Origin of the sequence: Aeromonas sp. R7-1, assembly GCF_040908115.1 — a bacterium.
In the GTDB taxonomy this organism is placed as follows: domain Bacteria; phylum Pseudomonadota; class Gammaproteobacteria; order Enterobacterales; family Aeromonadaceae; genus Aeromonas; species Aeromonas caviae.
On record NZ_JBFODD010000050.1, the window covers coordinates 1 to 113,116 of the forward strand.

The following is a 113,116-nucleotide window of genomic DNA, read 5'->3' on the forward strand; positions in this document are numbered from 1 at the left end:
CAGTTCCCTAGACACCTCACAGCCTTAAAATGAGGCAACTATTGGAGGTGTTATGACCCGTCAGCGTTATCCAGAAACATTCAAAATCGAAGCCGTTAAACAAATCACCGAGCGCGGGCGGCCGGTGGCTGACGTTGCACGTGCCATCGGGGTATCCAGCCACAGCCTGTATGCATGGCTCAAGCAGTACGGTAAGCCTGCTGACCAGCAAATAGAAGAGTCTGCCTTGCAAGCCGAGATCCGCCGCCTGAAAACTGAACTGCGCCAGGTCACCGAGGAGCGCAATATTCTAAAGGAGGCCGCCGCGTACTTTGCCAGCGAGTCAAGGAAAGGTACGCGTTCATAACCTCCCGACTCGACCGGTACAGTGTCGTTACCCTGTGCCAAACCCTGGGGGTTCACCGAAGTGGCTTCTACGCGTGGTTGAAACAGCCCACATCGCCACGACAGCAGGAGGACGAACGACTGACCGGATTGGTCAAGCAATCCTGGCTGGAAAGTGGTGCTGTCTACGGTTATCGCAAGATCCATCGCGACCTTCGTGACGCAGGGGAAGCCTGCGGCAAGCACCGTGTGGCCAAATTAATGAAGCGGGAGGGACTGCGTTCGCAAACGGGCTATCAACGCCGCAAGGGGCATTATGGAGGCAAGAGCACGCAAGCTGCCCCAAACACGCTGGCACGTCAGTTTAAGGTGCCAGCCCCCAACATCACCTGGGTGACTGACATTACCTACATTCGCACTCAAGAAGGGTGGCTGTACCTGGCGGTGGTGCTCGACCTGTTCTCTCGCCAGATCGTCGGCTGGGCGATGAAGTCACGCATGACGGCAGACTTGGCGGTTGATGCGTTATTGATGGCCGTCTGGCGGCGTAAACCCAAGCAGCCGGTACTGGTGCATTCGGATCAGGGCAGCCAGTTTACCGGTGGTGAATGGCAGGACTTTCTGAAGGCCCACAACCTGCGTTGCAGCATGAGCCGACGGGGTAACTGTCACGACAACGCGGTCGCCGAGAGCTTCTTTCAGTTGCTCAAACGGGAGCGGATCAAGCGCAGGATTTACGCGACAAGAGACGAAGCCCGCAGCGATGTGTTTGATTATATCGAGATGTTTTACAACCCAATCAGGCGTCATGGTTCCAATGATGGGCTGTCGCCGGTAGAGTTTGAAAGGCAGTTTATTTTTCAGCAACAAAGTGTCTAGAAAACCAGGGGCGATTCATTCGTTCAATTCGAAACCATCCCGTTTGGTTATTCAGGCTTTGCAAATTTTTACTGCTATAAAAACGAATTGAAAAAAATATTGACATCCTTGTTACCAATATTAAATTGCCGGGAGTATAGGGAATTTAAAACTATATTGTCATTAAATAGAGCTCCTCACAGTTCTCTGGATGTAGGCGTACCAAGAACACTGGATGAGCTAAAATAATCATTCTGAGAGACTTTCATGTTTATTGCTCTTGGCTCAACCTTAGCATCGGTCCTGTTACATTGGTTCGCCGCCATGGTGTTTTTGACGCTGGTAATCGGAAAGCAAGGGAATAAATAATGGAAAAGAAAAACGAAGTTATTGAGGGCAATGAGCAGGAGACTCTTTTCCAGCAGCTACCGCAGGAAGAGCAACAACGTATTCTCGATGCCAATCAAAAAAAAGTGCGTGAGGCCCCAATTCTTCAGGAGTGGAATATTCGGGTTTCTACACCATTTGCTTGGTTTATTATTTTTCTAGTCACTGCAGTTATGACGTTATTTGCTGTAGGTTGTGTATTACTTACAGGTGATGTTGATTGGGGGTTTGCTTATCTAGCATTCGGTGTTGCTATAGCAATGATCCCTTATTTTCGTTATTTAGTGATGGCAGATAAAAACTATCATTACCGTCTTACAACAGAAGGTGTTATTGTCACTTATCAGGATGTTATTCCAGAAGTAGCTTATACGATAGTCCGTGGTTCGGCTTGGCTTGGCGTGGTGGTCTGTGTATTTGCAGTGGCTGTATTGGGACCATTTTCTCTGGTGGGGGCTGGTGGGATGGCACTCCTTGCGATATTTTTCACTGACTTTAAAAGTGAAGTGACAGAGCATGAAACCATGTTTAAAAAAGATTGGGACTATACGTTAATCATCTCCAATAAAAAGAAAGCATTAAGGTTTGAATCAACGCCATTTAAAATTTCATATAGCGATAATTTATATTGTAAATCTGAAGATTTTGAAAAAGTTGTCGGTCTGATCAAAGAGCAGATTAGATGTGTCGATATAAAATATATAAAAGGCCATCCAATGACCTGACTTTTATATTCTACCTGTCAGGCGAGGACCATCTCCATGCTGTCTGAGCCTCCAAAGCAGAGCCCCCTTGCCACTGGCAAGGGGGCTCTGTCGCTTTCATCGGAGTGCCCGATGCGGTTATGGCGATACCGAAGGGGGGAGGATCATGGGACCGGCCACCGCGTGAGCGGCCTCGTCACCTCGCAGTACCCGTACAATCTCGAGAGCGAACTCGATGGCGGTACCCGGGCCCTGGCTGGTGATCAGGCGATGGGCTTCATCGGTCACGACCCGCGCCGTGCTCAATTGTGTCTCGGGCAGACGGGCCTGAAAGCCCGGATGGCAGGTGGTGCTCGCATCCCCCAGCAAGCCGTGATGGTGCAGTACCACGGCGGGTGCGGCGCAGATGGCGGCGCGCCAGCGGCCGAGGCCTGCCTGCTCCCGTAGCAGGTCGATGGCGAGGGGGGTGTCGCGGATCACTTCGCTGCCGGGCAGACCGCCCGGCACGACCATGGCATCGAAGTCACGGGTGGTCAGCTCGTCGAGATGGCAATCCGCCACCAGTTGCACCCCGCGAGAGGCGCGGATCTGGCGCGCTCCGGTGGGGCAACAGGAGGCCAGCACCACATCGATGCCACCCCGAACCAGGGTATCGACGATAGCAACCGTCTCTATCTCTTCCGACCCGGGGGCCACCAGTACCAGTACGCTCATCCTGCACTCCTTGCTTGCCAGCTCTGCTCAGTGCTTCTCTTTGACGGCCTGATAGAGGCCCTGATTGACCGGCACCGCGATACCGTGAAGGGCGGCCTTGCCCAGCAGGAAGCCGGTGATGGCTTCGATCTCGGTCTCGCGGCCCTGTTCCATGTCCTGATACATGGAAGAGTAATTGTCGGCGGTGAGCTCCACCACCATCATGACACGGCGCAACAGCTCTTCGCTGCCGGTAGGCTGACCTTCGGCACGCATGACATCAGCCACTTCCACGCAGATTTGCTGCAGGGCATCGGCAAAACGCGGACCGGCCAATTCGCCGTTCTTGAGCTTGTAGAGCGCGGTGAGGGGATTGATGGCGCAGTTGACGGCGAGTTTCTGCCACTGACGTGTCAGGATCTGCTCATCCCAACCGGCCTGACCCAGGGCGCTGGCCAGCTCGTCGGCGAGGTGGGCATGGGCACGGGCCGCTTCGTTGATTGGGCCCAGCCAGGTCTCCCCCTTGCCGGTGTGGCGGAACACGAAGTGGCCGCTCTGCATGGCGCCATGGCTGGTGACGCCGGCGATCACCGGATTGTCGGGGAAGAGTGCGACTACCTGATCGGCGATCCCCATGCCGTTGTGCAGCAGCACGATGGGCACCCCTGCCGCCAGTTGCCCGACCAGGGGAGTGAGGGCCGATATCACCTGCCCCGCCTTGGTCATCACCAGCAGGCGTTTGATGCTGCCCGGCTTGTCGATGAAGGCGCGTTCGATGGCCAGGAGCTGGGTATGCCCCTCAAGGGAGGTAAAGTCGACGCCGGGGTGCAAGGTGGCACGATGGCGCTCGCGCAGCAGGAGGCGGGTTGCTTGGCCGCTTTGGGTCAACAGGGAGGCGAAGACGCCGCCCAGGGCGCCGCAGCCCAGCAAGGTCCACTCGGGAGAGACAGGGTGACGGCGTGTTTTCAGGTTGTTGTCGCGTAATCCGCTTGGCATGAAGAGGCTCGATCATGGGAAGGGCTGCCATCCTGTCAACCGCCAACCCGGGATAAGGGAAGATGTCGCTTGGTGAATACCTGGAACCGGTGCATGAGCTGGTTGCCGGGTCGTGCTCAAGGTTCATGCGCAGCCAGGGAGCCTCATGTATGCATGACCATGCGGGTGTCTGGGCTGCACTTCACCGAGTGTCGGACCTCTCGCGACTGCTCCTGAACGGGTTCTAACGGGTCTCACCATTCCTGTGCGCAGGGGATTCTAGCAGAGCAATCCCATCGAAATCAGCAAATTTGCCCGTTTTCTGGTAGATTTGCCCACCTGTCAGCACAACCTGAAGTACAGCATGAGGAGCCCGGCTATGCCGTCATTCGATATTGTCTCTGAAGTCAAAATGAACGAGGTGTTGAACGCCGTTGATAACGCCAACCGTGAACTGGCGACCCGTTTCGATTTTCGTGGTGTGGAAGCCAGCTTCGAATTGAACAAGGAAGAAGTGAAGCTGGAAGCCGACGCCGATTTTCAGCTCAAGCAGATGGTCGAGATCCTGCGCGGCGCCCTGCTCAAGCGCCAGATCGAGAACAGTTCCATGGACGTGGGTGACAGCGTCCACTCCGGCAAGCGTTTCCACCTGACCGTGAAGTTCAAGCAGGGGATCGACAAGGAAGTGGCCAAGAAGCTGGTGAAGCTCATCAAGGATTCCAAGATCAAGGTGCAGGCCGCCATCCAGGGCGACGAGGTGCGGGTCACTGGCAAGAAGCGCGACGATCTGCAAGAGACCATGGCCTTGGTGCGTGGCGCCGAACTGGGCCAGCCGATGCAGTTCCAGAACTTCCGCGACTGATGGCGAACGGGGAGGGCGCGGTTCTCCCCCTACTGCCAGCATGAGGGCATAAAAAAACCGGAGCAGCTGCTCCGGTTTTTTGTATCCGTGTGACGAGTTCGATTAGAACTTGTAGGTCACGGAGAAGTAGTGGCCGAAACCAGTGGTCTTCAGACCGTAGGAACCGTTCTGGATGCCGTAGATGTCGTTGAAGTACTTCAGACCGTAACCGACGGCGTAGCGGTCGGAGTGCCAGTACAGACCGTTGAACATGGCGGTACCGTCGGTGGAAGTGTCCTTGGCATCAAACAGGTGATCCAGGTAACCCTGATAGGCTACGAAGCTGCCGTTGGAGAAGGTGTAGAAAGGCTTGAACCAGTTCATGGAGAACTGATAGCCGTTCCAGCCCTGCTCGCCACCGCCTTCATTGACGTGACGGGCATACAGGTTCATGCCCATTTTGCCGAACCAGGGCACCATGACGTCTGCACCCAGACCGGTCATGGCTTCAAACAGACCATCCGGACCACCGACGTTGATCAGGTTGGCGATGTAGACTTCCTGCACCGGGCCGAAGGAGAGATCTTTGCCGGTCATGGCATCGATGGAGATGCGCGGTGCAAATTTGATGAACAGGTTGTCCTGGTTGTGCTTGTCGTCGTGACGGTTCTGGAAGATGTCGAATACGTCGACGTAACCGTACAGATCGAAGATACCGGAACGGCCACCAAACTCCATTTCGAAGTAGGTATCGTTGTAACCACCTTCGGACTCAGCGTAGGGCAGCTGATCGATGGTGTGCATCACGTTGAACTGGAACCACTTGTAGTCGTTCTTGTGGATGTCGCCGCTGTAGTCGGCAGCGAAGGCCGGAGTGGCAGAGGCAGCCAGCAGACCGGCAGCGATCAGAGTCTTGGTAAATTTGGCCATTTTATTGGTCTCTTGTGCGTTAGTTGAGGTTTTCCGTAGCCTGCCCACAAGGAGCGGGAGGGATTCTAGCCAAATAAATTCAACGGATAAACAAGCACCAGGGAACTTTGTCAGGATTTGTGAATCTAATCACCCCCTAAAATGCGCAAACGCTTGCTATTTGTGCGTTTGTGGTGACAAGGTGCTGCCTCGTTTGGCAACCATGATGATCAGGATCATCACCGGAATACCGAGCAGACTGGTGCCGATGAAGAAGTGGCTGTAGCCGATCTGCTCCACTACCCGACCGGAAAACCCCGCCAGCAACTTGGGCAGCAACAGCATGATGGAGCTGAACAGGGCGTACTGGGTGGCGGAGAAGGCGACGTTGGTGAGACTCGAGAGATAGGTCACAAACGCAGCCGTGGCGATGCCGGCGCTGAGGTTGTCCAGCGAGATGATCAGGGTCAGCAGCTCCAGGTTGTGGCCCACTTCGTTGAGGAGAGCGAACAGCAGGTTGGTGCTGGCGGTCAGCACGGCGCCGAGGAACAGGATGCGCAGGGTGCCAAAGCGCATCACCAGCACGCCCCCGAGCGCGGCCCCCACCAGCGTCATGATGACGCCATAGACCTTGGTGATGGTGGCCACTTCCGTCTTGCTGAACTGCAGATCCACATAGAAGCTGTTGGACATCACCCCCATCACCACGTCCGAGATGCGATAGCAGGCGATAAGCCCCAGGATCAGCAGGGCCGAGGAGCCGTAGCGGCGGAAGAAGTCGGCGAAGGGACACCAGATGGCCTCGTAGGTCCAGGCCCCCAGCCCGGCCAGCGTGGGTGACCAACCCCGTGCCAGCAGGGTGGCCTTGCGCGCCATCTGCTGCTCGTCCTGACTCTTGAGATCGATCTGCGGCTCGTGACTCATCAGGGTGGTGAGGATGCCAAGAGACATCAGCCCTCCCATCAGCAGATAGGTGAGCTGCCAGCCGCGATAGTCATAGCCGCTGTTGCTGCCGAGCCAGGCCGCCAGCGCAAGCGCCCCCGCTCCCGCCATGATCATGGCGAGTCGATACCCCGTCATATAGGACGCGGCCATGGCCGCCTGCAGCCGCTCGGGAGCGGATTCGATGCGATAGGCGTCGATGACGATGTCCTGGGTGGCAGAGGAGAAGGCCACCAGCAGGGCGAAGAGGGCCAGCTGGGCGAGCTGGGTCTTGGGATCGCAATAGGCCATCCCCACCAGGGAGAGGGCGATCAGCACCTGGGAGAACAGCATCCAGCTGCGTCGCCGCCCAAGCAGCCGTGACAGCAGGGGCAGGGGCAGCCGATCCACCAGGGGCGACCACAGCCACTTGAAACCGTAGGCCAGCGCTACCCAGCTCATGTAGCCAATGTCGGTCAGGCTGACATCCGCTTCGCGCAGCCAGAACGAGAGGGTGCCAAAGACCAGCAGCAAGGGCAGGCCGGAGGAGAATCCCATGGCAAACAGGATGAGTACCCGCGCTTCCAGATAGACGGCGAGGGCATCTCGCCAGCGGGTGGCGCGGCCCGGTGTGTGGCTGGGCGGGCGGAGATTGTTCAACTGCCTGACTCCTCGGGGAAAAGGGGGTCATTTTGTCAGGTTCGGCAGGCGTAGCCAAGGCAAGCCGAGGGGGGAGCGGCAGGTTTCAGGGGCGTGAGCCGATGCAGTGGTGCGGGCAGGGGCCCCCGTCGGCGAGAAAATTGGCGCAGGCCATGAGTTGCAGACGCAGCGCGTCATCACAGAGGAGGTGCTGCTCATCCCACAGGTGCAGGCTGTGAAGCAGATGCCAGAACACCCCTTCCTGTGCGTTGGCGGGGGTTTTGTCCATGGGGATCACGCAGAGCGCCTGCCAATGGGAGAGGAGCTGCCAACTCAAGTCTTCCAACTGCTGATAGGGAATCTTGCGTGCCAGAAAATGGCGAACCGCCTGGGCCAGCGGGCCGGCGTGTTGGGTTATGTAATCATGACAGGTCACCGGCTCCTCCTTCTGGTTCTGCTCCCCGATGCGTGGCACACATCGGGGAGCAGAGTATAGAAAAAGAGATTGGTGACCCGTTCAGGGACGCGGTGGAATGTGATCCGGGCCGCGTTATTTGTCCGCGAGCAGCACCACTTTCTTCAGGATGATGGGGCTGGTGGGGACGTCGTTGGCACGCAGGATGGAGCTGTAGCCGGTCTGGACCTGGGCCAGTTTGTCCAGCACCTCCATCCCCTTCACGACCTGGCCGAACACGGTGTAACCGGCGCCGGCATTGGCGTTGAGGTTGTCGTTGTCCACCAGATTGAAATAGAACTGGCGAGTGGCGCTGTCGACAGCCTGGGTGCGGGCCATGGCGATGGTGCCGCGCTTGTTGGGCAGGCCGCCTCTGGACTCGTTGACCACGGGATCGAAGGTCGGCAGGGGCTGGAACTGCTGGTTGTAGCCCCCACCCTGCACCACGAAGTTCTGGATCACCCGGTGGAACAGGCTGCCGTCATAGCTGCCGTCTGCCACGTAGCGCAGGAAGTTCTTCACGGTCTGGGGCGCCTGTTTGGGGGCCAGCTCCACGACGATGGTGCCATGGTTGGTCTCCATCTGGACTTTTTGACCGGCAAAAGCCAGGGGGGCGATCAGGGTGACCAGTAACCAGAGTTTCTTCATTTATATGTCCTCGCTCAGCTCGGCTGGCCCTTGAGATAACCGCGCAGCGCCTCGTCGGCCATGATCTGCTGCAGCACGCTGCCCAGCTGCTGGTTCAGAGTGGATTCCAGATCGGCCATGCTCGGCTCGCCCGGGCCCTCCTTGCTGGAGGACATGTTGAACTGCTTGGTCAGCTTGCTGCCCTGGAAGTCGGCAATCACCTGCAGGCTGACGCGGGACTTGGTGACATAGGTGAAGGTCTTCTCTTCCACGGTGACGGCGGCAGTGGAGATGGCCAGCGTCAGGTTGGTGGTGCCGCTGTTGCCCACTTCCAGGCCCTGGCTGCGCAGCCCTTCCGCCAGTTTTTCAGCCAGCAGGCTGTTGAGAGGCTGACTGCTGTTCACCAGCACAGGGGCCTTCTCTTTTTTCTTGATGGAGAAAACATAGGCGGCTTCACGCTTGTCCACCCCTTCCATGGTGATGCGGTTGCCGGAGTAGTACTGCTGGTTGGAGGGGATGACTTGCGGGTTGAGCAGGGCGCTCTCGGGCCAGTGAGTAGCACAACCGCCCAATACCAGAGCGGCCAGCAGCAAGAGTGACTTTTTCATCATGGGTTTCCTTTAGCTTTATCTTTAGCGTTTGATGGCTTTCAAAATAACGAATTTGCTGTTCGACGCAACGACTTGTGCGTTGCCAAACAGGCGCTTGAGTTTGTTGTGATAGTCCAGATGACGGTTGCCTACTATCCAGAGTTCGCCCCCCTGAGGCAACACCCGGTGGGCATCGCTGAACATCTGCCAGGCGATGTGATCGGTGATCGCCTGCAACTGATGGAAGGGGGGATTGCAGAGGATCCTGTCCGCTGCCCCGACGGGAACGTCATCGAGACAGTTGTTGACCATGAAGTGGGCACGGGGCAGGGCATCGGGCAGGTTGTGCTCGACGTTGAGCCGTGCGGACGCCACCGCCATCCGGGATTCGTCGATGAAGGTCACCTCCACCTCGCTGTCGCGCGCGAGCAGGGAGAGCCCGAGCACGCCGTTGCCACATCCCAGATCGATCACCCTGCGGGCACTGTGGATGGGCAGGTTGTCCAGCATGAAGCGGGCGCCGATATCCAGGCTCGTGCGCGAGAACACGTTGGCATGGTTGTGGATGAGCATGTCGGTGCCTTCCAGCGGCCAGACGGTCGGGAAGGGACTGGTCAGGGACGGGCGCTCGGCGGCCGGGGTGCAATGAATGAGGCGTGCCTTCTTCCAGGCGAGCGAGGTGCGGGTCTCCCCCAGATACTTTTCGAACAGCTTGAGGGTGGAGGTGTGGATGTCCTTGGCCTTGCCGGCAGCAATGATGCGGGTCGCAGGGGTGACGACCCCGCGCAGGGCAAGCAGTTGCTGCTCCAGCAGCGCCTGATACTTGGAGACCTTGATCACCACCAGGGCGGGGGCATCGGGCAGGGGGGCCAGGGCATCCTGCAGGGTGATGGCGTGGGGATCCAGCCCGTTTTCCGCCAGATTGGTCAGGGTGGCCCGCTCGCTGATGTGGGAGTCGGTCACGCAGACGGGGGCGTGGGCATGCAGATAGCCGGCCAGGGCGCCGAAGCCGTCGTTCATGATGATGACGGGGCCGTCAGGTGCCTGCTGCGATTCGGCAAGGTGGCTTATCAGATACTCGTCCGCCGCATCCCAGGCCTGCAGGGGGTCCTGGCTCTGCCGTGGGTAACGATACAGGGTCAGGCGGCAGTGGGCCGTGTCGAGCAGGGTTTGCATAGGCAAGAGTCCAACGTGTGATTGATGAATGGCGACCGTCTGCCCCGTGTTGCCCGGCAGCGGTGAAAGTGGCGCTATTCTAGCGGCGGCGGAGAAATTCACCAGTCCGGTGCGGCGAGAGCGAGCGGATCCTTCGTACCTGATGCATCGGGCGCACAACCCTGGCTACAATGGCCGGATATTCAACGAGGAGTCCTTACTGTGAGCATGCAACAACAGATAGAGGCCAAGCTGGCCGCCGCGCTCTCCCCGAGCCACCTGGAAGTGATCAATGAGAGCTACATGCACAGGGTGGCACCGGGCTCCGAAAGCCACTTCAAGGTAGTCGTGGTGAGCCAGGCGTTTGAGGGACAGCGTTTGCTGGGTCGCCATCGTCAGGTGAACGGGGTGCTGGCCGACGAGCTGGCGGGAGCCATTCATGCATTGGCGCTGCATACCTATACCGAATCCGAGTGGCAGGCCAGGGCGCAGGCGCCAAAGACGCCGGGTTGCGTCAGCAAATCCCCCTTTGCGTGAGCCGTTGGACCTTCTGATGGCGCCTTCCTCGGGCCATTAACAGCGCTTTCACGAATGGTGTGCCGCCAGGGATGAGGGGTGTAGCATTATTTTTTCTAATCCTTTTCCTTGCGCCTGAAAAATACCTCTATATGGTTAGTTTTGCGAAAAGTCCTTTAAAACCACGGTTTGCAAGGACGTGCGCGAAATATTCAGTGAAGGTTAATTTTGTGATAGGGCGGGGATTTTCCCCATTTGGCGTGGCGGCTAACTCGCCTAAGGTGGTAAACTCAGGCGCTTTTGAATGATCCTGTATGTTGCTGATTTGTTTATTTCTTCGACAGCTTTCCGCGATGTTGACGGGCTCATTCAACAACTCGTCGTGATGTATTTCTCGGCGCTAACCAACCTGTCTTCCCTTAACGGTAGTGCAAGTGAGTATGATTACAATTAAAAGAGGACTGGACATCCCCGTGCTGGGTGCTCCGGAGCAAGTAATCTACGATGGCCCGGCCATCACCCGTGTTGCTACACTCGGCGAAGAGTTCGTGGGGATGCGTCCTACTATGTTTGTCAAAGTAGGTGATCGCGTCATTAAAGGTCAGGAGCTCTTCGAAGATAAGAAGAATCCCGGCGTTAAATTCACGGCCCCTGCCACCGGTGTGGTTTCTGAGATCAACCGTGGTGCCAAGCGTGTTCTCCAGTCCGTCGTCATCGACATCGATGGGTCCGACGAGCAGGTGACCTTTGAGCATTTTGCCTCCGCCGAGCTGGCACAGCTCGAGCGTAGCAAGGTGCAGGAGATCCTGGTCGCATCAGGCCAATGGACCGCGCTGCGTACCCGCCCGTTCAGCAAGGTGCCGGCCGTGGGTTCCACCCCGCGCGCCATCTTCGTCACCGCCATGGACACCAACCCGCTGGCCGCCAGTGCGGAGCTGATCATCAAGGAACAGGCCCAGGCCTTCCTCGACGGTCTGGCCGTGCTGACCCGCCTGACCGATGGTACCGTCCACGTCTGCAAGGGCGAAGCCAGCCTGCCGCACTCCTCCTTGGCCCAGGTCAAGGAAGCCGTGTTCGTCGGTCCGCATCCCGCCGGTCTGCCGGGCACCCACATCCACTTCCTGGATCCGATCGGTGCCAACAAGGTGCAGTGGCACATCAATTATCAGGACGTGATCGCTTACGGCAAGCTGTTCACCACCGGCCAGATCTTCACCGACAAGGTGATCTCCCTGGCTGGCCCGAACGTCATCAAGCCGCGTCTGCTGCGTACCCGTCTGGGTGCCAGCCTCAGCCAGCTGACCAACAACGAGCTGCGTGCGGACGAAAACCGCATCATCTCCGGTTCCCTGCTGAGCGGTGCCAAGGCCGAAGGGGTCCATGACTACCTGGGTCGCTTCCACAACCAGGTGAGCGTGCTGGGCGAAGGCCGTGAGAAAGAGTTCATGGGCTGGGTCAAACCCAGTGCCAACAAGTTCTCCATCACCCGTACCACCCTCTCTCACCTGATGAAGGGCAAACTCATCAACTTCACTACCACCACCAACGGTAGTGATCGCTCCATGGTGCCTATCGGCAACTATGAGCGTGTGATGCCGCTCGACATCCTGCCGACCCTGCTGCTGCGGGATCTGATCTCCGGTGACACCGACAGCGCGCAGGCGCTCGGATGCCTGGAGCTGGATGAGGAAGATTTGGCGCTCTGTACCTTCGTCTGCCCCGGCAAGACAGAGTACGGCCCCGTCTTGCGTGAGTGCCTGACCAAGATCGAACTGGAAGGTTAAGCGATGAGTTTCAAGCAACTTCTTGAAAATATGGAACATCACTTCGAGCCGGGTGGCAAGTACGCAAAGTACTATGCCCTGTTCGAAGCGGCGTACACCCTGTTTTATACCCCGGGTTCCGTGACCCGCAATGCCGCCCACGTCCGTGATGCGATCGATCTGAAGCGCATGATGATCATGGTGTGGCTGGCCGTGTTCCCGGCCATGTTCTGGGGCATGTACAACGTCGGCAACCAGTCCATCGCCGCCATCGCCCACATGGGCAGCGCGGCCGGTGCCGATTCCTGGCAATACGCCCTGGCCACTCTGTTCGGTGCCTCGCTGGATCCGGCCGTCGCCGGCATCGGCAGCAAGATGCTGATCGGTGCTGCTCACTTCTTCCCGATTTACATCACCGTCTTCATCGTCGGTGGTTTCTGGGAAGTGTTGTTCGCCATGGTGCGCAAGCACGAGATCAACGAAGGCTTCTTCGTGACCTCCATCCTGTTCGCCCTGATCGTGCCGCCCGAGCTGCCCCTGTGGCAAGCTGCCCTGGGTATCACCTTCGGTGTGGTGCTGGCCAAGGAAGTGTTCGGTGGTACCGGCAAAAACTTCCTGAACCCGGCGCTGGCGGGTCGTGCCTTCCTGTTCTTCGCCTACCCGGGTCAAATCTCCGGTGATGCGGTCTGGGTTGCCGTTGACGGCTTCTCCGGCGCAACCGCACTGAGCCAGTGGGCCCAGGGCGGCCAGATGGCGCTGATCAACGGTGCCACCGGTGAAGCCATCAGCTGGATGGACGCCTTCCTTGGCAACCTGCCCGGTTCCATCGGTGAAGTTTCCACCCTGATGATCCTCATCGGCGCAGCCATGATCGTCTACATGCGCATCGCCTCCTGGCGCATCATCGCCGGCGTCATGGTCGGCATGGTCGCGACCTCCCTGCTGTTCAACGTCATCGGTTCCGATACCAACCCCATGTTCAGCATGCCGTGGCACTGGCACCTGGTGCTGGGTGGCTTCGCGTTCGGCATGGCCTTCATGGCGACCGACCCAGTTTCCGCTGCCTTTACCAACAAGGGCAAGTGGTGGTATGGCGCCCTGATCGGCGTGATGGTGGTGCTGATCCGGGTAGTGAACCCCGCATTCCCGGAAGGCATGATGCTGGCCATTCTGTTCGCCAACCTGTTTGCCCCTTTGTTTGACCATTTCGTGGCGCAGGCGAACATCAAGCGGAGGATCGCACGTGGCGTTTAATAAAGACTCTACTACCGGCACCCTCGCCGTAGTGACCGGTCTGTGTCTGGTCTGCTCCATCGTGGTCTCCGTGGCTGCCGTGGGTCTGCGTCCGGCCCAGCTGGAAAACAAGGCACTGGACAAGCAAAGCAACATCCTGTCCGTCGCCGGCGTCGACATCAGCGCCGTGGCCAAGCGTGATCTGGCCCAGCTCTATGGCGACAAGATTGAAGCGCGTCTGGTGGATCTGACCACTGGTGAGTTCGTTGACGGCGATGCCGACAACTTCGACACCAAAGTCGCCGCCAAGGATCCGGCCAAGAGCATCCGTCTGGCCCCGGCCGACGACAAGGCCGGCCTGCGTCAGATCTCCAAGCTGGTTCCCGTGTTCTTCGCGAAAGATGCCGAAGGCAAGGTCGACAACATCATCCTGCCGATCTACGGCCAGGGTCTGTGGTCCACCATGTATGCCTTCGTAGCGGTCGCGGCCGACGGTCAGACCATCAAGGGCATCACCTACTATGACCACGGTGAAACCCCGGGTCTGGGTGGCGAGATCGAGAACCCGGCCTGGCGCGAGCTGTTCGTCGGCAAGAAGCTGTTCGACCAGAACGGTCAGCCTGCGCTGCGGGTGATCAAGGGCCATGCTCCGGCTGGTTCCGAGCATGAAATCGACGGCCTGTCTGGCGCAACCCTGACCGGTAATGGTGTACAGCACACCTTCGACTTCTGGATGGGCCCCAAGGGCTTCGGTCCCTTCCTGGCCAAGGTACGTGCAGGAGAAATCAACAATGGCTGACAAGAGCGAAATGAAAAAGTTGCTGTTGACGCCTGTGCTCGGCAACAACCCCATCGCACTGCAGGTGCTGGGTGTCTGTTCCGCGCTGGCCGTTACCAGCCAGATGAAGACGGCGTTCGTGATGACGCTGGCCGTTACCGCGGTCACCGCCTTCTCCAACCTGTTCATCTCTCTGATCCGCAACCAGATCCCTAACAGCGTGCGGATCATCGCCCAGATGGCGGTGATTGCCTCGCTGGTTATCGTGGTTGACCAGGTGCTCAAGGCGTATGCCTACGACATCTCCAAGCAACTGTCGGTGTTCGTCGGTCTCATCATCACCAACTGTATCGTGATGGGTCGTGCCGAAGCCTACGCCATGAAGAGTGCCCCGCTGCCCTCCTTCCTGGACGGTATCGGCAACGGTCTGGGTTATGGCGCCGTGCTGCTGACCGTGGCCACCGTGCGCGAGATCCTGGGTTCCGGCACCTGGTTCGGCATCGAGCTGCTGCCGCTGGTGAACAATGGTGGCTGGTATGTGCCCAACGGCCTGCTGCTGCTGCCGCCGAGTGCGTTCTTCATCATTGGTCTGATCATCTGGGGCGTGCGCACCAAGGATCCCAAGCAGGTGGAGGCGAAGGATTAAGGTATGGAACACTATATCAGTCTGTTGATTCGCTCGATCTTCATCGAGAACCTGGCGCTCTCCTTCTTCCTGGGGATGTGTACCTTCCTGGCGGTGTCCAAGAAGGTCAAGACCGCCATGGGCCTGGGGATTGCCGTTATCGTGGTTCAGACCGTTGCCGTCCCGGCCAACAACCTGATCTACAACTACGTGCTTAAAGACGGTGCCCTGGTATCCGGTCTGGATCTGAGTTTCCTGAGCTTCATCACCTTCATCGGGGTGATCGCGGCCCTGGTACAGATCCTGGAGATGGCCCTGGACAAGTACTTCCCGGCCCTCTACAACGCCCTCGGTATCTTCCTGCCGCTTATCACCGTGAACTGCGCCATCTTCGGTGGCGTCTCCTTCATGGTGCAGCGTGACTACAACTTCGTGGAGTCCGTGGTCTATGGCGTGGGTTCGGGTGCAGGCTGGATGCTTGCCATCGTCGCGATGGCAGGGATCCGCGAGAAGATGAAGTACTCCGATGTTCCGGAAGGCCTGCGCGGCCTCGGCATCACCTTCATCACCGCGGGTCTGATGGCGCTGGGCTTCATGTCCTTCTCTGGTATTTCCCTGTAATCGGAAAGGAAATATAGATGGAAATTATTCTGGGTGTGGTCATGTTCACCGTGATCCTGCTGGCCTTGGTGGCAGTCATTCTGTTCGCCAAGTCCAAGCTGGTGACCGCCGGTGACGTGACAATCAGCATCAACGGCGACCCGGCCAAGGCTGTGACCAGCCCGGCGGGTGGCAAGCTGCTTGGCGTGCTCGCCGGCAGTGGTATCTTCGTCTCCTCCGCCTGTGGTGGCGGTGGCTCCTGTGGTCAGTGCAAGGTGCGTGTGAAATCCGGCGGCGGCGACATCCTGCCGACCGAGCTGGATCACATCAGCAAGGGCGAAGCCCGTCATGGCGAGCGTCTGGCCTGCCAGGTCACCGTGCGCTCCGACATGGACATCGAGCTGCCGGAAGAGATCTTCGGCGTGAAGAAGTGGGACTGTACCGTCATCTCCAATGACAACAAGGCCACCTTCATCAAGGAGCTCAAGCTGCAGATCCCCGATGGCGAGAGCGTGCCGTTCCGCGCCGGTGGTTATATCCAGATCGAAGCGCCTGCCCACCACGTGCAGTACAAGAACTTCGATATTCCCGAGGAGTATCGTGGCGACTGGGATCGCTTCAAGATCTTCGAGCTGGAGTCCAAGGTCAACGAGCCGATCATCCGTGCCTACTCCATGGCGAACTATCCGGAAGAGTTCGGCATCATCATGCTGAACGTGCGGATCGCAACCCCGCCGCCCAGCAACTGGACTGCCCCTCCCGGCCAGATGTCTTCCTACATCTTCAGCCTGAAGGCTGGTGACAAGGTGACCATCTCCGGTCCGTTCGGCGAGTTCTTCGCCAAGGACACCGACGCCGAAATGGTGTTCGTCGGTGGTGGTGCGGGTATGGCGCCGATGCGCTCCCACATCTTCGACCAGCTGCGCCGTCTGAAGACCAAGCGCAAGATGAGCTTCTGGTACGGTGCCCGTTCCAAGCGCGAGATGTTCTATGTCGAAGACTTCGACATGCTGCAGGCCGAGAACGACAACTTCCAGTGGCACGTCGCCCTGTCCGATCCGCAACCGGAAGACAACTGGGATGGCTACACCGGCTTCATCCACAACGTGTTGTTCGAGAACTACCTCAAGAACCACGAGGCGCCTGAGGATTGCGAGTTCTACATGTGCGGGCCTCCCGTGATGAACGCCGCCGTCATCAACATGCTGAAAAACCTCGGTGTTGAAGACGAAAACATCCTGCTGGATGACTTCGGTGGTTAATCCATGCACAGCGTTGTAAAGACCTGGCTAGCCTTCGGGCTAGCCTTTTTCTTGACTGGGTGCGGTCAGGAAACGGTCCAATCGAAGCCGGAGATCCACATCACCGGCAGCACCATGGGTACCTACTACTCCATCAAGGTGGCGGATAGCGCCGTTCAGGATGCCGCCAGGCTGCAAGCCGAGGTCGATGTCTTGCTGGAGCGGGTCAACGATCAGATGTCGACCTATCGCCCGGATTCCGAGCTGTCACGCTTCAACCAGCACAAGAGCAATACCCCTGTGGTGGTTTCCCGCGATACCGCGCGGGTGGTGACCGAGGCCATTCACATTGGCCGCGAGAGCCGTGGGGCGCTGGACGTCACCGTCGGTCCTCTGGTCAATCTGTGGGGCTTTGGGCCGGATGCCAGACCGACCAAGGTGCCGTCCGACGAGCTGATCGCCCAGACCCGGCAGAAGACGGGCCTTGGCAATCTGCATGTGATAACCTCTGCCGATGCCGATACCCTGCAAAAGGACATCCCGGACCTCTACGTGGATCTCTCCGCCATTGCCAAGGGGTTTGGCGTGGACAAGGTGGCCGAGTACCTGGAGTCCCAGGGGGCGCGCAACTATCTGGTGGAGATCGGCGGCGAGCTGCGCATCAACGGCGTCAACGGCAAGGGGCATCCCTGGCGTGTCGCCATCGAGAAGCCGACCGTCAATGCCGGTTCCGTACAGGAGGTGATCCTGCCCGGTGACAACGGGGTGGCCACCTCGGGCGAGTACCGCAACTATTACGAGCTGGACGGCAAGCGCTTCTCCCACACCATGGATCCGCTGACGGGCAAGCCCATCCAGCACCGCCTGGTGTCGGTGACCGTCATCCACCCCTCCTGCATGACTGCAGACGGGTTGGCGACCGTGTTCATGGTCATGGGGCCGGAGAAGAGCCTGGCCTATGCCAAGGAACGGGGGCTGGCCATCTTCACCATCACCAAGACGGATGACGGGTTCGAAGAGGCCTATTCGGATGCCTTCAAACCATATCTGGTCAAGAAGTAAGGGGTAACTTACATGCAGATCTTTCTGATCACCTTCGGGGTGTTTCTGATGGTCGTGGTGGCCATGGCCATCGGCTACATTTTCCAGCGCAAGTCCATCTCCGGCTCCTGTGGCGGCCTGGGTTCCATCGGGATCGAGAAGGAGTGCGACTGCCCCGAGCCTTGCGACAACCGCAAGAAGAAGATGGCCAAGGAAGAGGCCCGTCGCAAGATGCTGGTGGACAACCGCATCATCTAACGGCGGATATCGCTCTGAAGGCAGCCTTGCAACGAAACGAGCCGACCCCTGGGTCGGCTCGTTTTTATAAGTGGCATGGGGTCAGTAGTCATATTGGCTGCACGACTTTGCTTTGAACTCTTTCTTTCGCTTTGCCAGCTCCTCCCTGGTGCCCAGTTCATCCCCCTGCCTGATGGCGGTTTCCAGTATCTCGATGCGCTTGTATAGCCAGCTGCATTCGGCTGTCGGGTGATCCTTGGCCATGGTCGCTAGCGGCAACAGCAGCAGGCAGAGCCCCGCCCGGATGATGCTCATGCTTCTCCTCCTTGAGTCTCGTGTGGATGTGGCCTTGAGAGTCTATGCCGCCGCGCCCGCGCGCAGACTGGTAGAAATGACAGGGGTGGGGTAGCATGATTCAATCGACTGGTTATCTATACAGTGGTGTCGTCGGCAGGCCGTGCCCCTGGTGGCCACGCGACCGGCACCGACACAGCAACAGACACGGCCATGCGCAAGATCATTCACATCGACATGGACTGCTTCTTCGCCGCGGTGGAGATGCGGGACAACCCGGCCCTCAGGGAGGTGCCGCTCGCCATTGGTGGCGCCGCCGACCGACGCGGGGTCATCTCCACCTGCAACTACGTGGCGCGCCGCTTCGGGGTGCGCTCCGCCATGCCGAGCGCCCTGGCCAGAAAGCTTTGTCCGCCATTGGTGCTGATCCCCGGGCGGATGGCCGTCTACAAAGAAACTTCACGCCAGTTGCGCGCCATCTTCCTGCGCTACACCGAGCAGGTGGAGCCGCTCTCCCTCGATGAAGCCTATCTCGACGTGACCCAGAGTCCCCGCTGCGGTGGCAGCGCCACCCTGATGGCGGCGGAGATCCGCGCCGCCATCAGCGCCGAGCTTGGGCTGACTGCCTCGGCCGGTGTGGCGCCGAACAAGTTTCTGGCCAAGCTCGCCTCCGAGCAGCGCAAGCCTGATGGCCTGTTCGTCATCCGCCCCCAGGAGGTGGACGAGTTCGTGCGTCAGCTCCCTCTTGGCAAGTTGCCCGGCATCGGCCGCAAGACGGCAGAGCGGCTGGAGTCCCTCGGGCTGTATTCGTGCGAAGATGCCCGCCAGCTCGGCAACGAGGAGCTGATCGCCCGTTTCGGCAAGCTCGGGGAGATGCTGGCCGGCCGCATCTGGGGGCATGACGATCAGCCGGTGCAGGCCAGGCGGGTGCGCAAGAGCATCGGTGTGGAGACGACGCTCGCCAGTGACGTTCTGGACGAGGACGCCTGCTGGCAGGTGCTCAGCCGGCTCATTCCCGAGCTGGAGCAGCGTTTTGCCAAGGCCTGCCCTGCGGAGATGCTGATGGGGCAGGGGATCAAGCTGAAGTTTGCCGATTTTCACCAGACCACCGTCTACCGCAAGGGGAGTTATCAGGCGGCCCGTTTCCACGATCTGCTGCACGAGGGACTGCAACGGGCTCAAGGAAAGCCCATTCGCCTGCTCGGTCTGGTCGTTGGTTTGCCCGGAGTGGGTGAAATCAATCAATTAAGCCTGGATCTCTGCTGATTTAGTTAAGTTTTTGTATCCAAAACCGATACAGTGTTCACATCTGTAGACGTTAGGAAATAGTGGCATGAGTTCTCTTTCTGTTCAGGGACGGATCACCCTGATCGCCGGTTGCTGTCTGCTGGCCAGTGCCGTCGCGCTGGTGGCTTCTTCTCTTTTCAACGCGGCCCGCATGCAGGAGCAGGTGCTCACCTCCACCACCCTGGAGGGGCAGCACGCGGCAGAAAACTGGATGCAGGCCATGGGGGCGACCCAGGCAGCCCGGGTGACCAGCTACCTCGATGAGGCTTACTTCAGGGCGACCCTGCTTGCCGAGGGCATCTTGTTCCAGCGCAAGAACGCGGCCGACAACTTCGTTCACTCCGAGGCGCTGCGCAATGCCGTCAACCAGCAGTTGCAGGATGCGGCGGAGTCGTCAGCGAACCTGCTCGGTGTCTATGCGGTATTCGAACCCAACCAGCTCGACGGGGAGGATGACAACTATCAGGGGTCGACGGCGCTTGGCGCCAACGACAAGGGGCGTTTTTCCAGCTATTGGGCCAGGGTCGACGGCAAGGTCAACCTGGAGGTGATGGACGAGGCGATGCTGGCCAACGACAAGCCCTCCGGACACGGCGGCCTTGAGAACGACTGGTACAGTTGCAGCATCCGCAGCAAGGCGCTCTGTCTGCTCGAACCCTATGTGGACGAGGTGGGGACCCAGCAGGTGTTGATGACCTCGGTGACCGTGCCGCTGCTGGACCAGGGCTCCCTGCTTGGCATGGTGGGGGTCGACATCTCCCTGGGGACCCTGCAGAGCCTGGTGGAAGAGATGGGCCGGACCCTCTACAAGGGGCAGGGCAAGGTGCTCCTGCTCAGCAGTGAAGGGCGGGTGGCCGGCGTGGAAGGGTTCCCGGTCGCCCTTGGCAATCTGCTGGAGCAGCAAGGGCTGGCGCAGGATCTCAAGGGGTGGCTGACCAAGGGAGATGTGGTGACGCGCTGGAGCCCGGATGGCGCACTGTTGCAGACCTTCGTGCCGGTCAGCATGCGCGGTACGGATCGCAAGTGGGGCATCTATATCGAGCTGCCCCGTGCCGTGGTGCTCGCCTCGGCCCTGCAACTGCAAGGGGAGCTTGAGGATCAGGCCCAGCGCAGCGTGGCCACCCAGCTCACCATAGGTGGCGGGATTTCGGCGCTCGCCCTGCTCTGCATCTGGCTGATGGCCCAGCGCATCGTGGCGCCCATCCGCGCCGTGGTGGCACGCCTCAAGGACATCGCCAGCGGGGAGGGGGATCTCACCCAGCGCATCGATCTGCGCAGGGATGACGAGATAGGCGAGCTGGCCAAGTGGTTCAACAACTTCCTGGACAAGCTGCAATCCACCATCAGCCAGGTGATCGACACCGTGGCGGGCACTCGGGCCAGTGCGGCCCTGGCGGCGCAAGGGGCAGCCCGTACCAGCGCTGGCATGCAGTCCCAGTATCAGGAGGTGGATCTGGTCGCGACCGCGTTTGAAGAGTTGAGCGCTACCGCCCTGCAGGTCGCCGGCAATGCCAATGCGGCGGTGGCGGCGGCCGATGAAGCCGACACGGCGGCCCAGGAGGGCAAGTCCGTGGTGGCGCAGACCCAGGAGGCCATGTCCAGACTGATGACGGTGATAAGCGATGCCAAACCAGTGGTGGAGCACCTCTCCGCCAACAGCGACAACATCAACGACATCCTGGTGGTGATCCAGGGGATTGCCGAGCAGACCAACCTGTTGGCCTTGAACGCGGCCATCGAGGCGGCCCGAGCCGGTGAGCAGGGGCGCGGTTTTGCGGTGGTCGCCGACGAGGTGCGCAACCTGGCGGGCCGAACCCAGAACGCCATCGTCGAGATCCAGAACCTCATCGGCCAGTTGCAGTCGGGGACGGAGGCGGTGGTGAAAGCGATCCTGACCGGTCATCACCAGGCGGATCTGACCCTCACCAAGGTGGAGCAGTCGGTCAGCGTGCTGGAGCAGATCATCCAGGCGGTCGGCACCATCCACCAGATGAACGAGCAGATCGCGAGGGCCGCGCAGGAGCAGAGCGGAGTGGCGGACGAGATCAATCGCAACGTCAGCAACATTCGCGATGTGAGCCATACCATTCGGGCGGAAGCGGCGACCTCCGCCGACAACGGGCGCGAGCTGTCGCAACTGGCGGACAAGCAGCAGCAACTGGTGGGCCAGTTCCGGGTGTAGGGGAGGATAAGAAAAAAGGCGCCATCCAACCGGAGGCGCCAAACACATTCAGATGACAGACTGGGTTAAATCGACCTGATTTAGCCCTTCTTCCCGCAGAGGAAGAAACACAACACCACAATCACTGTCGACTCACTCACAAAAACCACATGAAAACCAACATGGAAGAGAAGGTGTGAGCCATATGACAACGAATTGCGTGGCGAATTATGTTTATTCACTGGTCGACCCGCAACCGACAATTTATAATGCGCCCCATTAGAAAAATTCATCGTCGGCCGATTCCATGTCTCGTCGTTTACCTCCGCTCAATGCACTGAAAGCGTTTGAAGCCGCGGCTCGTCACTTGAGCTTTACCCGCGCAGCAGAAGAGCTGTTCGTGACCCAGGCAGCCATTAGCCACCAGATCAAGGCGCTGGAGGAGTATCTCGGCATCAAACTGTTTCGCCGCAAGAATCGCTCCCTGCTACTGACCGAGGAGGGGCAGAGCTACTTCCTCGATATCAAGGACATCTTTGCCTCCATCTCCGAGGCGACCGACAAGCTGCTGGCCCGCAGCGCCAAGGGGGCGCTCACCGTCTCCCTGCAGCCGAGCTTCGCCATCCAGTGGCTGGTGCCCCGCCTAGTCAAGTTCAGCGAACGCCACCCGGACATTGATGTGCGGATCAAGGCGGTGGACATGGACGAGGGGTCGCTGACCGACGATGTGGACGTGGCCATCTACTACGGCCGCGGCAACTGGCCGGGTCTTCGTTCGGACAAGCTGCACACCGAGTACCTGATCCCGGTCTGCTCGCCCCTGTTGCTGACCGGCCCCAAGCCCCTGCGCACCCCGGACGATCTGACCCGCCACACCCTGCTGCACGACACCTCCCGGCGCGACTGGAAGGCCTGGTTCCGCCAGCTCGACATCGATGCCCCCAATGTCAATCAGGGGCCCATCTTCAGCCACTCCACCATGGTGATCCAGGCGGCGATCCACGGTCAGGGGGTGGCGCTCGGCCACAGCGTGCTGGCCCAGCCGGAGATCGAGGCGGGTCGTCTCATCTGCCCGTTCGAGCAGGTGCTGGTGAGCAAGAACGCTTTCTATCTGGTGTGTCAGGAGCAGCAGTCCGATCAGGGCAAGATAGTGGCCTTCCGTGACTGGATGCTGGAACTGGTGGAGCAGGAAGAGGCCCGCAGGCGTGCCCGCCTTGCCGATGCCTGAGGAGTTGACCTAGTGACTGACCTGACAAGAGAGGGGGCGAGTGACGCCCCCGTTCGCATTCTGCTGGCCCACGGCGCGGGGGCGGGCATGGAGCACAGCTTCCTGGCCGAGTTGTCGCGACTGCTGGCGGGGCCGGAGATCGAGGTGGTGCGCTTCAACTTCCCCTATATGACCAAACGGGCTCAGGACGGCAAACGCAGGCCGCCGGACAGACAACCCGTGCTGTTGGCTCACTGGCGCGAGATGGTGCGCCAGTTTGCCCATCCCCGGCTGTTTCTGGCGGGCAAGTCCATGGGGGGAAGGATGGCGGCCGAGCTGTTTTGCGAGGGGGGCGACGAGATGGATGCTGCAGGATTGATCGTTCTCGGGTATCCTTTCCACCCCCCGGCCAAGCCCGACGCATGGCGGGGCGAGGTGCTCAAGCAGATCACGACGCCCACACTGCTGCTGCAGGGGGAGCGCGATACCTTCGGTTCCCGCGCCGAGCTGGCCGATTTCCCCTTCTCACCCGCCGTATCGGTCCACTGGCTGACCGACGGGGATCATGGTTTCAAACCGAGAAAGGCGAGCGGCATGAGCGAGCAGGAGAACCTGCGCCTGGCCGCGGAGCGGATCAAGGGTTTTATCGCGGCGGTGGGGCGCTCCTGACCATCTCGAGCGGGTCGAGAGAAGAAGCGTGCAAGGAGAGAAGATGCAGATCCAACGACATTGGCTGGTGCTGGCGGGTTTCTTCGGCCTGACGGCCACCATGCTCGGGGCCTACGGCGCTCACGGGCTGGCGGCGACCGGCATCGCCCCTTCGTTGCTGGCGGCGTTCAACACCGCCGTGCAATACCAGTTTTTCCACGCCCTGGCCCTGCTGGTGCTGGGGTTGTGCGGCGTGCGCGGCAAGGTGATCACCTTCGCGGGCGCCGTCTTTGTGCTGGGGATCCTGGGATTCTCCGGCAGTATTTACGCCATGGTGCTGCTTGGCAGCAAGGGGCTGGGGCTCATCACCCCGGCTGGTGGCCTCTGTTTTATGTTGGGATGGGCGGCTCTGATGTGGGCCGGCTGTCGTCTTGGAGGAAAGAATGAATAATCTGCTGCTTTATTGCCGCCCGGGTTTTGAGAAAGAGGCGGCGGCAGAGATCACCGAGCGTGCCGGCAACATGCAGTGCTACGGCTTTGCCCGGGTCAAGGACGACAGCGGCTATGTGATCTTCGAGTTGTATGACGAGGAGCAGGCCGATCTGCTGGCGCGCAAGTTGCCGTTCCGCGAGCTCATCTTCATTCGCCAGATGCTGGTGGTGACCCACGAGCTGAAAGATCTGGAAATAAGCGATCGAGTCTCTCCCATCCTGGAGGCGGCGAGTGGCTACGCCATCTGCGGGGATCTTCGGGTGGAGACGGCCGACACCAACGAGGCGAAGGAGCTCTCCGCCTTCTGCCGCAAGTTCACCGTGCCGCTTCGCCAGGCGCTGCGCAGCAACGAGATCCTGACCAAGAAGGAGACCCCGAACCGTCCTGTGTTCCACGCCTTCTTCCTGGCCAATGACCACCTGATGCTGGGGTACTCCTACTCCTTCAACAACTCCGCCTTCCACATGGGGATCCCGCGCCTGCGCTTCCCGGCCGATGCCCCGAGCCGCTCCAGCCTCAAGCTGGAAGAGGCGTTCTACGTCTTCGTGCCGAAGGAAGAGTGGGACTTGCGCCTGTGCTCCGGCCTGAAGGCCGTGGATCTTGGCGCCTGCCCGGGTGGCTGGACCTATCAGCTGGTGCGTCGCGGCATGATGGTGACGGCGGTGGACAACGGCATGATGGCCCAATCCCTGATGGACACAGGTCAGGTGAAGCATATCCGTGACGATGGTTTCGTGTGGCGGCCGAGCAAGAAGAATACCTACTGGCTGGTGTGCGACATGGTGGACAAGCCGGCGCGAGTGACCCACATGGTGGCCGACTGGTTCAGGGAGAACGACTGTCAGGAAGCCATGTTCAACCTCAAGCTGCCGATGAAGAAGCGCTACGCCGAGGCGGTGCACAACATCGAGGTGCTGCGCGGACTGCTGGCCGAGATCGACGGCGGTTTCATCATTCAGGCCAAACAGCTCTATCACGATCGCGAAGAGATCACGGTGCACGTCTACAACAAGTTCTGGGTCTCCAAGCTGTCCCCCAAGTCCTGAAGCAGCATCGGGAACAGGGCATGAAAAAACCGGACGGTGACGTCCGGTTTTTTTGTGTCTGGGCCATCAGAAGCGGTAGTCCAGACGCATCATGGACTCGTCGTCGGTGATCTTCAGCTCAATTTGCAGGGGAATGGTCTTGTCACTGGGGTTGAACTGCATCTTGACGCCATCCCCGCGAAGCTTGACCGAGGTGTTGATGCCGCCAGCGTTGAACTTGATCCTGGGCTTTTGCTTTTCGAAGGAGAGGCTGACGCTCTTCTCTGCCGTGAGGTTCAGCTTCTGATAGGGGGTGACCTGCCGATTGCCGTTGCTGTCGGTGGTGATATCCACCCCCAGAGAGAGCGGCTTGGGCTGTTTGAGCAGATCGTTGGTATCCAGAGTGGATTGCCAGGTCTGCTTGGCTGGCGCCTCGTGCTGGGGAGGCGGCGTCAACCAGGCATTGTCGACTGGCCTGTCTAATGCCGGGGCACTGCTGCTGACAATCAGCAAGATGAAAGTAGCACGCATGGTGGATCTCCTTATCCCTCATATCAACATAGTATTCATCTGGCGAGGGAGGTAGGGAGGCGTTGGCATAAAACAAAGGGAGCCGAAGCTCCCTTTTAAAATCATATGGTTGGATTCTATTTATAGACGGTCGATGATGGCCTGGGTGAATTCGCTGGTGGACGCTGTGCCCCCCAGGTCACGGGTCACCCTATCGCCGGACTCGATGGTCGCCCGCACGGCCTCGCGAATGCGCTCCGCCTTGTCCTGCATGCCGAGATATTCCAGCATCTGGATGGAGGCGAGGATCACCGAGGTGGGGTTGGCGATGTTCTTGCCGGCGATGTCCGGCGCAGAGCCGTGCACCGCTTCGAAGATGGCGGCCCCTTCACCGATGTTGGCGCCCGGCGCCATGCCCAGCCCCCCCACCAGACCGGCACAGAGATCCGAGAGAATGTCGCCGAACAGGTTGGTGGTGACCATCACATCGAAGCGCTCCGGGTACATCACCAGGTTCATGCAGGCGGCGTCGACGATCATCTCCTCGTTCTGGATGTCCGGGTAGCGGGCCGCGACCTGACGGGCCACTTCCAGGAACAGGCCGGAGGTGGACTTGAGGATGTTGGCCTTGTGGATGATGGTGACCTTCTTGCGTCCTTCCTGGCGCGCCAGCTCGAAGGCGAAGGTGACGATGCGCTCGGCCCCTTCCCGGGTGATGATGCTCATCGCCTCGGCGCTCTGGTTGTCATCGCTGCGCTTCTGGCCGGCACCGGAGTACATGCCTTCGGTGTTCTCGCGCACCGTGATGATGTCGATGTTGTCGTAACGGCTCTTGGTGCCCTTGAAGGAGAGGACGGGGCGCACGTTGGCGTAGAGATTGAACTTCTTGCGCAGGGAGACGTTGATGGAGGTGAAGCCGCCGCCGACCGGAGTGGTGAGCGGGCCTTTCAGGCTGACCTTGTTCTTCTCGATCAGATCGAGGGTGGCCTGGGGCAGCAGCTCGCCATGTTTTTCCAGGGCTACCAGACCGGCGTCTGCGTATTCGTAGTCGAAGTCACAACCCGCGTGGGTCAGGATCTGGATGGCGGATTCGATGATGCTGGGGCCGATGCCGTCGCCCGGGATGACGGTAATCTTTCTTTTTGACATGAGGCGTATCCACTTCTAGGGAACAGAGGGGGAGGATTCGTCGGCTTTATACCATTTTTGCACCACATCCTCCATGTTTCTTTACATTTTACCCATTTATGTCAACAGGTACGGCCTGTCTTGGGAAATGGTGTGCTGGGGATCACGCCCCGGCATCAGGGACGGGAGGGTAGCGGATCTCCCGCAGGTTGAACCCGAGCGGGATATCGTGCTGCAGCCGGACCAGGCGTTGGGCCAGCAGGGCCTCTTCCCGGTGCTGGCGCAGCTTGAGCAGGGGTCTGGTGGCCTCCTCCCGCTCACAGGCCTCCAGCATGGCAGCCAGGTCCCCGTATTGCTGCAGCAACTGGGTGGCGGTCTTGGGGCCAATGCCGGGCACCCCCTTGATGTTGGAGCCGCCGATACCGGTCAGGGCCCAGAAGTCCACAAGCTGGGTCGGTGTAACGCCGTACTGCTGCTGGACGAAGGCGGCATCCAGCCAGCGTTTGTTGAAGTAATCCCGCACCCGGATCTGCGGGCAGATGAGCTGGCAGAACCCCTTGTCGGTGGAGATGATGGTGGCGCTGGCGCCGTGCTGGGCAATGCCGCTTGCCAGGGTGGCGATGAGATCGTCCGCCTCGTCGGTCTGGGAGAGCAGGGCATCCACACCGCACTCCCAGAAGGCGTCCTGCAGGTCGGCAAGCCCTTCCCTCAGCTCATCCGGCATGGGGGTGCGGCCCTCCTTGTAGGGGGGATAGAGCGTCTTGCGCCAGCTGTGGACCTCACCGTCAAAGACCGCGATGGCGTGGGTCGGCTCGCTGGCCGCCAGGAGCTTCTTGCAGGTGTTGATGAGGTTGGCTCGGGTGGCGAGCAGGGCCTGGGCCGGGGTCAGTCCCTGCTGGCTCTGCACCGCGTGCAGTCGGCGGATGAGGTTGAGGGCATCGATGATGAGCAGGTGTGGCATGGGGCACTCCGGGCGTCGGGGGAGGCCATTGTAACAATGGTGGCGTCTCCTGCTAACCCCGTAGAAGACCAGTCAATGAAAGAGGGGCCCATGGGCCCCTCCGGTGCGGTGCATTGTGATGTCCCGACTATTTGACTATCTCGTAGCAGGGAACGTACTGGCTGCCCGGCAGCTTCATGCGCTGCTGCTTGACGAAGCTTTCCAGCAACCTGTCCATCAGGTGCATCAGCTCCTTGTCGCCGTGCAGCTTGAAGGGACCCTTCTTCTCGATGGCCCTGATGCCCCCTTCCTTGACGTTGCCTGCGACGATGCCTGAGAAGGCGCGGCGCAGGTTGGCTGCCAGCAGCTGGGGCGGCTGGTTGCGATGCAGATCCAGGCTGGCCATGCTGGCGTGATCCGGCTCGAACGGCAGCTGGAACTCGGGCTCGATCCGCAGGGACCAGTTGAAGGAGTAGGCATCTCCCACCGACTTGCGGTATTCGCGGATCTTCGGCATCGCCTCCTTCATCACGCGGGCCACCTCGGGCGCATCGCCGATGATGATCCGGTAAAGACTGGTGGCGGCTTCCCCCAGGGTTGCCTTGACGAAGTCGTCGATGGCGCGGAAGTAGTCGGCGCTCTCTTTCGGGCCGGTCAGCACGATGGGGATGGGTTGGCGATCGTTGGCCGGGTGCATCATGATGCCGAGCAGGTAGAGCAGCTCCTCGGCAGTGCCGACCCCGCCCGGGAAGATGATGATGCCGTGACCCAGACGCACGAAGGCTTCCAGCCGCTTCTCGATGTCCGGCAGGATCACCAGCTCGTTGACGATGGGGTTCGGCGGTTCGGCGGCGATGATGGAAGGCTCGGTGAGACCGATGTAACGGCCGTTGCGCACCCGCTGCTTGGCGTGGCCGACGGCGGCCCCTTTCATGGGGCCCTCCATGGCACCCGGACCGCAACCGGTACAGATGTTGAGCTCGCGCAGACCCAGCTCGCTACCCACTGCCCGGGTGTACTGGTATTCCACTTCGTTGATGGAGTGGCCGCCCCAGCAGACCACCAGGTTGGGATCGGCGCCGGGCAGGATCGCCTTGGCGTTGCGCAGGATGGCGAACACCACGTTGGAGATATGGGTGGAGCTGGTCAGGTTGACCAGACGATTGGACTCGAGCTGGGTCGACACATAGAGAATGTCCCGCAGCACGGAGAACAGGTGCTCCTGGATGCCGCGGATGATCTCGCCGTCGACGAAGGCGTGCTCGGGGGCGTTGAACAGCTCGAGCTTGACCCCGCGCTCGCGCCGGATCACGTGAATATCGAAGGATTTGAAACGTTCCAGTATCTCTTTGGAACTGTCGGTATGGCTGCCGGAGTTGAGGACCGCCAGCGAGCAGTTGCGAAACAGTTGATAGATATCGCTGGAGGCCGTCTGCTTGAGGCGATCCACCTCGAGCTGGGACAGCAGGTCCATGCTGCCCACGGGATTGATGTGTGTAATCATAATTTCCCCTTTCACTCGCTTGTTATCGTTGTGCTTTCCCTGGGGAGAAAACGGGATGCTTTGGCATCCCTCGGGTTCGATAGTAGAGGCAAGGGGGTGGGCAGGGGAATAGGGGGACTGTGCGTTTGCCGCTTTTTTAGCCGCCCCTCAAAGCGGATTCAGGCGAGATTGACCTGATCCCGGCCGGAGTGCTTGGAACTGTAGAGCGCCTTGTCGGCACGCTCGAACGCATCCGTGGTATGGTCGCCGGTCCGAAACAGGGTGGCACCGATGGAGATGGTGATCTCGACCCTGGCATCGCGAAAGCGGAACGGGATGCTCTTGATGGTCTGACGCAGGTTCTCCAGCGGCTTCTGGTACTTGTCCGGATTGATGTTTGGCAGCAGGACCACGAACTCCTCACCGCCAAAGCGGGCGATGAAGTCGGTGTCGCGCAAGGCGTTCTGCAGGGCCTTGGCAACCACCTTCAATGCCTTGTCGCCGGCCATGTGGCCGTAGTTGTCATTGATGTGCTTGAAGTGGTCGATGTCGATGATGGCCAGGCACAGGGGGGTGCCATAGCGTAGCCAGCGTTTGTATTCGAGCTCGAGCCGCTCGTCCAGGGCCGCCCGGTTGTGTACCTGGGTCAGGCTGTCGAGGAAGAGCTTGTGTTTCTGGATGGTGAGCCGCTTCTTGTACTCGGCGGTCTCGTCCTTCATCAACCTGAGCTTGGCTTCCATGTTGGAGAGGTGGGTGAGCAGGTGGCGCTCGCGGTTGGCCATCTCCTCCCGCTCCTGCTGCAGCCGGCGGATGGTGTCCAGATGCCCAGAAATGGCGCCCCTGAGTATTTGTGGCGAGTCATGGGCTGCCATGGCGCGATCGATGGCGGCGAGTTCCCGCTCCAGCGCCTGTCCGCTGAGATGGGCGGCATTTTGCAGCGCCCGCCCTTCATCCAGGGATTCGGTAAAGCTGTAATGGACCGAGGAGAGACTCTCGTTCAGGGTGCTGAGAAACGCCTGGGAGGCTTTGCGCTCTTCCCGGGTACCCTCGATGATGAGTTCGATGATCTGCAGGCAGACTTCGGCCAGCAGGGCAGGGGTGATGCCCCCGAGCAACTGGCGGCGGATGTCTGCGAGGCTCTCGCCCACGGCGCCGGCAAAGTCGAGCTCGGTGATGAGACGCTGCAACTCGTCTGAAATCTGGGCATGTGCCTTGACGTCAAAGGAGTCGGTAGGGGCCGGGCTGGAGAGCTCGGTGGGGATCTCCGCCGAAGGGGGGATCAGCGGCTTGCGCGGCAGCAGCTGGATCTTGATCGCCTGCTGGTAGAACTCCAGCAGCCGGATCACCTTCTTCTGGTGATCGCCGATGCCGTAACTCTCCGGGCTGGCGAGAAACTCCTTGAGGGCGCGGCGGGTATCTTCCGGAAACCCCTTGATGGTTTTGAGCTGTTTGCTGCCGAGATCGATGGCTGCCCGGGTCAGGCTGATGGACTCTTCCATGGTGTGGCTGTGCTGCTGCAACAGCTTCTCGATGGCGTTCAGATCGGCATCGATGGAGGTAAGAGGAGGGTTGCCTTCAAGTTTCTGCTTGAGCTTGGCGAGCCGGTTGTCGAGCTCGCGATCGTGGCCGCGACAGGCTTGCATCAGCTTGCCGATGAACTGGATACTGCGGGTGCGTTCGGCATCGGAGAAGCTCGCCATGCCGTCAAGCTCCTGCTGTTTCTGCTGGAGGGATTCCCTGAGTCTTGCCAGTTGTCCTGTTACGGCAGCCATATCATTCATTCTTCAGGTCGCCCTGTTGTCATTATCGTTTTTGTTTCGTCCAGCAACAGAAAGCCAATCAAAGACCCCGTTGAGTACCTTTTTGTCACGGATTGTCCGCAACCTTCGTCCGTGAAAGCGCAAGCCAGTTAACCCATTGCTTTTCATGAGAAGAATTTACTTTTACCAGTCCCTTGTCAATTGCCATCAAGCAGCATTGCCACACATCTCCGTTAAAAAATGCGGCCTGCTGGCAATCGATGGCAGCCAGCTCAAGCCAGACGCTCTGCTGGCATTTTTCGCTGAGCTGAATGGCTCCCGAGAGGGCCAGGTAGCAGAGATCGAACAGGCCGTGGTGATCGAGGGCCATGGCCGCCTTGGGCAGGAAGGGATGGCTGACGATGCCGAGGCTGATGCGCCTGTCCAGCGGGTGCTCGCAGGGGAAGGCTGCCAGGGTGTCGAGCAGGGTCTGGGCCAGCTGATGCAACTGGGCCACGTGGCGCTGGGGCACCACATAGAGCAGGTGGCCTTCGCGCAGGTCGTAGATGCGGCCATCTTGCGGGGTCAGTTCGTTGACGTAGCGGCCGAAGGCCTGCTCTATCTCGCGGCTGACCTGATAGCCGTGTTGCTCCAGGCTGTTGATCAGGAAGGGAACCCGGAACAGCAGGTAGTGCAGCTTGTCGTCAAATTCGCTGGTGGGGCGTTCGCTCAGGTACCAGCGCTCGGATTTCTGCTGGCGCTTGGCCATCTCCCGCGGCCAGCGGCTCATCAGTCGCTGCCAGTTGGCCAGGCCGCTGCGCGGCTCTACCAGCAGGGCTTCCCCCAGCTGTTTGGCATGAAGGCGTGCGACCCGCAGTTTCAGCCAGAGGGTGAAGAACAGATAGATGAAGAGTGCCAGCAGCAGCCCGGTGCTGACGCTGGTCCAGAGGTATCGCTCCTGCTGGTGCTGGCTGACGTCGAGTTGCTGTTCCAGCTCCTTGACCTGTTGCACACGCTCCACCTGGGCGTAGTTGTCGCGCACCGCCTCCTGCTCCAGCGCCAGCTGTTGCTGGCGAACCAGTTCGCTGCGCTGGTGGTAATTCTTGTAGCTCTCCAGGGCCTGCTGGAGGTAACCCTTCTGCTCATAGGCGACGGAGAGCAGGCGGAAGATCTCGAATTGGCGCCGGATGTCCCCAATCCGGTTGGCCAGGGTGAGAGCGTTCTCCAACTGCAGGATGGCGATGCCCGCCTCCTGCTGCTTGAGGTGCAGCTCTCCCAGCAACAGCAGGGTGTCGATGAGCGACTCCTTGTCATCCCCCAGCTCATGGGACTGGCGTGCGGCGTTCAGGTAGTTTCGCGCCAGGTTGAGGTTGCCGGTCTGCAGGTAGGTCTTGCCTATCTCGAACTTGAGATGGGCGATGCGGGTACGGTTGCTGCTCTCGTCCAGCAGGTCGAGGGCATTGAAGAAATAGACCAGCGCCATGTTCATCTCGCCCTGATCCCGGTTGAGACGGGCGAGCACGATCAGGGCGTCGCTCAGCATGGAAGGATTACCGAGAGCATGAAAATAGTTGGCCGCCTCGCTGGCGTATTGCAGCGCTTTTTGTGGCTCCTGCTCTTCCTGATAGAGGCTGACCATCTGGTTCGAGAGCAGGCCGAGGAAGAGGGGATCCTGCAGGGGCTTGGCTTGCTGTTGTGCTTCGATGTACTCCCCCAGTGCAAGCTGGGGCTGACCCAGCGCCTGATAGAGATCCCCGCCCACGGCGCTGGTCCAGGCCCTGGCCAGAGGCTGTTTGGCGTGATCCGCCCATTTGCGGGTCTCGGCCAGCTGCTGTTTGGCGAGATCGAATTGCCGCTCCTCTATGCTGGCGTTGACGCGCAGCAAGCGGCTGTAGACCTGCAACTGGCTCTCCTTGAGGTCGGGATTGGCCAGCAGTTTGTCGAGTTTGTCGAGCAGGGGGGCCGCGGCGCCATGGGTATGCTGTTGCAGGTTGCGGCTTCTAACCAGCAGATAGAGCCCATGTGCCTGCAACTCGAACTGCTGCTCTTTCTCGGCCATGGCGATGCCCTGCTCAAAGGACTCCTGTGCCGGTGCGAACTGCCCTAGCTGCTGCAGACACTCCCCCTTGAGCAGATAGGCGCCCGTGGTCTGGGTGGCGGTACCGTAGTTCAGCATCGGCTCGCGATAGCCGTACTCCTGACGGTTGCTGATGATCTGCTTGGGATTGTTGGCCGTGCGTTCGAGGAAGGAGGTGGCAATCTGGGCACATCTGGCGGGATCGGTCAGCACCAGGGTCTGGGCCTGCTGCAGGTCGATGGACAACTGCTCCTTGGCCAGATCCAGATCAGGAGCCGACAGGGAGGACATCATCATTGCCAGAAAAAACAGTTGATTCATTGGATTAAGAACGGCACGGAGGTGCAGGCATGTTATCCAAGCCCACCCCCGCCCGTCCAGAGTTTACTGAGGTGATGCGCAGCGGGCCGCAGCCCGCAGGATGGCGGCGCCGGTGATTACTGGCGAATGAGGCGCAGGTTCGCCGGAACCGGCTCCCAGTCGCTGCGGAAGGGGTTGATGTCCAGGCCGCCGCGGCGGGTGTAACGGGCATGGACGGTCAGTTGTTCCGGGGCGCAGAAGTGCTTGAGATCGGTAAAGATGCGCTCGATGCACTGCTCGTGGAACTCGTTGTGCTGGCGGAACGAGATGAGGTAGCGCAACAGCTTCTCCCGGTCGAGACGCGGGCCGCGATAGTGGATCACCACGGATCCCCAGTCCGGCTGGCTGGTCACCAGGCAGTTGGACTTGAGCAGGTGGCTGTGCAGGGTCTCCTCCACGATCTCGTGACCGGCGGCCCCTTGCAGCAGGGTCTCGTCAAACTCGTAGCCGTCCACCTCGATATCCAGGCTGTCGATGCACTCACCGGGCAACTGGGCTATCTGGTGGGGGGCCTGGTCGAGGGTGAAGAGGGTGACGCTCACCGGGGCACCAGCGCAGCCACTCAGGTCCTGAACCAGCAGCGCCTGCACCGCCTCCAGGGAGTCGCAGCGGGTCTGGTTGAAGGAGTTCAGGTAAAGCTTGAACGACTTGGACTCGATGAGATTCGGGCTGGTGGCCGGCACAAAGACCTCCCCGATGGCAACCACGGGCTTGCCTTTGGCATTGAGCCAGGAGAGTTCATACAGGGTCCAGACGTCGCACCCCTGGAAGGGCAGTTCACCTCTCAGGCCAAGATCGTCGCGGTTCAGGCTGCGTGGCACGGGCTGCAGCAGACTCGGGGTGTACTGGCTGATGTAGGCGGACTGCTGCCCCAGGCTCAGGCCTTGCAGCGCACTGGCGCCGGCGTATCTCTCTTGTTTGCTCATGCTGGTTTGCTCACGCTTGTCTGATAAGGGGTTTGATGGTGCAATGGCCCGATTTTTCGATCAGGTACTTGCGGCCATCAGAGGCCGCTATTGTGGGGAATATCGATGTCGGATCAAGTCCTGTCTGCCCTGGAGCAGTTCTTTTTACGCTGGCAGCGCGATGGCGAAGGAAGGCGGGGGCTGCCCCTGTGCGACTGGGAGGCCGACTGGCGCTCTCCTTGCGAGCTGGATGAACCCAGGGAGGGTCGAGTCGCCTGGCGTCCGTTCCAGCGGGAGCAGGCAGCCGACTTCACGGCCATGGCGAACGCCCTGGAGCTGACCCTGCATCCCAGCGCCATCGCCCTGTTTGGCCACTGGTTCAGCCGCCCTCTGTCCTGCTCTTTCAAGGGGTTGCGCATCGAACTCATCCTGCCGTGGAACGATGCCGATCTGGATCTGCTCAAGGAGAACCTCATCGGCCACCTGCTGATGCTGCGCAAGTTGAAGCGATCCCCTTCACTCTTCATTGCCACGACCCGCAACGAGATGACGCTGGTCTCCCTCGATAACGAGAGCGGCCAGGTGTGGCTGGAGTGGCTGGACTCCGGGCGGCGCCTGACGCTGGCTCCCTCGTTGCCGGCCTTTCTGGCGCGACTGGAAACCTTGCCCCAGTGATGCCCCAAAAGAGAGGGCCTTGCCCACCTGGCAAGGCCCTCTCTTTTTAATGCGCCATTGTGCGCGGTGGGCACCTACTCCTTGAAGTCCCAGGAGAGGTTGGATACCAGCCTGCAAGGCTCGCACCTGAAGTCGAAGATCTCGTGCAGGGGGGCGGCCAGCGCCCATGGGCCACCACAGCCAGGGCAGGGGCGAGCCCGCTCTTCGGCAGCGCTCAGGCCACCTACCCGGTAGAGATAGTAATAGGTGGGGATGCCGCTCAGGACCTCCAGCCGTCTGGCGAGATCGCTGCCCCGGCGATGAAGGCGGCTGCCCACCTCGCCGATTTCGTGCAGGGCGGCGTGTTCGGCGATGGAGCCGTTCATCTGCAACTGATCGCAGGCTTCCCAATCTTCCTGCCACTTGATGATCTGCTTGTGGTCACCGTTGGCAACGGCGGGCAGCCGATAGAGCGGGATGGGAGCGAAGTGGTCGCCGCAGCGCAGGGGAGAGCAACTGTGCAGGAAGCTGGTGTAGAGCAACATCCAGCTGGGGCGCTCTCCCTGCTCTGCGCACGGGTCCGTACTGTCCGAGAGCAGATCCGCCCCTTGCAGGTGGAGTTTGGGGGCGAGCAGGCCCGCCTGGTGCAGACCTTGCTCGGCAAGGGTGACCAGCTCGCTCTGGTTGTCAGGGTGCAGGCTGTCCTGCTCCGGGCAGACCACCCGGCTGACGAAATAGCCTTCGTGCATGCTGGTGGGAAACTCCCGCCCCAGGATCTGCCCCTGATAGCGCAGCATGTCGAGGTAGTGGACGATGGCCCGCTCTGCCTCCCCGAGGGAGGTATCGCGGTAGCACTCAAAGGTGAGTTCGAGGATATACATGGCGATGGGTCAATCCGGCTTCTGGTTGAGCAGCAGGTCGGTGAGGCGATCGACCTTCTGCTCCAGCCGGGCGAGCTGTTCGCTCAGTTGCTGAAGAGTGACGCTTTCCGTGGCCAAGGGGGATGCCTCGGGGGCACTGGCGGGGGCGGGCGCTGTCGCCGCGGGCTGGGGTTGTTGCTTCCACTGGCTCAACACCTTGAGCAGCTCGGCCATGGGCACGGGATGGCTGAGGCGGGCCTTGACCATGGCGGTAGAGGGGGTGATCCCCCTGGCACTGAGTTCGTTGGCTATCTGGATGATCTCTTGGGCTGACATCTTGGCTCCTGCACGGCCGTCTTGCTGCGGGTGGATAGTGGCACAGAGCTTAATCAAAGCCTGTCCATCAGGAAAGCGGAGCGAAGGGCGTGGGTGGCGAGAGGGAGGGGATTGGCGGCTCCGCGTCTACCCAACGCTGGCCGCCGGGAGTGCGGGGATCAGGTCCCCTGGCGCAGCATCACATCCAGCTGGTCGATGGCTTCCGCCCAGTCGGCGTCGTGGCTGAGGGCATCGCGCAGAAAGCCTGCCTGGGAAGGAGTCCAGAACGGCGCGTCGGGCAACTGGGTATGGCGATCGATGGGATGGTCGCGGATAAAACGCTGCTGGCTGATGTCGTCACTGGCCAGCCCCAGCTGGGCAAACAGGGCGGCCATGTCATGGGTGAGCAATTCCATGTCGGTACTCCTTGGAAGGGGGCTGTGGAAGAGTATAGCCAGCCCCCGTGCTCTCAAATCTAGGAGGGGAGACGATGGGGTGGCAGCTCGACACCGGCGACATGCAGCCCCTGCATGCAGAGCTGTCCCTGATAATGGCTCTCTCCGTCGCTGGAGAACTCGAACTGGTAGTAGGTGAGCAGGCGCAGGGGCTTGTGCCCCAGGGCGCGGTGTGTCCGCGCCAGCGACAGCAGTTGCAGGTCGTGGTGCTGGCAGTAGCGGCGCATGTATTGCCAGGCCAGCTCCGCCTGGCGGCGCTGTTGCCAGAAGGCCCAGCCAACGAGGCCGAGCAGCAAGATCCCAAGCATTTCTCCCATCAGCGGGTTCCTTCTGTGATGTGTGTGGGGCCCTGTTCACCTCAGGCAACAGGGCCGTCGTGCCGGGCCTAGGTGGCAGCGAACAGGCGACCGATGGCCAGACCCAGGGCCTCGCTGCGTTCGGGGTCACGCAGTTTTGCCAGCATATCATTGCGCAAGGCCGGTAGCGTGACGAGCTCGGCAAATACCTGGTTGAAGAACTGGGTGGGTTGCAGGGCGAGCTGCTCCAGAAACAGGCCGAGCAGTTCGGGGTGTTTCAGATCGGGCCAGAGGCGGCCAGCGATGGCGAGGAGCAGGGAGGGGCTTGGCCGGGTTTGCAGCAGGGTCAGCAGCTTGTTGGTGCGCAGTCCGTTGCCCGGGCAGGAGGCCAGTGCCCGGCACAGATAGGCCAGGGTTTCGGGGTCAGGCTCGGCGCACTCCTGCTCCTTGCCGATGCGCTCCAGCAATGCGCCTTGCAGGGCAGGAGGCAGGGGGGCGTTCTCCAGGCTCTGGCACAGGGCGTAAAGAGGGGCCTGCGGCAGCATGGGCAAGGCCTTGCAGACCAGTGCCAGGTTGCGTTCAACCTGCAGCCGCTCAGCGAGATCTGCAAACCCTTGCAGTCCCAGGGCCTGCCACCCCTCTTCCCCCGGCGCCGCCAGATAGTGGCAGAGGGCCTCGTAGTAAGCGGAAGGGGCTTGTTCCAGCTGGCGGGCCAGCTTGGCGTGCACACTGGCCATCTTGGGTTCGGCCGGACGGAAGGTGTAGGGGTTGTCCGCCAGACGCTGGGCCTTCTCTTCGTCCAGTTCACCGGTGAGCTTGTAGCCCAGAGTCTCTACCACCTGATCCATGAAATGCTTGGGGCCGCTGGAGATGAGCAGGCCACGTTCATCGAGGGCGAACTTGAGGAACCAGAGGTAGTGCCTGGATTCGGTCGGCTGGAAGAAGTGCACGCCGAGCCAGGCGTGCTGCTGCAACGGCCAGGGGTAGGGCTCCTGCTGCTGCTCGATGCGCACGAAGAGGTCGCTGGGGAGCGGGCGCACCTGGCGGCCCAGATCGAACAGCTGGAACTGGGTATCGGCCTGGGTCAGAAACTCGGTCAGGGTGTTGATGGAAGACATGAAGAGATCCCGCTTGAAGATAATGCGGGCGATTATAAGGGGGCTGCACCAGATAGCCAGAGGCGGTGATGCAGGGTATGAAGGTGACGGCAACATGGCAGCCATTGCGGGGTCGGTGTATAGTAGCGCCCCTTTTTGATGGCCGTATTGAGTGGGGCCCCGTCGCAGACCGGGCCCGCGATGAGGAAGTGAGCGAGATGAATCAATATCTGCTGGTTGCCGGTCTGCTGGGAGAGCTGACTGCCGAGTTGCAACGTCTGGAACGCTGGCAAGCCGACCATCCGGGGAGCGAGGCGCTGGCAAGCGAGCTGCCGTTCTGTGTCGATACCCTGAGTTTCGATCAATGGCTGCAGTTCGTGCTGATCCCGCGCATGGAGCAGCTGGTGCTGCTGCAGGCTCCGCTGCCGACCAGCGTCTCCCTCTATCCCATGGCGAGTGAGGTCTATAAAGAGGAGCTGGCGGAGGTCGAGGCCCTGCTTCGTCTGATCGCCCGTTTCGATCTGCTGCTCTCCGGCAAAGTGGTCGAACAATGATGGACGAGCAGACCCGGACAGCGGATGCCTTGCAGCCGACACTGCTTTATCAGGATGACTGGCTGGTGGCGGTGAACAAACCGTCCGGTCTCCTGGTGCACCGCAGTTGGCTCGACAAGGCCGAGACCCGTTTCGCCATGCAGATGACCCGGGATCTGATCGGGGGTCGTCATGTCTACCCCGTGCACCGACTGGACAGGCCCACTTCGGGTGTGCTGCTGTTTGCTCTCGATCCTGCCGTGGCCCGCACCCTGACCGAGGCCTTTGCTGCCCGTCAGGTCCACAAGGAGTACCTGGCACTGGTGCGGGGATGGGCCCCCGAAGAGGGGCTCATCGACTATCCGCTCAAGGAGCAGCTGGACAAGATTGCCGATGCCTTCAGCGACCCGGATCGCCCCGCCCAGGAGGCGGTGACCGCGTTTCGTCGTCTGCATCAGGTCGAGTTGCCCTTCGCCGTCTCCAAGAAGCATCCCACCAGTCGCTACAGCCTGGTCCGCCTCTTTCCCAAGACGGGGCGCAAGCACCAGCTGCGCCGCCATCTGGATCACCTGTTCCACCCCATCGTTGGTGATACCACCCACGGGGATGGCCGGCACAACCGCTTCTTTCGCGAGCATTACGGGTGCGACCGCCTGCTGCTGATCGCGCACCGTCTGAGCTTCGAGCATCCGGTGCTCAAGGTGCCGATGCGGATCCAGGCGCCCCTGGGCCCCGAGGTGCTGGGTCTGTTCGCCCGTCTGGGCTGGCCTGCCAGCGAGCAAGACTACGGCGCCTGAGCCTCTTTCCATCTGTTGCCTCTGACCGGGCTGTGGCATGCTGTAGCCCAGGTACGTCAGAGGAATGACTTATGGCTCAACGAGATATCGCCTGCGCAATCGCGTGCCCCCCGCCCGTTCAGGGGGGCTCTTCCTACCCATCCCGGTCTTGCCGGGCCCATTGTCTGTCCCTGAGGAGTCGCTGATGGCCGAGATCGACATCCTGGTCGGCACCGTCTACGGCTCTGCCATGCTGGTGGCCGAGACCCTCTCTGATCACCTGCAAGCCAATGGCCATGTCTGCCAGATCTTCGATGACGCGGCGCTGACCGACATCGATGCCTCCCGCTTTCTGCTCATCGTGACCGCCACCACGGGGCAGGGGGATATTCCGCCCAATCTGCAACCTTTCGCCACGGCGCTGGCCGATCGTGCTCCTTATATGAAGGGATGGCGCTATGCCCTCATCGCCATGGGGGACAGCAGCTATGAACATTTCTGCGGGGCAGGGCGCCGGCTCGATGAACTGCTGCAGGAGCTGGCTGCCGAGCCACTGGTTGTGCGCCTGGAAATCGATGCGACGGTAGAAGATGAGCCTGAAGTGGCAGCGCTGGCCTGGTTGAAAACCTGGGAAAATAGACTGTAGCCAGACCCTTCTCCCCGAGAATAAATTCACCTCCGTGAGTGTGCTGACGGGGGTGTTTTATTTTTGGGGCGTCACGCCTCAGCCCCCAAATATATCCTCTCTTTCGTCCGGTTATTTTTCTCGCCAATGATGATAACCGGTTGGCCATATTCATCATCACCCACGACAAATTGAAAAATTAAAAGTTCCGCATTGAAAGCGATTTCAGTCATGTTTTTGCTACTGCGACACGGATTTATCACTTAACTCTCGTCGCGAATTAATATTTGAAAGCGCTTTCTTTGGTGTTGTTGCTCCTCTTTTTGTTGTTCATGGGGTTTTAATGCCATAAAGTGAAAATTTATTGGGTTGTTGTTGCTGCGGTTGCGGGTGGCGTGCGATTTGTCATCGTTTTGTGAATCAGCTCATGTTTGCAGGGAATTTGGGTACATATAATCGACCTCGGTTATCACCAAAACGTTTTTCCGGTGATAAGAACTTGAATATCAGGATCACACTCCTCTCAGCGGGAATAAGGAAAATGAAAATGAAAGCAAAGTGGCTCCCGATCGCTGCAGCAGTAACCGCAGCCCTGGCTTCCCAAGCCGCCTTCGCCGTTGATTTCCACGGCTACTTCCGTTCAGGTGTCGGTGTTTCCGGTGACGGGGACATGGTCAAATACAACGTCAACAAGGTTGGTCGTCTGGGTAACGAAAATGATACCTACGGCGAAGTTCAGCTGGGTCAGGAAGTCTTCAACAAAGATGGCAAGACTTTCTACGTAGACTCCATGTTCGCCATGGCGTCCAACGGCTCCAACGACTGGGAAGGTACCGGCACCGTCTGTAACTTCGATGCCAAGCAGTGCAACGGCGATTCCGACTTCGCCCTGCGTCAGTTCAACGTGCAAGCCAAGGGGCTGCTGGGCTTCGCGCCGGAAGCCACCCTGTGGGCCGGTAAGCGTTACTACCAACGTCACGACATCCACATCTCTGACTTCTACTACTGGAACATCTCCGGTGCCGGCGCCGGTATCGAAGGCATCCAGGCTGGTCCTGGCAAGCTCTCCCTGGCCTGGGTCCGCAACGACCGCAGCGCGGGTGATGTCTTCGGTCAGTACACCCAGACCGGTGTAGATGGCAACGGCGATCCGGTTTACCAGAAGAACGAAGATCTGAACGTCAACACCCTGGACGTGCGTTATGCCGGCATCCCGCTGTGGCAGGACGGTTCTCTGGAAGTGGGCGCCATGTATGCCCTGGTCAATGAGACAGACGCCCAGAAAGATCTGAAGAACGACAACATGAAGAACGGCGTCATGCTGACTGCCGAACTGACCCAAGGCATCTTCGGTGGCTTCAACAAGACCGTGCTGCAGTACGGTACCGAAGGCTACTCCAAGACCATGGCCTTCTACGGTGACGGCTCCTGGTACGGTGCCGAAGCCAAAGCCGGTGCCGATGGCTACCGTATTATCAACTGGGGCGTCATCCCGATGGGCAACTCCTGGGAGATGGGTCACCAGCTGGTCTACGGAGTAGGCAACGAGATGTGGAACGGCAACGACAAGTACGAAACCATGTCTGTCGTCGCTCGCCCGATGTACAAGTGGGATGACTTCAACAAGACCATCTTCGAAGGCGGCTACTTCCAGGACAAGAACAAGTCCACTTCCGGTACCACCGACAAAGATGGCGCTTACAAGCTGACCCTGGCTCAGGCCTGGTCTGCCGGCTCCAGCTTCTGGGCCCGTCCGGAAATCCGCGTGTTCGCCACCTACCTGAAGAACACCGAAGACCAGAACGCCTTTGAAGGCAACACCTCCAAAGACACCTATCAGGTTGGCGTACAAGCAGAAGCCTGGTGGTAAGCAATATCTTCAGTTAAGTTAGTCACTGCCCCCTTATGGGGGCAGTTTTGTTTCGCATGATGTGGCAACCGGGTTATGGAGATAAGAAGAATGAAACTGGTAAAGATGTCTATCGCGGCCATGGTTACCGCGCTGCTGGCCGGTTGTTCCGGTAGCATGGTGGTGCCCGTGCAGGAGCACGCCTCCATTCTGAGTAATGCCGATCAGGCCAAGCAGGCGCTCTCCCAGGCAACCAGTTGTTGCACAGGGTTCAACGAATTCAATTATGTCTCCCTGCCGGAAGGCGAGACGCTGCTGGCCATCGACGGCAAGCAGCCCAGTTATCAGTTTGACGAGGGCATGAGCTATTTTGCCGCTTATCGTCTGCCGGCCAATACCGGCAATCTGGCCATCACCCTGGCCTCCCAGGTCAGCAAGACGGTCCTGGTTCCCAAGGTGATCATGCTGGATGCCCAGTTCAAGGTGACTCGCGTGCTGGGTGAGTCGGTCTTTGCCTATCAACCAGCCCACCTGCTCGACAACGACAGGATTGAGGGGCGTGTGTTCGTGGACCGCAGCATGCCGGGCAATCCCGCCACTGAAACCTATATGGTGGTCTATGCGCCGGCCAACGAGACGGCGGGCAGCACCACCATCTTGCACCCCGCGAAGGCCTTTGCCCGTGCCAACGGCACGGTCGAGCCGGATATCAAGGACCCCGTGATCCCGCATTCGCCCTGGGGTCTGGTACAGATAAAGGTCACGGACATGGCCAAGGGACAAGGCCTGGAAGCCGTGTTCAAGCCTGAATACGCCGACAAAGTGGCGATGAGCCAGGCCAAGCCTGCTACCACTGCCGTGGCTGCGACGGCGGCCACCACGGCAGCCGTTGCCGCAGCGCCGAGCAAACCGGCTCCCGCCATGCTGAGCGAGACCGAGAGCTTCTACAACGCCCAGATCGAGAAAGCGGTGAAGGCCGGTGACATCGACAAGGCGATGCAACTCGTGAATGAAGCCGAGCGTGCCGGTTCAACCAAGGCGAAATCGGTCTTTATTGATGCAGTGAAACGTTCACAGAAGAACTAAATATCTCGGTTTATTAAAATCGATATTTATTGGAGGCCTCCCTTGTTGGAGGCCTTTTTAATCGGTAGACTGGATAATATAAATCCGCAATAAGTTACATTTGGTTACAGTGAGTATCGTTGGGTATTATTTGGTTTCTTTGTGATTTATTTTGAAATGGTTTATTTCTTTTTGCGGTGAAGCTATAACAATACGAAATAATATTCAAGACAGTCCCCTCTCTGCTTATTTATTATCTTGTGATCTCTCCTCCAAATTTATTATTCCCTTGTTTCCGACAGAGGCATTTCCACCCCCGCTGGGTTATATTCTGCTGGTCAAAATAAGCAACCCGGAAAACGCATTTGGCGCAGTGACGGATGAAGCACATCGTCATCAATAAACTGCCCTGAGTCGTTGTCGGAAAAAAATCCATTCAGGAGCGCACACATGTTAAAAAATGCTTTCTCTAATCTGCAAAAGGTCGGTAAGGCGCTGATGCTGCCCGTATCGGTCTTGCCCGTTGCAGGTATTCTGCTGGGGGTGGGGGCTGCCCACTTCAGCTGGTTGCCGGAAATCGTCTCCCAACTGATGGAGCAGGCCGGTGGTTCCGTATTCGGCCAGATGGCTCTGCTGTTCGCCGTGGGCGTCGCCCTTGGCTTCACCAATAACGACGGTGTGTCCGGCCTGTCCGCCATCGTCGGCTACGGCATCATGACCGCAACCCTGACTGTGATGGCGCCTGTGATGGGTGTCGAGAAGATCGATACCGGTGTGCTGGGTGGTATCCTCGCCGGTGGCGTGGCTGCCTGGGCGTTCAACCGCTTCTACAAGATCCAGCTGCCAGAGTACCTTGGCTTCTTCGCTGGCAAGCGTGCCGTGCCCATCATCACCGGTTTTGTTTCCATCGGTCTGGGTGTCGTGCTCTCCTTCATCTGGCCGCCGATTGGTGGTGCCATCGGTGCCTTCTCCGACTGGGCTGCCAACCAGAACCCGGTCCTGGCCTTCGGTATCTACGGCGTGGTTGAGCGCTCCCTGATCCCGTTCGGTCTGCACCACATCTGGAACGTGCCGTTCTTCTATCAGGCTGGTACCTGCGTCAACGCCGCCGGTGAAACCGTACACGGCATCATGACCTGCTTCCTGACTGCTGATGACGCTTCCCGTGCTGCCGGCAACGGCTTCGGTCAGCTGGCGGGTGGCTACCTGTTCAAGATGTTCGGTCTGCCTGCTGCTGCATTCGCCATTGCGCACTCCGCCAAGCCGGAAAACCGCGCCAAGATCGTAGGTATCATGGCTTCTGCTGCCCTGACCTCCTTCCTGACCGGTATCACCGAGCCTATCGAATTCTCCTTCCTGTTCGTGGCCCCGGTACTGTACGCCATCCACGCTCTGCTGGCCGGTCTGGCATACGTGCTGACCAACATGCTGGGTGTCGTTCACGGTCACACCTTCTCCAACGGCTTCATCGACTTCGTGGTGCAATCTCCGCGTGCCGACAACATGCTGCTGCTGGTGGGTCTGGGTCTGGTCTACGCAGTCATCTACTACGTGGTCTTCACCGTGGTCATCCGTGCCATGAACCTGAAAACCCCGGGTCGTGAAGACGAAGCTGCCCAAGAGTCCTCTGCCGGTCAAAGCAAGGACGAGATGTCTGCTGCACTGGTCTCCGCCTTCGGTGGCAAAGAGAACATCGCCTCTCTGGACGCCTGCATCACCCGTCTGCGTGTCGGTGTGAAGGATGTGGCCAAGGTTGACCAGGCTGGTCTGAAGAAGCTGGGCGCCGCCGGTGTGGTGGTGGCGGGTTCCGGTGTACAAGCCATCTTCGGCACCAAGTCCGACAACCTGAAAACTGAAATGGACATCTGGATGAAGAGCAACTGATTGTCGCTCCAATATCCGAGTTCCGAAAAGGGAGGCGCAAGCCTCCCTTTTTGCTGGGTTGCGTTTGGTGGCGGGACATGTGCGGGGGCTTTCCTGGCGGCGCCAGCATGGTGTGACCCAATGAAAAAGGCGCCCCTGGGCGCCTTTGCTGCATCAGACCGGCTTAAAGCTTTTCGAGATCCCGTTCTATCTCGCTGATCTTGTTCTGCACCACTTTTTCCAGATGACGCAAGTCGCGCAGTATTTTCTGCTTGATGTCCGGATCGGCGGAAGGCTGGCCGCCCTGGGTCAGATTGTCCAGCTCATCCACCACGTATTTGAGGTTGGCGTTGATCTCGGTGACATCTTTGTACTCATGGGTCCCCGAGTCGACCAGCATGGTCTTGCGCTGGCGAGGGTATTTGAATTTGACGCTCTTGGCGAAGAATTCACCTTTCTGCTTCTTGAAATAGATCTTGAGGATGTCGTGGTTGGCTTCCTGGCGCAGGGTGTAGCTGTCCACCGAGGTGGGTTCCTGGATCCCCAGGCTCTTGAGATTCTCGTACATCGGGCTTCCTTGGTTTGAAACGATCCTGACCCCTCTATCTTACCCGAGTCCGGACGCCTTGCCTGTGACAGGCGCGCCAAATTCAAATTGGTGTCAAAAAGGTCTTTTTTAATCAATGAGCCAAGGGGAGGGGTGAACGCCTTGTCAGCACTGCCATAAGCGGTATCGTCTCATGGGAGGGCAGTGATGGTGGGGCAGGGGAGTTGGCGCCCGCCCATGAGAGCGGGCATGAAAAAGGGCACCAGAGGTGCCCTTGATGACTCGGCGTGGATTACTCGTCGATGGAGCGCAGCAGGGCGTTGATGCCGACCTTGGCGCGGGTCTTGGCATCCACCTTCTTGACGATGACGGCGGCGTAGAGGCTGTATTTGCCACACTTGGAGGGCAGGGAGCCGGAAACGACCACGGAGCCGGCCGGGACGCGGCCGTAGTGGATTTCGCCGGTTTCGCGGTCATAGATGCGGGTGGACTGGCCGATGAAGACCCCCATGGAGATGACGGAGCCCTCCTCGACGATCACCCCTTCCACCACTTCGGAACGGGCACCGATGAAGCAGTTGTCTTCGATGATGGTCGGGTTGGCCTGCAGTGGCTCCAGTACGCCGCCGATGCCGACGCCGCCGGAGAGGTGCACGTTCTTGCCGATCTGGGCGCAGGAGCCCACGGTGGCCCAGGTGTCGACCATGGTGCCTTCATCGACGAAGGCGCCGATGTTGACGTAGGAGGGCATCAGCACTGTGTTCGGGGCGATGAAGGAGCCTTTGCGCGCAGTCGCGGGCGGCACGACGCGTACACCGGCAGCCTTGAACTGCTCTTCGGTGTAGTTGGAGAACTTCAGGGGAACCTTGTCGTAGTACTGGGCATCGTCGCCCTTGATGATGCCGTTGTCGTTGATGCGGAAGGAGAGCAGCACGGCCTTCTTCAGCCACTGGTGGACGACCCACTCGCCGGCAATCTTCTCGGCAACCCGGGCTTTGCCGGAGTCCAGCAGGTCGATGGCTTCCAGAATGGCGGCCTTGGTGGCGGCATCGACGGAGCCGGGGGTGATGGAGTCACGGCGCTCGAAGGCCGCTTCGATGGTCTGTTGCAACTGGGTCATGACAGGTTTCCTTTATAAAATTCTGTTTGTTGTATCACACTTTTCCAATCGTTTTTAAGGGCTCTCGCCGATTTCTTCAGAATCAGGGCGATTTATTGTACTTGAGTGGTCCAACCATTTGTTCTGATTGAGGAATCAATACGTCAAAAAGCCTCTTTCGAGGCTTCATCCGTGCGTGTCAGGCACTCTCGCCAACCGGTTCCTGGGGGTTGAGCTGATTGACCAGCCTCTCCTCGAGGGCCTGTTGCTCCTCCGGGTTCAGCGGCTCTCCGGCCAGGGTGGTGAGGCTGAAGAAGTCCTCCACCCGCTCACCGATGGTGGTGATCTTGGCTGCATGGAGGGAGAGGCCGCACTGCTGGAACACGGCACCGATACGGGCCAGCAGGCCCGGAGTGTCCAGGGCCGTCAGCTCCAGCAGGGTGTGGCGGTTTTCCCCCTTGTGGGGCAGGAAGACCACCCTGGTCGGCACGCTGAACTGGCGGTGGCGTCTGGACAGGGGCTTGCTGCGCAGCACCAGCTTGCCCGGCTCCTGAAGGGCTTTCTCCAGCGCCTTCTTGATGGTGGCGGTACGGTTGGGGCTGATGGGCTCGCCGTTCGGTTCCAGCACGATGAAGGTGTCGAGCACGTAGTCGTTGCGCGAATTCATGATCTGGGCGTCGTGGATGCTGAGGTTCTTCTGATCCAGCGCCGAGGCCACGGTGGCAAAGAGGTTGGGAGTATCGCGACAATAGATGAACACCTCGCTACCGCCCCGTATGGGGTGCTTGCCGATGAGCACCAGGGGGGCCGGGTTGTCACCGTGGGCGATGATCTTGCGGCAGTGCCAGGCGATCTGCTCCGGGCTGTGGCGCAGGAAGTAATCGGCCTTGAAGTCGTTCCAGAGGGCGGTGACCGCCTCCTGTGGCACCTCGCGCTGGGTCAGGATCTGCCTGGCCTGGCGCTGGTTTTCACGGATCTTGAGGCGCATGTCCGGCGGGTTTTCCAACCCCTGGCGCAGGGCCTTCTGGGTGGCGAAGTAGAGTTCGCGCAGCAGGGTGCCCTTCCAGTCGTTCCACAGACTGTCGTTCGTGGCACAGATGTCGGCCACGGTCAGGCAATAGAGCAGGTCGAGGTGCAATTCATCCCGCACCTTCTGGGCGAAGTCGGTGACCACATCCGGGTCGTAGATGTCGCGGCGCTGGGCGGTGACCGACATCAGCAGATGGTGGCGCACCAGCCAGGCGACCAGTCGGCTCTCATAGCGATCCAGCCCGTGCAACTGGCAGAACTCCAGCGCATCCACGGCCCCGAGTTCGGAGTGATCGCCGCGCCTGCCCTTGGCGATGTCGTGGAAGAGGGCGGCGATGCTGAGCAGCTCGGGCTTGCGCAACTGGGTGAACACCTCGTGGCAGAGCGGGTGAGTCTGGCGGCTGGCCGGATTCGGGAAGCGATGGATGTTCTGCAGCAGCCTGTGGGTATGTTCGTCCACCGTGTAGGCGTGGAACATGTCGAACTGCATCTGGCCGACGATGAGGTTCCACTGGGGCAGGTAGGCCGCGAGGATCCCGTACTTGTGCATCAGGGTGAGCGGCTGGCCGATGCCGTTGGGGTGGCGCAGGAGCGCCATGAAGAGACGGCGGCACTCGGGTAGATCTTGCAGCCAGCAGTTGAGGGTGCGTCTGGCCTCGCGCAACTGGCGCAAGGTGGCGGAGTGGATGCCGGCAATCTCCGGGTGCTGGGCTATCTGGTAGAAGAGTCGCAGGATGGCGGCAGGATCCCGGCCGAACAGCTCGGAGTCCACCGCATCGATGAGGCGGCCGCGCAGCTGGAATTCGTCGCTGATGCGGCGCACGTCCATGGCGGTGTTGCCGAGAATGGCCTCGTCAAAGAGTTGCAGCAGCATCTCGTTGAGTTCGGCCACCCGCCGCACCGTCTGGTAGAAACGCTTCATCATCTGCTCGACCGGGCCGTTACCTTCCCCCTCGAACCCCAGCATCTGGGCCACGGTGCGCTGGCGGTCGAACAAGAGACGGTTGTCCCCCTTGTTGATGGCCATGTGCAGGGCGAAGCGCACCTTCCACAGGAAGTTCTGACAGTCGAGCAGCTCCCGGTACTCGGCCCGGTTGAGAAAACCGTGGCTGGTCATCTCGAACAGGGTGGTGGCGCCGAAGTGGCGGCGGGCGACCCAGGCCAGGGTCTGGATGTCGCGAAGGCCCCCGGGATTGTTCTTGAGATCCGGCTCCAGCTTGTAGGCGGTGCCGAGAAACTGCTGGTGGCGCAGGGCCTGCTCTTCGCGTTTGGCACGAAAGAAGGCTTCGCTCGGCCAGAAGTGCTGGGGCTGGGTGGCCGCCTGCAACTGCTCGAATCCCGCCAGGCGACCCGTGATGTAACGGGCCTCGATGAGGTTGGTGGCAACCGTGATGTCGTTGCGGCCCTGCTCGATGCACTCGGCCACGTTGCGCACCGACTGCCCCACTTCCAGCTTGAGATCCCACAAGAGGGTGATGAACTCGCCGATGCGAAGCCCCAGCACCTCGTCCAGTTCATCTCCTTCGTAGAGGATCAGCAGGTCGATATCGGAGTGGGGATGGAGTTCGCCGCGGCCATAGCCGCCTACCGCGATCAGGGTGAGCTCGGTCCTGTCGAAGCCGAACTTGTGCCAGAGCCTGGTCAGCAGCGCGTCCATGTATTCGGAGCGGGTGGCCACCAGTTCGATGATGTTGTCACCGGCGTCGAAGCGCTCGTGCAGCCAGGCGAGAAAGCGGCTCAGGTACTCCTTGCAGTTGTCACGGGTGAGCTGATCGTCTGGGAGCAGATGGGGAGAAAGCAGGCTGGCATCCATGGCATGTCACACTCTCGGTCGGGCCGGGTAAAGAGCAACCCCGGCGCGCGGCCGGGGTTGAATGTCAAACGTGGCGGATAAAACGCTCGATAGTGTCGTCGGGGCGCAGGGTCAGGACCTCGCAGCCATCCTCGGTCACCAGCAGGGTGTGCTCCCACTGGGCGGAGTCGCCGCCGTCCTTGGTGGTGACGGTCCAGCCATCCTTCGGATTGACCTTGCAGTGGTACTTCTTGCTGTTGACCATGGGCTCGATGGTGAAGCACATGCCCGCTTTCAGCTCCAGCTTGCCGCCGTTGCGGTAGTGGAGGATCTGCGGCTCTTCGTGGAACTCGGCACCGATGCCATGGCCGCAGTAGTCGCGTACCACGGAGAAGCCTGCCTGCTCGACGATGGGCTGGATGACGGCGCCGATCTCGGTGATGCACATGCCCGGGCGCACCCGCTTGATGGCGGCATAGAGGCTATCCTGGGCCACCTTGCAGAGCTGGCGACGCAGGGGGGTGGTCTGGCCCACGATGAACATGGCGGAGGTATCGCCGTGATAACCATCCTTGATGACGGTGATATCCAGATTGATGATGTCCCCTTCCCGCAGTTTCTTGTGGTTCGGGATGCCATGGCAGATGACATCGTTCACCGAAGTACAGATGGACTTGGGGAAGCCGTGGTAATTGAGCGGCGCGGGGATGGCCTGCTGCACGTCGACGATGTAATCGTGGCAGAGGGTATTCAGTTCGTCTGTGGTGACGCCCGCCTTGACGTGGGGGGCGATCATGACCAGCACGTCGGCGGCCAGCTGGCCGGCGACACGCATTTTCTCAATCTCTTCCGGTGTCTTGATTTTAATGGACATGGGATCTCTCTTGGGGCCTGATTGCGCATCCTGCCGATGCCCAACAACCAGGTAATGAAAAATAGATGCGTTTGCAATCAGGGCGAAATTTTATCCCCAACCCCCGTTTACTTCCAGTGTGATCGTCATCGCAACGTCATCAGGCGGTCGCACCATGGTCCGGGATCCATTTTTAGCACCCGGGCTGGTGGTGTCATGACCAAAGTTATGGTATAAAGCGCGCCGGAATGGGGAACTCGTGTCCTCATGCCATCACCCTTACTCAACAACACACACACATCGACACATATGCCGGGGTGCCTTAACGGGTCGGTTATATGGGATGTGTGGAGGCCTAACCCCAATACAGAGGTATAAAATGGCTAAAGTTTCTATGCGCGACATGCTGCAAGCCGGCGTTCACTTCGGTCACCAGACTCGTTACTGGAACCCGAAAATGAAGTCCTACATCTTCGGCGCCCGCAGCAAAGTTCACATCATCAACCTGGAAAAAACCGTTCCGATGTTTGACGATGCCATGAACTTCATCAGCTCCGTAGCTGCCAAGAAAGGCAAGGTACTGTTCGTAGGTACCAAGCGTGCCGCGTCTGAAGCCGTCAAAGAAGCCGCTGAGCGTTGCGACCAGTTCTATGTTAACCACCGCTGGCTGGGCGGCATGCTGACCAACTGGAAAACCGTTCGTCAGTCCATCAAGCGCCTGAAAGATCTGGAAACCCAGAGCGAAGACGGTACCTTCGACAAGCTGACCAAGAAAGAGGCGCTGATGCGTACTCGCGAAATGGAAAAGCTGGAGAAGAGCCTGGGTGGTATCAAGAACATGGGCGGCCTGCCTGACGTTCTGTTCGTTGTCGATGCCGACCACGAGCACATCGCTATCAAAGAAGCCAACAACCTGGGTATCCCGGTAGTTTCCATCGTTGATACCAACTCCAACCCGGACGGCGTTGACTATGTCATCCCGGGTAACGACGACGCTATCCGTGCCGTACAGCTGTACCTGAACGCTGCTGCTGACACCGTTCTGGAAGCCCGCGAGCAGGACATCGTTGTTCAAGCCGAACAAGATGGCTTCGTTGAAGCTGAGTAATTGATAAGGACTGAAAAGCCCTTATTAACCAAGCTGATGTAATTGGTTAGCAGGGGCCCTTGTGGCCCCTGTTTCTTGTCAATTCAAGACCGAGGATACTGGACATGGCAAACATTTCTGCCGCCCTGGTAAAAGAACTGCGCGAGCGCACCGCCGCTGGCATGATGGATTGCAAAAAAGCGCTGGAAGAAGCCAACGGTGATATCGAGCTGGCTATCGAGAACATGCGTAAATCCGGTCAGGCCAAGGCCGCCAAGAAAGCTGGCCGTATCGCCGCTGAAGGTGTGATCTTCGCCCGTACCGAAGGCAACGTTGCCGTCATGATCGAGCTGAACTGCGAGACTGACTTCGTTTCCAAGGATGCCGGTTTCCTGGCCATGGGTCAGAAGATCGTCGAGATCGCTGCTACCCAGAAAATCGCTGACGTTGACGCGCTGAAAGCCGCCGACTTCGGCAACGGCGAGTCCGTCGAGCTGACCATCACCAACCTGATCGCCAAGATCGGTGAGAACATGAACCTGCGTCGCGTGATGCTGGTTGAAGGTGACAACCTGGGCACCTACGTTCACGGCTCCCGCATCGGTGTTATCACCAAGCTGGTTGGCGGTACCGACGAGCTGGCCAAAGATCTGGCCATGCACGTTGCTGCCAACAGCCCGCAATTCGTCAAACCGGAAGACGTGTCTGCTGAAGTCGTTGCCAAAGAGCGCGAAATCCAGATCGACATCGCCATCAACTCCGGCAAGCCGAAAGAGATCGCCGAGAAGATGGTTGAAGGCCGCATGAAGAAGTTCACCGGTGAGGTTTCCCTGACTGGTCAACCGTTCGTGAAAGATCCTTCCATGACCGTTGCCGAGCTGCTGAAGAAAGAAGGCGCTGACGTTGTTTCCTTCACCCGTTTCGAAGTGGGCGAAGGCATCGAGAAGCAAGAGACCGACTTCGCTGCTGAAGTAGCAGCCCAGATCGCGGCCGCTCAGAAGGCCTAATCGAACCGGTTTTTCCGTTTCCCCAGACCGCGACTTATGTCGCGGTCTTTATATGACCAGGAATCAGTGACATGAGTACCAATCCCAAGCCTGCATACAGACGTGTTCTTCTGAAGTTGAGTGGTGAAGCCCTGCAAGGATCCGAGGGTTTCGGCATTGATCCGGCGGTGCTGGAACGGATGGCCCAAGAGATCAAAGAGCTGGTTGAGCTGGGTGTTCAGGTCGGTCTGGTCATCGGTGGCGGCAACCTGTTCCGTGGTGCCGGCCTTGCCAAGGCAGGCATGAATCGCGTGGTGGGTGACCACATGGGCATGCTGGCGACCGTCATGAACGGCCTGGCCATGCGTGATGCCCTGCATCGTGCTTATGTGAATGCCCGCCTGATGTCGGCCATCTCCCTGCAAGGGGTCTGCGACTCCTACAGCTGGGCCGAAGCCATCAGCCAGCTGCGCGCCGGCAAGGTGGTGATCTTCTCTGCCGGTACCGGCAACCCCTTCTTTACCACCGACTCGGCAGCCTGCCTGCGCGGTATCGAGATCGAAGCCGACGTCGTGCTGAAAGCCACCAAGGTCGATGGCGTGTTCACCGATGACCCGGTCAAGAACCCGGATGCCGTGCTCTATCAGGAACTGAGTTATGATGAAGTTCTTGAAAAAGAACTCAAAGTGATGGATCTTGCTGCTTTTACCCTGGCCCGCGACCACGATCTGCCGATCCGGGTGTTCAACATGAACAAACCGGGCGCGCTGCGCCGCGTGATCATGGGTGAGCCGGAAGGTACCCTGATCCACCAGGCCAGCAAGTAAGGCAAGTGTGAGCCCCAGGCTCGCTTGTCCATTACGCCAGTCAACAAGATAGATACGAGCCGCCTGTCGGCTCGTTCGCCAAAAGGAAAACCACTGTGATCAACGAGATTAAAAACGACGCCAAGGACCGCATGGGCAAAAGCGTAGAGTCGCTGAAGACCCAGATGTCCAAGATCCGTACCGGCCGTGCTCACCCGAGCCTGCTCGACGGCATCCAGGTGGAGTATTACGGTGCTGCCACTCCTCTGAAGCAGTTGGCCAACGTGGTGGCAGAAGATGCCCGTACTCTCTCCATCTCCATCTTCGATCGCTCCATGATCCAGGCGGTGGAAAAAGCCATCCTGACCTCCGATCTGGGCCTGAATCCGTCCAGCAACGGCCAGACTCTGCGCGTGCCGCTGCCGCCGCTGACCGAAGAGCGTCGCCGTGATCTGACCAAGATCGTCCGTGCCGAAGCCGAAGGTGCCCGGGTTGCCATTCGCAACATCCGTCGCGATGCCAACGCCGATCTGAAAGCCCTGCTGAAAGAGAAAGAGATCTCCGAAGACGACGACCGTCGCGCCCAGGAAGAGATCCAGAAGCTGACCGATACCTTCATCAAGCTGGTGGATGACGCCCTGGTTGTGAAGGAAAAGGAGCTAATGGAAATCTAAGCCTCCGACAGGTATATTACGAGCGCCGTGTAGTGCCCCTGCACGGCGCTTTTGTCTTTGTGGGAGAAATGAATGTCGCTTTTGGCAGCGCTAGGCGATAGCGCCAGCTCGTCCTTGCCCCGTCACGTCGCCATCATCATGGATGGCAATGGTCGCTGGGCCCAGAACCGCGGCAAGATGCGGGTTTCCGGGCACAAGGCGGGCGTGAAATCCGTGCGTGAGGCCGTGGCCTTTGCCGCCCGTGCCAAGATGGAGGCGCTGACCCTGTTTGCGTTTTCCAGCGAGAACTGGCGCCGTCCGGAAGGGGAAGTAAACGCCCTGATGGAGTTGTTCATGACGGTGCTGGGTCGCGAGGTGAGCAAGTTGCACAGCAACGGCATTCGCCTTCGGGTGATTGGCGACACTGCCCGCTTCAGCGAGCGGCTGCAGGCCAAGATCGCCAAGGCCGAGGCCCTGACCGCCAACAATCAGGGATTGACCCTCAATATCGCCGCCAACTATGGCGGTCAGTGGGACATCGCCCAGGCGGCCCGGACCCTGGCACGGGCCGTGGCGGCGGGTGAACTGGATGCCGAGGCGGTCGATGAGGCGGCATTGGGTCGTCATGTCTGCATGGCTGATCTGCCCCCCGTGGATCTGTTGATCCGCACCGGCGGGGATCATCGCATCAGCAACTTTGTCCTGTGGCAGCTCGCCTATGCCGAACTCTATTTTACCCCGGTCCTGTGGCCCGATTTTGACGAGGCCGAGTTCAGTGGGGCAGTTGCCTCCTTCGTTGCTCGCGAGCGTCGCTTCGGGTGTACGGGTGAACAGATCCGGGAATTGATCGCCGCGCAACAGACCGGCTAAACCCCGCTCCCAAGAGAGAGGTTTCTTTTGCTAAAACAACGAATTATTACCGCATTACTGTTAGTACCCCTGGTGTTGGGGGCGCTGTTTTTTCTGCCGTTGAAATTCTTTGCCCTGCTCGCCGCCCTGGTCTTTCTGCTGGCCAGCCGTGAGTGGAGTGCCTTCGTCACTGCCCAGCCGCAACAGTGGTTGCCGCTGGTGTTCTGTCTGCTGCTGGGGGCCAGCCTGTTCTGGGTGCCCGTGGAGCAACTCTGGATCCCCCAACTGCATCCGCTGGTGATGGGCGTGCTCTGGACTGCCGTCAGCTGGTGGCTGCTGGGGCTGCTGCTGGTGCTGCGCTACCCGCAAAGCGCCAGGCTGTGGCGTGAATCCATCTGGCTCAAATCCCTGTTCGGTCTGGTGACCCTGGTTCCCTTCTTCTGGTCCCTGGTGGCCATTCGCGGCTACAACTTCTACCACGACCCCATGATGGGGGCCTGGATCCTGCTGTTCGTGATGGGACTGGTCTGGGCGGCAGATTCTGGCGCGTATTTTTTCGGCAAGGCGTTCGGCAAACACAAGCTGGCACCGGCCGTGAGCCCGGGTAAAACCATCGAAGGTATGCTGGGTGGGCTGTTTACCGCCAGCCTGCTGGCCATCGGCGTGACCTGGTTCATGGGCTTCGTGCCTGCCAAGATGGGCACCGTGCTGCTCTGTTCCCTGCTGGCGGTGCTGGCCTCCGTGCTTGGCGATCTGGCCGAGAGCATGTTCAAGCGGGAAGCCGGCATCAAGGATTCCGGCACCCTGTTGCCGGGCCATGGGGGCATTCTCGATCGCATCGACAGCCTGACGGCGGCGCTGCCCGTCTTCCTGCTCAGCTACCTGTTGCTCGGTCCGGAGTTTTGATGTTTCGCGCACTGATGATCCCGGGAGCGTCCCGCTCCATCAGTCTGTTACCCAATCAGGAGTCTTGATGCAAAACCTGGTGATCCTGGGAGCGTCAGGCTCCATCGGTCAGAGCACCCTCAAGGTACTGCGCCACAACCCCGGGCGCTGGCAGGTGCTGGCGCTGACCGCTGCCCGCAGCGTGGACGCCATGCTGCGCGACTGTCTCGAATTCTCCCCCCGGTTCGCCGTCATGGTGGACGAAGGCGCCGCCAGCGAGCTGGCGGGTCGGCTCAAGGCCCACGGCAGCACCACCCGGGTGTTGTCCGGTCAGGCAGCCCTGTGCGACGTGGCTGCTCACCCCGATGCCCACAGCGTGATGGCGGCCATTGTCGGTGCGGCGGGTCTGGCACCCACCATGGCTGCCGTGCGCGCCGGCAAGCGCATTCTGCTGGCCAACAAGGAGGCGCTGGTGATGTCCGGAGCCTTCTTCATGGAGGCGGTGCGCGAGCACGGTGCCGAGCTGCTGCCCATCGACAGCGAACACAACGCCATCTTCCAGTGCCTGCCGGTCGACGTGCAGCGCCAGCCCGGTTTCTGCGATCTGGCCGGGGCGGGGATCAGCAAGATCCTGCTGACCGGCTCCGGCGGACCTTTCCGCTATGCCGATGTGGGTGAACTGCACCATGTGACCCCGGCGCAAGCCATTGCCCATCCCAACTGGTCCATGGGGGCCAAGATCTCGGTGGACTCCGCCACCATGATGAACAAGGGGCTGGAGTACATCGAGGCGCGCTGGCTGTTCAATGCGGCCCCCGAGCAGATCCAGGTGGTGATCCACCCCCAGTCCGTCATTCACTCCATGGTGCAGTACAAGGATGGCTCCGTGCTGGCCCAGCTCGGCAACCCGGACATGTGTACTCCCATTGCCCACGCTCTGGCCTATCCGGAACGGATCGAGTCCGGTGTGGAACCTTTGGATTTCTTCAGTGTCGGAGAGTTCAGCTTTATCCGGCCCGACTATGAGCGCTATCCCTGTCTGGCGCTGGCCATGAGGGCGTGCCAGCAGGGGCAGGGGGCGACCACCTCCCTCAATGCCGCCAACGAGGAGGCCGTCGCGGCTTTTCTTGCAGAGCGGATCGGATTTATGGATATTGCCAGAGTCAACGAATCCGTCATGGCCGAGCTGGGCAGCAGTGCTGCCGGCTCTCTGGCGGATCTCATCGCCCTGGACGGTACGGCCCGAGCCCGTGCCCAGCAACTGATAAAGGAGCTTGCCGTATGAACGGACTGTGGTGGCAGCCAGCCCCTCTCCATGCTCTCGAGCGCAGGACTGGACATGACCGCGAGGTACGCGGCTGATGGGCGGGCTTCTGTGGAATATCGGCGCCTTCATCGTGGCCCTCGGGCTGCTGGTGGCGGTGCATGAATTTGGCCACTTCTGGGTGGCTCGTCGTTGCGGCGTCAAGGTGGAGCGCTTCTCCATCGGCTTTGGCAAGGCCATCTGGCGTCGCCTTGGCAAGGATGGCACCGAATACGTGCTGGCCCTGATCCCCCTTGGCGGCTACGTCAAGATGCTGGATGGCCGGGTCGACGAACTCAAGCCGGGGGAGGAGGCGCAGGCCTTCAACCACAAGAGCGTCTGGGCCCGGATGGCCATCGTCGCGGCCGGCCCCATGGCAAACTTCGTGTTCGCCCTGTTCGCCTTCTGGCTGATGTTCATGATAGGGGTACCGAGCGTCAAACCCGTGGTGGGCGAGGTGCGTCCTGCCTCCATCGTGGCAGAGGCCGGCATCCTGCCAGGCATGGAGATCGTCGGCGTCGGCGGCGAGGAGACCGGTGACTGGGAGAGCGTCACCTACGCCCTCATCAGCCACCTTGGCGATGACTCGGTCCAGCTCAAGCTCAAGGCGGCCAACACCAGCTATGCAGTGGACAAGACCCTGCAGCTGGCAGGCTGGAAGTTTGACCCCGACAAAGAGTCACCCATCGGGAGCCTCGGGATAGTGCCCCTCGGTGGCAAGGTGCTGCCCGTGGTGGAGGCCGTGGTGCCGTCGAGCGCCAGCGAGAAGGCCGGCCTTCAGATAGGGGATCGCATCAAGGGAGTCGATGGAGATGCCATCACCGAATGGGCCCAGTTTGTCGAGCGTGTCCAGCAGTCACCGGCGCAGCCGTTGCAGGTGACGGTGGAGCGCGGGGGCAGCGAGATGACCCTGACCCTGACCCCGGACGGGAAGAAAGTGAAGGGCCAGCTGGTCGGTTTTGTGGGCTTGTCGCCGCAACTGGTTCCATTACCGGATGAGTATCGAACTCTGTTACAGTATGGGCCTTTGCAAGCCCTGTGGCATGGGGTCCAGAAGACCTGGAGCCTGATCACCCTGACCTTCGACATGATAGGCAAGCTGATCGGTGGCATCGTCTCTTTGGACAACCTGAGCGGCCCCATCTCCATCGCCAAGGGGGCCGGCAGCAGCGCCGATTACGGGTTGGTCTATTTCCTCGGATTCCTGGCGCTCATCAGCGTCAACCTGGGGATCATCAACCTGTTCCCCCTGCCGGTGCTCGATGGTGGCCATCTGGTCTATTTCCTCATCGAGGCGATCACCGGCAAGCCGGTATCGGAAAAAATTCAGGAAGTTGGGTTCAGGATAGGCGCCGCCATTCTGATGTTACTGATGGGCATTGCGCTGTTTAATGATTTCGCTCGCCTCTGAGGCCAGAGCATCAACAAGGACACATAAGAACAAAATGGCTGTTAAAAAAGCATTGGTGTTGAGTTGCCTGCTGGGGGCCAGCTTCCTGGCTCAGGCTGCCCCGGCCTCTTTTGTGGTGCAAGACATTCAGGTCGAGGGCCTGCAGCGGGTGACCCTGGGTGCCGCCCTGTTGAATCTGCCGGTGCGGGTCGGTGATTCCGTTGACTCCGTATCCCTGGCGAACGCCATCAAGAAGCTCTATGCCTCCGGCAACTTCGAGGACGTCAAGGTCTATCGCGACGGTCAGGTGCTGCAAGTGGTGGTCAAGGAGCGCCCGACCATCTCCAGCATCGAGTTCTCCGGCAACAAGGACATCAAGGAAGAGCAACTGACCCAGAGCCTGGAATCCTCCGGGATCCGCGTGGGTGATCCGCTGGATCGCACCGTGCTGAGCTCCCTCGAGAAAGGGCTGGAAGATTTCTACTACGGCGTGGGCAAGTACTCCGCCAAGGTCAAGGCCATCGTCACCCCGCTGCCGCGCAACCGGGTCGACCTCAAGTTCACCTTCGTGGAAGGGGAAGCGGCCAAGATCCAGCAGATCAACATCGTCGGCAACAACGTCTTCCCGGAAGAGAAGCTGCTGGCCCAGCTCTCCCTCAAGGACGACGTGCCCTGGTGGAACTTCACCGGCGATCAGCGCTACCAGAAGCAGAAGCTGGCCGGTGACATCGAAGTGCTGCGCTCCTATTACATGGACCGCGGCTACATCCGCTTCACCCAGGAGTCCACCCAGGTCTCCATGACCCCGGACAAGAAAGGGGTCTATGTCACCCTCAACGTCAAGGAAGGGGAGCAGTACAAGGTTTCCGGTATCCAGCTCAAGGGTGACCTCATCGACCGCGGCGGCGAGATGAAGGGCCTCATCCCCATCGAGGCGGGCAGCGTCTACTCCGCCAGCCAGGTAACCCATACCGAAGAGGTGCTCTCCAAGTTCCTCGGCCGTTACGGCTACGCCTATCCGAAAGTGGTCACCTTCCCCCAGATCAACGACCAGACCAAGGAAGTGGAGCTCATCGTCAACGTGGAGCCGGGTCCCCGGGTCTATGTGCGCAACATCAACTTCAGCGGCAACGTCACCACCAAGGACGAAGTGCTGCGTCGCGAGATGCGCCAGATGGAGGGCACCTGGCTCTCCTCCGACAACGTCGAGCAGTCCAAGACCCGTCTCAACCGCCTCGGCTTCTTCGAGACCGCGGAAGTGGACACCAAGCGGGTGCCGGGCAGCGATGACCAGGTCGATCTGGACTTCAAGGTCAAGGAGCAGCCGGCGGGGTCCATCAACGCCGGTATCGGCTACGGCACCGAGTCGGGTCTGAGCCTGCAGGCGGGTCTGCAGCAGGACAACTTCATGGGGACCGGCAAGAAGATCGGCATCAACGCCAGCACCAACGACTACTCCAAGAGCGTCGACCTGAGCTATAACGACCCCTACTTCACCGTGGACGGGGTGAGCCTGGGCGGCCGTCTCTACTACAACAAGTTCAGTGCGGCCGACGCCAACATCGTGGACTACGAGAACACCACCGTCGGTTTCCGTCTCTCCAGCGGCTTCCCGGTCAACGAGAACAACCGTCTCGACTTCAGCCTGGGCTACGAGAACAACAAACTCTCCCAGCCCAACCCCTATGTACAGGTGGACGAGTTCTGGAAGGTCTACAGCGGCAATCTGGATGGCGACAACCGCATGGTGTTCAACACCGTGGACGTCACCGCCGGCTGGACCCGCTCCACCCTCAACAAGGGTCAGTTCCCGACCGCGGGTGACCGCCAGCGGGTGAACGCCAAGGTGACGGTGCCCGGCATGGATCTGCAGTACTTCAAGCTCAACGCCGAAGATGCCCACTACTTCCCGTTTGATGCCGACCACAAGTGGGTCATGCTGGCCAAGGCCCGTGCCTCCTACGGCGACGGCTATGGCAGCAATGGCGACTACGAGCACGTCCTGCCGTTCTTCGAGAACTACTACGCCGGTGGCTTCGACACCCTGCGTGGCTTCAAGAGCAACACCGTGGGTCCGAAGGCGCTCTACTACTACAACCTGGGCGGCAACGACGTGATCCAGGGCACTGACAGCTCGGTCGGGGGCAACGCCCTGGCGGTGGCCTCGCTGGAAATGATCGTGCCGACGCCCTTTGCCTCCGAGACCTATCAGCCCCAGCTGCGGACCAGCTTCTTCATCGACGCCGGTTCCGTGTGGGATACCCACTTCGACTACAGCCAGTATCAGAACCGTTGCTTCAGTGGTTGCAACTATCTGATGGACTACTCCGACCCGAGCAACATCCGGATGTCGACCGGCCTGTCGCTGCAGTGGCTCTCTCCCATGGGCCCGCTGGTGTTCGTGCTGGCAAGACCAATCAAGAAATACGAAGGGGACGACACCGAAGTCTTCTCCTTCAACATCGGCCGTACCTTCTAAGGGGAGCGGACGCCCCCCCGCCATGGCGGGGGGAAGCATGATGGGTCGCGCGTTTGCGTGCCTCACCAGGTAACAAGACGATCTCGTGGATCGCTTGCACAATCAGGTAAATCAGGTAGCCCTCGACCGAGGGACCAAGGAGTAAGTGTGAATAAAGCGTTGAAAGTAGCTGGTTTGAGCTTTGCACTGATGGCTGCCGGCATGGGTTCTGCCTTCGCTGAGACCAAGATTGCCGTGGTCGACATGGGCGAAGTCTTCCAAAAGCTGCCCCAGCGTGAAGCCGTTGCCAAGAAGCTGAAGGGCGAGTTCGAGCCGCGCATGCGTGAACTGCAGAAGCTGGAGTCCGACGGTCAGGCACTGGTCGAGAAGTTCAAGAAGGACGAAGCCTTCATGAGCGCCGAGCAGAAGAAGCAGAGCCAGGAGAAGCTGGCCAAGCTGCAGATGGAATTCAACCAGAAGCGTCAGGCGTTTGAACAGGACAACGGTCGCCGTCAGTCCGAAGAGCGCAACAAGATCCTGACCAAGGTGCAGGCTGCTATCGACGCCATCGCCAAGAGCAATGGCTACGATCTGGTGCTGGAGCGCAACGCCGCCCCTTATGCAGCCAGCAAGCTGGACATCTCCGGCCAGGTTATTTCTCAGGTTAGCAAGAGCAACTAATTGATGGCATTCACTCTCGCACAGCTGGCCCAGCAACTGGGGGCCGAGGTCCATGGGGATGGGACCCGGGAAATTCGCAAGGTCGCGACACTGGAAAACGCCGGGGAGGGGGAGATAGCCTTCCTGTCCAACAAGAAGTACCGGCATTTTCTGGAGCAGAGCAAGGCCACTGCCGTGCTCATCACCGAGGCAGACCTGCCGTTTTGCCCCACCAACGCCCTGGTGCTCAAGGACCCCTACGTGGGCTTTGCACGGGTTGCCCAACTGCTGGACACCACCCCGCAGCCGGCCATGGATATCCATCCGAGCGCCGTCATCGCGGCGGACGTGCAACTGGGCGAGAGAGTGGCCATCGGGGCCAATGCGGTGATCGAATCCGGCGTCGTGCTGGGTGACGATGTGCGTATCGGCCCGGGCTGTTTCGTTGGCAAGGATACCCGACTGGGAGCGCGCTCCCGGTTGTGGGCCAACGTTACCCTCTATCACAACGTGACCCTGGGCACGGACTGTCTGGTACAGGCCGGCACCGTGATCGGGGCAGACGGTTTCGGTTATGCCAACGAGCGTGGCGAGTGGATCAAGATCCCCCAGCTCGGTGGCGTGACCATCGGCAACCGGGTCGAGATCGGTGCCTGCACCACCATCGACCGCGGTGCGCTGGAAGATACCCGCATCGCTGACAACGTCATCATCGACAACCAGTGCCAGATCGCCCACAACGTCGAGATCGGCTACGGCACTGCCGTGGCGGGCTCCACCGTGATGGCCGGTAGTCTCAAGGTCGGCAAATACTGTATCATTGGTGGTGCCTCCGTCTTTAACGGGCACATGGAGATCTGCGACCAGGCCACCGTCACCGGCATGGCCATGGTGATGCGTCCCATCACCGAGCCCGGTATCTACTCTTCCGGCATCCCCCTGCAAACCAATAAAGAGTGGCGCAAGACCGCCGCCCGGGTGATGCGTATCGAAGAGATGCACAAGCGGTTGAGCAAGCTTGAGAAAAAGCTGGATCAAGAATAATCACGATTGGTATAGGGTACTGTTTTGACTACTGAAAAGAAGAGCCTGGGCATCCAGGAAATCATGGATCTGCTGCCCCACCGTTATCCGTTCCTGATGGTGGACAAGGTGGAAAACTACGAGATCAGCGATGAGCGCAAGACCCTGCGCGCCATCAAGAACGTCTCGTTCAACGAGCCGATCTTCCAGGGCCACTTCCCGGCCAAGCCGGTCTTCCCCGGCGTGCTGATCCTGGAAGCCATGGCCCAGGCCACCGGTATCCTGGCCTTCACCATGGTGGGCAAGCCGTCCCCCAACGAGCTTTATTACTTTGCCTCCATCGACAATGCCCGCTTCAAGCGCCCGGTGGGCCCCGGCGATCAGCTGGTGCTGGATGTGGAGTTCCTGAAGGAGCGTCGCGGCATCGCCAAGTTCACCGGTGTCGCCACCGTCGACGGTGAAGTGGTCTGTACTGCCGAACTGATGTGCGCCAAGCGCGAGGTATAACCGTGATCGATCAGACTGCCATCATCCACGACACCGCCATCGTCCATGAGTCTGCCGTCATCGGCAAAGGGGTTGAAATCGGCCCCTTCACCGTCATCGGCGCCGAGGTGGAAATCGGTGACAACACCTGGGTGAGCTCCCACGTGGTGATCAAGGGCCCGACCAAGATCGGTCGCGGCAACAAGATCTTCCAGCACACCTCCATCGGTGAGGATTGCCAGGACAAGAAGTACGCCGGCGAGCGCACCTTCCTCGAGATCGGCGACAACAACGTGTTTCGCGAGAACTGCACCGTGCACCGCGGCACCACTCAGGACCAGAGCCTGACCAAGGTGGGTAGCGGCAACCTGTTCATGGTCAACGTTCACGTGGCCCACGACTGCATCATCGGTGACAACTGCATCTTCGCCAACAACGCCACCCTGGCGGGCCATGTGCACATCGGTGACTTCGTGATCTTCGGCGGTCTGTCTGCCATTCACCAGTTCGGCCGCGTCGGCTCCCACGCCTTCGTCGGCGGCTGCGCTGCCCTGAACAAGGACGTGCCGCCCTACGTGATGGCCGCCGGCAACTACGCCAAGCCGTTCGGGGTCAACTCCGAAGGCCTGCGTCGTCGTGGCTTCAGCGCCGAGGCGATCTCTGCCGTCAAGCGCGCCTACAAGGAGATCTTCCGCTCCGGCAAGACCATTGAAGAGGTGTTGCCCGTGCTGAGCGAGATGGCCCAGAGCGAACCTGCCATCCAGCTCTATGTGGATTTCCTCAAGGACAACGAGCGCGGGATCATCCGTGCCTGATCCCATTCGCATCGGCATCGTCGCCGGAGAGACCTCCGGCGACATCCTGGCCGCAGGGCTGGTGCGCGAACTGCAAGCCCGCTACCCGGATGCGCAGTTCGAAGGGATCGCCGGGCCGCGGATGCAGGCTCTCGGTGTGAAGGCGCTGTTCGAGATGGAGGAGCTCTCCGTCATGGGCATCACCGAGGTGCTGGGCCGTCTGCCCCGCATCCTCCAGGTGCGCCGCGAACTGCTGCGCCACTTCATCGCCAATCCCCCCGACATCTTCGTCGGTGTGGATGCACCGGATTTCAATATCGGGGTGGAGCTGAAACTGCGCCGCGCCGGTATCAAGACGGTCCACTATGTCAGCCCCTCCGTCTGGGCCTGGCGTCAGGGCCGCATTCACAAGATCAAGGCCGCCACCGACATGGTGCTCGCCTTCCTGCCATTCGAGAAAGCCTTCTACGACCGTTTCGATGCCCCCTGTCGCTTCGTCGGCCACACCATGGCGGACGACATTCCGCTGGTGCCGGATCAAGGGGCGGTGCGCGAGGCCCTCGGCATCGATCCCGCCCGTCGCTGGCTGGCGGTGCTGCCGGGGAGTCGCACGGCGGAAGTGGGTTTCATGGCGCCGGTCTTCCTCGAGGCGTGCAAGCACCTGACGGTGCACAACCCGGATCTCGGTTTCATCGTGCCTCTGGTCAACCAGAAACGGCGCGAGCAGTTCCTCGCCATCAAGGCCGAGGTGGCCCCGGAGCTCGACATGGTGCTGCTGGACGGCCAGGGCCGCGAGGCCATGATTGCCGCCGACGTGGTGATGCTCGCCTCCGGCACCGCGGCCCTTGAGGCCATGCTGGTGAAAAAGCCCATGGTGGTGGGTTACAAGCTCAAACCCTTCAGCTACTTGCTGGCCCAGTGGCTGGTGAAGACGGATTATGTCTCCCTGCCGAACCTGCTGGCGGACAAGATGCTGGTGCCCGAGCTCATCCAGCACGAGTGCACCCCGGCCAACCTGGTGGAAGAGGTGAGCAAGCTGCTGGACCATGACAACAGCGAGCTCATCGCCACCTTCACCCGGTTGCACGAGAAGATCCGCTGCAATGCGGATGTGCAGGCAGCGGAAGCGGTTGCCGCGCTGCTGGAACGCTAGTGGGCTCTGCCTGTGTGTCAGGCGTGATGTTGTGCTGATACTGGCCCTGCGGGGCCGGTTTTGATTCAAGGCTATGAGATGACGATCGATATTCCCGAAGACAAGCTGATTGCCGGGGTGGACGAGGTGGGTCGCGGCCCCCTGGTGGGTGACGTGGTCACCGCCGCGGTGATCCTGGATCCTGCCAATCCCATCCTTGGCCTCGCCGATTCCAAGAAGCTCTCCGAGAAGAAGCGCCTTGCCCTGTTTGGCGAGATCAAAGAGAAGGCGCTGGCCTATGCCATCGGCCGCGCCAGCCCGGCGGAAATCGACGAGCTCAACATCCTGCACGCCACCATGCTGGCGATGCAGCGCGCCGTGGCGGGGCTCAAGGTGACGCCCGAGCTGGTCTTCATCGACGGCAACCGCTGCCCCAGATTGCCGATGGAGGCCCGCGCCGTGGTCAAGGGTGACAGCCTGGTGGCCGCCATCAGCGCCGCCTCCATCCTCGCCAAGGTGACCCGGGACGCCGAGATGACCGAGCTGGACAGCCGCCATCCCGAGTACGGTTTCGCCCGCCACAAGGGCTACCCGACGGCGGAGCACCTCGCCATTCTGGCCGAACGGGGTCCGCTGCCCGAATACCGGCAGAGCTTCAAGCCGGTGCGCCGCGCCCTGGGGATCGAATAACCGATGCCGATCTGTCTGAACGATTTCTGCTTGCGCAATGAGAGGGCGTGACCATGGCTGATCCCCGTTTCATCCACCTGAGGGTGCACTCCGACTTCTCCATGGTCGACGGCCTGCAGAAGATCGGTCCCATCGTCTCCGCTGCCGCCGCCAACAACATGCCGGCCCTGGCCCTGACGGACCAGATGAACATGTGCGGCCTGGTGCGCTTCTACGGCTCTGCCCACGGCAAGGGGATCAAGCCCCTGGTCGGGGCGGATTTCTGGGTGCAGAGCGACGAGCTTGGGGACGAGCAGTTTCGCCTCACCCTGCTCGCCATGGACAACGACGGCTACCAGAACATCACCCTGCTCATCTCCCGCGGCTATCAGCGCGGTCATGTGCAGGGGCGGCCCGTCATCGACAAGGCCTGGCTTGGCGAACATGCCAAGGGGGTGATCGTCCTCTCCGGCGGGCGCGAGGGGGATGTGGGCAAGTTCCTGCTCAAGGGCAACCGCCAGATGGTGGAGCATTGCCTCGCCTTCTACCAGACCCACTTCCCGGATGCCTACTACCTGGAGCTGCTGCGTACCGGCCGCCCGGACGAGGAAGTCTACCTGCACATGGCGGTGGCCATTGCCACCGAGTTCGAACTGCCGGTGGTGGCCACCAACGAGGTGGTGTTCCTCACTGCCGATGACTTCGATGCCCACGAGATCCGGGTCGCCATCCACGACGGCTACACCCTGATGGACAAGCGCCGACCGCGCCGCTACAGCCCCCAGCAGTACCTGCGCAGTCAGGAGGAGATGGCGGAGCTGTTTGCCGACATCCCGGAAGCCCTGGAAAACACGGTGGAGATCGCCAAGCGCTGCAACGTGACGGTGCGCCTTGGCGAGTATTTCCTGCCCAACTTCCCCACCGGCGACATGACCACCGAGGACTTCCTGGTCATGAAGTCGAAGGAAGGGCTGGAGGAGCGGCTGGCCTTCCTGTTCCCGGATCCGGCGGTGCGGGCCGAGCGTCGTCCCGAGTATGACGAGCGTCTCGACATCGAGCTCAAAGTGATCAACCAGATGGGCTTCCCGGGTTACTTCCTCATCGTGATGGAGTTTATCCAGTGGTCCAAGGACAACGGCATCCCCGTTGGTCCGGGCCGGGGCTCGGGGGCGGGGTCGCTGGTGGCCTACGCCCTCAAGATCACCGATCTCGATCCGCTGGAATTTGACCTGCTGTTCGAACGTTTCCTGAACCCCGAGCGGGTCTCCATGCCCGACTTCGACGTCGACTTCTGTATGGACAGGCGCGACGAGGTGATCGATCACGTCTCCGAGATGTATGGCCGGGAGGCGGTGTCCCAGATCATCACCTTCGGCAGCATGGCGGCCAAGGCGGTGGTGCGGGACGTGGGCCGGGTGCTGGGCCACGCCTACGGTTTCGTGGATCGCATCTCCAAGCTGATTCCGCCGGATCCGGGCATGACCCTCGCCAAGGCGTTCGAAGCCGAGCCCAAGTTGCCGGAGCTCTACGAGCAGGACGAGGAGGTCAAGGACCTCATCGACATGGCCCGCCGCCTGGAAGGGGTGGTGCGCAACGCCGGCAAGCACGCCGGTGGCGTGGTGATCGCGCCCACCAAGATCACCGACTTCGCGCCGCTCTATTGCGACGACGAGGGGCATCACCCGGTCACCCAGTTCGACAAGAACGACGTGGAGTACGCCGGGCTGGTGAAGTTCGACTTCCTGGGGCTGCGCACCCTCACCATCATCGACTGGGCCCTTGGCATGATAAACCCCCGTCTTGCCAAAGAGGGCAAGCCGCCGGTGGACATCGCCGCCATCCCCATCGATGACAAGAAGTCGTTCGCCCTCTTGCAGCGTTTCGAGACCACGGCGGTGTTCCAGCTCGAATCCCGCGGCATGAAGGACCTCATCAAGCGCCTGCAGCCCGACTGCTTCGAAGACATGATCGCGCTGGTGGCCCTGTTCCGTCCGGGCCCGCTCCAGTCGGGCATGGTGGACAACTTCATCGAGCGCAAGCACGGCAAGGAGGCCATCTCCTACCCGGACGAGAAGTGGCAGCACGAGAGCCTCAAACCCATACTCGAGCCCACCTACGGCATCATCCTCTACCAGGAGCAGGTGATGCAGATCGCCCAGACCCTGGCGGGGTATACCCTGGGTGGCGCGGACATGCTGCGTCGGGCCATGGGCAAGAAAAAACCCGAAGAGATGGCCAAGCAGCGGGCGGGCTTCGAGGAGGGGGCGGTCAAGAACGGCGTCGACGGCGAACTGGCGATGAAGATCTTCGATCTGGTGGAGAAGTTTGCGGGCTACGGCTTCAACAAGTCCCACTCCGCTGCCTATGCGCTGGTCTCTTACCAGACCCTCTGGCTCAAGACCCACTTCCCGGCGGAGTTCATGGCGGCGGTCATGACCGCGGACATGGACAACACCGACAAGATAGTGACCCTGGTGGACGAGTGTCAGCGCATGGGGCTGACCGTGATCCCGCCGGACGTCAACACCGGTCGCTACCGCTTCAGCGTCAACGAGGACGGCCACATCGTCTACGGCATCGGCGCGGTGAAGGGAGTAGGGGAAGGGCCCATCGAGGCGATCCTGGACGCGCGGGATCGGGACGGTCCATTCCGCGACCTGTTCGATTTCTGCAACCGGGTCGACATCAAGAAGCTCAACAAACGGGTGATGGAGAAGCTCATCCTCTCCGGCGCCATGGACAGGCTCGGCCCCCACCGCGCCGCCCTGATGGCGACCCTGGAGGAGGCGATGCGCGCCGCCGAGCAGCACGCCAAGGCCCAGGCGGTGGGGCAGGTCGACATGTTCGGCGTGCTCACGGAGGAGATCGACGACGTCAAGAAGGCGTTCGCCAACGTGCCGCACTGGCCTGACAAGGTGTGGCTGGAAGGGGAACGCGAGACCCTCGGGCTCTACCTCACCGGTCACCCCATCAACCAGTACAGCAGCGAGCTGCGGCGCTACACCTCGGGTCGGCTGTGCGATCTGCATCCCACCTCCCGGGACACGGTGACCACGGCGGCGGGGTTGGTGATCGCGGCGCGCAGCATGGTGACCAAGCGCGGCAACAAGATGGGGATCTTCACCCTGGACGACAGATCCGGCCGTCTGGATGTGACCCTTTTCAGTGAAGCGCTGGAAAAATACGAAGAATTGATGCAAAAAGACCGTATTTTAGTGGTTTCTGGACAGGTCAGCTTTGATGACTTCTCCGGTGGCCTTAAAATGTCGGCCCGCGAGTTGCTGGATATCAACGATGCGAGGGAGCGTTTTGCCAGGGCAATCCGCATCTCCCTTGATGAACAACGCATTGACGAGCGCTTTTTCCCGCGTTTGTGCGAGATTTTGGAGCCCGCCCGTGCCGGAGTCTGTCCGGTTCAGGTAAACTATCGTCGCCCCGGTTCCCGGGTGCGATTGACGCTCGGTACCGAGTGGCGGGTGACGCCCACCGATCAACTGATAGATGACTTGCGAGTCCTGCTTGGACGAGAGCGGGTTGAATTGGTTTTTGATTAGAGGATCTATTGTCCCTATGAGTCTTTTTCTGGATTTTGAACAGCCGATCGCCGAGTTGCAGGCACAGATCGATGAACTGCGCCATGTGAGCGAGCACAACAGTGCCGTGGATCTCAGCGAAGACATTCGCCGGCTGGAGAAGAAAAACGAAGAGCTGACCAAGAAGATCTTCGGCGATCTGGGTGCCTGGCAGGTATCCCAGATGGCACGTCATCCCCAGCGCCCCTACACCCTCGACTACATCGAGCAGATCTTCACCGATTTCGACGAGCTGGCCGGGGATCGCGCCTATGCCGATGACAAGGCCATCGTCGGCGGCATCGCCCGTCTCGACGGCGAGCCAGTGATGGTCATCGGTCACCAGAAGGGGCGCGAGACCAAGGAGAAGATCAAGCGCAACTTCGGCATGCCGCGTCCGGAAGGGTACCGCAAGGCCCTGCGCCTGATGGAGATGGCCGAGCGCTTCAAGATGCCGATCATCACCTTCATCGACACCCCGGGTGCCTACCCCGGTGTCGGTGCCGAGGAGCGTGGCCAGTCCGAAGCCATCGCCCGCAACCTGAAAGTCATGGCCGGCCTGACCGTGCCGGTGGTCTGCACCGTGATCGGTGAAGGCGGCTCCGGCGGCGCTCTCGCCATCGGCGTGGGCGATCGGGTCAACATGCTGCAGTACTCCACCTACTCCGTCATCTCCCCGGAAGGGTGCGCCTCCATCCTCTGGAAGAGCGCCGAGAAGGCCTCGGTGGCGGCGGATGCCATGGGCATTACCGCCCAGCGCCTGAAGGAGCTGAAGCTCATCGACAACATCGTCGAGGAGCCCCTCGGCGGTGCCCACCGCGACGTGGAGAAGATGGCCAAGCACCTGAAAGCGCGCATCAAGCAGGATCTGGATGCCCTGCGCCCCCTCGACAGCGAGCAGCTGCTGGAGCAGCGCTACCAGCGCCTGCTGGGTTACGGCTACTGCTGATCTGCCGCTTCCAATAAAAAGTCCCCGCATGCGGGGACTTTTTTTATGGGCGACGTTTGTGGGGGGACGCCGGGGGCGGGTCTCAGGGGGCGGTCAGCGCCCGGTGCATGGGGGCGGAAGCACCCCCTCCGGCAGGGCTCAGGGCCCGCCACTCCCGCCACAACAGCCAGCACAGGGGGGGCGTCAGCAGCAGCACGGTGGCGGGCTGGGCCATCAAGACCCCGTCGCGCCCCCACCAGAGGGGCAGCAGGAAGATGAGGGGCAGCAGCAGCGCCGTCTTGGCCACGGAGATGACGAGGGCCTGGCGGGTGCGGGCCATGGCCTGCAACAGCACGATGCCGAACATGACGATTCCCTCCAGGGGCAGGGCAGCGAGGTTGAGGGTCAGGCTGCTGATGGCGGCGGCGAGCAGCTCTGCGTCCTGATCCCCGGTGTAGAGCATGGCGACCGGCTGCGGCAGCAGCTGGACAATCAGCCAGACCCCCAGGCCATAGACCAGGGTGATCTTGAGACCCATCGCCATCAGGAACTGGAGGTCGCGATGGCGCCCGGCCCCGGCTGCCTGGCTCACCAGAGGCTGGATGCCAAACGCCAGTCCCTGCAGGATGACGATGAAGACCGCCTCCGTGTACCCCGCCACGGTGAAGCCCGCCAGATCCTTGACCGTGCCGTGCACCATCAGCTGGCTGTTGTGCAGCAGCAACAGCAGCCCCAGATTGAACTGGGCGATGAGGCTCGGCAGCCCGGTGAAGAGCAGGCCGGGCATGGCCGGGAAGCGGGGCACCAGCTGGCGCCAGGTCAGCCGCAACCGGGCGTGGCGGGTGAAGAAGTACCCCAGGCCGAGCAGGCTGACCATGGCCTCCGAGAGGAGGGTGGCCTGGGCCGTGCCGGTGAGGCCGAGCCCGAGCCGGCCCACCATGATGTAGTTGAGCAGGATGTTGAGGAGGGCGCCGCCGCTCACCAGTACCATGGCGAGGCGAGGGCGGCCGTCGTTGCGAAGCAGGTAGGGCACCGCCAGGTTGCTGGCGAGCAGCAGGGTGCCACCGCCAATCCAGGTGAGGTAGTCGCTGGCCTGCTGCCAGGTGTCGGTGCCGGGGGGCATTCCCAGGGCCTGCAGGATATCGGTGTGCCAGTGGTGCAGCAGCAGCGGCGCTACCGTGCCCAGGATCAGCAGCAGCCAGAGGGCGCTGACCAGAGCCTGGCGGGCCAGAGCGAGGTTCCTGGCGCCCTGCTGGAAGGAGATGGCGGTGGCGGCCCCCATGGCGATCATGGCGGCGAGGCCGATGAGCACCATGATGACCGGATAGACCAGGTTGATGCCGGCAAGGCCGGCGGCCCCCACGTAGTGGCCGACGAAGATGCCGTCCACCAGGTAGTAGGCGCCGGAGACCAGCATGGCCATGACGGAGGGGAGGGCATAGCCCCAGAAACGGCGGGCCATGGCCCGTTGACGCAGGCGGAAGTAGGCGGACATATCTGTACTCGGGAAAAGGGCCGGAATCGAGCAGACAGTCTAGTTTCTTATGGATTAATTGATAATCAGGCTTTCATTTGATGAATTGCTGAATAAAGCTCATCAATCAACGGATCCTGTGATACTCCTTCAGCATGTCGATCAGGGCTCGCAGCCCTTGCCCCAGCTGGTGCCGGCCCGGATAGAAGAGGTTGAACCCGGCAAAGCTGGGGCTCCAGTCATCCAGCACGCTCACCAGCCGCCCCGATGCCAAGGCGTCGAACACCTCCCCTTCATGGCAGTAGGCAAGCCCGAGCCCCGCCTCGGCCGCCCCCAGGTAGAGCGCAGGCGTGCTGGTGGTGAGCGGGCCCGTCACTTCGATCTCCAGCAGTTCCCCCTCGGCGGCAAAGGCCCAGCGATAGTGGTGATGGGGCGTGAGCCGGTAGCCGATGCAGTCGTGCTGGCGCAGATCCGAGGGGTGGCGAGGGGTGCCACGCCGTGCCAGATAGTCGGGGGAGCCCACCACCAGATAGCGCTGCTGCGGGCCCAGGGGAACCGAGATCATCTCCTGGGGCAGCAGGTCGCCGTAGAAGAGGGCGGCGTCGTAGCCATCCTCGATGAGGCGGGGCATCAGCTCCAGCTCCTCCACCTCCACCTGCATGCGCGGGTAGCGCACCAGATAGTCGATGAGCACTGGGGCCAGCACTTCCTGGATGGCGGCTCGGGGGGCACAGAGCCTGAGCCTGCCCACGGGTTCGCCCGCGTGGCGCGTCAGCTCCGCCAGTGCCGCCTCCAGTTGCCCCAGGGTCGGCAGTACCTGGGCCAGCAGCCGTTCGCCTGCCTCGGTCGGCACCACGGCCCGGGTGCTGCGATTGAGCAGCCTGACGGCCAGGCGACTCTCCAGCCCTTTGAGGGCATGACTCAGGGCCGAGGCGGAGACCCCGAGCTCGAGGGCGGCCTTGCTGAAACTGCGGTGACGGGCGACGGCGGCAAACACGGCCAGCTCGGCGAGATCGGTGCGGGAGAGGGTCATGGTCGGTACGCAGAAAAGGGGCGGACACAAAGGGTACGCCATGGGGCGACGGGAGACAATCGGGGGGCAATGAGGGGGTTGTGACAAAATTGTTGCGCGTTTCAAGGGTGAGGTGGATCACATCCAAAAGTTTATATGTTAAAAAAAAATCGCAATATGGCGATTCAAGTGTGATCTGAAGCGACGGAAAGGCGATTCCAATCAAACTTTGGTTGATTAATTCAAAAAAATGCTGTGATTAATAGGGCCTTTTAACTAGAGTCATCTCATCGGATGAGGTGAGCGTTATCCCGTTGTTAACGAGCGAGCACGATCCCCTCTGTATTACGACTCCCCGCCCGTGTTTGTTGCAATCAGGTTGCCACAGGGAGTGGCGGCCGGATGGCCGGGGCGGAGGAACAAACAGGACGAATAGCTGGAGTTCCAGGGAAAGGAACCGGGCCCAGGCCCACTGACAAGTTAAGATCCCACTTTCCTTGATGACAGGAACACCCCTATGTCTGACATGAACATTGCAGTTGAAGGCAGCTTGAGCAAAGCCTCCTCCCGTGGCATCAACAAGGCCGACGTGGTCTGGATGCTGGGTCTGTACGGTACCGCCATCGGCGCCGGTGTCCTCTTCCTGCCGATCAATGCCGGTGTCGGTGGCCTGTGGCCGCTGGTCGCCATGCTGATCCTGGCCCTGCCGCTGACCTTCTTCGCCCACCGTGGCCTGACCCGCTTCGTGCTGTCCGGCTCCACCCGTGACGGCGACATCACCGAGGTGGTGGAAGAGCACTTCGGCAAGACCGCAGGCAAGTTCATCACCCTGCTCTACTTCTTCGCCATCTACCCCATCCTGCTGATGTACTCCGTGGCCATTACCAACACCGTCGAGAGCCTGATGGTGCACCAGCTGGGCATGACGGCACCTCCCCGTGCCATCCTCTCCCTGGTGCTGATCCTGGGCCTGATGGCGATCGTTCGCCTGGGCGGCCAGGTCATCGTCAAGGCGATGAGCGTGCTGGTCTTCCCGTTCGTGATCACCCTGATGGGCCTGGCGCTCTACCTGATCCCGCACTGGAACGGTGCCATCATCACCGAAGCCCCTGCGCTGGGTGAGGCCTTCAATGGTGACTTCATCAAGACCCTGTGGCTGGCCATCCCGGTGATGGTGTTCTCCTTCAACCACTCCCCGATCATCTCCTCCTTCGCGGTGGACAACAAAGGCCGCTACGGCGCCAACGCCGAGAAGAAGTGCAGCAACATCCTGCTGGGCGCCCACGTCATGATGGTGATGACGGTAATGTTCTTCGTGTTCAGCTGCGTGCTGAGCCTCTCCCCGGCTGACCTGGCGGCGGCCAAGGAGCAGAACATCTCCATCCTCTCCTACCTGGCCAACCACTTCGACAACCCGGTGATCGCCACCGTGGCACCGCTCATCGCCATGGTTGCCATCAGCAAGTCCTTCCTGGGTCACTACCTGGGTGCGCAAGAGGGCATGAACGGCCTGATGGCCAAGTCCCTGCGCGAGAAGGGCAAGAACGTCGACGTCAAGCAACTGAACAAGGTGACCGCGGTCTTCATGATCCTGACCACTTGGGCCGTGGCCACCATCAACCCGAGCATCCTCGGCATGATTGAAGATCTGGGCGGCCCCATCATCGCCATGCTGCTCTTCCTGATGCCGATGTACGCCATCGCCAAGGTACCGGCCATGCGCAAATATGCCGGCAACCTCAGCAACGGCTTCGTCACCCTCATCGGCCTCATCGCCATGTCCGGCATCATCTACAAGCTGATTGCCTGATGACAGCGTTCATCCCTGTGAGAAAGCCGCCCCCCGGGGCGGTTTTTTTATGGGCACAAATGCTTAACAAAGCGGTGGTGGCGGCCTAACATGGCGGGATGTTTTTCTAGACGGGACAACAGGATATGTCTGGGTTGAAAAAGGATCTCGGGCTCTGGCAGGGGATGGGGCTGCTCGCCACCTCCCTGCTCGGTACCGGGATCTTCGTGGTACCGGCCACCGCCGCCTCGCTGGCGGGAGGGGCGTCGCTGTGGGCCTGGTTGCTGCTGATTGCTCTGGTGCTGCCCATCGCCTTTACCTTCGCCCGCCTCGGGCGGCGTTATCCCCACGCGGGTGGCGCCCCCCATCTGATTGGCCTCGCCTTTGGCAACGGCGCCGAGCGCTTCTCTGCTTTCCTGTTTCTGGCGGTGCTGCCGGTGGGCCTGCCTGCCGCCCTCACCATCGCCGCCGGTTTCTGGCACGCCCTGTTCGACATGGGGGAGTGGACCCTCTGGGGCATCCAGCTGCTCACCCTGCTCGGGGTCTTTCTGCTGGGGCTGCGGGGAGCGCGCTCCTCCGGCAATCTGCAACTGCTCATTGCCCTGGCCATTCTGGGGCTCACCCTGCTTATCTGGGTCAAGGGGGATCTCAGCTGGCGCGATGCCGCCCAGCCTCTGCCAACGGCGAGCGAGTGGCCCGCCATGGGTTCGGCGCTGGCGGTGATGTTCTGGTGTTTCGTGGGGCTCGAGGCCTTCGCCCACATGGGGGAGGAGTTCAAGCGGCCGGAGCGGGACTACCCCCTTGCCCTGCTGGGGGGCGTGCTGCTGGCGGGGCTCATCTACTGGGTACACTCCCTGGTGGTGCTCAAATATGACCTCTACGGGGACGAGGCGACCAATGCCACCGCCATTCCGGCCCTGCTCTCCCTGCTGTTCGGCCCCACCGCCAAGTGGCTGGTGGCGGTGCTGGGCTATCTCTCCTGCTTCGCCAGCATCAACATCTACCTGCAAGGTTTTGCGCGCCTTATCTGGAGCATGGCGCGGGAGGGCAAACTGCCGGTCTCCCTCTCTCGCCTCTCGGCCCGGGGCGCTCCCCTGCATGCCCTTGCCTGGGTGCTCGCCATCTGTTTCGTCTCCATCACCCTGATCCTCTGGCTGCGTCTGCCCCTCGATGCGTTGATCCGCTACGCCAACGGCAACTTCGTGCTGGTCTATCTGCTCTGCATGGCGGCCGGCTGGCGCTTGTTGTCGGGGACCGGCAAGGGGCTGGCGGGCCTCAGCGTGCTGCTCTGTGCCCTGGTGCTGCTGGCCCTCGCCACCCAGGTGCTCTATGCCGTCGTGCTGAGCCTGGGGTATGGCGGCTTCTCCCTGTGGCGGCGCAGACGCCGCCGCTCGGCGTCCGATGAGGGTGTCTGCGCCATCAAGTAACTCCCGAAAAAAAGCCCCGCAGTGCGGGGCTTGTTGTTGCGGGTCACAGGCTGGCGGGCAGGTCGCTGCGTAAGATGGCGTAGTGGCGCAGGGAGATGAAGCCATCCCCCTTGCGCTCGCACTCCCGCGCCGTTCCCTCGTAGTGAAAACCGGCCCGCTCCAGCAGGCGGGCGGAGGGGTGGTTGGGCTCCTCCACCACCGCCATAAGCCGGTGCAGGTCGGTGGTGCGGTAAGTGAGCGGGAGCCAGAGTTGCAGCGCTGCGCTCATTACCCCCTTGCCCCAGTGTTCGGGATAGAGCCAGTAGCCCAGCTCGGCACACCGGTGAGTCGGGTCGGCATCGTTGTAGCCGATGGCCCCCAGCGGTTCGCCCGTGTGCCGGTCGCGAATGAGGTGCCAGGCGCCACGGCCGGTGCGGGTCAGCTCGGCATACCAATCCATCTGTGCCCGGCATGCCGCCAGGCTGTCGTAGCTGACGCCGTAGTAGGCGACGACCCGGGGATCGGAGAGGCCGCGATAGATGTGAGGCAGGTCGGTGTCGCTGACGGGATCCAGCCTGATGTGGGGTGGTGCTGATGTCATGATGACTCCTTGCGGCCAGCCGTGGCTGGCCGCGTGTGTTGCGTAACAAGAGATGGATGATCCGGGCTGGCGTCAGGCAAACCCGAGCCGCTCGGCAAGGCGCGCCAGCTCGTCACGCCACTGCTGCTGCAGGCGCGGGGTCTGGTGCCTGGGCTTGCGGGCCAGATCGGCGGCGAGCAGGGCATCGAGCTCATACCAGCGCGCCAGCAGCGCCTCTTCGTCATCCCCCGTGGCGGCCGAGGCCTGCGGGTCACCTGATCGAGCCGGGCTGCCCGCCTGCGGCAAGGGGGCATCGCCCAGGAGCTCGGCATAGGCCCGCTCGGCACTGTGGGCCTCCTGGATGTGCCCGTCCTGTATCAGCCAGAAGCGGTTGCAACTGCGCTCGATCAGCTCCCGGTCGTGGGAGACCAGCAGCACGCCCCCGGGGAAGGCCGCAATGGCGTCGGCCAGCTCCTCCTTGCCCGCCAGATCCAGGTGATTGGTGGGTTCGTCGAGCCAGAGCATGTGGTGGCTGCCGAGGGACAGGGCGAGGAACAGCAACCGTGCCCGCTCGCCCCCGCTCAGGGTGTGCACCTGCTGGCCGTGGCGGGCATAGGGGAAGCCCGCCCGGATCAGCGCCTGTCGCCGCGTCACCTCAGGCAGAGGGGCCAGGGGGTACAGCGCGTCGCTCAGGGTGGCGTCGTCAGCGAGCTGCTGCAGGGACTGATCGTAATAGGCGATGCTCGCGCCGGGGTGGCAGTACCAGCCCGCCTGCGGACTCTGCATGGTCAGTTCGCGCCAGCACTGGCGCAGCAGGGAGGACTTGCCGGTGCCGTTGGCACCGAGCAGGGCAACCCTGTCCCCGGCCCGCAGCCAGAGTCCCTCGGCACGCAGCAGCGGCGGCAGTGCCGGTGCCGGCGATACATCGAGGGCCTCCAGTCGCAGCAGGGTGTCGGCAGGCAGGCTCACTCCGCGCAGCTCGAGCCGCCAGGGGGCCAGCGCCGCCACCTGGCTCTGCTCCTCCTGCAGGCGGGCGATGCGTTTTTCCATGGACTTGGCCTGGCGCACCAGCTTCTCGTTGTCATGCTCCCGCCCCCAGATGGCGAGGCGCTTGCTGCTGGCGCTCAGGCGGTCTATCTCCTTTTGCTCGTCCGCCCGGCGCAGGCGGGCCTGCTCATCCTCGGCAGCCAGCGCCGCCCTGGCCTGGCTGCAGGGCAGGGCGAAGCGGTGCAACTGGCCGTCTCGCAGGATCAGGGTCTGAGCCGTGACGCGGTCCAGCAGGCGAGCGTCGTGGGAAACCAGCACGAAGGCGCCGCGCCAGCCCAGCAGAAACTGCTCGAGCCAGAGCAAGGCGGGCAAGTCCAGGTGGTTGCTGGGCTCATCGAGCAGCAGCAGGTTGGGTTGGCGCAGCAGGGCGCGGCCTATCTGCAGCCGGCTGTGCTGGCCACCGCTCAGTGCACTGACCGGCAGCGTGGCCTGGGCCTCCAGCTGCAGTTCGGCCAGCAGCTTGTCCACCTGCCATTCGGCGGCGGGATCGTTGCCCAGGGCATCCAGCAGCACGGCGCGGGTGCTGAGGGTGGAAAGCCCGGCGGGCAGTTGCTGGGCCACGAACTCGCAGCGGCAGGCGGCGGCCTGCACGACCCGGCCGGCCTGGGGCGTGCGCTCGCCCGCCAGCAGCGCGAGCAATGTGCTCTTGCCGCAGCCGTTGGCGCCAATCAGGCCGAGCCGGTCGCCTGCGCGAATGCCGAGTTCGAGATGGTCAAATAAGGGAAGGTGCCCCGCACTCATCTGCAGGGAATGGGTACTCATCAGGGTTGTCATGCTCTTGCTCTCTTAAATCGCGGGATGGGAAATCCCTGTCATCAGGAGCGCTGGCGACAACGGCAGAGTCGAGAAAGGTCTCGGTATGGAAGGGAGTCGGCTTTGCTCGAACCCGCTATCGCAGCGCGATGGTATGCAGGCAAGAGCACTTGAATGTGCCGAACAGGCGAGCCGAGAACATCGGACACGCTTGGATAACCATTTTTTACCTCCTTGTGTTTCGTTATGGCAGGGTGCGGCGATTATAGGCACAGAAAAAAACAGGCGTCCATCCGCCCTGTGGGGGGGCGTGGGCACCGCATCGGTAGGTGCGGGGTAAAAAACGCCCCGTGATACGGGGCGTGGGGGGTCAGTCGCGGGGAGTCTTGAGGGCCTCAATCACATCGTCACTGGGGGCCAGCCCCTCCACGTGGTTGAAGCTCTCCAGCCCCTCCTGGGGATTGATGGTGAGGGCGTCGGCGCTCAGGTAGCTGCCGCTGCCGGCGCTCTCCACCACGACGATGACTTCAGGCTGCTTGTCGCCGTTGAGATCCAGCAACTTGATCTCCTTGATACTGCCATCGCGCGGCAGCACCTTGCCGTCGATGAACTGATCCAGCGGATACTGGGGGTTGGCGCCGGAGTAGAGGCGCACGTCGTAGCTGCCGGTGGAGGCGGGCTCGCCGCGCCCTTCGCTGACGGTCACCACCTGGCCGGAGGGGAGCGTCAGCTGCTTGAAGAAGCCGTCCGCCGCCTGGCTGGCGAGGGGCAGGGTGAGCAGGCCGAGAGTAAGGAATAAGGCTTTCATGGAGAGGACCCTTGTTGCTGCTTGTGTGTCTGTGACGGGCAGGGGACGCTTGCCTGCCACGTCGGAAGCGGGCAGGGGGCCGCTGGTCGGCCGCCCCCTGCCCGGGTTGTCATCACCATATCTTGACCCGTTTGGCCGGGTCCAGATAGAGCTTGTCGCCGGGCTGGATCTTGAATGCCTCGTAGAAGGCGGGGATGTTCGGTACCACGCCGTTGACCCGGTATTCCGGCGGCGAGTGGGGATCCGAGGCGAGCAGCATCTGCATCAGCTCGGGGCGATACATGCCCTTCCACACCTGGGCCCAGCCGAGGAAGAAGCGCTGCTCGCCGGTAAAACCGTCCAGCACCGGGGCCTCCTTGCCATCCAGGGAGAGCAGGTAGGCCTTGTGGGCGATGGTGAGGCCGCCGAGATCGCCGATGTTCTCCCCCAGGGTAAACTGGCCGTTGACGTACTGGCCCTTGATGGGCTCGAAGCGGTTGTACTGGGCCACCAGCCGGCTGGTGCGGAAGCGAAACTCCTTGAGATCCGCCGGCGTCCACCAGTCGCGCATCACGCCGTCACCGTCGGATTTGGCCCCCTGATCATCAAAACCGTGGCCCATCTCGTGGCCGATCACCCCGCCGATGGCGCCGTAGTTGACCGCATCGTCCGCCGTCATGTCGAAGAAGGGGGGCTGCAAAATGGCGGCCGGGAAGACTATCTCGTTGTTGCTCGGGTTGTAGTAGGCGTTCACCGTCTGGGGTGACATGTGCCACTCGTCCCGATCGACCGGCTTGCCGAGGCGAGCCAGGTTGTCGGCGTATTCGAAGGCGCGGGCCCGCTGCAGGTTGCCCACCAGATCGTCGGGGCGAATGGTGATGGCGCTGTAGTCCTTCCACTTGTCCGGGTAGCCGATCTTGGGTCTGAACTTGGCGAGCTTCTCGAGGGCCTGGGTCTTGGTGGCCGGGGACATCCAGTCCAGCTCCTGGATGCTCTGGCCGTAGGCGGTGCGCAGGTTCTCCACCAGCTGCTCCATACGGGCCTTGGCCGCAGGCGGGAAGTAGCGCTCGACATAGAGCTTGCCCACCGCCTCCCCAAGGTTGTTGTCCAGTACCCCGAGGGCCCGCTCCCAGGGGGCGCGCTGCTTGGGCGTGCCGCTAAGAGCGGTGCCGAAGAAGGCAAAATTCTGGGCATCGGTCTGGCTGTCGAGGTAGGGGGCGTAATCGGTGATGAGCTGCCACTTGAGGTAGGCCTGCCAGTCAGCGACCGGGGTCTGCTGCATCACCTCGTTCAGGGCCGAGAGGTAGGTGGGCTGGCCGATGACCAGGCTCTGCTGCCCCGCAAGGCCGGCCTGGGCCAGGTAGGTGTCCCAGTCGATGGCGGGGGCGAGGCGCCCCAGCTCGCTCACCGGCCCCTTGTTGTAGTTCTTCTCTCTGTCTCGCAGGGCCACGTTGTCCCACTGGATCTGGGCGAGCCTGGTCTCGAGGGCCAGGATGCGTTTCGCCTTGGCCTGGGCATCCGTCTCACCGAAGCGGCTCAGCATGGCGGCGATGTGTTGCTCGTACTTGTGCAGCAGCGCCTGGCTGTTGGGGTCGCGCTTGAGGTAGTAGTCCCGATCCGGCAGGCCGAGGCCGGCCTGGTAGAGGTAGACGGCATAGCTGTCAGGGGCCTTGGCGTCGGCGTCTATCCAGAAACCGAAGGGGGAGCCGCCACCGGTGCGGGCGCTCTGGGCGAAGGCCCGGGCGAGATCCTGCGGTGTGCTGATCTGCTCTATCTCGCTCAGCATTGGCAGCAGGGGCGTGGTGCCCTTGGCGTTGCGGGCGGCCTGATCCAGATAGCTCTGGTAGAGGTCGTGGATCTGCTGGGCCGGGGTGCCGGCGGCGGCTTTGCCATCCAGCCCCTCCACCAGCACCCGCACGTCCGCCAGGGATTTGTCCCGCAGCAGGTAGAAGGCGCCGTCGGCGGGCCTGTCATCGGGGATCTTGGCCGTGGCGAGCCAGTGGCCGTTCACGTAGCGGAAGAAGTCGTCACCAGGCTTGACGCTGGTGTCCATGTTGGCCAGCGCAAGGCCGGAGTGTTTGTCCGGTTGGCTCGGTGCCTGACTGCAACCGGCCAGCAGGGCCAGCCCGACGAGGGTGGCCAGGATGTGTTTCTTGTTGTTCATTATGGTTTTATTCCAATTCGGGTTATATGGCTTCCTTGCCCACGCAGGGAGCGATTCACTCTAGCAGCCGGGTTAGCGCTTGATAAGCCCGACTCTGCTAAGATCGGCCTGGTCGTATTGGGGAAGCCTATGATTTCTCGTATTTATTCTCGTTTTTGTCAGACCCTGCCCGCGCCGGAAGGTTCCCGCGGTCTGCTGGTGGCTTTCAGCGGCGGGCTCGACTCCACCGTCTTGCTGGTGCTGGCGGCCCGTTTTGCCCGCGCCCACGGCCTCGCCCTGAACGCCCTGCACGTTCATCACGGCCTGAGCCCACATGCCGACGACTGGGTGGCTCACTGCGAAGGGGTGTGCCGGCAACTGGCGGTGCCCCTCATCGTGGAGCGGGTGCAGCTCTGTCGAGGCAACGGGGAGAGCCTGGAGGCCCAGGCGCGGGCGGCGCGTTATGAGCGACTCGCCGCCCACCTGGAGGAAGGGGAGTGGCTGCTCACCGCTCACCATCAGGACGATCAGCTGGAGACCCTGCTGCTGGCGCTCAAGCGGGGTGCCGGTCTGCGCGGGCTGGCGGGCATGGTGGCGAGCCAGCCTTTTGCCGCAGGCCATCTGTTGCGCCCCTTGCTCGACATGAGCCGGGCCGAGCTGGCGGAAGCCGCGCAGTCACTTCCTTATGGCTGGGTAGAGGATGAGAGCAACGAGGACCCGAGCTATGACCGCAACTTCCTGCGCCAGCAGATCATCCCCCTGCTCAAGGACCGCTGGCCCGCCATGGCCCGGACGACGGCGCGCACCATGGCCCTGTGCGCCGAGCAGGAGGCGCTTATCAGCGAGCTGGCCGAGGCGGACTGGCAGGCGGTGGGTGAGGGAGAAGGGCTGCGCATTGACGGACTCCTCTCCCTCTCCCCCGTGCGGCGCAACAACCTGCTGCGCCACTGGATCCGCCGTCAGGGGGGAGAGATGCCCTCCCGCGAGCTGCTGGGCCTGCTGTGGCAGGAGGTGGCGCTGGCGCGCGATGACGCCAACCCCAGGTTGAGCCTGCAAGGGTTGGCGTGTCGCCGCTATCAGGGGCGCCTCTACCTGGTGGCGCCGGATCTCGCCCCCCGCGAGGAGGTGCTGCCCATCGGGATGGAAGAGACGCTCACTCTGCCGGACGGGCTCGGGCAGTTCAGGCTCTGGAGAACGGATGGCGAAGGGTTGCGGACACCGAGGGGGGACGAGCCGCTCTCGGTGCGTTTTCAGGTCGCCCCCGGCGTCATGCTGAAACCGGTGGGGCGGGTGGGCAGCCGGCGGCTCAAGAAGCTGCTGCAAGAGTACGGGGTGCCCTCCTGGCAGCGGGGGCGCATTCCCATCCTCTACTACGGTGAACAGGTGGCACTGGTGGCCGGGCTCTTTGTCTGCGACGGATTTCTGGCGCCAGAAGAGGGGATGGCGTGGGAGTGGCGGCCCACCGTCATCACGGATACGGAGTGACATCGCAGAGTGACAGGGGGCCGGGAGGTGAAGGGTGATGCCCTATTCGGGCAGGCCGGAGCCCCCGGCTTTCTTGCGGGCGTAAAGATGAGTATCGGCCATCTCGTAGAGGCGCTGCACATCCATGCCCGACTGCCAGCTGGCGGCTCCCAGGCTGCACCCCACCGAGAAGGCGCTGAGCTCCTTGTGGCTGTGGAGCACATGTTGCAACCGCAGCCAGACCGGGCGCCAGGCCTCGGGGTCCGCGGGTTGCAGCAGCAGGGCAAACTCGTCCCCGCCGAGGCGAAACGCCTGATCCGTCCCGCGAATGCACCCCTGCAGCAACTGGGCGAAGCGGCTTAGCACCAGGTCGCCCACCGGGTGGCCCCAGGTGTCATTGACCTGCTTGAATCTGTCGAGATCCAGCAGCACCAGCACCAGGCCATGGGGTTCCCGGCTGTGTTGCTCCACCGCACGGCCAATGGCCTCGTCGAAGTAGGCGCGATTGCCAAGTCCGGTCAGGTGGTCGAGCCGCACCTGCTGCTCCAGCCGATCCAGCCGCAGATAGAGGGGCAGGGGGAGGCTGAACAGCTGATGATATTGCTCAAGCAACCGCCTCTGGCCGTCGCTCAGAGGGTGCTCCAGCTCGTAGTGCAACTGGCCGAGCAACTGCTCGTGTCGTCCCCGCAGCTCGAAGCGATAGGCATGCAGGGTCAGCCTGGCCTGGGGCGGGTGCGAGATGAGAGGATGGGGCTGGCCACAGTCGAACTGGAGCGAGTGGATCCGGACAATGTTTGCCACCCGCTCGGCAAAGATTGCCAGCAGGGCGTCAAGATCCCGTTGCCCCAGCAACTGCTCTATCTGCTGATAGCGGTCCTGCCCGGTCAAGGGCGCAAGCCGCTCCATCTGCTGTACCCACTGCTCTATGCCATGTCCGAAGCCGTTCAATGACGATGTGTTTTCCACGTTACAGCCCTTACACCTCTCCATTCATTGCGCAGGCTCTTGCAAGCCCTGTGCCTAAAATATGTCCGATGAAAAACAAGGGGGCTGGCTAGGCTTAACGGGATGAAACGGGAGGGGAAATCCCTGCCGCTGAGCGAGTGGCGTGCCATATGGGGAGCGGGCGCTGTGCTTGCTGTGTCAGGGAAGAGGGCGCCGGGCAGATGAAGGAGAGGGATGGGTGTACGCCGATGTGTTGATCCTGCTGATCTTCGCCGTTGTGCTGGTGGCCATTTTCCGGCGCCTCGGCCAGCCGGTGATCCTTGCCTATCTGTTTGCCGGCATGCTGCTCGGCCCCCACGGCGTGGCCATCGTCACGGGTCAGGCCATGATGCAGACCATAGGGGAGCTTGGCATCGTGTTCCTGATGTTCTCCCTCGGGCTCGAGTTCTCCCTGCCGCGTCTGCTCGCCATGCGCAAGCTGGTGCTGGGGGTCGGCAGCCTGCAGGTGCTGCTCACCTCACTGCTGTTTTTCGGGCTCGGCTGGTGGTGGGGGCTGAGCCTGGCCCAGGCGCTGGTGGTGTCAGGCACCCTGGCGCTCTCCTCCACCGCCGTGGTGATCAAGCAGCTCGGCGAGCTCAAGCAGCTCCATACCCGGCGAGCCCAGCTCGGGGTGAGCGTGCTGCTGTTCCAGGATCTTGCCGTGGTGCCCCTGCTGGTGATGATCCCCATCCTGGCCCAGCCCGAGGTGCAGGGCAGCGCCCTGCTGGCGGAGGTCGCCTGGGCCTCCCTCAAGGGGTTGTTTGCGCTCTCCGTGCTACTGGCGGTGGGGAAGTGGCTGCTGCCCATGCTGTTTTTCGAGGTGGCGCGCGCACGTTCAGATGAACTCTTCGTACTGAGTGCCCTGCTGGTGGCATTGCTGGCGGCCTCCCTGACCCAGTGGATGGGGCTCTCCATGGCGCTCGGTGCCTTTCTGGCGGGCATGATGCTGGGGGAGTCCCACTATCGTCATCAGCTCGAGGTGGACATCAAGCCGTTTCGCGACGTGTTGATGGGGCTCTTCTTCATTACCATCGGCATGACCATGGACTGGGCGCTGGTGGCGGACGCCTGGTGGCAGGTGCTGGCCTGTGTGACGGGGCTCATCCTGTGCAAGTCGCTGCTCATATTGCTGGCGGGCCGCCTGATGGGGGAGCGCAAGCGCGACGCCATGGCCGCCGGCATCATGTTGAGCCAGGTCGGGGAGTTCGGTTTTGTGCTGCTGGCGCTGGCGAGTCATCACGGCTTGCTGGATCACCAGCTGGTCTCTCTGCTCATCGGCATCGGTGTCATCTCCATCGCCCTCACCCCCTGGCTGGTGTTGCGGGCGCTGGGACTTGCCCACTCCCTCACCGACAGTGCCCTGCTCTCTCGCGCCGAGGTGGCCCAGTCGGGCCTGAGCAAACACCAGCACGTCATCATCGCCGGGTTCGGACGCACCGGCCAAACCTGTGCCCGCTTTCTCAAGCTCGAAGAGATCCCCTTCCTGGCCCTGGATCTCGATCCCGAGCGGGTGAGCGAGGCGAAGCTCGCGGGGGAGCAGGTGGCGTTCGGCGATGCCAGCCGGCGCGACATCCTGCTGGCGGCCGGTCTGCTGCGGGCGCGGCTGGTGATCATCACCTTCGACGATCGCAAGCGGGTCGATGCCATGCTGACGCTGATCCGGGAGCTGGCGGGGGAGATCAAGGTGCTGGTGCGTACCCGGGATGACAGCTTCCTTGAACACTACAAGCAGGCCGGCGCCTTCGAGGTGATCCCCGAATCCCAGGAGGGAGCCCTGATGCTGGTCTCCCACCTGCTGCTCAACTGCGACATACCCATCGGCCGGGTGATCCGGCGCATGGAGCACGAGCGCAGCAGCCAGTATCGCTTTTTGCACGGTTTCTACTGGGGCGGCAAGAGTGCGGGCAATCTGGAAACGGATCAACTGCTCGAGCGGCTGCATCCCGTGCTGCTGCACGACCAGGCCTGGGCGGTGGGACACAGGGTACAGGATCTCGCCCTGGGAGAGGTGCGCATCAAGGCGATTCATCGCGGGGAGCGCAGCCTGGATCCCAGGCGCGAGCTGGTACTGGCGGCGGGCGATACCCTGGTGCTTTTCGGCACGGCCGTGGCCATGGAACAGGCGGAGCAGCGCCTGCTGGAGGGACGCTAGGATCTCCTTGCCATGGGATAAGGCCCCTCAGGCCTCTTCGCGAAACTGCTCCTGCCTCCCGCTGCCCGGCAGGTCGAGGAAGGCCTCGATGCGCTGGCGGTGATCCAGCGCGTCCTGGTATCCCAGCTTGATGAGCCGCTGGCAATAGCCGGGATCAAACATCAGGAAGCTGGCCAGGCTGCTGCTCTCTTCGCCGTTGACCCCGAGCACCCGCAGCAGACGGCGCAGCTGGGTCGGCAACCGTGGGAGGTATTCGAGGGCGATGAGGTCGAGATCCTGGCTGGGGCGGATCACGCAGGTCTCCACCTGGCGCAGTTTCAGTCGACTGCGCTCCCGTGCCGGAATGAGGGAAAGGGTCTGGTTGATGCGCCCGAGCCGCTCCAGATCCGAATTGAGGGTGTCGGAGAAGACGGTGTTGAGCAGATGGCTCGCGATGTTGGAGCTGGTCAGGTGCCCCTGGCGGGGAGTCGGGTTCTCCCTGTGAGGGGAGTCCAGGGTCACCAGCAGGATCCGCTCCGCCCCCAGGTGGATGGCGGGGCTGAGCGGGCTCAGCTGGTGGATGGAGCCATCCCCGTAGACGCGATCGCCGATGGGGGTGGCGGGAAAGACAAAGGGCAGCGCCGACGAGGCCAGCAGATGATCCGAGGTGAGCAGGGTTCGCAGGCCACGTCGTCTGGCGCGCTCCCAGGGCTGATGTTCGGCCCGCCCCTGGAAGAAGGTGGTGGAGAGGCCGTCATCGTAGTCGGAGGCCGTGATGGCGATGGCCTCCAGGCTGCCGTAGAGAATGTTGTCATCAATTCGGTGATAGTCGATGAGCTGATCCAGTAGACGGCGCAGGGGGGCGTTGTCAAACAGGTGAAAGGCGCGGTTGCTCTGGGGGGTGATGAGGCCGGCCGAGCCCTGATAGAGGGTGCGCCACAGCAGTTGGCAAGGGTGGAAGTCGAAGATGTGGTGGGTCTCGAAACGTCGCCAGACCCACTCCAGCTTGCGCACCCCCAGATGGAAACAGGAGGCGTAGCACGCCAGCGCCGTGATGTTGAGAGCCCCCGCCGAGGTGCCGCACAAAATGGGGAAGGGGATGCCGATGTTGCGGGGGTAGAGTTCGGCCACCGCCTTGAGTGCGCCGACCTGATAGGCGGCGCGGGCACCACCACCAGTCAGCAGAAGAGCAGTATTGGGTCTGGCCATGAGGATGCGCCTTATCGTGATCGCCAGGGCGGGTTGCCACCGCGCAATTCAACTATAAGACGTTGTATACCGGATAAAAATGGGCCGCACGCTCAATTTTTGCGGCCCGTTTCATTTTCAGTTTGCCAAAGGCGTCTGGCTCAGTTGATCGAAGGCGGCGAAGGCTGGAGGGCTTGCCAGAATACGGCCATGGCCGAGCCCCCGGGTGCTCACCAGCCGGGTGCGGCCATCCTGGGCCGCGCGCAGGGAGTCGCCATGGGGAGCGAATCTGTCCTCTTCGTCGTGCACTATGATGGCCTCGCCGCTGCGCCGGGCGAGCCGGCCCAGCGGATCGACCGTGCTGAGCGGGTGCTGGTATTCGTGTTCTATCTCCTTGACCACCGCATCGAACAGCCGGATGGAGTAGCCGGAGCGCGCCACCATGCCGTAGAGCTGGGGCACGTAGTCGAGCACCGGGGAGATGAGCAGCAGCGGCAGCGCATCCATGGCAGGGTGACGGCTGCTGAGGGTGACGGCGCCCCCCATGCTGTGGGTGACGACGCCCTGGACGGGGTCGACCCGCTCGAGGATCTCGTCGAAAGCGCGCACGAAGCGGGGCAGGTGGCCCCTGTTCCCTTCACTCCGGCCGTGGGCGGGGTGATCGTAGGCGAGGGCCGTATAGCCCTGGGCGGCGATATGGCTCATCAGCGGATAGAACTGGCTGGCACTGCCTGACCAGCCGTGCATCAGCAGCCAGACCGGCCCCTGGCCGAGCCGGTAGCTCATCAGGGTCCCTTCACTGGTGTGGATGGCCTGCTCGACCAGGCCAGCCGGGGCTGCGACGTCCCGGGTCGCCCGCTGCGGGGTGAGCAGCAGCTTGCTGGCGGTGCGCTTGGCGTGGGTGGGCGCGAGCACGTGATGCAGGCGGGTGCCGAGGCCCAGCAGCAACTTGCTCGGGCTGAAGCGGCGTGTGTTGAAGTAGATCTTGCTGCTCATGGTCATCCTGTGTCTTTTGTGTGCGAACGGTCGTGCTTTTTTGCGGCTTTTTAAAAAGAAGAGCCCGTCGGGTTAGCGCCAGCTGGCCAGCAATTGTTCCACCTCGGGCCAGAAGTGGCGGGCCGGATCCTCGCTGAGCCCCAGGGCATGGAACACCTGATCCCCGAGATAGAGGCCATAGAGGCGATAGACGGCGCGCCAGGGATCGAGATCGCTGCGCCACTCCCCTCTGGCCTGCCCCTGCACTACCTGGCGTGCCAGGTAGTCGAGCCAGAAACGGACCAGCTCGCGTGCCGCCTGCTGGACCTCACCCTCCTGGGCGGAGGTCCAGGCATCGAGGAACATGCAGCGGCCGGCAAAACTCTGGTTCCAGGCCAGCCAGGCCTGCAACAGGGCGAGCAGTTTCTCCTGCTGGGTGGCGTGTCCCTGTTGGCGCACCGGCTGGATCACCCGCTCCCGAAATACCTCGGCGGAATGGGTGAGTACGGCGATCTGCAGGTTGTCACGGGACTGGAAGTGGGCGAACAGACCGCTTTTTGACATCTCGCAGGCCGTTGCGAGGGAGCCTATGGTGAGGCTCTCCAGCCCCTGCTGGCTCGCCTGCTCGAATGCAGTCTGCAAAATGGTGTCGCGGGTCAGACGTCCCTTGCTCATCCGGCTCTCCTCTCTCTGGGCTGGCAGCATAAAGTACGACCGTGCTAATTGTCGAGCCGCAAATGGTGCAGGGAGGCCGTTTCCGGCTGCCGCGGGGGGCCAGAGAGTCTGCTGGGGGCGGTTGTGGCTGGCTTGTTACGAGCCAGCCGGGGACGAGCTCAGTCGTCCTTGATGCCCATTTGCTGCAGGGCGATGACTGCCTGGGTGCGGTGCTTGACCCCGAGTTTGCGGAAGGCGGAGTGATATGGGCTCTGATGGTGGCAAGGGGCTCAACTGTCCTTGATATCCATCTGCTGGAGGGCGATGACCGCCTGGGTGGGGTTTTTGACCCCAAGTTTGCGGAAGGCGGAGTGATATGGGCTCTGATGATGGCAAGGGGCTCAACTGTCCTTGATATCCATCTGCTGGAGGGCGATGACCGCCTGGGTGCGGTTTTTGACCCCGAGTTTGCGGAAAATCGCGGTGATATGGGCCTTGATGGTCGCCTCGGAGACGTTGAGCTCCCAGGCGATCTGTTTGTTGAGGCTGCCATCCCGCAACATGATGAGCACCTTGTATTGCTGGGGGGTGAGGCTGGCCAGCTTGGTGGCGAAATCGGGCCCATCGCCGGGCTCGGGATGGAGGGAGATGCCTTCCGGCACCCAGTTGTCCCCCCCGATCACCGTATTGAGGGCGCTGACCAGCTCTTTCATGGGGACGGACTTGGGAATGAAGCCGAGCGCGCCCAGGCGCAGCACCTGCTGGATGATGGCGGGATCCTCGGAGGCCGAGACCACGACGATGGGGAGATCCGGGTGATGTCCGCGCAGATAGGCCAGCCCCTCGAAGCCGTTGGCCCCCGGCATCTTGAGATCCAGCAGCAGCAGGTCGACGTCGGGATGTTCGTCGAGCAGGTGGCTCAGGCTGTCGATGGAGTCAGCTTCCAGCAATCTGGCGTCGTCGATGGCCATGTGCACCGCTTGATAGAGGGCGCCCCGAAACAGGGGGTGGTCATCTGCGATGACGATGGTAAATTGGCTGTCCATAGCTCACATTGTTGCTAACTGATTGTTTTGAAAAATCAAACTAGCACTGCTACCCAAGTGGGTCAAACCCGCCAGTACGCAAATGTGAGGTGGTCATCGGATGTCGTGCCACGGGGCCGGCGGGATGGCCAGTAAACAACCCATGCAGGAGGCAATCGATGGGATCCCTGGTTTTGACGGTGGGCACGGGCTCCACCTGGGCAATGAGAACGGCGCTGGTGCTGGCCATGAGCGGGCTCAAGTGGCAGGAGCAGGTCTTCGATCTGGAAGATGCCAAGGAGCTGCAACGGCTCAAGCGCACGGCCCCCGCCGGCCTGGTGCCCTGGCTCGACGACGGTGAGCTGCGTATTCACGACTCTCTGGCCATCGCCGAATATCTCCACGAGTGCTGCCCGGAGCGTCACCTTTATCCGGTGGACAAGGCCGAACGGGCCCTGGCCCGCAGCCTGTGCGCCGAGCTGCACGCCGGTTTTCGCCAGATCCGCACCCTGCTGCCCTTCTTCCTGGGGGCGCCCACCCAGAGTGAACCGCCGGTGGAGGTCATTGACGAGCTGGCCCGGTTGCAGACTCTCTGGTCCCAGGCGCGGGGGCCCTTCTATTTCGACGAGGCGAGCATTCTGGATGCCTTCTATGCGGTGATGGCCTATCGACTGGCAAGCTATGGCATTTCGCTGCCCGGTCAGGCTGGCGCCTATCAGCAGGCCTTGCTGGCCTGGCCCCTGTGGCAGGAAACCCTGCTCAGGGCGAGGTTGCAGTGGCCAAAGGCGGCCCGCCAGTCTGATTGATGCGGGCGTCGGCAAGACAAAAAAGGGGAGCCATCGGCTCCCCTTTTTATTCAGGCCAGGTGGCTATTTCTGCCGACCCGCGAAGACCACGACCACTTTGTCTTCTCCTTTCTCCCGCACGAAGCCGTAGGGGGCATCGGAAATCTTCTTGTGGCTGCCCGCCGCGATGGCAGGGTGGGCGGCACGGAACTGGCCGAGCCGTTGCCAGTGCTTGACCAGCTCCGCCTTCTCGCCACTCGCCAGCTCCTGCCAGTTCATGTCCGAGCGCACACTCTGATCGAACACGCCGCCATCCTTGGCCAGCCCCCGGCCGGACTCGTCGCCATAGTAGATCTGGATGCCCCCCGGCAGCAGCATGAAGCTGTTGGCCACCCGCCGTTGCAGCGCCACGTCCTGGTAGTCGCCGAAGAAGAGCTTGGTGTCGTGGGAGCTGATGTAGCTCAGCACGTTGAACTCGGGATCCTGGTTGATGCGGCTGGCGTAGCTCGCATAGGTGGGCTCTGCCCCCGCCATGCACTGGGCCTGGGGCAGGGCGAATTCACGCTGGTAGTCGAAGTTGATCAGGGAATCGAAGCCGTGCTGGTACCAGAAGTCCTTGGCGACCCCGTGATCCCACACCTCGCCCACCATGTAGAAGGGAAGGTCATCGAGGGCCTTGCCAGGGTTGGCGGCCTTCCACTCCTTGAGCGCGTCGGTGCCCGCCTGCTTGAGCCTGGCCCAGACCGCGGGCTCCAGGTGCTTGACGGTGTCGGCACGGAAGCCGTCGATGCCGAAGCGGCGCACCCAGTCGGTGTGCCAGGCAATGAGGTAATCGCTCACGGTGGCGTTGGGCAGGGCCTTGGCCCTGGTGTCTTTTTTGGCAGCGAGCAGCGGTGGCAGCCCCACCGATCTGGTGGATTCGGTCAGGAAGTCCGGCAGTCCCGCCACCGAGCCGGTGACGTCGTCGGTGCCGGGTTGCGGGTAGCCGGGCAGGCCGGCCCGCACCCAGTCAGGGCCCCACCACTTGTCCCAGTGGGATGACTGGTAGTCGATGAACTGGTTGTAGCCATGCCAGTTGAGGCCGCCGCTCGGGCGCCATTCGTTCCAGCGACTCGGCAGCTTGCCGGTGTTCTGGGTGAGATCGGTGAGCCCCAGATCCTGCAAGTCGGCGAGGGTGGCGTAGCCTGCGTGGTTCATCACCACGTCGAGGATGATCCGCATGCCGCGCTTGTGGGCCTCGTCCACCAGGGTTTTCAGGCTCTCTTCGTCGCCGTAGTTGGGGTCGATTTTGGTGAAGTCGAGCGCCCAGTAGCCGTGGTAGGCGTAGAAGGGGAAGTTCCCCTGTTCGCCACCGCCGATGAAGCCGTGGACCTGTTCCACCATGGGGGTGATCCAGATGGCGTTGATGCCGAGTTGCTTGATGTAGTCGAGCTTCTCGGTCAGCCCCTTGAAGTCACCGCCATGCCAGGTGGCCACTTCGTCCTGACCATCCTTCTGACGACCGAAGCTGTGATCATTGGCGGGATCGCCGTTGTGGAAGCGGTCGGTCAGCAGAAAATAGACGCTCGCCTGATCCCAGCTGAAGGGAGCAGGCTTGGCGGCCTTGACCGGCTCGAGCAGCAGCAGGCCGCCGCTCTCCTTGCTCGGTGTCAGGGTGATCTTGCCGCCCTTGACCACGGCTTCCTGTCCCGAGTAGGCATCCCGCAACCGTGTGCCGTCGGGCCAGACGCCCTTGAGTGATGTCGTGACCGGGCCGCCATCCCAGCTGATGCAGGGCTCTTCCGGGGGCTGGCGTTTGAACTCGCTCTTTTTGGTTGCCCGCAACACCTTGAGGCTGGGGGTATCGGGGTTGAAGGTGAACTCGTAGTCCCCCGCCAGCATCACCCTCAGATTGAAGTCTGTCCCCTTGCTGCACTTGTCCATGGGCTGGGCGGTGCCGAAGGGAAGGGGCTTGGCCTCGGTTGGCCCGAAGCTGGTGCCGCAGCTGTTGCCCGCATCGCTGATGCGGATCTGGTGACTCCCCTTGTCCAGTCTGTGGGTCAGGGTGACGGTGCCCTTGTCCAGTGTCAGCGCCTCGGCTACCGGTTTGCCATCCACATGGAGATAGACCTCGGGGGCGGCCATCGCCTGACCGATGAACAGCGGTGTGGCGAGCACGGCCAGCCACAGGGGTGATAGGCGAAGAGCGGGGCGCGAAGAGAGACGCATAAGCCATTCCTTGAGCAGAGTGTGAGGAGCAGGGTCCGTTGAGGCACTCATTCTAGGGCGCGCTGGGGCAGGCTTGGACCGGTAAAATACCGATTTGTGACGTCAGTTCAAATGGTTACGTTTTCAAGAATGGAAAAGTGTGAACCGGGTGTCGCGGCCATGAAAAAAGCCGGTCAGTTGACCGGCTTGTAGGCATTCGGGGTGGCGTCACACGGTGAAGAACTTGAAGTTGACGAAGGCCACCGCGATGAAGGAGGCAACCATGCCGCTGATGCAGAGCACCGCAGGGCGGATGGCAGGCCAGCGATGGGCCAGCAGCACGATGGCCAGCAGAGTCGGATAGAGGCCGAACATGTAGCGGGGCATGGCGTTGAGGCCGGTCATCAGGGGGATGGTGCAGCAGATGAACATCAGGGTCGCTTCGGCCCAGCGTTTCTGGCTGAACAGGTAGCCATTCAGGCACCAGCCGAAGATCACCATGATGGAGAGATAGGCCTTGCGCCCCCCCAGCTCGAAGCCGCTCAGCCACCAGTCCAGGGGGCTGTCCATATAGCGGCCCCAGGCCACCTGGATGTGCTTGAAGGCCAGGGCATCCCCGGTGAGGTGATAGAGATAGACCATGTAGGAGAAGAGGCCGAGGGGAATGAGCCAGAGGGTGAACACCACCTTGAAGGCCCGCTCGGTGAAGCGGAAGAACTCGCGCCAGCCGTAGGCTTGCAGGGCCAGGATCAGCACCGGGAACACCATCATCACCCCCAGGTTGCGGGTGGCGGAGATGAAGATGCCGAGGAAGGCGACCATGAGCCACTGTTCGCGGTAGGCGAACAGGAACATTCCCAGCATCAGCGCCATGAACATGGGCTCGGTATAGCCGGAGACGAAATAGGCGGAGAAGGGGGAGAAGGCCAGCAGCCAGACCCCGAAGCGGGCGGTGTCGTCCCCCAGCTTGAGCTGACGCAGCACCAGCAGCATCAGGGGCAAGCTAATGAAGAAGGCGATGTTGGCCACCAGCATCAGGCCGATGAGGCTCTCCATGTCAAACAGGCTGGAGAGACCGCCGGCCAGCATGGGATAGAGGGGCATGAAGGCCCAGTTCGCCGCATTGCCCTTGCTCAACCAGCGCGGATAGAGGTCGTAGCCATTCTCGATGATGCGCTGGAACCAGACGCAGTCGAACTGGCAGTAGGCTTGCAGCGGCCCGATGTCGGTGGCGCCATAGAGCTGGACGCCGAAATAGCCCATGCCATAGAGCGCCACCCGGCTCAGCACAAAGGCGGCGACAATCATCAGCCAGTCGCGGCCGCTGATGCGCAGTGACGGGCGATAGGGGAGTGCAGCCCCGGTTGACGGGGCGGTATTGGTCATATCATTCATCAGGCAAAAACCCAGATACGGGAGAGAACGTAGGTGAGCACGGTGACGGTCAGGGTGGCGATCACCACCGGCAACAGGCCGGAGAGACCGGCAAACAGCAAACCGCTCAGGATGAGGTTACGCACCGCCAGAGAGAAGAGGGCAACCAGCAGGAACTTGCTGGCGGCACCTTGTTTCTGAAAGGTGATGTAGCGATGGCCGAAGAACGAGAACCAGAACGCCACGGCAAAGGCCAGGGTCGTGACCAGGTGCTCGGAGATGGCCGGCCAGGTATGAAACAGGGCAATGGAGGTACCCAGATCGACGAGGGTGGCCCCCCCGCCGACAAAACCGAAGCGAACCAGCCGCCAGAATTCCTCGCGGGAGATCATTGAGACGCCTGCTCCTGCTGATCATCAGCGGCTTTCGCGGCGGCCTTCTTGCCAGCGCTCTTCTTGCTGGTGGTGGGCACTTCCTGCTTCTGCTCTTCATCCTGCTTGGCGTACTGGCCGTAGACCCCTTCGATGAGGTAGACGGGGCGTTGTTTCACCTCGACGAACATGCGGCCGATGTACTCGCCGATGATGCCCAGCGACAGCAGCTGGATGCCGCCGAGGAACAGCATGACCGACATCAGGGAGGCGTAACCGGGCACGTCGATGCCGAAGAAGAGCACCTGGGTGATGATCTTGAGGATATAGAGGAAGGCGATGAAGGAGACACCGACCCCGATGTAGCTCCACACCCGCAGCGGCCAGCTGGAGAAGCTCATCAGGCCGTCAAGGGCGAAGTTCCACAGCTTCCAGTAGTTGAACTTGGTTTCGCCGGCGTGGCGGGCCGGGCGCTCGTAGGGAACGCCGACGGCGCGAAAACCGGCCCAGGCGAACAGCCCCTTCATGAAGCGGTTGCGCTCCGGCAACTGCTTGATGGCTTCGACCACCTTGCGATCGATGAGGCGGAAGTCACCGGCGTTCTCCGGCAGCTTGGTGCTGGTGGAGAGGGCGTTGAAGAAGCGGTAGAAGCCACCGGCGGTCAGGCGTTTCATCGGGGTATCGGCGCTGCGATCCACCCGGATGCCGTAGACGGTGTCATAGTCGCCGGTCTGCCACAGCTTGACGAACTCCAGAATGAGAGAGGGGGGATCCTGCAGGTCCACGTCCATGGGGACGATGGCGTCGCCCTTGGCCTGGTGCAGGCCGGCGGTCATGGCCGCTTCCTTGCCGAAGTTGCGGGCCAGGTTGACCAGGGTCACACGGGGATCCCGGGCGATGGCCTGCTCGACCACCTCACGGGTGCGGTCACGGCTGCCATCGTTGACGAACACGATTTCAAGCTGGTCTTTGAGCGGGGCCAGTTCGGTATCTATCGCGCTGATGAAGGCGTCTATGCTCTCTTCCTCGTTGTAAACGGGAACGACCAGAGAGAGTCGAAAATCGGCACGGGACATGGGAACTTCCTTATTGAAAGAATTATTTTACGGAACAGATGCTTGGGGCATTCCGCTTCACTGAGCCACGGTCAGCCGCACGGACTGGACGTTGAGTGGTGTCGGAGCGGAGAGCGCCAGGAAGTTGGGACGCTTGGGATCGGCGGTCAGGGAGTCGCCCGGCAGGCTGAGACGGATCTCGTTGATGCCCGCCTTGGCCAGCTTGACCGTGGTGGTGAAATCATGACCCAGCGCCACCTTGAGCAGGGCGCCAGCCTGGGGGCTGTTGATCCTGGCCTGGATGGTGAGCTGCTCCGGCTGGGCCTGCTGCTTGGGCAGCACGAAATAGAGACCGCCCTGACCGCTCAGCTCGGTGCCTTGCTCGCTGGGCTTCTTGGCCCAGCCTTCGCTTGAGAGGAAGCGGCTCGGCTTGGTCAGGTTGAGTTCGTTGCCGGGCTGGTAGGTCATGCTGGAGTTGTGCTCCCAGAAACGGGTCTTGCCTTCCAGGTAATAGAGCTTGTAAGCCAGGCTCACGTTGGGGTGAGCGGCCAGATAGAGGGTATAAAGGTAGAAACCGCTCAGTGCCAGGATGGCAGCCAGAAAACCGAACTTTTTGTAGGTCATATTACTCACTCGACGCCCGACAGATTGATAGGCAGATTTCGCGCATATGCTAATCCAATTGCAAAAAAAGCATAGTGGATCACAAAAATATATTTGCTCACATATTAACCCTCAATCACCCTGCTTACCAAGGGGCTTTAGGGTCGTTTGCTTCCTCTTCTTGATTGTGGCTTTTTCGGCGCCAACCTGTCTGCCGCCACCTGGGGCGCATCAGGCAAACGGCTGATATTGTGCTTTGTTGTGGCAGGATCTGTCGCCATTTCACCCGGGCAGAATTAAGATGGCCTGTCCCGTCGTCAAGGATGACCCATGAGACTCTTCTCTCTGTGTGTGCTCTGCTGTCTGCCCCTCCAACCGTTGTGGGCGCAATCGTTCTGCTCCTCCCCCCTTCGCGTCGGTTTCGATGACTGGCCCCCATACCACTATTACCAGCAAGAGGGCGCACGTCGGGAACTGCGTGGATTTGCGGTCGACTACCTCAATGCCGTGTCGAATCGGCTGGGTTGTCGTCTGGTCTATGTGGAGCGTCCCTGGAAGCGGGGGTTGCACGATCTTGAGCGGGGTCGGCTGGACATCGTGATGGAGGCGTATTTTGCCGATGAGAGGGCGCGTTATGCCTGGTTCTCCATCCCCTACAACCCGGGCCGGACATCGCTCTGGGTACGCAAATCCGGTACCGGTGAGGAGTCGGATCTGGCGAGCTGGCTGGCCCACGGGCATCGCCTCGGTGTGACCAGGGACTACTATTACGGCCCGGAAATTACCAAGGTTCTGCAGCGATACCGCAACCAGGTGAGCGAGGTCAACGATGTGCAAAACTATCGCAAGCTGCTGCTTGGGCGGATAGACGGTTTTCTCGGGGATAGTCTGGCCACGCCCTGGGGTCTGAAGAGAGAGGGGCTGTCGGATGCGGTCGTCCCCCACACCATGGCGATCCATGAGACGCCCACCTTTTTCATGTTGAGCAAGAAGACCCTGTCCGGGGAATTCGTAGCGCGGTTCAACGAGGCGATAGTGGCCGTCGGCGACAGCGGGGAGCAGGAACTCATCTGGCGTCGTTACACCTCCGTCCGCTAGCAAAGTCGCCAGCATTCACGCATCATGGGGACCTGACCGTCGCGCCTGACAGGCCGAAATGAACCGATTTGAGGCAAGCGTGGTAAGAAGCATGGGTAAGAAGTATTGGTTGGCATTGGCGAATCTCATCTGGCTGGGCTGCTGGCCGGCCAGTATGGTTCATGCCAGCACGGAACAGGCGGTAGTGGCCAGTCCCAGCATTCAGCATGACTGGTATCAGAACGAGGTGGCCGAGCAGGCTCGTCATGAGCTTGAACAGCAGTTGCAGGAAGCGGTGCTGGCCCAGCTGCATCCGGATTTCTACCGCCTCTGGCAGCAGTTGCAAAAGACCCCGGCGGATCGACGCGGTGCCCTCTACGATGAGGCCTTTGGCAAGCTGGCCCGGTTCCAGCAGGCCTGGCGAGGGATGGATCTGGTCGCGCGCGAACAGATGCAGACCCTCAAGCTGGATCTGAACCGCCCCCTGGCCCATGCCCCCCAGGGAGACAATCTGCTGGAGCAGGTCAGGCAACTCAGGCCACAAGTGGCGGAATACGACGCCGTGCGCGAAGAAGTGCGCAAGCTGCTGGCCATGCCCATGGCCAAGCACTGGCCCACTCTCTCCATGCCGACCCTGCGGGCCGGGGAGAGCTCGACCGAGCTCGGCCAGATCCGCTCCATCCTGAACGAACTGGGGGACAGTGCCCCGACTCACCAGGACAGCCTCTACGATCCCGAGACCGAACAGGCCATCAAGCAGTTCCAGCGCCGCCACGGCCTGACGGCCGACGGCATCATCGGCCGTCAGACCCGCAGCTGGCTCAATACCGGCCCCGAGGTGCGCGCCAGCCTGCTGGTACGCAACCTGTGGCGCCGTGATCTGGTGGATCACCTTGCCGGTCGCTATGTGTTGGTCAACATTCCGGACTACCGCCTGAGCGTGGTGGAGTCTGGCAGCGAGGTCTTCACCAGTCGGGTCATCGTCGGCAAGGAGCAGCGGGCCACCCCCATCCTCGCCAGCGAGATCCGCTCCATCGTGCTGAACCCGGCCTGGCACGTGCCGCGCTCGATCCTGAGCAAGGACATTCTGCCCAAGCTCGGGCGCGATCCTGCCTACCTGGATCGCGAACAGTTCGAGGTGATCGACGGCGAGGGCAATCCGGTGCAGTTCAGCGAAGATGGCTGGCACCATGCGCTGGCCTCGGGTTTCCCTTACCGGTTGCGGCAAAAGCCGGGGGATCACAATGCCCTGGGTCGCTACAAGTTCTATCTGCCCAACAACGATGCCATCTATCTCCACTCCACCCCGCGCAAGGCGCTGTTCGAGCAGGGGGCCCGTGCCTTCAGCTCGGGTTGCATCCGGGTGGAACACGCCGACGATCTGGCAGAGTTGCTGCTGGCGGACTCCCGCTATCAGCCGGACAAGGTGGCCAGCATCCTGAAAGAGACCCAGACCAAGTGGCTGCCCCTAAGCAACCCTATCCCGGTGTTTACCGTCTACTGGAGCAGCTGGATTGATGAAGAGGGACGTCAGCAACTGCGCAACGATATCTACGGATTCGACAGAGTCAGCTATCAAAGCCGCTTGCTGTGATCCTCGCCACAGAGTGAAAAGCCCGGCCCGTGCCGGGCTTTTTCATGGGGGCATGGGGTTTGACAGGGCTTTTCCTGGCAGGTAGTTTCGGCCCTTGTATCAAATTCATTCACCTGTGTGACTTCACCATGAGATGGACGGACAACGGATGCTGGGACAAGAGATAAGCCGACGCCGTCTGCTGCTGGGGGCGGGTTGCCTGATGGGGACCAGCCTGCTGTCGTTCCCTTCGCTGGCGAGCCGTAGCACTTCGGGACGGGAACTGAGTTTCTTCAACCTCAATACCGGCGAGCGGGTACGCGCCAGTTATTGGGAAGATGGCCACTATTTGAGCGACGGGCTGGCGGAGCTCAACCATATTTTCCGTGACTACCGTCGCAACGAAGTGTTCAACATCGACAGAAAGCTGTTCGATCAGCTCTTTCTGCTGCAACACAAGCTGGGACGCCACGGCGAAATCCAGCTCATCTCGGGTTATCGCTCCCCGGTCACCAATCAGCAGAAGCGGCGCAAGAGTCGCGGCGTTGCCAAGCACAGCTACCACACCCTGGGGCAGGCGGTTGACGTGCGCATCCCCGGCGTGCAGCTGGCGCACCTGCGCAAGGCCGCCCTGAACCTCAAGGTGGGCGGTGTGGGTTATTACCCTTCCGACAACTTCGTGCACCTGGATACGGGCCCCGTTCGCAGCTGGTGAGTCGGGATTTCCTCAAGGGTTGAGTGCCGATTGTGTCTTTTTGCCGCTGGCATTGAGGGGGACCAAGCTGCTAGGCTCTGGACTCCAGCCAGAGGAGAGAAAGATGAAGCAGATTGTGATCGGTGGGCTCATCGCCCTGTTGTTGACTGGTTGCGGCAAGCTCAACCGCGAGAGCTACGACAAGCTGAAAGTCGGGATGAGTTATGCCGAAGCGAGTGCCATCCTCGGCAAGGCCGAGCGTTGCGACGATGCTCTCGGCACCACGAGCTGTGTCTGGGGAGGGGAAGGCAAGAACATCAAGGTGCGTTTCATCGCCGACAAGGCGACCTTTTTCAGCTCGGAAGGGATCAACTGACCCTTTCCTCTCTTGCCGATGCCCAACAAAAAAGCGCCGTATGGCGCTTTTTTGTTGCTCGTTATCCGTGCGATATGGCCAGGAACTGGCGCGTTCAATGGGTGGCGTACTGATAGTTGAAGGTGGGCAGTCCCCACTTGAAGCGTACCGCCAGGAGCCGCAGCACGAAGCCGATGCCGATGGCACCGAAAGCGGCCCAGTCGTTGGGCAGCCCATGGTGCAGCGCAAAGCAGTAGAGCGCTGCGGTGATCAGCGAGACGGCGGCATAGAGCTCGCGCTTGAACACCAGAGGGATGCGCTGACACAGCAAGTCCCGCAGCACCCCCCCGAACACGCCGGTCACCACGGCCATGATGCAGGCGATGCCGGCCCCGTGGCCCATCTCGAGCGCCCGGGCAGCCCCGAAGATGGAGAAGACCACGAGCCCCAGGGCATCGAGCGCCAGGAACAGCTTGCCAAGGTAGCGCATCAGCGGGGCCGAGATGACCCCGGCCATGGCGGCGCCCGCCACCAGCAGCACGTATTCGGGGTGCTCAACCCAGAGCAGGGGATAGTGGCCCAGCAGCACATCCCGAATGGTGCCGCCACCGATGGCCGTCGCCGAGGCGATGATCACGACGCCAAACAGATCCATCCGTCGCCGACCCGCTGCCAGCGCGCCAGTCATCCCTTCGGCCACCAGGCCGAGCAAGAAGAGTGCATGTAACATGAGATATCCCAGGGTGCGAGAAAGGCCCGCATCCTAACAACCCTGCGCTGGGGCGACAAGCTATCTTGGTTACACATTAGATAAAGTAATGAAAAGGGGGCTTTCGCCCCCTCTTTTGATCATGATGACGCGGTTCAGCGTCCAAGTTGCTCGCTGCGGTATTGGTCCACCCACATGGCGGTGGCGCCACAGATGGCCACCGGCATCACGAAGAGATTCACCACCGGGATGGCGGAGAAGAGGGTCACCAAGGCGCCGAAGCTCAGGCACTTTCCACGACGCTGCTTGAGGGCGTCGCGCATGGTGATGAAGCCGATCTTGTGGTTGTCGAACGGATAATCGACATACTGGATCGCCATCATCCAGGCGCTGAGCAGGAACCAGAGCACGGGTGCCAGGGTCTGGCCCACTACCGGGATCAGGAAGAGGATCAGGCAGCCGATGGCCTTGGGCAGATAGTATTTCAGCTTGGTCCATTCGCGGCCGAAGGTACGGGGCACATCTTTCACCACATCCAGCATGCCGGTGTCATTCATGGCTTCACCGGTGAGGATCTGTTCCACCTTCTCTGCCAGCAGGCCGTTGAAAGGGGCAGCTATCCAGTTGGCCACCGAGCTGAAGATGAAGGAGAAGACCACCAGTATGGTGATGAGGGCGATGGGCCAGAGCAGGTAATCAAGCCAGGAGAGCCAGCTCGGGATCTGCTGGTGCAGCCAGGCGAAAAGGCCGTCCAGTTGTAGCAACAGGGCGTAGAAGGCACCGGCAAAGAGCACGAAGTTGACCAGCAGGGGGATCAGCACGAAGGTGCGGATGCCGGGCTGGCGGATGAGCGAGAAGCCGCGCAGGAAGTAGTCTGCACCGCTGACCGAATCTTTGACCATGTGGGGTGATTGGCTCATGTGAGCTCCATCAGTGAATGGGGAAAGTGCCAGCATATTACAAACAAGCCTTTGATTTGGTAAAGTCGCCTGCCCGCCTCCTCTTTATTTCGTTACCCACATAGGCCGCCATGCGTCTGAAATTGATCAAACTCGCCGGTTTCAAGTCGTTTGTCGAGCCGACCCGCATCGAACTCAACGCCGACATGACCGCCGTGGTGGGCCCCAACGGCTGCGGCAAATCCAACGTCATCGACGCCGTGCGCTGGGTGCTGGGGGAGAGCTCCGCCCGCCATCTGCGCGGCGAGAACATGACCGACGTCATCTTCAACGGCTCCATCAACCGCAGCGCCCATGGCCGCGCCTCGGTGGAACTGGTGTTCGACAATCCCCACAACCGGGTACCCGGCGAATTCGGCCGCTTTACCGAGATCTCGGTGCGTCGCGAAGTGCTGCGCGACGGCTCCAATCACTACCAGATCAACGGCCAGAAGTGCCGCCGCAAGGACGTGACCGACCTCTTCCTCGGCACTGGCCTTGGGCCCCGCAGTTACGCCATCATCGAACAGGGCACCGTCAGCCGGCTGGTGGAGTCCCGCCCCGCCGATCTCAAGCTGTTCATGGAAGAGGCCGCCGGGGTCTCCCGCTACAAGGAGCGGCGCCGGGAGACCGAGCAGCGTATCCGCCATACCCAGGAGAACCTGGAACGCCTCGGCGATATCCGCGGCGAACTGGGCTCACGCCTCGAGCATCTCAAGGCCCAGGCCGAGACCGCCGAGCGCTACAAGCAGCTCAAGAGTCGATCACGTGCCGCTCGTGCGGAGCTGATCGGCTCGGAACTGTGGGCGCTGGAGACACGTCTTGGCGAAGCCAAGACCGAACTGGCCCAGACCGAGCAGGCGCTGGCGGCACTCGATGCCAAGCGCACCGCCGACGAGGGGCGTCACGTCACCCTGTCGGTGGCCCGCCAGGAGGCGCAGGCCGAGCAGGCGAGCCGCCAGCAACAGATTTTCCTCGGCGGGCAGGCCATCGCTCGCCTCGAGCAGCAGCAACTGCACCAGAGCGAGCTGGGCCGCGACTGGCAGGCGAGGCGGCAGGCCCTCGGCGAGCGTATCGACGGCCTCAAGGCCCAGCTGGCCGGCCAGCTGGAGCAACTGGGCGACAGCACGTTGCAGGGGGAGGTAGCGTCGGCGCGCCTCGAGCAGTGTGAGCAGTTGCTTACCGACCAGCAGAGCGTGCGTGCAGCGGCGGGCGATCGGCTCGAGCAGGCGCGCCAGCGCCAGCAGCAGTGGCAGCAGCAGCTAGGCCAGTTACAGGGGCGGCTCAACCAGACCCGCGCCGAGGTGAACGGTCTGCAGGAGCTGCAGGCCAAGACCCGGCTGGCCCGTCTCAAGTTGGAGGATGAACAGGCCGGCCCCCTCGGCGGCGAAGGGGAGAACCTGCAACCGGCCCTCGATGCCCTGGCGGCGGAGCTCGCGCTCTCCCGCGCCCGCCATGAGGAAGCCGATACGGCGTGGCAGGCCGGTGTGTCGCGCCATGAAGCCCTCAAGGCAGAGCAGGGTCGCCAGCAGGGCCTGCTGCGCGAGCTGGAGGCGCGCCTCGCCACCCTGGATCAGATCCTGGGGGAGCAGATGGCGGGTGCGACCCTGGCGGATCGGCTGCAGGTGCCCCCCGAGTGGGCCCGGGGGCTGGACAAGGTGCTCGGCCGCTGGCTCACCGCAATCCCGGCGGACGAGTGCAACCTGGCGCAACCTGGACTCTGGATTGGCCCGGCCCAGACAGCCAGGGCCGGTACACTGGCGGCGCAACTGGGGGGCGAGCACATTCCGGCTTTCCTCAATGCCATCTGGCTGGCAGAGAGCAGGGAGGCGGCGCTGTCCCGCCTGCACAGCCTCTCTGCCGGTGAGTCGCTGCTCACTCCCGCCGGCGACTGGTTCGGCCCCAACTGGGCGGATCTGGGGGAGGGCATGGCCCTCGGTACGCTGGCGCTGCTCGGTGAGCGTGAGCGGCTGCACACCGAGCTGACCGCGGGTCGGGAGGCGCTGCACAGACTCGACGAGCAGCTTGTCGCCGCCGATGCAGCGCGGGCCCAGCAGCATGGAGCGCATGAGCTGGCTCAGCGCACCCTGCGCGAGCAGGAGCTGCGGTGGCAACAACTGCGCGAAGCCTGGAGTCTGCGCGAGGGGCAGCGCCAGGAGCGCTTGCAGCGCCTGGGCCAGCTGGGGGAAGAGCTGGCCCGGCTCGATAAGGAGCAGGCTGAGGAGGCGCAGCGGCTGGCGTCGGCCGGGGAGCGGCTTGAGCAGGATGAAGCGGCCCTTGGCGAGCAGCAGGAGCAGGGGGAGGTACTCGCCGAGGCGCTGCTGCTCGCCCAGGAGCAGGTAAGCGGGGCGGAGCGGGCGCTGGAAGAGGCGCGCCTTCGCCGGGAGCAGCAGCAGGCGGCCTGCCAGCGGTTGCAACTGGAGCAGCAGAACCAGCGCCAGCTCATCACGCTGCGCGAGCAGGAGCTGGCCCGTCTCGGCCTGGAGCTGGCGGAACTCAAGGAGCCAGGGGCCGCTCCGAGTCAGGATCTGTCGCCCCTGCTGGTCGAGCAGCGCAATCTTGAGGCGCAGCAACTGGCCTGTCACCAACGGCTCGCAGAGCTGGATCGTCAGCTGACCGAGCTGGAGCAGGCCAGAAGCGCCGATCACAAGCAACTGGTGAAGATTCAGGAGAAGCTGGCGACCCTGCGGCTCGAGCGCGAGCGCAACCTGACGCGCCGGCAGGGACTGCACGAGCAGTTCGAAGAGCTGGGTGTGCGCCTGGTGGACCTCGATCAGGCGGTGCTGATTGCCGCTGATCGCGGCAAGCTGCGCCAGGAGATCCAGACGCTGGAGGCGCAGGTGGAGGCGCTTGGCGCCATCAACCTGGCGGCACTGGAGGAGTATGAGGAGGCGAAAACCCGTTCAAGCTACCTGGAAAATCAGTGCCAGGATCTGGAGCAGGCCCTCGACACCTTGAGCCAAGCCATTAAAAGAATTGATAAAGAAACACAAATACGCTTCCGCGACACTTTCGATAAGGTCAATGAAGATTTAAAATCCCTGTTCCCAAAAGTGTTCGGGGGGGGCAGTGCCTGGCTTGAGCTGACCTCGGATGATCTTTTGGAGGCCGGAGTGAGCATCATGGCAAGACCTCCGGGCAAGAAGAATGCTACCATTGCCCTGCTTTCCGGGGGGGAGAAGGCGCTAACCGCCCTTGCGCTGGTTTTTGCCATCTTCAGACTCAATCCAGCACCATTTTGTCTGCTGGATGAGGTGGATGCACCGCTCGATGAAGTGAACGTCGGTCGCTTCTGTTCTCTTGTCAAAGAGATGTCGAGCACAGTACAGTTCGTTTACATCAGTCATAATAAGGTCTCCATGGAGATGGCCGAGCAGCTGGTTGGCGTCACGATGCAAGAGCCCGGGGTTTCGCGCATAGTGTCGGTCGATATCGGTGAAGCCGTCGCTTTGGCTGAGCAAAACTAGAAAGAGAAGCAGCTAATGCAGGAATTGCGTTACATCTTGGTTGCCCTGGGCGGTATTGCCATCGCGGCATTGCTCATTCACGGGTTGTGGAGCAACAGAAAGAATCGTCAGGCACCGATCAAGGAGAAACCTCTGGGTCGGATGGAGTCCAAGTCCCGTGAGCGTGACAACGACGCCTTCGACAGCGATGGCATCGGTCAGGTGCGTGTGGTGAGCGGTGGCCGTCGTGCCGAGCCCAAACTGCGCAGCGACGAGGCCCGTCAGCCCGAACCCCGCCGTGTCGCCCCCGTTCCCGCCTTCGATGATGAAGATGACGACGCCGATCTGCCGCCTCCCGTGGTGCGCAAGCCTGCCGCTCGCCCTGTCCCCCCTCAGCCTGTGTATGAGGAAGAAGAGGACTATGACGAGCCGGTTGCCGCCCCTGTTGAAGAGGCCCCTGCCGCGCCGGTGCGCAAACCAGCACAGGTGATCCGCCGTACGCCGGTACACCGTTCCCGTCCGCAGCGCGAGCCCATGATGCAGCCGCTGGACGAAGAGCCACTGGTGGAGCCGGCCTATGCCCAGGCGCCGACCTTCGGTGCACGCGAGCCGGCACCGGTTGCCCAGCAGGCTCCCCGCTACGCCCAGCCGGCTTATGAAGAGCCCGCTTACGATGACGAGCCAGCCTATGAAGAGCCGGTTCACGCAGCCGAGCCAGAACCCGCTCCGGCCCCGGTTGAGAAGATCTGGCAGGATGTCTATGTCATCAACCTGATGGCCCGTCCCGGCCACGATCTGCAAGGTGCGACCCTGCTCTCTTCCCTGCTGGCGCTGGGCTTCAAGTTTGGCGAGATGGACATCTTCCACCGTCACGAAGATCTGGGCGGCAAGGGGGAGGTGCTCTTCTCCATGATCAACATGGTCAAGCCGGGTACCTTCAACCCCTATCGCATGGAGCAGTTCAGCACCCCGGGTGTGTCCCTCTTCATGCAACTGCCCCTTCGCAGCAATGCCGCCTTCGCCTTCGAGCACATGTTGCAGGCTGCGGATCAGCTGGCGAGCGATCTCGATGCCATGCTGACCGACGCCTCGCGCAGTCCCCTCAGCGACGACGACATCGCCCGTTATCGCCACGAGCTGGCCGCCTACGAGGCCAGCCGCGACTAAGGCAGCCTGCGGTCGATTGAGAATAACAATGCGGTACCCAGGTACCGCATTTTTGTTTGTGTATCTGTTAACTAAATTACGAGATATACCAATGAGTAATACGTATTCCCGTCATCGTGAGTTAAGCCGACGGCTTACTCTTTATGGTTATCAATACCATACGCTCAACGAACCAACGATCCCTGATATTGAATATGATCGTCTAATGCGAGAGCTAATTGATATAGAAAGACAACAACCAGCTCTGCGAACTTCTATGTCACCGAGCCAGCGTGTTGGTAGTCCCCCATCGACGGAATTCCGACAAGTTCAGCATGAAATCCCCATGCTTAGCTTGGATAATGTTTTTAATAATGAAGATCTTGCTGACTTTGTCCATCGAATTGAAGGGCGTTTACGGTCTAGTCGTGAGTTAACATTCTGTTGTGAACCTAAGTTGGATGGGCTTGCGGTTAGTCTGCTCTATGAAAATGGGATACTGGTTCAGGCTGCGACTCGTGGGGATGGACGAGTTGGGGAGAACATTACTGATAATGTGAGAACGATTAGATCTGTACCCTTGGCTCTCCAGGGGGAAGATTGGCCTCAACGTTTGGAAGTTCGCGGTGAAGCTTTCATGAAAAAGAAGGACTTCAATGACCTGAACGAACGGGCTTTAGCTACAGGTGAGAAAGTTTTTGCTAACCCACGTAATGCTGCAGCTGGCAGTCTAAGACAATTGGATTCTCGTATTACATCTCGTCGCCGTTTGAGCTTCTACGCCTACGGGGTTGGCATAGGCGGTGACGAGCTGGGCAATTCCCACTTCGCTCGCCTCAACCAGCTCAAGGCCTGGGGGCTGCCGCTCAGCCCCGAGGTGAAGCTCAAGGAGGGGGCCGTCGGTTGCCAGGCCTTCCACGACGACATCCTGGCCCGCCGTGGGGATCTCCCTTACGAGATCGATGGCGTGGTCTACAAGGTCGACGACATCGCGCTGCAACAGGAGCTCGGCTTCGTGGCGCGGGCCCCGCGCTGGGCCACCGCCCACAAGTTCCCGGCAGAAGAGGAGATGACCCTGCTGGAGAACGTCGAGTTCCAGGTGGGCCGCACCGGCGCCGTGACCCCGGTGGCCAAGCTCAAACCCGTGTTCGTCGGCGGCGTCACCGTCTCCAACGCTACCCTGCATAATGCGGACGAGATCGCGCGCCTTGGCGTGATGATCGGCGACACAGTGATAGTGCGCCGGGCGGGGGACGTTATCCCGCAGATCGTCGCCGTGGTGGAGGCGCAGCGCCCGGCCGATGCCCGCGAAATCCTCTTCCCCACCCAGTGCCCGGTGTGCGGCTCGGCGGTGGAGCGGCTGGAAGGGGAGGCCGTGGCCCGCTGTTCCGGCGGTCTCTTCTGCGAGGCCCAGCGGGCGGCCGCCATCAAGCACTTCGCGGCGCGTCGCGCCATGGATGTGGATGGCCTTGGCGACAAGATAGTGGAGCAACTGGTGGACAAGGGGCTGGTGAAGACCCCTGCGGACCTGTTCAGCCTCAACGCCATCCAGCTGGCCGGGCTCGATCGGATGGGGCAAAAATCGGCCCTCAACCTGGTGGCGGCCATCGATGCCGCCCGCAGCACCACCCTGCCCCGCTTCCTGTTTGCCCTGGGGATCCGCGAAGTAGGGGAGGCGACCGCCTTGAACCTCGCCAACCACTTCCTCACCCTGGATGCCCTGCGCGCCGCCTCGGTGGAGCAGTTGCTGGAAGTGGCCGACGTGGGAGACATAGTGGCCAAGCACGTCTACTACTTCCTGCGCCAGCCCCACAACATCGAAGTGCTCGACGCCCTGCTGGCCGCCGGTATCCACTGGCCGGCCATCGAGAAGAAAGAGACAAGCGATCAGCCCTTTGCCGGCAAGACCTTCGTGCTGACCGGCACCCTCACCGCCTTGTCCCGCAACGATGCCAAGGCGGCGCTGCAGGCCCTGGGGGCCAAGGTGGCGGGCTCGGTGTCGGCCAAGACCGACGTGCTGGTGGCGGGGGAGGCGGCAGGCTCCAAGCTCGCCAAGGCCCAGGAGCTGGGGATCACCATCTGGACCGAAGCCGAGTTGCAGGCGGCCATTCAGCCCTGAGGATGCACGTTTGAGCAGACAAACCCGGCCCACTGGCCGGGTTTGTCGTTGGTGGGCTCACTCGATGTAGCTCACCTTGTCCTGCCAGGCATCGGGAGCCGTCAGGTGCCAGCGTGCCAGTTCGCTCTTGCTGAACAGGTATTCCCCGCGGGATGCTGCGCGGGGGGAGAGGGCGCCGGGCGCCGTGCCCGAGAGGATGGCATTGGCCAGTTCGGCGGCTCTCTCTCCCTGACTGTGGCCGTCGAGCACCAGGCCGCCGATGGCGGCTCCCCTGCCCACCGCAAAGGCCCAGAAGCAGAACAGTGGCACCGGGCTGTTGGCGCTGGTCCATGCCAGCACTTGCTGCTCGCTCACATGCTGGCCCTGCGCGTCGGTGAGGGTGTGGTAGAGGCCGAGGAAGAGCGCCTGATAGCCGTTTTCCCGGCTAGCGAGCACTGCCTCCTGCCAGCGTCCGTAGTCGGTGAACTGGCGGCTGCTGACCCGGGTCTGGCCGATCGTCAGCTCGCCTCGCCCCTTGAACTCGTGGGCGACGGCGGTGCGGGACACCTCGCTTTCGTCAAACAGCACCAGGGCGCGCTCCAGTCCTCCCATCAACTGACTCATCTCGCTGATGCTGCGCTTGAGCAGGGGGCGTTCCAGTACGCCGGTGATCAGGGGGTGGCCGACCAGCCCCTTGGGGCGCGGATTCTCGTTCATCCCGAGAAACACCACGGGCGTTCCCCGGGCGGCGATGGGTCGGGCGAGGGCGTTGATGGCGTTGTCATCCCCCAGGATCACCAGCGCCGGCTGGTGGGCCCGGTAGGCGGCCATTCCCTTGGCGAGCAGTTCGTCACGGGTCTGGCCGGGCCGGCGCTTGGTGTCCAGATAGAGATAGCCGAGGTGATGCGCCTGCTTGAGGTGCTGCTCAAGGCCGGCACTGTAGCTCTGATCCCACTGGTTGCTCTGGTGATAGCTGCTGATCACCAGGATATCGGCGGCCAGCAGCGGGAGGGGGAGGAGGGAGAGCAGGAGCAAGACCTTGGTCACGTGTGTTTTCCGCAAGGGAGAGACTGTTCCCCAGTATGTGCTCTCCCGCTCTCTGGCGCCTCGGTCAATTGTTGTCGGAAGGCGTGCCCCTCTCTTTTTATCCCTTGCCGGGCGGGAGCCCGCATCCCGTCTGGGGTGAGCAAAAAGAGCGCCTTTTGGCGCTGGTCGTGAACTGCCCCACTCCTTCCAAAACCTGTTCTGGATCAAGAAACAGGGTACCGCTTTGGTGCCTAATAGACCCCACATATAGGGGTAAGCATAAAAAAAACACCCATATATAGTGTCATAAAGCTGTGCATAAGTGGTCGCCCTCTCAGTGTCAGCCCAGGTGTTTCAAGCCTTGGCTGACCTTGTTTGCGCCGGGGACGGGCGTGGAGAAGGGGACTCAACGAGGGTGAGCCGAGGGTGGCCACCAGGTCTTTCAATACGGGGAAAATCGATGAAACCGGTAGTGATCAAACGCGATGGATGTCGTGCACCATTCAATGGCCAACTGATCCGCGATGCGGTCAGCCGGGCGGCGGCAGCGGTCAATCAGGCCAGTCCGGCGTTGGCAGAGCGCATTGCCGCCGCTGTCAGCCAGGAGCTGGAGGGGCGAGGGGAGGTAGACATCCACGAGATCCAGAACCGGGTCGAGAACCACCTGATGGCCTCCGACGACAAGGCCATCGCCCGTGCCTACATCGAATACCGTCACGACCGGGATCAGGCCCGCGAGGCCCGGGGTCGCCTGGCCCAGGAGATCCGCGGCCTGGTGGAGCAGACCAACGCGGCCCTGCTCAACGAGAACGCCAACAAGGACTCCAAGGTGATCCCGACCCAGCGTGACCTGCTGGCGGGCATTGTCGCCAAGCATTACGCCATCAGTCACATGCTGCCCCGTGACGTGGTGCAGGCCCACGAGAGCGGCGACCTGCACTTCCACGATCTCGACTACTCCCCCTTCTTCCCCATGTTCAACTGCATGCTGATCGATCTGCAGGGGATGCTGACCCACGGCTTCAAGATGGGCAACGCGGAGATAGACACTCCCAAATCCATCAGCACCGCCACCGCGGTGACCGCCCAGATCATCGCCCAGGTGGCGAGCCACATCTATGGCGGCACCACCATCAACCGCATCGACGAAGTGCTGGCACCTTATGTGACCATCAGCTGGCACAAGCACCGGGAGGTGGCCGAGGAGTGGGGGATCCGGGACGTGGATGCCTATGCCATGGCCCGCACCGAGAAGGAGTGCCACGACGCCTTCCAGTCCCTCGAATACGAGGTCAATACCCTGCACACCGCCAACGGTCAGACGCCGTTCGTCACCTTCGGCTTTGGCCTGGGTGACAGCTGGGAATCGCGCCTCATCCAGCGCGCCATCCTTGGCAACCGCATCGCCGGCCTTGGCAAGAACAGGAAGACCGCCGTCTTCCCGAAACTGGTGTTCGCCATCAAGGATGGCCTGAACCACAAGCAGGGGGATCCCAACTACGACATCAAGCAGCTGGCGCTGGAGTGCGCCTCCAAGCGGATGTACCCGGACATCCTCAACCACGACCAGGTGGTCAAGGTGACCGGCTCCTTCAAGACCCCCATGGGGTGCCGCTCCTTCCTCGGTGCTTACGAGGAGAATGGCGAGCTGGTCCACGAGGGGCGCAACAACTTGGGGGTCGTGAGCCTCAACCTGCCGCGCATTGCCCTGAAATCCCGCGATGAAGCGGACTTCTGGGACAAGCTGGACGCCGCCCTGCGGGTGGCCAAGACAGCGCTCATGTACCGCATCGAGCGCCTGGATGGGGTCAAGGCCCGGGTCGCCCCCATCCTCTACATGGAGGGGGCCTGCGGGGTGCGCCTCAAGGCCGATGACAACATCAGCGAGATCTTCAAACATGGCCGCGCCTCCATTTCGCTGGGTTACATCGGGGTACACGAGACCATCAACGCCCTCTATGGCACCGACGTCCACCTGTTCGACAGCGAGACCCTGCGCCAGAAGGCCATCGCCATCATCGCGCGGCTCAAGGCTGCCACCGACGAGTGGAAGGAGGAGACCGGCTACGGCTTCAGCCTCTACTCCACCCCGAGCGAGAACCTCTGCACCCGTTTCTGCCGCATCGACGCCAAGGAGTTTGGCGTGGTGGCCGGGGTGACCGACAAGGGCTACTACACCAACAGCTTCCACCTGGACGTGGAGAAGCAGGTGAACCCCTACGACAAGCTGGACTTCGAGGCGCCCTATCCGCCCATCGCCAGCGGCGGCTTCATCTGTTACGGCGAGTACCCCAACATCCAGCACAACCTGGAGGCGCTGGAGAATGTCTGGGACTACAGCTATGACAAGGTGCCCTACTACGGCACCAACACCCCCATCGACGAGTGCTACGACTGCGGCTTCACCGGCGAGTTCGAGTGCACCTCCAAGGGCTTCACCTGCCCGCGCTGCGGCAACCACGACCCGGCCAAGGTGTCGGTGACCCGCCGGGTGTGCGGCTATCTCGGCAGCCCGGATGCGCGCCCCTTCAACGCGGGCAAGCAGGAAGAGGTCAAACGCCGGGTCAAGCATATGTAAGCGAGCAGACCCCACCCCAGCCCTCCCCTTGGCAGGGGAGGGGGCAAAGAAGCTCCTCCCCCTTTCGAAGGGGGAGGTTGGGAGGGGTTTGGCCGTTAACCCAGAGAACTCGAATGCACTACCACCAGTACTACCCGGTCGATGTGATCAACGGCCCAGGCACCCGCGCCACCTTGTTCGTGTCGGGTTGCGAGCACCAATGTCCCGGCTGCTACAACCAGAGCACCTGGCGGCTCGATGGGGGCAAGCCGTTCGATGAGGCGATGAGCGATCGCATCATTCACGATCTCAACGACAGCCGCATCAAGCGGCGCGGACTGTCGCTCTCCGGTGGCGATCCGCTCCACCCCGCCAACGTGCCGCATGTGCTGGCGCTGGTGAAGCGGGTGCGAACCGAGTGCCCCGGCAAGGACATCTGGTGCTGGACCGGCTATCTGCTGGCAAATCTCAGCCCGGCCCAGCGCGAGCTGGTGGCCTTGCTGGACGTGCTGGTGGACGGCAAGTTTGAAAAAGAGCTGGCGGATCCCGGTCTGCTCTGGCGCGGCAGCAGCAATCAGATGGTTCACGACCTCAACGCCTGGCGGGAAGGAGGGGAGCGGATCCCCTGTCTGGTTTGCAGTTGAGGCCAGGGATGTTTATGGTTAGCCCATCCGAATCACGAGACATCTTTCATGAGGAACCATGAGATGAACAATCTGCTCAAGATCCTGCTGGCCATCTTTCTCCCCCCGGTCTGCGCCTTTATCCAGGTAGGCTTCAGCCTCCATTTCCTCATCAACATAGTGCTGACCCTGCTGGGCGGTCTGCCCGGCATGGTTCATGCCCTCTGGCTGGTGGTAAGCGACAAGCGCGCCTGAGCCGTGAGAGATCACAAGGCCAGCCCTCCGGGGTTGGCTTTTTTTTTGCCTGCCAGATGGGGGCTTCCCGGATGAGCCCCTTTGCCTCACACTGGCGCGTCGCTCATGGAGTCGAGCGATACAACGAAGAGGGAATGTCGAGTGCGAGTGAAAGGGTTGTTGCTGTGGGCCGCCCTGGCCCTGCTCGGGGGCTGTGCCAGCCCCACCGCCAAGCTGAATCAGCCTCCGGTGGATGTCACCTGGGAAACGCTGCCCGAATACTGGGTGCTGGTGGGGGATGCCATCAGTTTTAACCCGGTCGGGGGGCTGCCGGCGAAGAGGCCGGTCAAGGGGTATGTGACCCTTCGCTACCTCATCGATTCCAATGGCACGTTGTTCAGCCCAGAGGTACTGGAGTCCCAGCCCCCCGGCGTGCTGGATCTCATCGCCATCTCCGGGCTGGCGCAGCTGCGCTACCGGCCATCGGAGCAGAATCAGCAAGCCATTCCGGCTCGGGTTGTGGCCCGATTCGAAGTGGAAGTGAAATGACAAACACCCCGGCCAGGCCGGGGTGTTTCGTGTGGGCGGTGTGCCATGACGGCGCGGATCACTGCTCCTTGCAGTCGTTGTAGCGGCTCTGCCACTCCCCGGCGTCATCGCGCATCTCGACGAACCCCTCCTTGCCCTTGTTCCACCAGACCACCTCGTGATCGTCGGTATAGCGTGCACCGGAGGCGGAAACCGCCTGGGGCAGGGTGTAATCCTTGCCATCGGGGAGGGAGAGCTTGACGAAGTTCAGGCTCTCGTCCGAGAGGGAGAAGTAGCGAACCTGCACTTTCTGGTTCTGTTCACACAGATAGGTGACGGGATCGCCGCCGGTCACTCCCAGCTTGCCGCTGCCCAGATCGCAGCCGCCGAGCAGGGTGATGGCGCCCGCCCCCAGTAGAAAGAGCTTGGCGTGTTTCATGTTTGATCCTCACAACGGTGTCATATGGCCTTGAGCCTAACAGGATGAGGCACAACTGCAACCTCGTGGCGGGAGCCCTGCGTCGGGATGCGTCCGTCTCCCTCTGGTCCGTGGGGCAGGCAAAAAAACG

At 61.5% G+C, this 113,116-nt stretch carries 104 protein-coding genes and 1 pseudogene; 58 read left to right on the forward strand and 47 right to left on the reverse strand.

The genetic code is table 11. From position 1 onward, the window contains the following. The first annotated feature begins 52 nt into the window (after window positions 1–52). Window positions 53–1,203, forward strand: a protein-coding gene (locus AB5Y51_RS13680) for an IS3 family transposase (protein WP_319903933.1) whose coding sequence is annotated in 2 segments (ribosomal slippage) — window positions 53–290 and window positions 290–1,203 — 1,152 coding nt in all. Because the reading frame shifts where the segments join, the coding sequence is not laid out codon by codon here. Window positions 1,204–1,550: 347 nt separating this feature from the next. Beyond that, window positions 1,551–2,294 carry a hypothetical protein gene (locus tag AB5Y51_RS13685; protein ID WP_368178598.1) on the forward strand — a complete coding sequence of 248 codons (744 nt, stop codon included), beginning with the start codon at window positions 1,551–1,553 and terminating at the stop codon, window positions 2,292–2,294. Between the two features lie 117 nt (window positions 2,295–2,411). Here AB5Y51_RS13685 and AB5Y51_RS13690 read toward each other — a convergent pair whose 3' ends face one another. Beyond that, entirely contained in the window at window positions 2,412–2,987 is a 576-nt protein-coding gene (locus AB5Y51_RS13690) for a DJ-1 family glyoxalase III (protein WP_213320387.1), read from the reverse strand. A gap of 27 nt (window positions 2,988–3,014) precedes the next feature. After that, window positions 3,015–3,962, reverse strand: coding sequence for a ketopantoate reductase family protein (locus AB5Y51_RS13695; RefSeq protein ID WP_041211270.1), 948 nt, complete (start codon window positions 3,960–3,962; stop codon window positions 3,015–3,017). 358 nt (window positions 3,963–4,320) lie between these two features. Between AB5Y51_RS13695 and AB5Y51_RS13700 the strand changes: the two genes are divergently transcribed. Further along, window positions 4,321–4,803 carry a YajQ family cyclic di-GMP-binding protein gene (locus AB5Y51_RS13700; protein WP_010673357.1) on the forward strand — a complete coding sequence of 161 codons (483 nt, stop codon included), beginning with the start codon at window positions 4,321–4,323 and terminating at the stop codon, window positions 4,801–4,803. A 102-nt stretch (window positions 4,804–4,905) separates the two neighbouring features. Here the strand turns inward: AB5Y51_RS13700 and AB5Y51_RS13705 are convergent, their stop codons facing one another. The 6 genes from AB5Y51_RS13705 to AB5Y51_RS13730 all read right to left on the reverse strand — a co-directional run bounded on the left by AB5Y51_RS13705 (window position 4,906) and on the right by AB5Y51_RS13730 (window position 10,098). Then, complete coding sequence (locus tag AB5Y51_RS13705) at window positions 4,906–5,712, reverse strand: outer membrane protein OmpK (protein ID WP_039040713.1); 807 nt, start codon at window positions 5,710–5,712, stop codon at window positions 4,906–4,908. Between the two features lie 156 nt (window positions 5,713–5,868). Beyond that, window positions 5,869–7,170, reverse strand: a complete 1,302-nt coding sequence (locus tag AB5Y51_RS13710; RefSeq protein WP_041215845.1) for an MFS transporter — start codon at window positions 7,168–7,170, stop codon at window positions 5,869–5,871. Between the two features lie 187 nt (window positions 7,171–7,357). After that, window positions 7,358–7,687: a hypothetical protein gene (locus AB5Y51_RS13715; protein ID WP_214002747.1), complete on the reverse strand. Its 330-nt coding sequence runs from the start codon at window positions 7,685–7,687 to the stop codon at window positions 7,358–7,360. Window positions 7,688–7,801: 114 nt separating this feature from the next. Continuing rightward, window positions 7,802–8,353, reverse strand: a complete 552-nt coding sequence (locus tag AB5Y51_RS13720; RefSeq protein WP_010673361.1) for a peptidylprolyl isomerase — start codon at window positions 8,351–8,353, stop codon at window positions 7,802–7,804. A 14-nt stretch (window positions 8,354–8,367) separates the two neighbouring features. Further along, entirely contained in the window at window positions 8,368–8,940 is a 573-nt protein-coding gene (locus AB5Y51_RS13725; protein WP_039040711.1) for a YajG family lipoprotein, read from the reverse strand. Between the two features lie 24 nt (window positions 8,941–8,964). Then, the gene (locus AB5Y51_RS13730) at window positions 8,965–10,098 is read right to left on the reverse strand and encodes a methyltransferase (protein ID WP_319893288.1); all 1,134 of its coding nucleotides are present in this window, start codon (window positions 10,096–10,098) and stop codon (window positions 8,965–8,967) included. 207 nt (window positions 10,099–10,305) lie between these two features. Between AB5Y51_RS13730 and AB5Y51_RS13735 the strand changes: the two genes are divergently transcribed. The 9 genes from AB5Y51_RS13735 (at window position 10,306) to nqrM (ending at window position 18,132) form a co-directional block, all read left to right on the forward strand. After that, window positions 10,306–10,614, forward strand: a complete 309-nt coding sequence (locus tag AB5Y51_RS13735; RefSeq protein WP_319893299.1) for a BolA/IbaG family iron-sulfur metabolism protein — start codon at window positions 10,306–10,308, stop codon at window positions 10,612–10,614. 419 nt (window positions 10,615–11,033) lie between these two features. Next, complete coding sequence (locus AB5Y51_RS13740; RefSeq protein ID WP_368178599.1) at window positions 11,034–12,377, forward strand: Na(+)-translocating NADH-quinone reductase subunit A; 1,344 nt, start codon at window positions 11,034–11,036, stop codon at window positions 12,375–12,377. Window positions 12,378–12,380: 3 nt separating this feature from the next. Next, window positions 12,381–13,610 (forward strand): NADH:ubiquinone reductase (Na(+)-transporting) subunit B, encoded by a 1,230-nt coding sequence (locus AB5Y51_RS13745; RefSeq protein WP_010673367.1) that lies wholly within the window; start codon window positions 12,381–12,383, stop codon window positions 13,608–13,610. Continuing rightward, window positions 13,600–14,388, forward strand: coding sequence for a Na(+)-translocating NADH-quinone reductase subunit C (locus tag AB5Y51_RS13750; protein WP_039040709.1), 789 nt, complete (start codon window positions 13,600–13,602; stop codon window positions 14,386–14,388). Before AB5Y51_RS13745 ends, AB5Y51_RS13750 begins: the two co-directional genes overlap by 11 nt. Then, window positions 14,381–15,013, forward strand: coding sequence for an NADH:ubiquinone reductase (Na(+)-transporting) subunit D (locus AB5Y51_RS13755; protein ID WP_005303545.1), 633 nt, complete (start codon window positions 14,381–14,383; stop codon window positions 15,011–15,013). Before AB5Y51_RS13750 ends, AB5Y51_RS13755 begins: the two co-directional genes overlap by 8 nt. Window positions 15,014–15,016: 3 nt before the next feature. Continuing rightward, window positions 15,017–15,613, forward strand: coding sequence for an NADH:ubiquinone reductase (Na(+)-transporting) subunit E (nqrE, locus tag AB5Y51_RS13760; protein WP_005303538.1), 597 nt, complete (start codon window positions 15,017–15,019; stop codon window positions 15,611–15,613). Window positions 15,614–15,630: 17 nt separating this feature from the next. Further along, complete coding sequence (gene nqrF, locus AB5Y51_RS13765) at window positions 15,631–16,854, forward strand: NADH:ubiquinone reductase (Na(+)-transporting) subunit F (RefSeq protein ID WP_010673369.1); 1,224 nt, start codon at window positions 15,631–15,633, stop codon at window positions 16,852–16,854. A 3-nt stretch (window positions 16,855–16,857) separates the two neighbouring features. After that, complete coding sequence (locus AB5Y51_RS13770) at window positions 16,858–17,895, forward strand: FAD:protein FMN transferase (protein WP_029313924.1); 1,038 nt, start codon at window positions 16,858–16,860, stop codon at window positions 17,893–17,895. 12 nt (window positions 17,896–17,907) lie between these two features. Further along, window positions 17,908–18,132: a (Na+)-NQR maturation NqrM gene (gene nqrM / locus AB5Y51_RS13775; protein WP_010673371.1), complete on the forward strand. Its 225-nt coding sequence runs from the start codon at window positions 17,908–17,910 to the stop codon at window positions 18,130–18,132. A gap of 81 nt (window positions 18,133–18,213) precedes the next feature. Here the strand turns inward: nqrM and AB5Y51_RS13780 are convergent, their stop codons facing one another. Beyond that, window positions 18,214–18,426, reverse strand: a complete 213-nt coding sequence (locus tag AB5Y51_RS13780; protein WP_128343629.1) for a hypothetical protein — start codon at window positions 18,424–18,426, stop codon at window positions 18,214–18,216. A 192-nt stretch (window positions 18,427–18,618) separates the two neighbouring features. On the opposite strand from AB5Y51_RS13780, the gene dinB reads away from it, so the two are divergent. From dinB to rlmM, 6 genes are all read left to right on the forward strand, one after another. After that, complete coding sequence (gene dinB / locus AB5Y51_RS13785; RefSeq protein WP_368178600.1) at window positions 18,619–19,671, forward strand: DNA polymerase IV; 1,053 nt, start codon at window positions 18,619–18,621, stop codon at window positions 19,669–19,671. Window positions 19,672–19,738: 67 nt separating this feature from the next. After that, a complete protein-coding gene (locus AB5Y51_RS13790; RefSeq protein WP_042015878.1) occupies window positions 19,739–21,874 on the forward strand; it encodes a methyl-accepting chemotaxis protein in 2,136 nt (711 codons plus the stop codon). Window positions 21,875–22,160: 286 nt separating this feature from the next. Further along, window positions 22,161–23,081 (forward strand): transcriptional regulator GcvA, encoded by a 921-nt coding sequence (locus AB5Y51_RS13795; RefSeq protein ID WP_029313926.1) that lies wholly within the window; start codon window positions 22,161–22,163, stop codon window positions 23,079–23,081. 12 nt (window positions 23,082–23,093) lie between these two features. Continuing rightward, the gene (locus AB5Y51_RS13800) at window positions 23,094–23,729 is read left to right on the forward strand and encodes an alpha/beta fold hydrolase (protein WP_042015876.1); all 636 of its coding nucleotides are present in this window, start codon (window positions 23,094–23,096) and stop codon (window positions 23,727–23,729) included. 43 nt (window positions 23,730–23,772) lie between these two features. Beyond that, the gene (locus tag AB5Y51_RS13805; protein WP_010673377.1) at window positions 23,773–24,159 is read left to right on the forward strand and encodes a DUF423 domain-containing protein; all 387 of its coding nucleotides are present in this window, start codon (window positions 23,773–23,775) and stop codon (window positions 24,157–24,159) included. Beyond that, window positions 24,152–25,246 carry a 23S rRNA (cytidine(2498)-2'-O)-methyltransferase RlmM gene (rlmM, locus tag AB5Y51_RS13810; RefSeq protein ID WP_010673378.1) on the forward strand — a complete coding sequence of 365 codons (1,095 nt, stop codon included), beginning with the start codon at window positions 24,152–24,154 and terminating at the stop codon, window positions 25,244–25,246. Before AB5Y51_RS13805 ends, rlmM begins: the two co-directional genes overlap by 8 nt. A gap of 66 nt (window positions 25,247–25,312) precedes the next feature. Here the strand turns inward: rlmM and AB5Y51_RS13815 are convergent, their stop codons facing one another. From AB5Y51_RS13815 to queF, 7 genes are all read right to left on the reverse strand, one after another. Further along, window positions 25,313–25,756, reverse strand: coding sequence for a hypothetical protein (locus AB5Y51_RS13815; protein WP_103260657.1), 444 nt, complete (start codon window positions 25,754–25,756; stop codon window positions 25,313–25,315). 120 nt (window positions 25,757–25,876) lie between these two features. Then, window positions 25,877–26,884 carry an isocitrate dehydrogenase gene (locus tag AB5Y51_RS13820; protein WP_010673380.1) on the reverse strand — a complete coding sequence of 336 codons (1,008 nt, stop codon included), beginning with the start codon at window positions 26,882–26,884 and terminating at the stop codon, window positions 25,877–25,879. A gap of 142 nt (window positions 26,885–27,026) precedes the next feature. Continuing rightward, window positions 27,027–27,824, reverse strand: coding sequence for a flap endonuclease Xni (gene xni, locus AB5Y51_RS13825; RefSeq protein ID WP_042015872.1), 798 nt, complete (start codon window positions 27,822–27,824; stop codon window positions 27,027–27,029). A 127-nt stretch (window positions 27,825–27,951) separates the two neighbouring features. Continuing rightward, window positions 27,952–29,307, reverse strand: coding sequence for a nucleotide 5'-monophosphate nucleosidase PpnN (ppnN, locus tag AB5Y51_RS13830; RefSeq protein ID WP_010673382.1), 1,356 nt, complete (start codon window positions 29,305–29,307; stop codon window positions 27,952–27,954). A gap of 158 nt (window positions 29,308–29,465) precedes the next feature. After that, entirely contained in the window at window positions 29,466–31,067 is a 1,602-nt protein-coding gene (locus tag AB5Y51_RS13835) for a diguanylate cyclase (RefSeq protein WP_042015871.1), read from the reverse strand. Window positions 31,068–31,152: 85 nt separating this feature from the next. Next, window positions 31,153–33,423 carry a hypothetical protein gene (locus AB5Y51_RS13840; protein WP_221435978.1) on the reverse strand — a complete coding sequence of 757 codons (2,271 nt, stop codon included), beginning with the start codon at window positions 33,421–33,423 and terminating at the stop codon, window positions 31,153–31,155. A 116-nt stretch (window positions 33,424–33,539) separates the two neighbouring features. Continuing rightward, complete coding sequence (gene queF, locus AB5Y51_RS13845) at window positions 33,540–34,388, reverse strand: NADPH-dependent 7-cyano-7-deazaguanine reductase QueF (protein WP_052816320.1); 849 nt, start codon at window positions 34,386–34,388, stop codon at window positions 33,540–33,542. Window positions 34,389–34,493: 105 nt separating this feature from the next. Between queF and syd the strand changes: the two genes are divergently transcribed. After that, window positions 34,494–35,042 (forward strand): SecY-interacting protein, encoded by a 549-nt coding sequence (gene syd, locus AB5Y51_RS13850; RefSeq protein WP_069785577.1) that lies wholly within the window; start codon window positions 34,494–34,496, stop codon window positions 35,040–35,042. A gap of 74 nt (window positions 35,043–35,116) precedes the next feature. On the opposite strand, the gene AB5Y51_RS13855 is transcribed toward syd, so the two are convergent. From AB5Y51_RS13855 to AB5Y51_RS13875, 5 genes are all read right to left on the reverse strand, one after another. Next, the gene (locus AB5Y51_RS13855) at window positions 35,117–35,902 is read right to left on the reverse strand and encodes a Zn-ribbon-containing protein (RefSeq protein WP_323923435.1); all 786 of its coding nucleotides are present in this window, start codon (window positions 35,900–35,902) and stop codon (window positions 35,117–35,119) included. Between the two features lie 9 nt (window positions 35,903–35,911). Further along, window positions 35,912–36,217 (reverse strand): DNA-binding protein, encoded by a 306-nt coding sequence (locus AB5Y51_RS13860; protein ID WP_010673388.1) that lies wholly within the window; start codon window positions 36,215–36,217, stop codon window positions 35,912–35,914. 158 nt (window positions 36,218–36,375) lie between these two features. After that, entirely contained in the window at window positions 36,376–36,612 is a 237-nt protein-coding gene (locus AB5Y51_RS13865; RefSeq protein ID WP_039039420.1) for a DUF2789 domain-containing protein, read from the reverse strand. Between the two features lie 59 nt (window positions 36,613–36,671). Beyond that, window positions 36,672–36,968: a DUF3301 domain-containing protein gene (locus tag AB5Y51_RS13870; RefSeq protein ID WP_039039421.1), complete on the reverse strand. Its 297-nt coding sequence runs from the start codon at window positions 36,966–36,968 to the stop codon at window positions 36,672–36,674. Window positions 36,969–37,036: 68 nt separating this feature from the next. After that, complete coding sequence (locus tag AB5Y51_RS13875) at window positions 37,037–38,065, reverse strand: DUF3549 family protein (protein WP_368178601.1); 1,029 nt, start codon at window positions 38,063–38,065, stop codon at window positions 37,037–37,039. 197 nt (window positions 38,066–38,262) lie between these two features. On the opposite strand from AB5Y51_RS13875, the gene AB5Y51_RS13880 reads away from it, so the two are divergent. The 3 genes from AB5Y51_RS13880 to AB5Y51_RS13890 all read left to right on the forward strand — a co-directional run bounded on the left by AB5Y51_RS13880 (window position 38,263) and on the right by AB5Y51_RS13890 (window position 39,999). Continuing rightward, complete coding sequence (locus AB5Y51_RS13880; protein WP_010673392.1) at window positions 38,263–38,598, forward strand: YqcC family protein; 336 nt, start codon at window positions 38,263–38,265, stop codon at window positions 38,596–38,598. After that, window positions 38,595–39,374: a tRNA pseudouridine(65) synthase TruC gene (gene truC, locus AB5Y51_RS13885; RefSeq protein ID WP_010673393.1), complete on the forward strand. Its 780-nt coding sequence runs from the start codon at window positions 38,595–38,597 to the stop codon at window positions 39,372–39,374. Before AB5Y51_RS13880 ends, truC begins: the two co-directional genes overlap by 4 nt. A gap of 184 nt (window positions 39,375–39,558) precedes the next feature. Beyond that, window positions 39,559–39,999 carry a flavodoxin gene (locus AB5Y51_RS13890; RefSeq protein WP_368178602.1) on the forward strand — a complete coding sequence of 147 codons (441 nt, stop codon included), beginning with the start codon at window positions 39,559–39,561 and terminating at the stop codon, window positions 39,997–39,999. A gap of 71 nt (window positions 40,000–40,070) precedes the next feature. On the opposite strand, the gene AB5Y51_RS13895 is transcribed toward AB5Y51_RS13890, so the two are convergent. After that, window positions 40,071–40,211 carry a hypothetical protein gene (locus AB5Y51_RS13895; protein ID WP_010673395.1) on the reverse strand — a complete coding sequence of 47 codons (141 nt, stop codon included), beginning with the start codon at window positions 40,209–40,211 and terminating at the stop codon, window positions 40,071–40,073. A 314-nt stretch (window positions 40,212–40,525) separates the two neighbouring features. Here AB5Y51_RS13895 and AB5Y51_RS13900 point away from each other — a divergent pair, with 314 nt between their 5' ends. From AB5Y51_RS13900 to ptsG, 3 genes are all read left to right on the forward strand, one after another. Next, window positions 40,526–41,848, forward strand: coding sequence for a maltoporin (locus tag AB5Y51_RS13900; protein WP_041214686.1), 1,323 nt, complete (start codon window positions 40,526–40,528; stop codon window positions 41,846–41,848). Window positions 41,849–41,938: 90 nt separating this feature from the next. After that, window positions 41,939–42,913 carry a MalM family protein gene (locus tag AB5Y51_RS13905; protein ID WP_042015533.1) on the forward strand — a complete coding sequence of 325 codons (975 nt, stop codon included), beginning with the start codon at window positions 41,939–41,941 and terminating at the stop codon, window positions 42,911–42,913. 429 nt (window positions 42,914–43,342) lie between these two features. Further along, window positions 43,343–44,776: a PTS glucose transporter subunit IIBC gene (gene ptsG / locus AB5Y51_RS13910; RefSeq protein WP_010673398.1), complete on the forward strand. Its 1,434-nt coding sequence runs from the start codon at window positions 43,343–43,345 to the stop codon at window positions 44,774–44,776. A 163-nt stretch (window positions 44,777–44,939) separates the two neighbouring features. On the opposite strand, the gene AB5Y51_RS13915 is transcribed toward ptsG, so the two are convergent. From AB5Y51_RS13915 to map, 4 genes are all read right to left on the reverse strand, one after another. Beyond that, on the reverse strand, window positions 44,940–45,323 hold the full coding sequence (locus AB5Y51_RS13915) for a DUF3461 family protein (RefSeq protein WP_039039426.1): 384 nt from the start codon (window positions 45,321–45,323) through the stop codon (window positions 44,940–44,942). 271 nt (window positions 45,324–45,594) lie between these two features. Continuing rightward, window positions 45,595–46,422, reverse strand: coding sequence for a 2,3,4,5-tetrahydropyridine-2,6-dicarboxylate N-succinyltransferase (gene dapD / locus AB5Y51_RS13920; RefSeq protein ID WP_010673400.1), 828 nt, complete (start codon window positions 46,420–46,422; stop codon window positions 45,595–45,597). A gap of 178 nt (window positions 46,423–46,600) precedes the next feature. After that, a complete protein-coding gene (gene glnD, locus AB5Y51_RS13925; protein WP_042015535.1) occupies window positions 46,601–49,243 on the reverse strand; it encodes a bifunctional uridylyltransferase/uridylyl-removing protein GlnD in 2,643 nt (880 codons plus the stop codon). Window positions 49,244–49,307: 64 nt separating this feature from the next. Continuing rightward, window positions 49,308–50,096: a type I methionyl aminopeptidase gene (gene map / locus AB5Y51_RS13930; RefSeq protein WP_010673402.1), complete on the reverse strand. Its 789-nt coding sequence runs from the start codon at window positions 50,094–50,096 to the stop codon at window positions 49,308–49,310. Between the two features lie 358 nt (window positions 50,097–50,454). Here map and rpsB point away from each other — a divergent pair, with 358 nt between their 5' ends. From rpsB to accA, 17 genes are all read left to right on the forward strand, one after another. Beyond that, on the forward strand, window positions 50,455–51,183 hold the full coding sequence (rpsB, locus tag AB5Y51_RS13935) for a 30S ribosomal protein S2 (RefSeq protein ID WP_010673403.1): 729 nt from the start codon (window positions 50,455–50,457) through the stop codon (window positions 51,181–51,183). Between the two features lie 104 nt (window positions 51,184–51,287). Continuing rightward, the gene (tsf, locus tag AB5Y51_RS13940) at window positions 51,288–52,169 is read left to right on the forward strand and encodes a translation elongation factor Ts (protein ID WP_010673404.1); all 882 of its coding nucleotides are present in this window, start codon (window positions 51,288–51,290) and stop codon (window positions 52,167–52,169) included. A 71-nt stretch (window positions 52,170–52,240) separates the two neighbouring features. Continuing rightward, window positions 52,241–52,975: a UMP kinase gene (pyrH, locus tag AB5Y51_RS13945; protein ID WP_010673405.1), complete on the forward strand. Its 735-nt coding sequence runs from the start codon at window positions 52,241–52,243 to the stop codon at window positions 52,973–52,975. 95 nt (window positions 52,976–53,070) lie between these two features. After that, on the forward strand, window positions 53,071–53,628 hold the full coding sequence (gene frr, locus AB5Y51_RS13950) for a ribosome recycling factor (protein ID WP_010673406.1): 558 nt from the start codon (window positions 53,071–53,073) through the stop codon (window positions 53,626–53,628). A 72-nt stretch (window positions 53,629–53,700) separates the two neighbouring features. After that, the gene (gene uppS / locus AB5Y51_RS13955) at window positions 53,701–54,477 is read left to right on the forward strand and encodes a polyprenyl diphosphate synthase (RefSeq protein ID WP_039039427.1); all 777 of its coding nucleotides are present in this window, start codon (window positions 53,701–53,703) and stop codon (window positions 54,475–54,477) included. A 27-nt stretch (window positions 54,478–54,504) separates the two neighbouring features. Further along, window positions 54,505–55,362: a phosphatidate cytidylyltransferase gene (locus AB5Y51_RS13960; protein ID WP_039039428.1), complete on the forward strand. Its 858-nt coding sequence runs from the start codon at window positions 54,505–54,507 to the stop codon at window positions 55,360–55,362. Window positions 55,363–55,429: 67 nt separating this feature from the next. Further along, entirely contained in the window at window positions 55,430–56,626 is a 1,197-nt protein-coding gene (ispC, locus tag AB5Y51_RS13965) for a 1-deoxy-D-xylulose-5-phosphate reductoisomerase (protein WP_104454581.1), read from the forward strand. Between the two features lie 76 nt (window positions 56,627–56,702). Next, window positions 56,703–58,055: a sigma E protease regulator RseP gene (gene rseP / locus AB5Y51_RS13970; protein WP_324047343.1), complete on the forward strand. Its 1,353-nt coding sequence runs from the start codon at window positions 56,703–56,705 to the stop codon at window positions 58,053–58,055. Window positions 58,056–58,089: 34 nt separating this feature from the next. Beyond that, window positions 58,090–60,513, forward strand: coding sequence for an outer membrane protein assembly factor BamA (gene bamA / locus AB5Y51_RS13975; RefSeq protein WP_041214690.1), 2,424 nt, complete (start codon window positions 58,090–58,092; stop codon window positions 60,511–60,513). A 147-nt stretch (window positions 60,514–60,660) separates the two neighbouring features. Continuing rightward, window positions 60,661–61,173, forward strand: a complete 513-nt coding sequence (locus tag AB5Y51_RS13980; RefSeq protein WP_029313943.1) for an OmpH family outer membrane protein — start codon at window positions 60,661–60,663, stop codon at window positions 61,171–61,173. A gap of 3 nt (window positions 61,174–61,176) precedes the next feature. Continuing rightward, a complete protein-coding gene (gene lpxD, locus AB5Y51_RS13985; RefSeq protein WP_368178603.1) occupies window positions 61,177–62,196 on the forward strand; it encodes a UDP-3-O-(3-hydroxymyristoyl)glucosamine N-acyltransferase in 1,020 nt (339 codons plus the stop codon). Between the two features lie 24 nt (window positions 62,197–62,220). Continuing rightward, window positions 62,221–62,682, forward strand: a complete 462-nt coding sequence (gene fabZ / locus AB5Y51_RS13990) for a 3-hydroxyacyl-ACP dehydratase FabZ (protein WP_010673414.1) — start codon at window positions 62,221–62,223, stop codon at window positions 62,680–62,682. Window positions 62,683–62,684: 2 nt separating this feature from the next. After that, window positions 62,685–63,476: an acyl-ACP--UDP-N-acetylglucosamine O-acyltransferase gene (gene lpxA, locus AB5Y51_RS13995; protein ID WP_010673415.1), complete on the forward strand. Its 792-nt coding sequence runs from the start codon at window positions 62,685–62,687 to the stop codon at window positions 63,474–63,476. Next, complete coding sequence (lpxB, locus tag AB5Y51_RS14000) at window positions 63,469–64,608, forward strand: lipid-A-disaccharide synthase (RefSeq protein WP_039039432.1); 1,140 nt, start codon at window positions 63,469–63,471, stop codon at window positions 64,606–64,608. Before lpxA ends, lpxB begins: the two co-directional genes overlap by 8 nt. Window positions 64,609–64,686: 78 nt before the next feature. Further along, window positions 64,687–65,277, forward strand: coding sequence for a ribonuclease HII (gene rnhB / locus AB5Y51_RS14005; protein ID WP_039039433.1), 591 nt, complete (start codon window positions 64,687–64,689; stop codon window positions 65,275–65,277). 53 nt (window positions 65,278–65,330) lie between these two features. After that, window positions 65,331–68,810: a DNA polymerase III subunit alpha gene (gene dnaE / locus AB5Y51_RS14010; protein WP_042015569.1), complete on the forward strand. Its 3,480-nt coding sequence runs from the start codon at window positions 65,331–65,333 to the stop codon at window positions 68,808–68,810. A 16-nt stretch (window positions 68,811–68,826) separates the two neighbouring features. Beyond that, the gene (gene accA, locus AB5Y51_RS14015; RefSeq protein ID WP_041211295.1) at window positions 68,827–69,777 is read left to right on the forward strand and encodes an acetyl-CoA carboxylase carboxyl transferase subunit alpha; all 951 of its coding nucleotides are present in this window, start codon (window positions 68,827–68,829) and stop codon (window positions 69,775–69,777) included. A gap of 82 nt (window positions 69,778–69,859) precedes the next feature. Here accA and AB5Y51_RS14020 read toward each other — a convergent pair whose 3' ends face one another. Beyond that, on the reverse strand, window positions 69,860–71,251 hold the full coding sequence (locus AB5Y51_RS14020) for an MATE family efflux transporter (RefSeq protein WP_368178604.1): 1,392 nt from the start codon (window positions 71,249–71,251) through the stop codon (window positions 69,860–69,862). Window positions 71,252–71,357: 106 nt separating this feature from the next. Then, window positions 71,358–72,263, reverse strand: a complete 906-nt coding sequence (locus AB5Y51_RS14025) for a LysR family transcriptional regulator (RefSeq protein WP_039039436.1) — start codon at window positions 72,261–72,263, stop codon at window positions 71,358–71,360. Window positions 72,264–72,759: 496 nt separating this feature from the next. On the opposite strand from AB5Y51_RS14025, the gene AB5Y51_RS14030 reads away from it, so the two are divergent. Together AB5Y51_RS14030 and yjeH are read left to right on the forward strand one after the other, a co-directional pair. Continuing rightward, a complete protein-coding gene (locus AB5Y51_RS14030) occupies window positions 72,760–74,052 on the forward strand; it encodes an HAAAP family serine/threonine permease (protein WP_042864259.1) in 1,293 nt (430 codons plus the stop codon). A gap of 125 nt (window positions 74,053–74,177) precedes the next feature. After that, on the forward strand, window positions 74,178–75,458 hold the full coding sequence (gene yjeH / locus AB5Y51_RS14035) for an L-methionine/branched-chain amino acid transporter (protein ID WP_042015548.1): 1,281 nt from the start codon (window positions 74,178–74,180) through the stop codon (window positions 75,456–75,458). Window positions 75,459–75,501: 43 nt separating this feature from the next. On the opposite strand, the gene AB5Y51_RS14040 is transcribed toward yjeH, so the two are convergent. The 4 genes from AB5Y51_RS14040 to AB5Y51_RS14055 all read right to left on the reverse strand — a co-directional run bounded on the left by AB5Y51_RS14040 (window position 75,502) and on the right by AB5Y51_RS14055 (window position 80,768). Further along, window positions 75,502–76,038, reverse strand: coding sequence for a GNAT family N-acetyltransferase (locus AB5Y51_RS14040; RefSeq protein WP_368178605.1), 537 nt, complete (start codon window positions 76,036–76,038; stop codon window positions 75,502–75,504). Window positions 76,039–76,110: 72 nt separating this feature from the next. Then, window positions 76,111–77,838 (reverse strand): ABC-F family ATP-binding cassette domain-containing protein, encoded by a 1,728-nt coding sequence (locus AB5Y51_RS14045; protein WP_368178606.1) that lies wholly within the window; start codon window positions 77,836–77,838, stop codon window positions 76,111–76,113. Window positions 77,839–78,187: 349 nt separating this feature from the next. Further along, window positions 78,188–78,625 carry a PliI family lysozyme inhibitor of I-type lysozyme gene (locus AB5Y51_RS14050; RefSeq protein ID WP_368178607.1) on the reverse strand — a complete coding sequence of 146 codons (438 nt, stop codon included), beginning with the start codon at window positions 78,623–78,625 and terminating at the stop codon, window positions 78,188–78,190. A 112-nt stretch (window positions 78,626–78,737) separates the two neighbouring features. Then, window positions 78,738–80,768, reverse strand: coding sequence for a M13 family metallopeptidase (locus tag AB5Y51_RS14055; protein ID WP_202041330.1), 2,031 nt, complete (start codon window positions 80,766–80,768; stop codon window positions 78,738–78,740). 129 nt (window positions 80,769–80,897) lie between these two features. On the opposite strand from AB5Y51_RS14055, the gene tilS reads away from it, so the two are divergent. Next, window positions 80,898–82,232 (forward strand): tRNA lysidine(34) synthetase TilS, encoded by a 1,335-nt coding sequence (gene tilS / locus AB5Y51_RS14060; RefSeq protein ID WP_368178608.1) that lies wholly within the window; start codon window positions 80,898–80,900, stop codon window positions 82,230–82,232. Window positions 82,233–82,274: 42 nt separating this feature from the next. Here the strand turns inward: tilS and AB5Y51_RS14065 are convergent, their stop codons facing one another. Continuing rightward, window positions 82,275–83,201: a GGDEF domain-containing protein gene (locus AB5Y51_RS14065; RefSeq protein ID WP_368178609.1), complete on the reverse strand. Its 927-nt coding sequence runs from the start codon at window positions 83,199–83,201 to the stop codon at window positions 82,275–82,277. A gap of 193 nt (window positions 83,202–83,394) precedes the next feature. Between AB5Y51_RS14065 and AB5Y51_RS14070 the strand changes: the two genes are divergently transcribed. Next, window positions 83,395–85,347 (forward strand): cation:proton antiporter, encoded by a 1,953-nt coding sequence (locus AB5Y51_RS14070; protein ID WP_368178610.1) that lies wholly within the window; start codon window positions 83,395–83,397, stop codon window positions 85,345–85,347. A gap of 27 nt (window positions 85,348–85,374) precedes the next feature. Here AB5Y51_RS14070 and AB5Y51_RS14075 read toward each other — a convergent pair whose 3' ends face one another. From AB5Y51_RS14075 to AB5Y51_RS14095, 5 genes and pseudogenes are all read right to left on the reverse strand, one after another. After that, window positions 85,375–86,535, reverse strand: a complete 1,161-nt coding sequence (locus AB5Y51_RS14075; RefSeq protein WP_042864253.1) for a patatin-like phospholipase family protein — start codon at window positions 86,533–86,535, stop codon at window positions 85,375–85,377. Window positions 86,536–86,652: 117 nt separating this feature from the next. Then, complete coding sequence (locus AB5Y51_RS14080; RefSeq protein ID WP_368178611.1) at window positions 86,653–87,510, reverse strand: alpha/beta hydrolase; 858 nt, start codon at window positions 87,508–87,510, stop codon at window positions 86,653–86,655. 72 nt (window positions 87,511–87,582) lie between these two features. Beyond that, the gene (locus AB5Y51_RS14085; RefSeq protein ID WP_042864251.1) at window positions 87,583–88,164 is read right to left on the reverse strand and encodes a TetR/AcrR family transcriptional regulator; all 582 of its coding nucleotides are present in this window, start codon (window positions 88,162–88,164) and stop codon (window positions 87,583–87,585) included. A gap of 269 nt (window positions 88,165–88,433) precedes the next feature. Further along, window positions 88,434–88,514 (reverse strand): annotated as a pseudogene (locus AB5Y51_RS14090) (DNA-binding response regulator); the annotation flags it as partial. Window positions 88,515–88,544: 30 nt separating this feature from the next. Next, window positions 88,545–89,189: a response regulator gene (locus tag AB5Y51_RS14095; RefSeq protein WP_368178612.1), complete on the reverse strand. Its 645-nt coding sequence runs from the start codon at window positions 89,187–89,189 to the stop codon at window positions 88,545–88,547. A 158-nt stretch (window positions 89,190–89,347) separates the two neighbouring features. Here AB5Y51_RS14095 and AB5Y51_RS14100 point away from each other — a divergent pair, with 158 nt between their 5' ends. After that, window positions 89,348–89,974 carry a glutathione S-transferase gene (locus tag AB5Y51_RS14100; RefSeq protein WP_010673436.1) on the forward strand — a complete coding sequence of 209 codons (627 nt, stop codon included), beginning with the start codon at window positions 89,348–89,350 and terminating at the stop codon, window positions 89,972–89,974. 63 nt (window positions 89,975–90,037) lie between these two features. Here AB5Y51_RS14100 and AB5Y51_RS14105 read toward each other — a convergent pair whose 3' ends face one another. The 5 genes from AB5Y51_RS14105 to AB5Y51_RS14125 form a co-directional block, all read right to left on the reverse strand. Further along, window positions 90,038–92,161: an alpha-amylase gene (locus AB5Y51_RS14105; protein ID WP_368178613.1), complete on the reverse strand. Its 2,124-nt coding sequence runs from the start codon at window positions 92,159–92,161 to the stop codon at window positions 90,038–90,040. A gap of 207 nt (window positions 92,162–92,368) precedes the next feature. Continuing rightward, entirely contained in the window at window positions 92,369–93,535 is a 1,167-nt protein-coding gene (locus AB5Y51_RS14110; protein ID WP_029313951.1) for a membrane protein, read from the reverse strand. Continuing rightward, entirely contained in the window at window positions 93,535–93,906 is a 372-nt protein-coding gene (locus AB5Y51_RS14115; RefSeq protein ID WP_010673439.1) for a GtrA family protein, read from the reverse strand. Before AB5Y51_RS14115 ends, AB5Y51_RS14110 begins: the two co-directional genes overlap by 1 nt. Then, entirely contained in the window at window positions 93,903–94,961 is a 1,059-nt protein-coding gene (locus AB5Y51_RS14120; RefSeq protein ID WP_010673440.1) for a glycosyltransferase family 2 protein, read from the reverse strand. The genes AB5Y51_RS14115 and AB5Y51_RS14120 overlap by 4 nt, the downstream gene beginning before the upstream one ends. A 57-nt stretch (window positions 94,962–95,018) precedes the next feature. Beyond that, window positions 95,019–95,564, reverse strand: coding sequence for a hypothetical protein (locus AB5Y51_RS14125; RefSeq protein WP_010673441.1), 546 nt, complete (start codon window positions 95,562–95,564; stop codon window positions 95,019–95,021). 309 nt (window positions 95,565–95,873) lie between these two features. Between AB5Y51_RS14125 and AB5Y51_RS14130 the strand changes: the two genes are divergently transcribed. The 4 genes from AB5Y51_RS14130 to AB5Y51_RS14145 all read left to right on the forward strand — a co-directional run bounded on the left by AB5Y51_RS14130 (window position 95,874) and on the right by AB5Y51_RS14145 (window position 99,263). Beyond that, window positions 95,874–96,641 carry an ABC transporter substrate-binding protein gene (locus AB5Y51_RS14130; RefSeq protein WP_069651724.1) on the forward strand — a complete coding sequence of 256 codons (768 nt, stop codon included), beginning with the start codon at window positions 95,874–95,876 and terminating at the stop codon, window positions 96,639–96,641. Between the two features lie 91 nt (window positions 96,642–96,732). Next, the gene (locus AB5Y51_RS14135) at window positions 96,733–98,214 is read left to right on the forward strand and encodes a murein L,D-transpeptidase (protein WP_045523555.1); all 1,482 of its coding nucleotides are present in this window, start codon (window positions 96,733–96,735) and stop codon (window positions 98,212–98,214) included. Between the two features lie 148 nt (window positions 98,215–98,362). Continuing rightward, window positions 98,363–98,908 (forward strand): DUF882 domain-containing protein, encoded by a 546-nt coding sequence (locus AB5Y51_RS14140; protein WP_323891552.1) that lies wholly within the window; start codon window positions 98,363–98,365, stop codon window positions 98,906–98,908. Window positions 98,909–99,011: 103 nt separating this feature from the next. Then, window positions 99,012–99,263: a hypothetical protein gene (locus tag AB5Y51_RS14145; protein ID WP_010673445.1), complete on the forward strand. Its 252-nt coding sequence runs from the start codon at window positions 99,012–99,014 to the stop codon at window positions 99,261–99,263. 94 nt (window positions 99,264–99,357) lie between these two features. Here the strand turns inward: AB5Y51_RS14145 and AB5Y51_RS14150 are convergent, their stop codons facing one another. Both AB5Y51_RS14150 and cysZ read right to left on the reverse strand, forming a co-directional pair. Then, window positions 99,358–99,972, reverse strand: a complete 615-nt coding sequence (locus AB5Y51_RS14150; protein ID WP_010673446.1) for a trimeric intracellular cation channel family protein — start codon at window positions 99,970–99,972, stop codon at window positions 99,358–99,360. 134 nt (window positions 99,973–100,106) lie between these two features. Then, entirely contained in the window at window positions 100,107–100,871 is a 765-nt protein-coding gene (cysZ, locus tag AB5Y51_RS14155) for a sulfate transporter CysZ (protein ID WP_010673447.1), read from the reverse strand. Between the two features lie 110 nt (window positions 100,872–100,981). On the opposite strand from cysZ, the gene AB5Y51_RS14160 reads away from it, so the two are divergent. From AB5Y51_RS14160 to ligA, 3 genes are all read left to right on the forward strand, one after another. Further along, complete coding sequence (locus AB5Y51_RS14160) at window positions 100,982–104,356, forward strand: AAA family ATPase (protein ID WP_368178614.1); 3,375 nt, start codon at window positions 100,982–100,984, stop codon at window positions 104,354–104,356. 15 nt (window positions 104,357–104,371) lie between these two features. Beyond that, window positions 104,372–105,502, forward strand: a complete 1,131-nt coding sequence (gene zipA, locus AB5Y51_RS14165; RefSeq protein WP_039039273.1) for a cell division protein ZipA — start codon at window positions 104,372–104,374, stop codon at window positions 105,500–105,502. Between the two features lie 91 nt (window positions 105,503–105,593). Continuing rightward, entirely contained in the window at window positions 105,594–107,600 is a 2,007-nt protein-coding gene (ligA, locus tag AB5Y51_RS14170) for an NAD-dependent DNA ligase LigA (protein WP_368178615.1), read from the forward strand. 57 nt (window positions 107,601–107,657) lie between these two features. On the opposite strand, the gene AB5Y51_RS14175 is transcribed toward ligA, so the two are convergent. After that, entirely contained in the window at window positions 107,658–108,626 is a 969-nt protein-coding gene (locus AB5Y51_RS14175; RefSeq protein ID WP_368178616.1) for an ABC transporter substrate-binding protein, read from the reverse strand. Window positions 108,627–109,065: 439 nt separating this feature from the next. On the opposite strand from AB5Y51_RS14175, the gene nrdD reads away from it, so the two are divergent. The 4 genes from nrdD to AB5Y51_RS14195 all read left to right on the forward strand — a co-directional run bounded on the left by nrdD (window position 109,066) and on the right by AB5Y51_RS14195 (window position 112,568). Then, window positions 109,066–111,183, forward strand: a complete 2,118-nt coding sequence (nrdD, locus tag AB5Y51_RS14180) for an anaerobic ribonucleoside-triphosphate reductase (protein ID WP_286700262.1) — start codon at window positions 109,066–109,068, stop codon at window positions 111,181–111,183. Between the two features lie 113 nt (window positions 111,184–111,296). After that, complete coding sequence (gene nrdG, locus AB5Y51_RS14185) at window positions 111,297–111,806, forward strand: anaerobic ribonucleoside-triphosphate reductase-activating protein (protein WP_266136556.1); 510 nt, start codon at window positions 111,297–111,299, stop codon at window positions 111,804–111,806. A 63-nt stretch (window positions 111,807–111,869) separates the two neighbouring features. Then, window positions 111,870–112,040 carry a YqaE/Pmp3 family membrane protein gene (locus tag AB5Y51_RS14190; protein WP_010673454.1) on the forward strand — a complete coding sequence of 57 codons (171 nt, stop codon included), beginning with the start codon at window positions 111,870–111,872 and terminating at the stop codon, window positions 112,038–112,040. A gap of 147 nt (window positions 112,041–112,187) precedes the next feature. Then, window positions 112,188–112,568 carry an energy transducer TonB gene (locus AB5Y51_RS14195; protein ID WP_223931061.1) on the forward strand — a complete coding sequence of 127 codons (381 nt, stop codon included), beginning with the start codon at window positions 112,188–112,190 and terminating at the stop codon, window positions 112,566–112,568. Window positions 112,569–112,626: 58 nt separating this feature from the next. Here AB5Y51_RS14195 and AB5Y51_RS14200 read toward each other — a convergent pair whose 3' ends face one another. Further along, entirely contained in the window at window positions 112,627–112,986 is a 360-nt protein-coding gene (locus tag AB5Y51_RS14200) for an MliC family protein (RefSeq protein WP_010673456.1), read from the reverse strand. Between the last annotated feature and the right edge of the window lie 130 nt (window positions 112,987–113,116).

Coding starts and splice junctions, on each gene's coding strand:
- tsf (WP_010673404.1), top strand. CDS start 51,288: ATGGCAAACATTTCTGCCGCCCTGGTAAAAGAACTGCGCGAGCGCACC.
- AB5Y51_RS13685 (WP_368178598.1), top strand. CDS start 1,551: ATGGAAAAGAAAAACGAAGTTATTGAGGGCAATGAGCAGGAGACTCTT.
- AB5Y51_RS14085 (WP_042864251.1), bottom strand. CDS start 88,164: ATGAGCAAGGGACGTCTGACCCGCGACACCATTTTGCAGACTGCATTC.
- rseP (WP_324047343.1), top strand. CDS start 56,703: ATGGGCGGGCTTCTGTGGAATATCGGCGCCTTCATCGTGGCCCTCGGG.
- AB5Y51_RS13840 (WP_221435978.1), bottom strand. CDS start 33,423: ATGAATCAACTGTTTTTTCTGGCAATGATGATGTCCTCCCTGTCGGCT.
- AB5Y51_RS14120 (WP_010673440.1), bottom strand. CDS start 94,961: ATGTCCCGTGCCGATTTTCGACTCTCTCTGGTCGTTCCCGTTTACAAC.
- AB5Y51_RS14115 (WP_010673439.1), bottom strand. CDS start 93,906: ATGATCTCCCGCGAGGAATTCTGGCGGCTGGTTCGCTTCGGTTTTGTC.
- AB5Y51_RS14020 (WP_368178604.1), bottom strand. CDS start 71,251: ATGTCCGCCTACTTCCGCCTGCGTCAACGGGCCATGGCCCGCCGTTTC.
- AB5Y51_RS14055 (WP_202041330.1), bottom strand. CDS start 80,768: ATGAACAACAAGAAACACATCCTGGCCACCCTCGTCGGGCTGGCCCTG.
- AB5Y51_RS14080 (WP_368178611.1), bottom strand. CDS start 87,510: ATGAGCAGCAAGATCTACTTCAACACACGCCGCTTCAGCCCGAGCAAG.
- AB5Y51_RS13815 (WP_103260657.1), bottom strand. CDS start 25,756: ATGCGTGCTACTTTCATCTTGCTGATTGTCAGCAGCAGTGCCCCGGCA.
- AB5Y51_RS14095 (WP_368178612.1), bottom strand. CDS start 89,189: ATGGACAGCCAATTTACCATCGTCATCGCAGATGACCACCCCCTGTTT.
- AB5Y51_RS13865 (WP_039039420.1), bottom strand. CDS start 36,612: ATGGAATTGCTCACCCATGACATGGCCGCCCTGTTTGCCCAGCTGGGG.
- AB5Y51_RS14065 (WP_368178609.1), bottom strand. CDS start 83,201: ATGGAGAGGTGTAAGGGCTGTAACGTGGAAAACACATCGTCATTGAAC.
- AB5Y51_RS13790 (WP_042015878.1), top strand. CDS start 19,739: ATGAGTTCTCTTTCTGTTCAGGGACGGATCACCCTGATCGCCGGTTGC.
- AB5Y51_RS14105 (WP_368178613.1), bottom strand. CDS start 92,161: ATGCGTCTCTCTTCGCGCCCCGCTCTTCGCCTATCACCCCTGTGGCTG.
- AB5Y51_RS14200 (WP_010673456.1), bottom strand. CDS start 112,986: ATGAAACACGCCAAGCTCTTTCTACTGGGGGCGGGCGCCATCACCCTG.
- ptsG (WP_010673398.1), top strand. CDS start 43,343: ATGTTAAAAAATGCTTTCTCTAATCTGCAAAAGGTCGGTAAGGCGCTG.
- AB5Y51_RS14135 (WP_045523555.1), top strand. CDS start 96,733: ATGGGTAAGAAGTATTGGTTGGCATTGGCGAATCTCATCTGGCTGGGC.
- dapD (WP_010673400.1), bottom strand. CDS start 46,422: ATGACCCAGTTGCAACAGACCATCGAAGCGGCCTTCGAGCGCCGTGAC.
- xni (WP_042015872.1), bottom strand. CDS start 27,824: ATGCCACACCTGCTCATCATCGATGCCCTCAACCTCATCCGCCGACTG.
- tilS (WP_368178608.1), top strand. CDS start 80,898: ATGATTTCTCGTATTTATTCTCGTTTTTGTCAGACCCTGCCCGCGCCG.
- AB5Y51_RS13755 (WP_005303545.1), top strand. CDS start 14,381: ATGGCTGACAAGAGCGAAATGAAAAAGTTGCTGTTGACGCCTGTGCTC.
- AB5Y51_RS13700 (WP_010673357.1), top strand. CDS start 4,321: ATGCCGTCATTCGATATTGTCTCTGAAGTCAAAATGAACGAGGTGTTG.
- AB5Y51_RS13770 (WP_029313924.1), top strand. CDS start 16,858: ATGCACAGCGTTGTAAAGACCTGGCTAGCCTTCGGGCTAGCCTTTTTC.
- AB5Y51_RS14150 (WP_010673446.1), bottom strand. CDS start 99,972: ATGTTACATGCACTCTTCTTGCTCGGCCTGGTGGCCGAAGGGATGACT.
- yjeH (WP_042015548.1), top strand. CDS start 74,178: ATGTCTGGGTTGAAAAAGGATCTCGGGCTCTGGCAGGGGATGGGGCTG.
- AB5Y51_RS14045 (WP_368178606.1), bottom strand. CDS start 77,838: ATGACAACCCTGATGAGTACCCATTCCCTGCAGATGAGTGCGGGGCAC.
- AB5Y51_RS14160 (WP_368178614.1), top strand. CDS start 100,982: ATGCGTCTGAAATTGATCAAACTCGCCGGTTTCAAGTCGTTTGTCGAG.
- AB5Y51_RS13890 (WP_368178602.1), top strand. CDS start 39,559: ATGGCCGAGATCGACATCCTGGTCGGCACCGTCTACGGCTCTGCCATG.
- queF (WP_052816320.1), bottom strand. CDS start 34,388: ATGAGCAAACAAGAGAGATACGCCGGCGCCAGTGCGCTGCAAGGCCTG.
- accA (WP_041211295.1), top strand. CDS start 68,827: ATGAGTCTTTTTCTGGATTTTGAACAGCCGATCGCCGAGTTGCAGGCA.
- dinB (WP_368178600.1), top strand. CDS start 18,619: ATGCGCAAGATCATTCACATCGACATGGACTGCTTCTTCGCCGCGGTG.
- AB5Y51_RS13735 (WP_319893299.1), top strand. CDS start 10,306: ATGCAACAACAGATAGAGGCCAAGCTGGCCGCCGCGCTCTCCCCGAGC.
- AB5Y51_RS14030 (WP_042864259.1), top strand. CDS start 72,760: ATGTCTGACATGAACATTGCAGTTGAAGGCAGCTTGAGCAAAGCCTCC.
- AB5Y51_RS14125 (WP_010673441.1), bottom strand. CDS start 95,564: ATGACCTACAAAAAGTTCGGTTTTCTGGCTGCCATCCTGGCACTGAGC.
- AB5Y51_RS13740 (WP_368178599.1), top strand. CDS start 11,034: ATGATTACAATTAAAAGAGGACTGGACATCCCCGTGCTGGGTGCTCCG.
- AB5Y51_RS13820 (WP_010673380.1), bottom strand. CDS start 26,884: ATGTCAAAAAGAAAGATTACCGTCATCCCGGGCGACGGCATCGGCCCC.
- rpsB (WP_010673403.1), top strand. CDS start 50,455: ATGGCTAAAGTTTCTATGCGCGACATGCTGCAAGCCGGCGTTCACTTC.
- ppnN (WP_010673382.1), bottom strand. CDS start 29,307: ATGATTACACACATCAATCCCGTGGGCAGCATGGACCTGCTGTCCCAG.
- zipA (WP_039039273.1), top strand. CDS start 104,372: ATGCAGGAATTGCGTTACATCTTGGTTGCCCTGGGCGGTATTGCCATC.
- AB5Y51_RS13705 (WP_039040713.1), bottom strand. CDS start 5,712: ATGGCCAAATTTACCAAGACTCTGATCGCTGCCGGTCTGCTGGCTGCC.
- nqrM (WP_010673371.1), top strand. CDS start 17,908: ATGCAGATCTTTCTGATCACCTTCGGGGTGTTTCTGATGGTCGTGGTG.
- nqrE (WP_005303538.1), top strand. CDS start 15,017: ATGGAACACTATATCAGTCTGTTGATTCGCTCGATCTTCATCGAGAAC.
- AB5Y51_RS13870 (WP_039039421.1), bottom strand. CDS start 36,968: ATGGGAGAAATGCTTGGGATCTTGCTGCTCGGCCTCGTTGGCTGGGCC.
- AB5Y51_RS14100 (WP_010673436.1), top strand. CDS start 89,348: ATGGGATCCCTGGTTTTGACGGTGGGCACGGGCTCCACCTGGGCAATG.
- ligA (WP_368178615.1), top strand. CDS start 105,594: ATGAGTAATACGTATTCCCGTCATCGTGAGTTAAGCCGACGGCTTACT.
- AB5Y51_RS13835 (WP_042015871.1), bottom strand. CDS start 31,067: ATGAATGATATGGCTGCCGTAACAGGACAACTGGCAAGACTCAGGGAA.
- AB5Y51_RS13725 (WP_039040711.1), bottom strand. CDS start 8,940: ATGAAAAAGTCACTCTTGCTGCTGGCCGCTCTGGTATTGGGCGGTTGT.
- cysZ (WP_010673447.1), bottom strand. CDS start 100,871: ATGAGCCAATCACCCCACATGGTCAAAGATTCGGTCAGCGGTGCAGAC.
- AB5Y51_RS13730 (WP_319893288.1), bottom strand. CDS start 10,098: ATGCAAACCCTGCTCGACACGGCCCACTGCCGCCTGACCCTGTATCGT.
- AB5Y51_RS14040 (WP_368178605.1), bottom strand. CDS start 76,038: ATGACATCAGCACCACCCCACATCAGGCTGGATCCCGTCAGCGACACC.
- AB5Y51_RS14145 (WP_010673445.1), top strand. CDS start 99,012: ATGAAGCAGATTGTGATCGGTGGGCTCATCGCCCTGTTGTTGACTGGT.
- AB5Y51_RS14190 (WP_010673454.1), top strand. CDS start 111,870: ATGAACAATCTGCTCAAGATCCTGCTGGCCATCTTTCTCCCCCCGGTC.
- nqrF (WP_010673369.1), top strand. CDS start 15,631: ATGGAAATTATTCTGGGTGTGGTCATGTTCACCGTGATCCTGCTGGCC.
- map (WP_010673402.1), bottom strand. CDS start 50,096: ATGTCCATTAAAATCAAGACACCGGAAGAGATTGAGAAAATGCGTGTC.
- AB5Y51_RS13900 (WP_041214686.1), top strand. CDS start 40,526: ATGAAAGCAAAGTGGCTCCCGATCGCTGCAGCAGTAACCGCAGCCCTG.
- AB5Y51_RS13875 (WP_368178601.1), bottom strand. CDS start 38,065: ATGTCTTCCATCAACACCCTGACCGAGTTTCTGACCCAGGCCGATACC.
- AB5Y51_RS13795 (WP_029313926.1), top strand. CDS start 22,161: ATGTCTCGTCGTTTACCTCCGCTCAATGCACTGAAAGCGTTTGAAGCC.
- AB5Y51_RS13710 (WP_041215845.1), bottom strand. CDS start 7,170: ATGGGATTCTCCTCCGGCCTGCCCTTGCTGCTGGTCTTTGGCACCCTC.
- syd (WP_069785577.1), top strand. CDS start 34,494: ATGTCGGATCAAGTCCTGTCTGCCCTGGAGCAGTTCTTTTTACGCTGG.
- AB5Y51_RS13895 (WP_010673395.1), bottom strand. CDS start 40,211: ATGACTGAAATCGCTTTCAATGCGGAACTTTTAATTTTTCAATTTGTC.
- AB5Y51_RS13805 (WP_010673377.1), top strand. CDS start 23,773: ATGCAGATCCAACGACATTGGCTGGTGCTGGCGGGTTTCTTCGGCCTG.
- AB5Y51_RS14140 (WP_323891552.1), top strand. CDS start 98,363: ATGCTGGGACAAGAGATAAGCCGACGCCGTCTGCTGCTGGGGGCGGGT.
- AB5Y51_RS14130 (WP_069651724.1), top strand. CDS start 95,874: ATGAGACTCTTCTCTCTGTGTGTGCTCTGCTGTCTGCCCCTCCAACCG.
- AB5Y51_RS13720 (WP_010673361.1), bottom strand. CDS start 8,353: ATGAAGAAACTCTGGTTACTGGTCACCCTGATCGCCCCCCTGGCTTTT.
- lpxD (WP_368178603.1), top strand. CDS start 61,177: ATGGCATTCACTCTCGCACAGCTGGCCCAGCAACTGGGGGCCGAGGTC.
- AB5Y51_RS14075 (WP_042864253.1), bottom strand. CDS start 86,535: ATGGCCAGACCCAATACTGCTCTTCTGCTGACTGGTGGTGGTGCCCGC.
- glnD (WP_042015535.1), bottom strand. CDS start 49,243: ATGGATGCCAGCCTGCTTTCTCCCCATCTGCTCCCAGACGATCAGCTC.
- nrdD (WP_286700262.1), top strand. CDS start 109,066: ATGAAACCGGTAGTGATCAAACGCGATGGATGTCGTGCACCATTCAAT.
- AB5Y51_RS13745 (WP_010673367.1), top strand. CDS start 12,381: ATGAGTTTCAAGCAACTTCTTGAAAATATGGAACATCACTTCGAGCCG.
- AB5Y51_RS13880 (WP_010673392.1), top strand. CDS start 38,263: ATGAATCAATATCTGCTGGTTGCCGGTCTGCTGGGAGAGCTGACTGCC.
- AB5Y51_RS13855 (WP_323923435.1), bottom strand. CDS start 35,902: ATGTATATCCTCGAACTCACCTTTGAGTGCTACCGCGATACCTCCCTC.
- AB5Y51_RS14025 (WP_039039436.1), bottom strand. CDS start 72,263: ATGACCCTCTCCCGCACCGATCTCGCCGAGCTGGCCGTGTTTGCCGCC.
- dnaE (WP_042015569.1), top strand. CDS start 65,331: ATGGCTGATCCCCGTTTCATCCACCTGAGGGTGCACTCCGACTTCTCC.
- AB5Y51_RS13915 (WP_039039426.1), bottom strand. CDS start 45,323: ATGTACGAGAATCTCAAGAGCCTGGGGATCCAGGAACCCACCTCGGTG.
- AB5Y51_RS13905 (WP_042015533.1), top strand. CDS start 41,939: ATGAAACTGGTAAAGATGTCTATCGCGGCCATGGTTACCGCGCTGCTG.
- AB5Y51_RS14050 (WP_368178607.1), bottom strand. CDS start 78,625: ATGAAAGCCTTATTCCTTACTCTCGGCCTGCTCACCCTGCCCCTCGCC.
- AB5Y51_RS14110 (WP_029313951.1), bottom strand. CDS start 93,535: ATGAATGATATGACCAATACCGCCCCGTCAACCGGGGCTGCACTCCCC.
- AB5Y51_RS13695 (WP_041211270.1), bottom strand. CDS start 3,962: ATGCCAAGCGGATTACGCGACAACAACCTGAAAACACGCCGTCACCCT.
- bamA (WP_041214690.1), top strand. CDS start 58,090: ATGGCTGTTAAAAAAGCATTGGTGTTGAGTTGCCTGCTGGGGGCCAGC.
- AB5Y51_RS13860 (WP_010673388.1), bottom strand. CDS start 36,217: ATGTCAGCCCAAGAGATCATCCAGATAGCCAACGAACTCAGTGCCAGG.
- AB5Y51_RS13690 (WP_213320387.1), bottom strand. CDS start 2,987: ATGAGCGTACTGGTACTGGTGGCCCCCGGGTCGGAAGAGATAGAGACG.
- ispC (WP_104454581.1), top strand. CDS start 55,430: ATGCAAAACCTGGTGATCCTGGGAGCGTCAGGCTCCATCGGTCAGAGC.
- nrdG (WP_266136556.1), top strand. CDS start 111,297: ATGCACTACCACCAGTACTACCCGGTCGATGTGATCAACGGCCCAGGC.
- rnhB (WP_039039433.1), top strand. CDS start 64,687: ATGACGATCGATATTCCCGAAGACAAGCTGATTGCCGGGGTGGACGAG.
- uppS (WP_039039427.1), top strand. CDS start 53,701: ATGTCGCTTTTGGCAGCGCTAGGCGATAGCGCCAGCTCGTCCTTGCCC.
- AB5Y51_RS13780 (WP_128343629.1), bottom strand. CDS start 18,426: ATGAGCATCATCCGGGCGGGGCTCTGCCTGCTGCTGTTGCCGCTAGCG.
- pyrH (WP_010673405.1), top strand. CDS start 52,241: ATGAGTACCAATCCCAAGCCTGCATACAGACGTGTTCTTCTGAAGTTG.
- rlmM (WP_010673378.1), top strand. CDS start 24,152: ATGAATAATCTGCTGCTTTATTGCCGCCCGGGTTTTGAGAAAGAGGCG.
- truC (WP_010673393.1), top strand. CDS start 38,595: ATGATGGACGAGCAGACCCGGACAGCGGATGCCTTGCAGCCGACACTG.